This window comes from Sphingomonas sp. Sph1(2015), assembly GCF_001970915.1.
GTDB classification, from domain to species: domain Bacteria; phylum Pseudomonadota; class Alphaproteobacteria; order Sphingomonadales; family Sphingomonadaceae; genus Sphingomonas; species Sphingomonas parapaucimobilis.
In genome coordinates this window covers 1-115,343 of sequence record NZ_MQUI01000007.1, presented here as the reverse complement: position 1 = coordinate 115,343, position 115,343 = coordinate 1, and the positions used below count along the sequence as shown (strand labels likewise).

Below are 115,343 nucleotides of genomic sequence, written 5' to 3'. Positions count from 1 at the left end.
GGCACCAATGGTGGCGGCTTCTTCAACGCCAACAGCGCGCATCCGTTCGAGAACCCGACCGCGCTGACCAACTTCGTCCAGATGCTGTCGATCTTCACGATCGGCTTCGGCCTGACCTGGTGCTTCGGCAAGGCGGTCGGCAATACGCGCCAGGGCTGGGCGATCCTGTCGGCGATGATCCTGCTGTTCCTGGGCGGTGTGACCGTGGCCTATTGGGCGGAAGCGGCGGGCAACCCGGTGCTGCACCAGCTGGGCGTCGCGGGCGGCAATATGGAGGGCAAGGAGGTCCGCTTCGGCGTCGCCGCCTCGGCCCTGTTCGCGGCCGTCACCACGGCGGCGTCGTGCGGCGCGGTCAATGCGATGCATGACAGCTTCACCGCGCTGGGCGGCATGATCCCGCTGTTCAACATGCAGCTGGGCGAGGTCGTCATCGGCGGCGTCGGTGCGGGCATCTATGGCTTCCTGCTGTTCGCCATCCTCGCGGTGTTCGTCGCAGGGCTGATGGTCGGCCGCACCCCCGAATATGTCGGCAAGAAGATCGAGAGCCGCGAGGTGAAACTCGCCGTCCTCGCTATCGCTGTGCTGCCGCTGTTCATTCTGGGGATGACTGCGCTGTCGTGCGTGACGGGGCAGGGGCTGGCCGGACCACTCAACAAGGGACCGCATGGCTTTGGCGAAATCCTCTATGCCTTCACCAGTGCTGTCGCGAACAACGGTTCGGCCTTTGGCGGCCTGACCGCCTCGACCCCCTGGTATGACGGCCTGCTGGGCGTCGCCATGTGGGTAGGCCGCTTCTTCATCATCGTGCCGATGCTCGCCATTGCAGGCAGTCTGGCCGCGAAGAAGCATGTTCCGGCCTCTGCGGGCTCCTTCCCGACCACGGGTGTGCTGTGGATCGGTCTGCTCGTCGGCATCGTGCTGGTGCTGGGCGGCCTGACCTTCCTGCCGAGCCTCGCCCTGGGTCCCATCGCCGATCATCTCGCGATGATCCGCGGTCAACTCTTCTGATCGGGAGCGCCTGTCATGGCCCATTCCCCTACCAAGAGCCTGTTCACCGCCGAGCTGGTGCTCCCGGCGATCAAGGCGTCGTTCGTCAAACTCAATCCGCGCGAGCTGATCCGCAATCCGGTGATGTTCGTGACCGCCGTGGTCGCGTCGCTGCTGACCGTCCTGCTCGTCGTCGGGCATGACGGGCTGACCACCGGGTTCAAGCTGCAACTCGTCGTCTGGCTGTGGCTGACCGTGCTGTTCGGCACCTTTGCCGAGGCGCTGGCCGAAGGGCGCGGCAAGGCACAGGCGGCGTCTCTGCGCGCCGCCAAGGCCGAACTCACTGCCAAGCGGCTGAAGGGCGCTGGCCAGGAGTGGGAGAATGTCCCCGCCAGCGCGCTGAAGATCGGCGACGTGGTGCTGGTCGAGACCGGCGACCTGATCCCCTCCGACGGCGAAGTCGTCGCGGGTGTGGCCAGCGTCAACGAAGCCGCGATCACCGGCGAAAGCGCGCCGGTCATCCGCGAGGCGGGCGGCGACCGTTCGGCGGTGACGGCGGGCACGCGCGTCATCTCGGACGAGATCCGGGTGCGCGTCACCGTCAATCCGGGCCAGGGTTTCCTCGACCGCATGATCGCGCTGGTCGAAGGTGCCGAGCGTCAGAAGACCCCGAACGAGGTGGCGCTGACCATCCTGCTCGTCGGGCTGACCATCATCTTCCTGATCGCGGTCGGCACCATTCCGGGCTTCGCTTCTTTCGCGGGCGGCAGCATCCCGGTGGCGATCCTGGCGGCGCTGCTCATCACCCTGATCCCGACGACCATCGCAGCGCTGCTGTCGGCGATCGGTATCGCGGGCATGGACCGTCTGGTCCGCTTCAACGTGCTCGCCAAGTCGGGCCGTGCGGTCGAGGCGGCGGGCGACGTCGATGTGCTGCTGCTCGACAAGACGGGCACCATCACCATCGGCGACCGTCAGGCGAGCGAGTTCCGTGCCGTCGGCGGCTTGGACGTCGATGCACTGGCCGAAGCGGCGTTGATGGCGAGTCTTGCCGACGAAACCCCCGAGGGCCGCTCGATCGTCGTTCTGGCGCGCGAGCAGTTCAAGGTGTCGGTCGCCAGCCTGCCCGCCGATGCCGAGATCATTCCCTTTACCGCCCAGACCCGCATCTCGGGTGTGAAGGTCGGCGACCGGCTGATCCAGAAGGGCGCGGTCGACTCGATCCTGCGCGCCCATCCGGGCGTGGGCGAGACGGCGGCGGCGACCCAGCTGCGCCGCATCACCGACGAGATCGCGCGCGCGGGTGGAACCCCGCTGGCGGTGGCGGAAAATGGCCGGTTGCTGGGCGCCATCTTCCTGAAGGACGTCGTCAAGGCGGGCATCCGCGAACGTTTCGGCGAGCTGCGCCGCATGGGCATCCGCACGGTGATGATCACCGGCGACAACCCCCTGACCGCCGCCGCCATTGCCGCCGAGGCGGGCGTCGACGATTTCCTCGCGCAAGCCACGCCGGAGGACAAGCTGGCGCTGATCCGCCAGGAACAGCAAGGCGGCAAGCTGGTCGCGATGTGCGGCGACGGCACCAACGATGCGCCAGCACTCGCGCAGGCGGATGTCGGTGTGGCGATGAACACCGGCACCCAGGCCGCACGCGAGGCGGGCAACATGGTCGATCTGGACAGCGATCCGACCAAGCTGATCGAGGTCGTCGGCCTCGGCAAGCAGTTGCTGATGACGCGCGGGGCACTGACGACCTTCTCGGTCGCCAATGACGTGGCGAAGTATTTCGCGATCATCCCGGCGATGTTCGTGGCGCTCTATCCGGGTCTCGGCGTGCTGAACGTCATGGGTCTGGCGACGCCGCAATCGGCGATCCTGTCGGCGATCATCTTCAACGCGCTCATTATCCCGCTGCTCGTGCCGCTGGCGCTGAAGGGGGTGGCCTACAAGCCGATGGGGGCGGGGCCGCTGCTGGCGCGCAACCTCGCCGTCTATGGTTTGGGCGGCCTGATCGCGCCGTTCGTCGGCATCAAGATCATCGACCTTGTGGTCGGTGGCCTGGGCCTGGCGTGATCTGACAGTAAAAGCCCCTCCCCTGAAGGGGAGGGGCTAAAGGAAGGAAGCATCATGAATACGGACATCACTTCCGCATTTCGGCCCGCGATCGTCATGACGATCCTGTTCGCGATCCTGCTCGGCCTGGTCTATCCTCTGGCCATGACCGGCATCGGACAGACGATTTTCCCACATCAGGCCAATGGCAGCTTGGTGCAGATCGGGGGGCGCGTGATCGGCTCCGAGGTCGTGGGGCAAGCCTTCGTCAGCGACCGCTATTTCCAGACGCGTCCTTCGGCGGCGGGCAAGGGCTATGACGGGCTGGCCTCGTCGGGCTCGAACCTGGGGCCGACCTCGCAAGCGCTGGTCGACCGGGTGAAGGCGGACGTCGCCAAGCGTCGCGCCGAGGGCGTGATGGGGCCGATCCCTGCCGATCTCGTGACCGCCAGCGGTTCGGGCCTCGACCCCGATCTGTCGCCCGAAGCGGCATTGGCGCAGGCCGCGCGCATCGCCCGCGTCCGTGGCCTGGGCGTCGAGAAGGTCCGCGCGATGGTCGTCGCCAGGACCGAGGACTCCATGCTCGGCGACCCGCACGTCAACGTCCTCGCCCTCAACCGCGCGCTGGACGCTGCTTCCCAGCGATGACGGCAGGCGAGCCGCGCCCCGATCCCGACGCCCTGCTGCGCGCCGCCGAGCGCGAGGGGCGCGGCCGCCTGAAGATCTTCCTGGGGGCAGCCCCCGGCGTCGGCAAGACGTTCGAGATGCTGTCCGAGGGTGCCGCCCGGCGACGCGACGGCGTGGATGTCGTCGTCGCGGTCGTCGAAACCCATGGTCGGGTCGAGACCGAGGCGCTGGTCCGGGGGCAGGAGGTCATGCCCCGTCGCGCCGTCCCCTATGAGGGGCGGACGCTGCACGAGATGGATATCGACGCGATCCTCGCCCGCGCGCCGCGCCTCGCGCTGGTCGACGAACTGGCGCACACCAATGCGCCGGGCAGCCGCCATCCCAAACGCTATCAGGATGTCGAGGAGCTGCTGGCGGCGGGGATCGACGTCTATTCCACCGTCAACATCCAGCACGTCGAAAGCCTGAACGACGTCGTCGCCAGCTTCACGCGTGTCCGCGTGCGCGAGACGGTGCCCGACCGCATATTGGAGGCCGCCGAGATCGAGGTGGTCGACATCCCGCCCGACGAGCTGATCGAGCGGTTGAAGGCGGGCAAGGTCTATCTGCCGCAGGAAGCGACGCGGGCGCTGTCGCATTTCTTCTCCAAGTCCAACCTGTCGGCGTTGCGCGAACTGGCGCTGCGGCGCGCGGCGCAGGCGGTCGATGCGCAGATGCTCGACCATGTGCGCTCGCTCGGCGTTGGCGGGCAATGGGCGGCGGGCGAGCGGCTGGTCGTCGCGGTCAGCGAACTGCCCGGCGCCGACGAACTGGTCCGCGCCGCCAAGCGTGCGGCGGATGCCCTGCGCGCGCCCTGGACCGCGCTGTTCATCGACACGCCGCGCACCGCGACGCTGGGCGAGGCGCAGCACCGGCGGCTGGCGGCGACGATGACGCTGGCGACGCAACTGGGGGCGGCGGTGGCCACCGTGCCCGCCCCCAGCGTGGTCGAGGGCATCCGCGCCTTCCTGACCGATGCGCGCGCCACGCAGCTGGTCGTCGGCAAGGCCAAGCGCTCGCGCTGGTTCGAGCTGCGCCACGGCTCGGTGGTCGACCGGCTGGTGCGTGAGACGCCGGGTGTCACCGTCCATGTCCTGCCGGTCGGCGAAGCGCCGGTCGAGCGGGAGCGGACCCGGCGGCGCGGGCAATGGGGATCGCCCATCGGCTATGGCCTGACGCTGCTCGGCGTCGCCGCCGTGACGGCGCTGGCGAGCGCGTTGTTCCACATCCTCAACCTCGGCAATGTCGCGCTGCTCTATCTGCTGCCGGTCATGGCGGCGGCGAGCCTCTATGGGCTGCGCACCGGCCTGTTCGCCGGGATCGCGTCGAGCCTGGCGTACAATTTCTTCTTCCTGCCCCCCGTGGGCACGTTGAGCGTCAGCAATCCCGAGAATATCATCTCGATCTTCGTCCTGCTGGGCGTGGCCGTCGCGACCAGCCAGCTGACCTCGCGCGTCCGCGCACAGGCCGACCTGGCGGCGGCGAGCGCGCGCGACAATGCGACACTGGCGGGGTTCCTTCACCGCCTGAGCGGTCTGGCCGACCCGGCCGAGGCGTCGCGCGTGATCTGCGAAGACATTGCCCGGCTGTTCGAGGTGCAGGCGGTGCTGCTGACCCCGTCGCCCGCCGGGCTGGCGGTGCAGGCGGCCACCAAGCCCGATTATCGGCTGGAAACGATGGAGATGGCCGCCGCGCACTGGGCGTTCGACACCGGCACGCCCGCAGGCAAGGGATCGGCCACGCTGGCCGCGTCCGAATGGTTGTTCCAGCCGCTCAAGGCGGGCAACCGGACGCTTGCGGTGCTGGGCCTGGCCAAGGATGCGGGGGGCGAGCCGGTGCGCGCCGATCGCCTGCCGCTGCTGACCGGGTTGATCGACCAGGCCGCGCTGATCCTGGAACGGCTGCGGCTGGAGGCGGAAGTGCGCGACGTCGATGCGGTGCGCACCCGCGACCGGCTTCGCGCGGCGTTGCTGTCCTCGGTCAGCCATGACCTGCGCACGCCGCTGACTGCCGTGATGGCCGCCGCCGCGCAGTTGCGACAGGGTACGACGCCCGACCTGATCGCCACCATCGAGGGGGAGGCGGCGCGGCTCAACCGCTTCGTCGCCAATCTGCTCGACATGGCCCGCGTCGAGGCGGGCGCGCTCAAGCTGAAGATTGAGGCGATCGACCTCAGCGACGCGGTGACGGGCGCGGCGCACGACGCCCGCCGTGCGCTGGAGGGGCATTCGGTGCGGCTCGACGTGCCGCCCGACCTGCCGCTGGTCCGCGCCGACCCGCAATTGCTGCACCATTGCCTGCTCAACCTGCTTGACAATGCCGGGCGTTACGGCGATCCGGGGACCGAGATCGTGATCGAGGGGCGGCACCGCCACGGCACGTTGCGCCTGTCGGTCCTCGACCACGGCCCCGGCCTGCCGCCGGGCCGCGAGAATGAGGTGTTCGAGACGTTCCGGCGGCTGGAAGGCTCCGACCGGGTGGCGGGCGGCACCGGCCTGGGCCTCGCCATCGTCAAGGCCTTTGCCGAGGCCATGGGGCTGGGCGTAGAGGCGGGCAATCGCGAGGATGGCGAGGGTGCGGCCTTCGCGCTCTGCTTCCCGCGCGACCATATCATGCGCGACGGCGCACCGGAGGGAATGGCCTGATGCCCGCGACGATCCTGGTGGTGGACGATGAAGTCGCGATCCGCCGCCTGCTGCGCAACACGCTGGAACAGGCCGGGCATCTGGTGGTCGAGGCGCGCGACGGGCGCGAGGCGCTGGCGCGCGCGGCGGCGGATCATCCCGATGCGGTGCTGCTCGACCTGGGGCTGCCCGACCGCGACGGGTTGAGCCTGATCCCGCTGTTGCGTGGGCCTGCGCGGGTGATCCTGGTCGTCTCGGCACGCGAGGCGACCGACGAAAAGGTCGCCGCGCTCGACCTGGGCGCAGATGACTATGTCACCAAGCCGTTCGACAGCGAGGAATTGCTGGCGCGGCTGCGCGTGGCGCTGCGCCACCGACGCGCGGCGGAGGCGGCGCCCAGCGTGGTGCGGACCGGCGACCTGGCGATCGATCTCGACCGGCGCGTCGTCACGCGCGGGGGCGAGGAACAGCATCTGACCCGCAAGGAATATGACGTGCTGGCGATGCTGGCGCGGCATCCGGGGCGGGTGGTGACGCATGACAAGATCATCGACGCCGCCTGGGGCGGGGACGAGGATCCGCGCATCGATTACCTGCGCATCGTCGTGCGCAACCTGCGCCAGAAGCTGGAAGCGCCGCAGCCGGTGGGGAGCGTCATCGCGAACGAACTGGGCGTGGGGTATCGATTGCGGGTGGAGGGGTGAGAATCCTCCCCGGTACGGGGAGGTGGCAGCGCGGAGCGCTGACGGAGGGGGCGTGCCTCCGAGTGCGTCCTTTGTGGCACGCCCCCTCCACCAGCTTCGCTGGTCCCCCTCCCCGTGCCGGGGAGGATTGTGGGTCAGCCCACCGTCTCACCTGTCCGCAGGGTCAATACCTCGACCCCGGTCTTCGTCACCGCGACCGTGTGCTCGAACTGCGCCGAGAGCTTCCCGTCATCGGTCACGACCGTCCAGCCATCGTCGCTGGTCGACACCTTGCGTGTGCCCTGGTTGATCATCGGCTCGATGGTGAAGGTCATGCCCTCGCGCAAAGGCACGCCCGTGCCCGGCCGCCCGAAGTGCATGACGTCGGGCGCCTCGTGCATTTCGCGCCCGATGCCGTGGCCGCAATAGTCGCGGACCACCGAATAGCCGTTCGCCTTGGCATGTTTCTCGATCGCCGCGCCCACATCGCCCAGCCGCGCGCCGGGGCGGACCTGTTTGATGCCCTTCCACATCGCTTCCTGCGTCACGCGGACCAGCCGTTTCGCGCCCGGCGACACCTCACCGACCATATAGGTCTTGCTGGAATCCGCGATGAAGCCGTTCTTTTCCAGCGTGATGTCGAGATTGACGATGTCGCCGTCCCTCACCACGTCCTCCGCGCTCGGCACGCCGTGACAGACGACCTGGTTGATCGAGCTGTTGAGCACATAGGCGAAGCCGTACTGCCCCTTGCTCGCAGGCCGCGCGGACAGGTCGTGGGTGATGTAGCGTTCGACCAGATCGTTGATCGCCAGCGTCGACATGTCGGACAGGCTCACCCCGTCGAGCATCTCGAACACCTGCGCCAGCAAGCGCCCGGAGACGCGCATTAGCGCCAATTCCTCTGCCGTCTTCACCATGTCAGGCGACCAAAGGTTGCGAGAGGGGAAAATCGGCGGCGGCCATCTGCGCCTTCACGATCTCGTGGAAGCTCAGCGTCGGATTGGCCTCGGCCAACATGCCCATCTTCATCCAGAACTCGGCCTGCGCATTGATCGAGCGGCACATGACGGTGCTGGCGCGGCGGACCTCTTCGTGAAGCTGGTCGTCGATTTTTACGATACCCATATATGAAGCGCATATGCTTCGTATATGGATTGCGCAAGCCGGGTCAGGCGGTGGGTCGGGTCAGGACGAAGGCCGCGCAGCCCGCCATGACGGCGGCGACCAGCAAGGCCAGTGGCCAGTGAGGGCGTGCGCCCAGCCAGAAAAGGCCATAGCCCAGCGTCATGCCGCCGCACGCCATCGCCTTGCCCCGCCGCCCGATCGCGCCATGCTCCCGCCACGCGCGCAAGGTCGGGCCGAAGCGCGGATGGTCGAGCAGCCACGCTTCCAGCCGGGGCGAGGAGCGCGCGAAACAGCCCGCCGCCAGGATCAGGAAGATCGTCGTCGGCATCAGCGGTAGGATCGCCCCGATCACGCCAAGTGCGACGAACAAGCATCCCAGGATGAGCCAGCCGAGCCGTATCATGCGCGATGCGTAGCGGGGTGTGGGGGTGGGGGGAAGCGATGTTTAGGCCGCCACCTTCGCCAAAAGCACGCCCCCTCCCGCAGGCGAGTTTCAGGTCGGCCATGCCCCCGGCATGGCCTAAACGATGCGGGGCATCGTTTATCTGAAACTGGGATGGGGGGAGGGCCTCTCCACCAGCGACGTTGCTTGGGCCATTCCCTCCCCCAACCCCTCCCGCCTGCGGGAGGGGAGTAAGAAGAGCATTCGTTCGCCGCGTGCCGCGCAGAGCTCCCCTCCCGCAGGCGGGAGGGGCTAGGGGAGGGCAGGCCGCGAGGGCCGAAACCTCGGAAATTACGACCCCGCCACCCCCAATTGCGACAGCATGAACGCCTGCCACTCGGCATTCTGCCGAATCCGCTCGAACCGCCCGGACTTGCCGCCATGCCCGGCCTCCATATTGACCCGGAAGACCAGCGGGTTGACGTCAGTCTTCCTGGCGCGCAACCGGGCGACCCACTTCGCCGGTTCGTAATATTGCACCTGGCTGTCCCACAGGCCGGTCCCGACATAGAGCGCCGGATACGCCTTCGCCGCGACATTGTCGTAGGGCGAATAGCTGAGCATATAATCGTAATAGGGCTTGTTCGCCGGATTGCCCCATTCGTCATATTCGAAGGTCGTCAGCGGGATGGACGCATCGAGCATCGTCGTGACCACATCGACGAACGGCACCTGCGCGATGATGAGTTTGTAATCCTGCGGCGCCATGTTGGCGACGCCCCCCATCAGCAGCCCGCCCGCGCTGCCGCCCATCGCCGCGACCCGGCCGGGTGCGGCATATTTCTGCGCGACCAGATAGCGGGTCACGTCGATAAAGTCGGTAAAGCTGTTCTTCTTGTTGAGCAGATGGCCGTCATCATACCAGCCGCGCCCCATTTCCTGCCCGCCGCGGATATGCGCGATGGCATAGACCATGCCGCGGTCGAGCAGCCCGATCCGCCCCGGATCGACGCCCGGATCGGTCGAAATGCCATAGCTGCCATAGGCATATTGGAAGAGCGGCGCGGTGCCGTCGCGCTTCACGCCTTTGGCGTAGACCAGTGACACCGGGATGCGCGTGCCGTCGCGCGCGGGCGCCCAGACGCGCTCGGTCACGTAGCGCGCCGGATCATAGCCGGGCACCGGCGTCACCTTCAGCGTGCGACGCGTGCCGGTGCGTGCGTTGACCTCATAGGTCGTGGTCGGCGTGACCAGCGAGCCATAGGTGTAGCGGACCCAGGGCGTGTCCGGCTCCTCGTTGGTGGACAGGCCCATGCGATAGGCGGATTCGTCCGCCTTGACGGGGATGGACTTGCCCGCATCGGTCAGCAGGCGGATCGTGCGGTTGCCGCCCTCGCGCTGGTCGATTGCGACAAAGCCGTTGAACGGCTTGAAATCCTCGATGAACACCGCGTCGCTGCCGGGCACCAAGTCGCGCCACGCGGCGACGCCCCTGGCCATGTCGGCATCGGCCAGCGTTACCAGCTTGTAGTTCTTCGCACCGCGATTGGTGCGGATGATCCAGCGATTGCCGAGATGGTCGGGGCTGTAGCGGAACTCGCGCTCGCGCGGGGCGATGACGGTGAGGGCGGTCGGCTGGGTGGCGGGGGCGCAGCGTTGCTCGTCGCTGACCGTGCTCTGGACGCCGATGCAGATATAGCGGTCGTCGGTCGTCCGGCCGATCCCCATGTTGAAGGTGTCGTCCTTCTCCTCATACAGCATCCGGTCGGCGCCGACCGGCGTGCCCAGCACATGCGCCATGGCACGATAGCCGCGCAGCGTTGTCGGGTCCTTGGCGATGTAGAGAATGGTGCGGTTGTCGGCCGCCCAGACGATGTTCGGCTCGATATTCGTAATCGTGTCTTCGTGGATGCGCCCGGTCGCGATATCCTTGACCTTCAGCACATATTGCCGCCGTCCGACCGTATCCTCGGCCCAGGCGACCAGCTTGTTGTCGGGGCTGACCGCCCAGTCGGACAGCGAGAAGAAGCTGTGGCCCTTGGCCATGGCGGGCTGGTCGAACAGCATGGTGGCGGGCGCGGTGGCGCTGCCCTGGCGGCGTTCGATCAGCGGATAGTCGGCACCGGTCGCGAAGCGCGATGAATACCAGTATCCGTTCTTGCGATAGGGAACGCTGCTGTCGTCCTGTTTGATATGGGCGACCGTCTCTGCATAGAGTTTGGCCTCAAGCGGTTTCAGCGTCGCCAGCTGCGCATCGGCATAGGCGTTCTCGGCCTTCAGATAGGCGAGCATCTCCGGGTTCTTCCGGGTGTCGTCGCGCAGCCAGTAATATTCGTCTTCCCGCGCGCCATGGGGCGAGGGGACCTGATAGGGTTTCCTGGCCGCGACCGGCGGCGTCGTCTGTTGCGCCAGCGCGGGGCTCGCCAGCACCATCAATCCCGTTGCCGCCAGCCACCGCATCGTCTTCCCCCTCGTTCGTAAGTCGGCAGGATGGCGGCCCGGCTCTTCTCACGCAAGCGTCATCGGGGCGAACAGGCCGACGACCTTGCCGAGCATTCAGCCTTTCTGGCCGCCACCGCCCCGTTCCGGGGAGGATTGGTCGTCCTCGGTGGGCCGCATGCAGGCGAAGCCGATCGCCGCCGCCAGCAGCCCCGCCGCGGCGACCCCGGCGGCGAGTTTCCAGTGGCCTCGATCCTCGTCGGCCTCGACGAATAGCTCGATCAGGTGGCGCGACACCGCTTCCGGATTCTCGCGCTGCGGGAAATGACCGACGCCGGGCAGTTCGACCATCCTGAACGGTCCGCTGAATCGGGCCGCTACATCGCGCGCGGTGGAGGGCGGGTTCACCCCGTCGACCTCTCCGTGCAGATAGAGCGTCGGCACCGACAGGGCCTTGGTTGCCTTCACCCGGTCGGCCAGCCATGCGCCGCGCGGGTCGGGCTGCGCCTCGTCCCAGCGGGCGCGGTAGCTGTGGATCGTCACGGCCGGCCAATCGGGATTGTCGAAGGACTTGGCGACCCGGTTGAACGTCGCTTCGTCGAACCAGCCGGGCGGCGACCAGTTGACCCAGTGGACATGGGCAAAGCCGCGCCGGTCGTCGCGCACCGCCTGCGCGCCGCGCCGGGTCGCCATGAACCAGTGATACCATTGCCTCTGCGCCTGGTCGAAGGACGGGGTCGGCATTCCACCCAGACGTGGCGGGGTGCTGAGCAGCGCCAGTTTGCGCACCCGCTCGGGCCAGCCCACGGCCAGCGCCTCGGCGATGTTGCTGCCCCAGTCATGTCCCGCGACCATGAACCGGTCGATGCCGAGCTTGTCCATCAGTGCGATCGCATCCAGCGCCAGGATCGCGCTGTCGCCGGTGCGGGGTGTGTGGTCATGGCGGAACCGCGTCGCCCCGAACCCTCGCAGGGTCGGCACGACGACGCGCAGGCCCGCCTGCGCCAGACGCGGCGCGACCCGGTCCCAGGTCGTCGCATCGTCGGGCCAGCCATGGAGCAGCAGGACGACGGGCGCGTCCTCCGACCCATATAGGTCGCAGGCGATGGAAAGATGGTCGGTGGTGATCGTCGGCATCGGTGGAAAAGACCCTGTGCTTGGACTGTTCTCAAACTCGGGTGATTTGGCACCGTTCCGTTCGTGTCCTGGCGACCGAGGCGACTGGCATAGATTCCAGGACCGGCTGTTGGTGGGCGGTGGTTTTTCTCATCTCTCCCCTGCAAGGGCAGGAATTCGAAAAGTTTGGCCAGCATGGGCAAAACTTCGCCACGGGTCTTGATCGGATGGGCCACGATCGCGTTTGAGGGACCCGGGGGTGTGCGATTGACGAATGGAATGGCATGCGGTGGCGACGGCGTAACCTGGCTTCGATGAGTGCGGATGTGAATGACGGGCTGGCCCCCGGTGTCGAGGCGGTCACCAGCGGCGCCCCCCGTTCCGAAGAACCGGTGCAGAGCCGTGGTTACCGTGTCATCGCGCTCGTCGTCGCCTCGGCGCTGTTCATGCAGCAGCTGGACGGCACCGTCCTGACCGTCGCGCTGCCCACCATGGCGCGCGACCTGGCGACGCCGGCCACCAGCCTCAGCCTGGCGCTGACCAGCTATCTGCTCGCCCTGGCGCTGTTCATTCCCGCCAGCGGGACTCTGGCCGACAAGTTCGGATCGCGCACCATCTTCTGCTCGGCGATCGGGGTGTTCCTGTTCGGCTCGATCCTGTGCGCGCAGTCGGGGTCGCTGCCCACGCTGGTCGCCGCGCGCTTCCTGCAAGGGATCGGCGGGGCGATGATGGTGCCGGTCGGGCGGCTGGTCCTGTTGCGCAGCGTCGCCAAGGCGGACATGGTGCAGGCGCTGTCCTGGCTGGTCATGCCCGCGCTGATCGGGCCGATCCTGGGACCGCCGCTGGGCGGGTTCATCGTGACCTGGCTCGACTGGCGCTGGATCTTCTATCTCAACATTCCGATCGGCATCATCGGCATGATCGGCGCGTGGATGCTGGTGCCCGAGGTGCGCGGCGACGCGCGGTTGCGGTTCGACGTGTCGGGCTTCTTCCTGTCGGGCATCTCTCTCGGCTGCCTGTTGTTCGGGTTCGAGCTGGCGAGCCGACCCGGCACCGGCTGGATCGCGGTCGTCCTGCTGGTCGTCGGCGCGGTCTTCGGGCGGCTCTATATCCGCCATGCGCGGCGCACGGCCGATCCGATCCTCGACCCCACGCTGATGCGGGTGCCGACCTTTCGCCTGTCGGTGATCGGTGGTTCGCTGACCCGGATCACGCAGGGCGCGCAACCCTTTCTGCTGCCGCTGATGTTCCAGCTCGGCTTCGGCCTCAGCGCGGCCAGGACGGGCACGATCACCATGGCGGGCGCGGTCGGCGCGCTGGCGATGAAGGCGCTGGCCCCGCGCGTCCTGCGCCGCTGGGGTTTTCGCCGCAGCCTGATCGTGTCGGGCCTGGCGAGCAGCGCGGGCTATGCGACCTGCGCGTTCTTCCGCCCGGACTGGTCGATCCCGCTCATCACCTTCATCCTGGCGCTGTCGGGCTTCTTCACCTCGTTCCAGTTCACCGGCTTCAACGCCATCGCCTATGCCGATGTCGAGAAGGACCGGATGAGCGCGGCGACCAGCTTCTACGCGACCTTCCAGCAGCTGACCCTGTCGCTGGGCATCTGCACCGCCGCGACCGTGCTGGAGCTGGGTTCGCTTGTGGAAGGGAAGGGCGGGCCGACGCTGAACAGCTTCTCGGCGGCGTTCATCGTGGTGGCGATCATCTCGGCCTCGGCGGTTATCTGGAACCGGCGCTTCGCCCCTGATGCGGGCGCGGCGATGAGCGGGCATCATGGACGCCGGGATAGCGACGAATGACGGATTTTTAATGACGTTTCCGTGCAGCAACGATCCAGCTTAAAAATCGTTACCGGCGTTCATCCAGATAGGAGAAGACCGGTGGCAACGCAGACGGTGATCGTAACAGGGGCCGAGTCAGGGATCGGCGCGGCCTGTGCCGAGGCGTTCGGGGCGACCGGGGCCAGGGTCGCGATCCTGTTCCACAGCGATCAAGGGAATGCCGACGCCACCGCCGAGGCGGTGCGCAAGGCGGGCGGCGAGGCGATGACGGTGCAGGTCGGCGTCGATGACGAGGCCTCGGTCGATCGGGCCTTTGCCACCGTCGAGAAGAACTGGGGTGCGGCCGACGTGCTGGTCAATTCCGCCGGGGTCAACATGGCGGGCATCGCCGTGCGCGACATGACGCTGGCCCATTGGCAGCGCATGATCGACACCGACCTGACCGGCGCCTTCCTGACCTCGCGTCGCTTCCTGACGGGGCGGGGCGAGGCGAAGGCCGATGCGACGATCCTGCAGATCTCGTCCATCCATGCCTATGCCGTGCGCGCGGGCGGCGCGGATTATTGCGCGGCCAAGGGGGGGCTGACGACGCTGGTCGAGACGCTGGCGATCGAGGAGGCCCCGCGCGGCATCCGGGTGAACGCCATCGAGCCGGGCATGATCCTGACCCCGATGAATGCCAAGGCACAGGCTGATCCGGCCTATCGCGCCAGCCTGGAGAAGAACATCCCGATGGGCCGCGCGGGCGAGGCGTCGGAGGTCGCCGACCTCGCCGTCTTCCTGGCCTCCGACAAGGCACGCTACATCACCGGGGCGCGGATCGTCATCGATGGCGGCCTGTCGCTGATGCAGGCGCTGGGCGCATGATGGGACCTGCAACCGACCCCTTGGTCGCCGATCCGCATCGCAAGGACCGGGTGGCCGACGCCCCGTTCGACCTCGACTTCAACGTCAAGCGGATCGAGGACGTGACCCTCAGAGGACCGTCCGAACTGATGGCCCGCGACCTGATGAGCCCCTATGTCTGGCGCGAGGCCGATGGCCGCTGGGGCATGATGGTCCGCGCCGTCGTGCCGCAGGATCACACGCTGACCGATACCGGTGTCATCTGGGCGGGGTGGAGCGAGGACGGGCGGCATTTCACGATGCTCGACACCCCCTCCATCGCGCCGGGGCCGGGCGAGCATGACGCGGGCGGGGTCGAGGACCCGACGGTCGTGCGCACCGAGGATGGCTATATCGTCTATTATTCGGGCGTGCTGGCCGATCATGCGCATGGCGAGCTGTCCTATGCCGCCGGGCCGTCGCTCGACCGGCTGGAGAAGAGCGGCGTCGCGCTCGCCTCCTCCAAGTCCGAGGGCAATACCAAGGAAGCGACGGTCGACCGGACGGCGGACGGACGCTGGCGGCTGTTCTACGAATATGCCGCCGACCAGGCGTCGCGCATCGGCCTGGCGATCGGCGAGGATGTGGCGGGGCCGTGGACCGAGCAGCCCACGCCCTTCATGCCGCGCGAGGACAGCTGGGACGACTGGCATCTGTCGACCGGCCCGCTGCTGACCGACGACAAGAGCTGTCCGGTCATGTTCTACAATGGCGCGACGCGCGATGCGCGCTGGCGGATCGGCTGGGTCGCGTTCGACGAACATTATACCCGCGTCGTCGCGCGCGGGATCGAGCCGCTGATCCTGCCGCCGCCCGCCGATGATCGCGGCGCGACCGACATCGCCTTCGCCGCCTCGGTCGTGGTCGCGGAGGATGGGATCTGGCTTTACTATTCACTGGAGGATCGGCGATTGTCGCGGGCACTGATCCGGCGCAGTTGAGCCGTCCCGTCCCTGTTTTCCGCGTAAGAAAGCCCGTCGATGTTCGGAGAATTCGAAACCCCCGCCGCCCCGAGCATCCACGCCTCGATCGCCCCGGCCCCGGCGCTGCGCCCCGACCGGCCCTATGCCCGTGACGAACTGCTGCACGAGCTGTTCGACGCGACCGTGCGCGACCATGGGGCGGCGATTGCGGCCCAGCTGATCGGCGCGGACGAGGAATATAGCCGACCCAAGGCCTGGACGTATGACATGCTTGCCCGGCGCAGCCTGTCGATGGCGCATCGGCTGCGCGCGCTGGGCGTCGGCAAGGGCGACCGGGTGGTGCTGTGTCTGCCACGCGGGCTGGACCAGTATATGGCGATCCTGGGCGTATTGCGCGCAGGCGCGGCCTATGTGCCGGTCGACTGGGGCTATCCGCAGGACCGCATCGCCTACATCATCGAGGATAGCGGCGCGGCGCTGACCATCACCACCTCCGCCCGCGCGGGGGAGATACCCGGCGAGACGCTGTGCCTGGACGCCGAGCTGGGCGATCTGGCCGCCGAACCGGCCGAGCCGCTGGGTCGGGAGGTGACGGGGGCGGACCCGCAGGATCTGGCCTATATCATCTATACCTCGGGCACGACCGGGCGGCCCAAGGGGGTGATGATCACCCATGCCAATGCCTGCCACCTGGTCCGTTCGGAAAGCGCGATCCTGGCGCTGGAGCCCGACGACATCGTGTTCGGCGGGTTCAGCCTGGCCTTCGACATGTCGGTCGAGACGATGTGGAGCGCCTTCTTCGTCGGCGCCAAGCTGCTCGTCGTGGCCGAGGCGCTGGCGGCGAGCGGCCCCGATGTCGCCATCGCGCTGGCGGCGGAGAAGACGACGATCTGGCACGTCGTCCCCTCGCTGATCGCGCTGGTCGAGCATCCGGTGCCGACCCTGCGCCTCATCAACATGGGCGGCGAGGCGTGTCCGGCCGATCTGCCGCGCCGTCTGGCGCGCCCCGGCCTGCGGCTGCTCAACACCTATGGCCCGACCGAAACTTCGGTGACGGCGACCTGGACAGAGGTGCAGCCGGGCAAGCGCATCACCATCGGCAAGCCGCTGCCCGGCTATACCGCCTGGATCGTCGACGAACATCTGCAACCCGTCGAGGCGGGGCAGGAGGGCGAACTGGTCATCGGCGGCCCCGGTGTCGGTGTCGGCTACGTCAACCGTCCTGACCTTACGTCCGAGAAGTTCACCATGACCCCGTTCGACACCGTGTCGGGCGGGCCGGAGCGTATCTATCGCTCGGGCGATCTCGTCCGGCTGGACGCGGCGGGCGATATCGATTTCGTCGGGCGCATCGATACGCAGGTGAAGATTCGCGGCTTCCGCGTCGAACTGGCCGAGATCGAGGCGGTGATCGGCGAGGCGCCCGGCGTGGCGCAGGCGGTGGTGCATCTATTTACCGACGCCGATGGCTCGGAATTTCTGGCGGCCTTCCTCGTTGCGCGCAGCGGCGAGGCGATCGACATCGCCGACATCAAGGCGCGCGTCACCGAGCGCCTGCCCAATTACATGCGCCCCGCCGCCTATCAGCAGCTGGCGGCACTGCCGACTTTGCCCGCGTCGGGCAAAGTCGATCGCAAGGCGCTGGTAAAGCCGGAAATCACCGTCGATACCGGCCGCACGATCGAGCCGCCCGCCACGCCGATGGAGGAAAAGCTCCACGCCATCTGGACCGAAGCCTTTGCGCCGCAGCCGGTGTCCGTCACCGACGATCTGTTCGAGGACCTGGGCGGCCATTCGCTCAAGGCCGCTCGGCTCGTGTCGGCGGCGCGCAAGGTCGCGGGGCTGGAGGGGCTGTCGCTGGAGGACCTTTACGCCGCGCCGACCATTCGGGCGCTGGCCACCCGGATCGGCGGCGCGGCGCCGGTCGCGGTGCAGACCGAGGAGAGTTTCCACCGCGTCCCGGAATGGAAGCGCTGGCTGTGCGTCGCCGCGCAGACGGTCGCGTTGCTGCCCGTCTACACCATCGCCGGGCTGCAATGGTTCTTCCCGTATGTGGCCTATACCCATCTGGCCGGGCGGATGCCGCGCATCGACGCGCTGATCCTGAGTGCCTTGTTCTTCACCATCGTGCCGGTCGCTTCGATGCTGTTCTCGATTGCCGCCAAATGGCTGATCGCGGGGCGGTTCAAGGCGGGTGACTATCCGCTGTGGGGCGGCACCTATTTCCGCTGGTGGCTGGTGCGGCGGATCATCGCGGTGACGGCGACCCCCTATCTGGCGGGTACGCCGATGATCCGGGGCTATTACCGGATGCTCGGCGCCAAGATCGGCAATCGGGCCTATATCGGCAACGGCGTGATCGATACCGCCGACCTGTTCGCCTGCGGCGACGATGCGATCGTCAGCGATCAGGCGGTGATGGCGACCAGCTCGGTCGAGCGCGGGCTGTTGCGGCTGGGCACGGTGACGCTGGGCCACCGCGCGTTCGTCGGCGGCCAGTCGGTGGTAGGGCGCAACTCTGCGCTGGAGGATGACGCGGTCCTCGACGACATGGCGGCCCTTCCCGCCGAAACGGTGATCCCCGCCGGGCAACGCTGGACCGGATCGCCCGCCGCCTTCGACCGGATAGTCGAGCCGGGCGAGGTCATCACGACGGCCAAGCGGACGGGGCCGTCGCTGGCGATCTTCATCGGCGCGCTGCTGCTGCCGATCATCGCCATCCTGCCGATCGCGCCGGGCCTGATCGCGCTGATCGAGCTGGACTGGGCGACGACAGGCTATGGCTATATGCTCGTCTCGCCGCTGCTCGCCGCGACCTATATCGTGATGATGTGCGTGCTGACGGTGCTGGCCAAGCGGGCGATTCTGGGCCGCGTGAAGCCGGGTGTCTATCGCCTCGATAGCTGGTTCTATGTCCGCTACTGGATGGTGCGGCAGATCAACGACCTGGCGCTGCGGCTGCTGCACCCGATCTTCGCGACGCTCTACGTCATCCCCTGGTATCGCGCGCTGGGCGTGACGGTCGGGCGGCGCGCGGAGATTTCGACCGCCAGCGCGATCGTCCCCGATTTGGTCGAGATCGGGCCGGAGAGCTTCATCGCGGATTCGGTGATCTTCGGCGCGGCCAAGATCGGCCATGGCACCATCGAGCTGGCGCATACCCGGATCGGCCGCCGCAGCTTCATCGGCAATTCCGCGTTGCTGCCCACCGGCGCGCAGATCGGCGACGAGGTGCTGATTGGCGTCCTCTCCAAGCCCCCCGAGGACCCGACCCTGGCGACCGAGGCGGGCAGCACCTGGTTCGGCTCGCCCGCGATCAAGCTGCCGGTGCGGCAGGTCGCGACCATGTTCGACGAGGGGGCGCGCTTCAACCCGTCCAAGGGCCTGATCGCCACGCGCCTGTCGATCGAGGCGATCCGCACCACCCTGTCGCTGACCGCGTTCCTGGTGTTCTTCAGCGCGCTGCTGTCGATCGTCGGCGATCTGGACGATCTGGAGCGTGGCGGGCTGGTCATCATCTCGGCCTTCCCGTTCCTCTATGTCGGCTTCTGCCTGGCGTGCGGCCTGTTCGTGCTGGCGCTCAAATGGCTGGTGGTCGGCCGCTACAAGGCGCGGACCGCGCCCCTGTGGAGCACTTTCGTCTGGCGGACCGAGCTGGTCACGGCGACCTATGAGAATCTCGCGGTCGCCAACCTGCTGGAGCCGTTGCGCGGAACGCCCTGGATCGGCCTTTATCTGCGGCTGATGGGGGCCAAGGTCGGCAAGCGTTGCTATATCGACACCACCGACCTGACCGAGCATGACCTGGTGACGATCGGCGACGATGTCGCGCTGAACGACTATGCCGGGCTGCAGACGCATTTGTTCGAGGACCGGGTGATGAAGGTCGGCGCGATCAAGGTCGGCGACCGCGCCACCATCGGCTCGCTGGCCATCGTCCTGTACGATGCCGAAGTGGGCGCGGACGCGCAGCTGGGCGACCTGTCGGTCGTCATGAAGGGCGAGACGCTGCCCGACGGCACCAACTGGGAAGGCAGCCCGGCGCGGATCGTCACCGAGGCATGATCCCGCTGCGCCATGACGGGCCGCTCGACCGGCTGGACTGGGACGGCGCCTCGCCCGTCATCTGGCGCACGGCCGATCCGGGGCGGGGGCAGCGGGCACCGCTGGCCGATATGCTGCTGACCCGGCTGGCCGAAGAACCGGTCCGGCTGACGCGGAGTATAACCGGCCAGCCGCGGGTCGCGGCTCCCCATGGCTGGTATATCGGCATAGCGGGGCGAGGGGAGCTGTGCCTGATCGCGGCGGCGCGGCAGCCCATAGCGGTGGACCGCGAAGCCGTCGATGACGTCCCGCCGCTCTGGGACATGCTGACCCCGGCGGAAGCACGAGCGGTGTGTGCCGCGCCCGATCCGTCGCGCCAATGGCTGCGCCGTTGGACGATCAAGGAGGCCTATGCCAAGCTGGTCGGCGATCCCCGGCGCATGGCCGCCGAGACGATCGAGACGCGGCTGATCGACGACCGGCAAGCGACCGCGCACCTGCAGGGGGAGCGCGCCGCCCATTGCTGGACCCGCGATGAGGGCGGGGCGATCGAGACGGTGGCGCTATGGGCATGAGTGTCGTCGTCCGCCCCTATAGGGACACCGACCGCGACGACGTGCTGGCGATCTTCGACGCCAACCGCGCCGACTATTTCGGGGCAGGGGACCGCGACTGGCTGATCGAGACGCTGGACGAGCCCGACGGCCCCGCCTTCGTCGTCGCGGTCGATGGACGCGCGGCGGCGTTCGGCGGCTATGAGGTCTGGGAGCATTACAACAAGGCGCTGCTCTATTGGGGCATGGCGGCACCGGCCTGGCATGGCTGTGGACTGGGGCGGTTGCTGCTGCTCGCGCGGTTGCACCATGTCGCGGTCCATGCACGACTGGTGACGCGCTACGTCACGGTCGACACCTCACCCCGGGTCGCGCCCTTCTTCCTGCGCTGCGGCTTCGAGCAGACCGCCGTCTGGCCCGAGGGCTATCGCTCCGGCATGACCATGCACGAACTACGTTTCGATCTGGCAAAGGTGTCGGCGGAGGCGCTGGCGGCTCGCCGCGATGACGCATTGTCGAAGGTCGCCCTCCTCCTTTCGCCATCCGGTCGGGAAGATCGCGGGCCTCGGACCTGACCGGACGTTAGTTCGTCGAGGCTGCGCCGAACGATTCGTTCGCAGCATTTGCGCATCGATGAGCATTGGAACAATCCGTGGCCCCGCGCCGCCAAGTCTTTTCCTTTCCCCTGCGTCACCCCCTATTGTTTCATAGGTGAAACAATAAACTTCACAAACCTTTTCAATTCATCCGTAATCGGAGTTGACAGTTCTGCCCCATCATGAAAATCCTATCATCAATAAGTTGATAATATTGATAGGCATTAAGGGGGACTATCGTGGGGGTAGGCGTTTCTCGCGTATCGTTGCTGGCGATCGCTGCATTTTGTCTCGTTCAGGCGGGTTCCGCTGCCGCGCAGAGCCAATATGTGCCGCCTGCGCCGACCGGCGGCTATGTGATGGCCAACGGCCAGCGGACGGCGGACTATAACGCGGCGCTGGCGTCCTGGCGGCAGGACAAGCAATTCTCGGTCGACTACACCAAGGGCTATCTGGGCCTGGAATATGCCTATGTCCTGGGCCTGTCGGGCAAGGGGCAGACGATCGGGATCAACGATGCGGGCGTGGTGATGAGCCATCCGTCGTTCGCGGGATCGGGCAAGATCGCGGGGCTGCGCACGCCCGTCCCCTCGACCTATGGCAATGACGGCATGGTCAATCCGCGACGGCCCTGGGAAATCCATGGCACCCATGTCGCGGGCACGACGGCGGGCAACCGCCTGGCGGACGGAGTGATGTTCGGCAACGCGTTCGGCGCCAACATCCTGTCGGCGACGACCAATTTCGCGGCGGGCGATTTCCTCTGGTGGCGCGACCAGATCCTCGACGACGTCATGGTCGCCACCGCGCAGGAGAATATCCCGGCGCTCGCCGATACCGGGCGGGTTCGGATCATCAACAACAGCTGGGGCTCGACGTCGACCCAGCCCTATACGCTGACCCCGTCCCAGGCGCGCGGCGCGTTCCAGCAGACGCTGGACGGTTTTTACGATCCGGTCCTCAAGAACGACGTGCTTGTCGTCTTTTCGGCAGGCAACGGCTCTGGTGTCCATGCCAGCATTGATGCGGTGACCCCACTCAACGACCTGCGGCTGCGTTCCAACTGGTTGTCGGTCACCAACTATCTGGCGAACGGCACGGCGGCCGCCAGCACCAGCCTGTGCGGCCAGACCGCGACCTGGTGCGTGTCGGGGCCGGGCAGCGCCGTGGTGTCCGCGGCACAGACCTATACGATCGACGGCACCGCGATCCGCGCCAAATATACCCGCGCCATGTACCCGACCATCTATGCCGCGACGACCCTGGCCCAGTTGCAGAATGCGGCGGTCAATGCCTGGCTGGGCGTGCTGAATGACTATCTCAACAGGCGCGATGCGGCCAAGGCGTCGGGGCGCTCCTTCGACGAGGAGGCCGAGCGGACCAGGGTCGCGCAGCAGGCGGTCGGCATCTCACTGGCCTATGGCGCGCGCTTCGTGACGCCCGATCCCGATGGCTATACCAGCCGTCTGGCACAGATCCTGACGATCCCTGGAAACATTGCGCTGGTCGGCCGGGACTTCTCCTATTCGGTGCTGACCCAGGCCAATACGCTGATCACCGCCGAGCTTCAGAAGTATATCACCTTCACCGGGCCGGGCTATGCCGCGCTGACCGGCACGTCGATGGCGGCGCCCAATATCTCGGGCTTCGCCGCGCTGCTGATGGAGTATTTCCCCGAATACAAGACCGGGCTGATCTCCGACATTCTGGTGTCCAGCTCCAAGGACCTCGACACGCCGGGCGTCGACCTGCGCTCGGGCTGGGGCGCGCCGCAGATGGCGGTGGCGTTGCGCGGGCCGACCGCGCTGCGCGACACGCGCGAAGTCACGGTGGCGTCGGGCACGACCGACATCTGGAGCAACCCGATCACCGACGCCCGCGACCGTTATTCGGCCGAGGTGCTGGCGGGCTTCCCCAATGATATCGGCGGCCTGATCAAGCGTGGCGGCGGCGAGCTGATCCTGACCGCCTCCAACAGCTATAGCGGCCCGACCCGCGTCGAGCAGGGGCAGCTGACGGTCGACGGCAGCCTGACGCGTTCGGCGGTGACGGCGGTGTCGGGCGGCATCGTCGCGGGCAATGGCAGCGTCGCGTCGCTGACCGCCGGGTCGGGCGGCATCGTCTCGCCGGGCAGCACCGGCGCGTTCGGGACGCTGACCGTGGCGGGCACCGCCAGCCTGGGGTCGGGTAGCCAGTTCGTCGCGGACATCGGCCCCGCCGGGACGTCGGACCAGCTGGCCGCGCGCAGCATCGTATTGGGCGGCGGCAACCTGACCCTGCGGCCGGTCAACCATGTGCCGCGTTATGGCGACAGCTATACGGTCCTCACCGCGTCGAACGGCATCACCGGCAGCTTCGGCAGCACCACCGCCTTCAGCGCGATCCTCTACCCCGAGCTGAGCTATGGCGCGGGTCGGGTGACGGCGGCGGTGGGGGCGCGGCCCTATGCCAGCGTGGTGGCGGCGACGCCGGTGCAGACGGCCTATGCGCGGCTGCTCGACGCCAACCGTTCGGCCTATGCCAATTTGCGTGGCACATACGACCTGCTCGACCTTCAGGATGTCGGGACGATCCGGGGCAGCCTGGAGGCGATCGCACCGCGCAGCCAGACGACCCGCCGCGCGATCGGCACCACCGCGACCGACAATATCGCGCGCTTCTATCGCGACCGCCTGACGGCCATGACGCCGGACGGCTTTGCGGGCGGCACGGTCGCGATGATCGGCAAGCCGCTGGAGTTCGCCGCCAACGCCATCGCGGCACCCGGCCGTCCCCAGACGGTCAGCGACACGCCGACCAGCATGGTCCGCGAGAACATGCTGCCCGACAATGTCTCGGCCTATCTGGCGGGCGGCTATATCGATGGCTCGGGCGCGGCGATGCCCGCGACGGTCGGCGGTCGTGATCCGTTCGACGGCTTCTACATCGCGGGCGGTGTCGAGGCGCGGGTATCGGACACGGCGGCGCTGGGCTTCGGCCTGTCCTATTCGGATATCGATGGCGAGCAGCGGTTCGGCCAGTCGGCCAAGGGCGAGCTGATCCAGGGCACGCTCTATGGACGGCTCGGCGGCACGCTCGGCCCGGCGCTCGATGCGCAGTTCGGCGCGGGCGTTTACCAGTCCTCGACCCGGCGGCAGGGCAGCTTTGTCGGCACGCCCTTCGACTTGCGCTCACGCGACAATGCGCTGGCCCTGTCGAGCGAAGTCGGGGCAAGCTATATGAAGGGCAGCGGCGCGGTGCGTTTCGGGCCGCGCGTGGCGATTCGCACCAGCAGCATCGACTTCACCCCGACGGGCGAGACGGGCAGCGGTCCGGCACTGACCTATGGCCGCGATCGTTTCCTGAGCGTGCAGGGCCGCGCGGGGCTTCAGATCGACGCGACTCAAGGCGGCTTCCGTCCCTTCGCCACGGCCTATTATGTCCATGATTTCGAGGGGCGGCCGGGCTATTTCAACGCCGGGTTCGCAGGCGGGACGCGGGCGCAGGCGCGCTTCCTGACCGCACGGCAGGATCGCGACTGGGCCGAGATCAGCGCGGGGGTCGCCTATCGTTCGGGCCGTGCGACCGTCTCGCTGGCGGCGGACTCGACGGTCGGGCGCGACGATGTGCGCAATCAGTCCTATCGCGCCGGGCTAAAGCTCTCCTTCTGATGGAGCGGGCGGGGTCGACATGGTGCTGATGTCGGCCCTGCTGGCGATGGTGGCGGTGGCCGATCCGGTGCCGCTGGTCCTTTATAGCAGGCCGGGCGCGACACTGGCGCAGGTCGAAGCGGATCTGCGGCGGTGCCGCATCATCACCACCGGCCCGGCGGCGGGCGGGGAGCGCCCGGACGGGGCGGCGCTGCTCGACAATGGAACCCCGGGCCGCGTGACGGGCGATACGATCGAGGCATGCATGGCGACCTATGGCTGGCAGGCGCGCACGGTGCCGGAGCGGGAGCGACGCCATTTGTCCCGCCTCGATCCCGCCGCGCGACGGAAAGCCCTGGAACGGCTGGCAGGGCGGTCCTCGAAAGCGCGAGCAGCGATCAACTCTCCCGGAACGCCTGGTCGTTGGTGATATCGGATGCGAAGAAGGACGCTTCGGCAATACTTCCGCCCTTGAAACCAAAGACGGCCATGTCCTGTCCCTGGATGGTTTTCCCGTTCTTGTCCGCGCTCCACTCGATCACGGCAGCGCAGTGGCTTTGGGTTTCGACGACACTGGCAACCCGCAAGGAAAAGGTGCCATCGGTGGCCGCAAGCGCACGCTTGAGCATGTCGACGACGGCATCGGCTCCCCGAAGGCACCCCATATGGTCGCCGACGACTGGTTCGTTCCAGCATACGTCATCAGCAAGCCATGAGCGGAGTGCCTCCGGATCACGGTCCTGCCGAGCCTTGTAAAAGGCATGGACCAGGGCGGCGGGAGAATATCCATCGGTGCGCATACTGGTTGGGTGGCAGTGAGGAGCGGCGGCCGCCAACCGCTGGCCGGTCGATATTTGGGTGCCGAGGCATGTGAGGGTTTTTCCTGGCGCGCGACCGTGAAGGTCGGCGCGGGTGCGGGGGAACCCTGCACCGGCACGAACACGGGTTCCGGCACCAGGGACCATCCCCGCGGGTGCGGGGGAACCGACGCAGCGTGTCGTCAGTCGCCGGAAGCAAGGGGACCATCCCCGCGGGTGCGGGGGAACCGGCGTTGACCATTACTTGCCATTCAGAGGCAAGGGACCATCCCCGCGGGTGCGGGGGAACCTCCGGGCTATGAGGCCATTGCTGGACAGTGAAGGGACCATCCCCGCGGGTGCGGGGGAACCCCTTTACGGCCTGCCCCACACCATGGGCCGCATGGACCATCCCCGCGGGTGCGGGGGAACCCAATCCAGAAAGATGGGTGGCTTCGGATGTCGGGGACCATCCCCGCGGGTGCGGGGGAACCCCTCATAAGCGATCTCTGCATTCTCGATGCAGGGGACCATCCCCGCGGGTGCGGGGGAACCAGAAACTCTGCGGCCCATTCCTCGTAAGGAAGGGGACCATCCCCGCGGGTGCGGGGGAACCGCTGCGCGGGACATCCGGCGTCTGGTCGCGGATGGACCATCCCCGCGGGTGCGGGGGAACCTCTGGCGCCTGATCGCCGACGCCATCCTTGATGGGACCATCCCCGCGGGTGCGGGGGAACCCCTGCGCGGGCTGGTATTCGGACATGAACTTGCGGACCATCCCCGCGGGTGCGGGGGAACCGTCTGGGAAGTCCTGAACGCCTGCGACCGCCAGGGACCATCCCCGCGGGTGCGGGGGAACCGAGATGAAGTCTCCAGCGGTGCGGCCTTGGGCGGGACCATCCCCGCGGGTGCGGGGGAACCTTGAATACCAGGTTCCCGCCGGGGTTAGCTTTGGGACCATCCCCGCGGGTGCGGGGGAACCGTGGATGCGCGATCCGCAAGCGCGCTGTCCGCGGGACCATCCCCGCGGGTGCGGGGGAACCGACCATTTCCAGGGCCTTCCGGCGGTGCGCCTGGGACCATCCCCGCGGGTGCGGGGGAACCGCCATCGGGGTGTGTCGCGGGGATCGCGCGGAGGGACCATCCCCGCGGGTGCGGGGGAACCAACGTTAGATTACGATTGCCGACTGTCAGCTTGGGACCATCCCCGCGGGTGCGGGGGAACCTATCAAGACGATAGTGGCAACCCGCGTGCGCAGGGACCATCCCCGCGGGTGCGGGGGAACCTGGCTGACCGGCGGGGATGGCGCGCGGGGCTGGGGACCATCCCCGCGGGTGCGGGGGAACCCGACGACGTGCCGTTCTAATGACCGCCGACCTGGGACCATCCCCGCGGGTGCGGGGGAACCACCTGATTATCACGAAGTCCCACACCACGCTGGGGACCATCCCCGCGGGTGCGGGGGAACCATCTCGTCGCCTTGGGCGCTGCCGAACGGCCGGGGACCATCCCCGCGGGTGCGGGGGAACCCTCAACCTCCAGCTTCTTGGCGTTCGCCCGCAGGGACCATCCCCGCGGGTGCGGGGGAACCGGGTTCGTGCCTGGGCATGGTCTGTCGTCTGGGGGACCATCCCCGCGGGTGCGGGGGAACCATTTCGCTGGGCGGCGCGCCGGTCTGGATATAGGGACCATCCCCGCGGGTGCGGGGGAACCCATCTCACCAGTGGCATTCTTCAGGTTCAGCAGGGACCATCCCCGCGGGTGCGGGGGAACCGGACGAGCTCGTCGCAGAGGGCACGCTGATCCGGGACCATCCCCGCGGGTGCGGGGGAACCAATTCTTGCTAGATCGGCTGGTTGACCACGAAGGGACCATCCCCGCGGGTGCGGGGGAACCGTCGCCGTGTCGGCAATTGCCTGGACGAGAGGGGGACCATCCCCGCGGGTGCGGGGGAACCGCGGCGCAGATACGCCACCTTTTTGATGTCAAGGGACCATCCCCGCGGGTGCGGGGGAACCACCGCGTTGCGCTCCATCGCGACGGTTTCCGTGGGACCATCCCCGCGGGTGCGGGGGAACCGCGAGGACCGGGCCGACATCGGCCAGCCCTGGGGGACCATCCCCGCGGGTGCGGGGGAACCGCACGGGGAGGGGCGGAAGTGATGCGCTTCCTGGGACCATCCCCGCGGGTGCGGGGGAACCCGCCTCCCGGCTGAACGACTTCTCTGCGCAGGGGGACCATCCCCGCGGGTGCGGGGGAACCGTCTGGTAGACCGATCGGCCTTTGACTTCAGGGGGACCATCCCCGCGGGTGCGGGGGAACCAGCCCAGCGCGAAGGCGCGATCGACCCCATCAGGGACCATCCCCGCGGGTGCGGGGGAACCCGCTCCCGATACCGACGGGGCAGAGCAGAATGGGGACCATCCCCGCGGGTGCGGGGGAACCTTCTATTTACCGCTTCGCCATCGTGCAGGAAGGGGACCATCCCCGCGGGTGCGGGGGAACCGAAGGCCCGAACCGCGGAGCGTGCGTCATGGAGGGACCATCCCCGCGGGTGCGGGGGAACCCCCGCCGTCGCGAACCTCAGGCCACGATGCCGGGGACCATCCCCGCGGGTGCGGGGGAACCATCGCCTTGGGTGCCGGTGGCCGGTCGAGGTCGGGACCATCCCCGCGGGTGCGGGGGAACCCCCGGTTTCACAACGCGGTCATTCTGGGCATCGGGACCATCCCCGCGGGTGCGGGGGAACCTGGCGGTGCCGGACTCTTTGCGGCGGGCATCGGGGACCATCCCCGCGGGTGCGGGGGAACCGTCGAGAGCAACGGCAAGACAGCGAAGGTTCACGGACCATCCCCGCGGGTGCGGGGGAACCCACCCGGTCCCAGCCGGATCGCGGGTATTCCAAGGACCATCCCCGCGGGTGCGGGGGAACCTCTGGGGCGGGGGCTGGCATGTGACGAAGCGTCGGACCATCCCCGCGGGTGCGGGGGAACCTGGCAGCAGCGCCGCTATCCCGGCGACCGCGCGGGACCATCCCCGCGGGTGCGGGGGAACCGATCGACCACATGGCCCGGATCAGCCGAGGCCGGGACCATCCCCGCGGGTGCGGGGGAACCGCGGGCGCCATGAAGGCTACCGGCCGCCTGAAGGGACCATCCCCGCGGGTGCGGGGGAACCCGTTGTCGTGTGTGGGTAGCGCGTGTCATGTACGGACCATCCCCGCGGGTGCGGGGGAACCTTGGAGCTCGTCGGGGTCACGGTGGTGATGTCGGGACCATCCCCGCGGGTGCGGGGGAACCTTGGCCTACGGCGCTGCACTGGTGTCGATCCCGGGACCATCCCCGCGGGTGCGGGGGAACCAGACCGTCATCGATCGCGCCCTCGGCTAAGTCGGGACCATCCCCGCGGGTGCGGGGGAACCGACGCCAAGCAGGCCGAACAGGGCAGATCGAAGGGACCATCCCCGCGGGTGCGGGGGAACCCGGCGTGGCAGGCGGGAACGCTCCGGCGGCCATGGACCATCCCCGCGGGTGCGGGGGAACCGTCGCCGCATAGATATCCAGCAGCGTGGAGCGGGGACCATCCCCGCGGGTGCGGGGGAACCGGTTCAGGCTGATCTGGCCCAACGTCGGGTTGGGGACCATCCCCGCGGGTGCGGGGGAACCCGGCAAAGGCGTTGCGCAGAAGAGTTCTGCCAGGGACCATCCCCGCGGGTGCGGGGGAACCGTTGAGTAGGATATGATAGGGATACCAGATAGGGGACCATCCCCGCGGGTGCGGGGGAACCGCTGGTCTTGCCGTCAATCTGATAGCCAGCCAGGGACCATCCCCGCGGGTGCGGGGGAACCGCCTCGGCCAGCCTGCGCGCTTCCCTAGCGACGGGACCATCCCCGCGGGTGCGGGGGAACCTGGTCCCCCAGCGCTCGGCAATCTTGATGATTGGGACCATCCCCGCGGGTGCGGGGGAACCTAATCGAAGGCGCACTTAGCGTTTGCGATCAGGGGACCATCCCCGCGGGTGCGGGGGAACCACGCCTTCATTAAGAAGGACTCTTTTGACTTTGGGACCATCCCCGCGGGTGCGGGGGAACCCCGCACCAGAACGCCCGAACCGGCACCGGCCTGGGACCATCCCCGCGGGTGCGGGGGAACCCAGGGCGCGCAGTCCGAAGGCAAGACTAGCTGGGGACCATCCCCGCGGGTGCGGGGGAACCTGGCTGACCGGCGGGGATGGCGCGCGGACCTGGGGACCATCCCCGCGGGTGCGGGGGAACCTCTTGCACACTGGCAGGCAACGTCACGTCACGGGGACCATCCCCGCGGGTGCGGGGGAACCCCCAAGCCACTGTCCTGCACGAAACCGCGCACGGGACCATCCCCGCGGGTGCGGGGGAACCATGCCTTAACTAGCTCCCGAATTTCCAACATGGGGACCATCCCCGCGGGTGCGGGGGAACCAAGCCCGGCACGCGGGAAGCCGCTATCCGTAAGGGACCATCCCCGCGGGTGCGGGGGAACCCTCCAGGGTCTTAGCCATCTTCATTCCTTCAGGGGACCATCCCCGCGGGTGCGGGGGAACCGAATGCCTGGTCTTCCTGCCAGTCCCGAAGTCGGGACCATCCCCGCGGGTGCGGGGGAACCCTCACCGTGCTCGCGCCCCTCGTGTCCAAGGTGGGACCATCCCCGCGGGTGCGGGGGAACCAAGGATGTCCGTGTTCGCCAAGTCCCAGGCGCGGGACCATCCCCGCGGGTGCGGGGGAACCCCTTGCCCGCGCAGCTCGCCGTCGCCGAGCAACGGACCATCCCCGCGGGTGCGGGGGAACCAACGCCGTCCGTCGCCAGCCATCGCTTCCACGGGGACCATCCCCGCGGGTGCGGGGGAACCGGCTTCGTGATCGCGTGCGTCGTGCCGTGCAAGGGACCATCCCCGCGGGTGCGGGGGAACCTCTTCCGCCGCCTCGACGGGAGCGCGCGGAACGGGACCATCCCCGCGGGTGCGGGGGAACCTTTCATTTCACCGGTCGCCTGAGTCAGGGCCTGGGACCATCCCCGCGGGTGCGGGGGAACCGCGCAGCGCGTCGCGCTCAGGGTCCGATGGCAGGGACCATCCCCGCGGGTGCGGGGGAACCGATTGAGACGTTGTGAGGCGTATTAATGCAGGGGGACCATCCCCGCGGGTGCGGGGGAACCTGCGATCAGAACAGCATCGCCGCTCACGTCTCGGGACCATCCCCGCGGGTGCGGGGGAACCCGTCATCCGGTCGGCGGGAGGCACCGAGCCGCGGGACCATCCCCGCGGGTGCGGGGGAACCAGCTTGGGGATGTCGCGGTCGGCCTCAGCCTGGGGACCATCCCCGCGGGTGCGGGGGAACCACAGCCTGAAGAGCATCCACGAACAGGCGGCGGGGACCATCCCCGCGGGTGCGGGGGAACCCCAGCTGGATGCGGCCATGCTTTACATGGACAGGGACCATCCCCGCGGGTGCGGGGGAACCCTCCCTATGCCAATTATGAAATAATCAGCGCAGGGACCATCCCCGCGGGTGCGGGGGAACCTCGGTCGGCGGCGTCGCGTTCCCGTATCTTGCGGGACCATCCCCGCGGGTGCGGGGGAACCCAACGCAAGTCGTGGCCTGACCCGTCTAATGGGGGACCATCCCCGCGGGTGCGGGGGAACCGATGGTGCGTCTGCCGGGGTCGGGTGGGAATGGGGACCATCCCCGCGGGTGCGGGGGAACCCGGCGGTCGCAGCTCCCACTGCCTTCCAGCGCGGGACCATCCCCGCGGGTGCGGGGGAACCGCATAGGCGAGCATGACGGACCGCGCCGCGTCGGGACCATCCCCGCGGGTGCGGGGGAACCGGCGCGTTGGTCCAGCGCCCGTGCGAGAAGTAGGGACCATCCCCGCGGGTGCGGGGGAACCGCCTATATCGAGAAGTGGGGGCCAGAGGTCCAGGGACCATCCCCGCGGGTGCGGGGGAACCGCGACACCCAGGTTCTGGCCGACTCCCACATCGGGACCATCCCCGCGGGTGCGGGGGAACCCTCTTGAAACTGTCGACGCCCATGCGCGTCAGGGGACCATCCCCGCGGGTGCGGGGGAACCACGGTCACGGCATGGTATGCGACGTTCGACGAGGGACCATCCCCGCGGGTGCGGGGGAACCCCAAGAATGATTGGTCAAAGACAGATGGTATCGGGACCATCCCCGCGGGTGCGGGGGAACCTCGGGCAAAGTAGCCAGGGCAACCGCCAGTATAGGACCATCCCCGCGGGTGCGGGGGAACCGCCGAATTCAAAATCCAAATGTTTTCGGACATAGGACCATCCCCGCGGGTGCGGGGGAACCTAGGTGTTTGCTGCCCTGTAGCACCTTGAGCAGGGACCATCCCCGCGGGTGCGGGGGAACCTACGGCAAACTCACCTTTGAGTCAGCCGCTTGGGGACCATCCCCGCGGGTGCGGGGGAACCCGACGCGTCCTGACTTCAACGCTGTTGATTTTGGGACCATCCCCGCGGGTGCGGGGGAACCCGCTCTCCGGGGACGAGGATGATCGCCGCCATGGGACCATCCCCGCGGGTGCGGGGGAACCGAGAACGTCGCGTGGATGAAGCGGGACTTCGGGGGACCATCCCCGCGGGTGCGGGGGAACCTCAACATCGGTAAGCTGGTCCACCTGAACCGTGGGACCATCCCCGCGGGTGCGGGGGAACCTTCAGGCCACGCAGGTTAACGGTGGGCACGATCGGACCATCCCCGCGGGTGCGGGGGAACCGAAATCTACGGCCGATCGCCAGGTATGCAGGCGGGACCATCCCCGCGGGTGCGGGGGAACCTCTGCCTGGCAGATCGCTGATTTCGTTCACAATGTCAAAGACCCCCTGTCGTGCGAACGGTTATGGCGTCGGCTTGACAGGGATGCGGGAGGACAGAGCGCGGCGCACCAGGAGGACGCCTTCATGCGACACCACGTCCTTGGGCGGCTCGCCCAGGGTCAGCAGCCCCAGGCCCCCGGCGGCGGCGGATTCGGCCCAGCACATCACGATGCTGCCGCGGCGCAGGCGGGTGTGCCATTCCTCGACGACGGTCCATATACGGGTGCGCACGCCCGCGCTCATGCGCGGCTGGGCATAGACGCCGGGGGCCAGTTCCAGCATCGCCGAGCCCAGGAAGCCGCGATAGCGATCCTCGACGTCGCGGGTGATGACCATGGTCAGCGGCATCAGGCCTCCACCGGCGACGGCGTGCCGCCACCCGGTGCCACGCCCGCATCCTCTCCGCCACCGGGCATCAAGAGCGTCTTGATCCGGTCGATCATGCCGGGGATCACGCTGCGCTGTCGAAAGAGCAGGGCGGCGCGCTTGCGGACCAGCCGCTCGATGGGCGCGGCGCCCCTTGCGCGCGCCTCGCGCACCGCGCCGAAGGCGATGTCGAGCAGTACGTCGTGGCGATAGAGGTCGGCGATGTCGAGGACAAAGCTCTGGCCCGAATCCTCGTGCACGAAGCCCAGTTGCGGGATCGCGCCGGTGGCGGCCACCGCGACGCTGGCGGCGGCGGTCATCGCCGATCCGGCATGGTTGATCGCCTGGTTGGCGAGGTCGCCCGCCTCCGGATTCTCGCGGTCATAGCGACGGCCGTTCCAGCCTATGCCGTGGCGCTCGGCGGCGAGCACATAGGCGCGCTTGATCCGCGCACCCTCTTGGCCCCGCAGCACGGCGATATCGCGGGTGCGCACGATCTCGCCGAAACGCATCGCATACATGGCGCGCGCGACCTCCATCCGCTGCTTGGGATCGGACCAGCGCCGCACCTGCGCACGCGCCAGCGCCGAACTGTCGGGCATCAGCGGCGGCGCGGTATAGAAACGCACCGCCCCATCGCCGATCGCGGCCAGCGCACAGCCGTGCCGCGCCAGCAGCCGCAGCGCGTCATGGGTGACGCTGGACCCCGGCCCGAGCAGCACGATCGAGATCGAATGATAGGGGATCTGATAATCGCCCGCCTCCAGCGGCCCGCCGCCCGCCGTGACGAAGCGCAGGCAGCCATCCTCCACCTCCAGCCGTCCGCGCTCCAGCCAGACCAGCCCATGCCGGTCGGAATGGGGGATGCGCGCCTTTTCCAGGCCCAGGCGGCCGGAAAGCATTACCCGGCGCGTCCCGGCGGGGACAGCAGCAGCATCCCGAAGCCGAAGGCGGCATGACGCCCGACGCCACCCGACAGCAGCTTGGCAAAGCCCTGCGGGTCGGTAACGGTCAGCGTGCCGGTCATCACCGCGTCCGGCCCCTCGACACTATGGGTTCGCGCGCCTTTCGCGGCATGGGTGCTGCGCCGGGTACGCGAGCGCTGGAACATGCGCAGCGTGGCGTCGTCGAGCGTCGCGGCGCCCTCCAGCCGCCGGGCCAGCCATGCGGTGTAGACCGTTTCGCGATCGACCGTCCGGGTGTCGCCGCCCTCGGCCGCCACGCGCTCACAGGCGCGGACATAGGCGTCGATCTCGCCCGCGCGGCCTTGCCAGGCATCGGGACGGTCGGCGCGGGCGGCGCGGACCGACTTGCCGAAGCGCACGACCGGGCGGACGCGCACGTCAAAGCCATAGCGGGCGCCCTCCCGCCAGGTCTCCGGCATGGCCTGGCTCTGCGGCATGCCGAACAGATCGGCCAGCAGACCCTCGGTCGGCGGCAGTGCGGCGGCTTCGTCCAACGCGGCGGGATCGCCGACATAGCCGAGCAGATGGGGGCCGCGCGCATGATCGGGCAGGTAGCGGAAGGGGCGGGGGGCGGCATCGCCGAACCGGGCGGCAAGCGCGGCGTGAAGCGCATAGCCCGCATCGTCGTCGCTCAAGCGCCGTTCGGCCGCGAAGATGGCGAGGTCGTGCGGGGCGATGCCGATCCGAACGAGGTGCAGGTTCATGCCGCCGCCTTCGGCCAGGCGATACGGCCATGGATCACACGGCGAAGTCCCGCATGGACGCCCGCCGGCCAGTGGCGCTCGTCGGTCAGTTCGTCCTCGCGCGTGCCGGTCGCGGCGGCGTCGCCGGTCGGCTCGCCAAAAGGCCATTGCGCGCGCAGGGTTTCCTGATGAGCGGGCGGCTCACGCAGCGTCGCCAGTCCCGCGACCAGCGCGTTGGGGATGGTCGCCGCCTCGATCACACCGAGCAGCAGCGGACGCGAGGGCAGGAACGGCTTGCGCCCGATGAACAGCGGCCGCTCGGGCCGGTCGAGCGCGGCGGCGAGCATGTCGAGATCGGGGCCGTCCCCCTCCGCCAGCCGACAGGCGACCAGCACGCGCGCATCGGCGTCCATGTCGCGATAGCGGATATGCGGCGATTTATAGGTGTCCGCGCCGCCCGCGCGCCCTTCGACCCGGCCATGGGTGGTCCAGCCGCGGTCATTCGCCTCCAGCTTGGCGGTCTGGAACTCGCGCTGGCGCTGCCCCTCGGCGATGCGGAGCGATCCCATCGTCAGCCGTGCCTGCAAGGCGGCGTGACGGGCCGCTTCATAGCGTTCCCAGCCCAGCGCATTGCCGAACAGCCCCGCCACCATCGACTTGGCGGGAAAGTCGCGCACGACGCCGTACGCATCGACCAGATCGCCGCCGAAACTCATCAGCGGCGCGTCGAGGTCCAGCAGCATATGCCTCATGCGGCGGGCATCCGCGCATCGCGGACCAGCGCGCCCGCCCAGTCCGCCAGCTCGCGCAGGCTGCCGTCGGCCACGCCGTCCAGCTTGAGCTGGGGCAGGGCGGCATGGCGGCGCGCCTCGCCGGTCTCATAGACCGCGTCCATCTCGCCCAGATGGCCGTTCAGTGCCTTGGCCGCGCGGGTGCCGAGTGTCTCGTTGGAGCCGCGATCGACCAGCGCCACGGCGTCGCGGAACGCATTGGCCAGGGTGCGCGGCTGGCGGTCGCCCGCCTCGACCAGCACCAGCTCGGCGCGGCTATAGGGCGCGGTCGAGCCCTTCTTGGCGCCCGGCGATACCTCGGCGATCAGGTGGACCAGATGCTCGACGACCTGCGCCGCCAGCGCGCGGTCATGGTCGCCGGTCCAGTCGGCGCGGTCGCAGCCGGTCAGGTTCGACACCAGCAGCGGCACGTCGACCACGACATAGCCATAATAAAGGCCCGAGGTCAGTTCGGTGTCGAACACGCCCGCCGCGCCCGCATCGTCACCCTGTTCGCGGTCGCGCAGATCGTCGACGACCGTGAAGTAATCGAGTTCGGCCTGTTCCTCATGCACGGTGAAGGCATGGGCGACATGGATCGCGGCATCGCGATTGGCGCGCGTGTCGCTGGTCACCATGCGACCGAACAAAGCGGCCTCCAGCGAGGCGGCGAGGACATTCTGGTCGCGAAGCTGGTTGAGGTTGGCCTTTTCCTCCTTGACCCAGGCTTCGGCGGCGGCCTTGGCCGATGCCGCGTCGGCGTTTTCGGACAGGAGGCGTTCGGCCTGTTCACGCATCCAGGCCAGTTCGGGACGGCCGAACAGCAGCGCCTGGCGCTGTTGCTTGTCCTTGGCGTTCTTGCCGTAGAATTTGGTCAGGAAGGCCAGTTCGACCGCATCGACCGCCTTCTCATCGAAGCGTGGGCGCAATGGACCCGTCACCTCACGCTCGATCGCGATCTTGGAGCGAAGCCCCTCGACCCCGGACTGTTTGGCGAGCGAATGAAGCGCATGCCGGTCGTCCGCGACGCGCCAGTGCCGCTTCAGGCATTGTGAGGAAATGCGCGTGCGGGTCGCGTTGCCGAAGGGCAGGCGCTTGGCGAGGCCTGCATCGTCGCGGTTGAGCAGCGCGCCGGGCCATGCGGCCAGAAAGTGAATCTGAATGAACTTCGGCGTCGTCGGTTGGGTCGTATCAGTCGTCACTCGAAGTCCCCTCTTCGGACCGCGCTTCGGCGGCATAATAGTCTTTCGCGATACGGATGCGGGCGTCCTCTGCCCGGTCGGGATCGTTTCCGATCAGCGCGAATAGCGTATATAGATTGACGGGCGCCTTGCCGTGCTGTGCGAGCATCCGCATTGTGCGGATCACCTGCGCTTCAAGTCCACTTCCCCTCGCCGAGGTCAGCCGCATGAGCCGGTTTTCTGACAGCCCAATTTCATGAAGGCGATGACCTAGCTGTGGTCCGCTGGCGTGTGGATAGACCTTTCCTGTTCCAGACAGCAGTGCCGCACAATGTGCGAATAGCCGCCATGGCGCGAATGCCTGCCGATCTGTTGGCACGCTAACTTTCGCCCGAACGAGCAGGGCGGCGACAACCCCGTCCGCCTCGTGCCGTTGTGTGAGGTACATGCGGCGCAGGAGCGCATGGTCCCGGTTTGATAGATTGGGGATCTGGCCTGCGATAGACTCGACCGGAGGCTTCTCCTTGGGCACCCCTCCGGTTGATGCTTTGGGATGAGCCTCACTCGCCATGCTGCACATCCTTCATCCACTTCCCCATCTGACCGTCGAGAAAAGAGCGCGCGCGGGCGATGGCGCGGATGCGCCGGACCTCGGTGCGCGGGGCGGCTTCGGCGGCTTTGTCGAATACATCGCCAGCCAGGCTGCGTAGCCGGGTTCGCCAGAGCAGCCGGTGATTCTCCTTATCCCCCGCCGCTTCTGCCCAGAAGGGCGCGTCGAAGAACTCGCCGTCCACCACGCGATTGAACTGGTCCAGCCAGCGCTCGGTCTTCTTCTTGGCGGCATCGTCGTCGAGCCGCGCCTTTTCGGGGCCGCCCTGCACCAGCGAGATCAGCGCGCGGCCGAGACGGCGGCTCGCCTCATTCGCTTCCCCCGCGCGCTTTTCGGCGACCGCGCCGATCCGATCGAGCGGTGCTTCGTCATAGGCGCTGATCGTTTCCCAGCGGCTGACGGGCACGCTGCGGCGGTGAAGCCCTTCGGTCTTGCCCTGTCCGCGCACCAGCGCCGCCGCGACGATCGACAGGTCTGCGCGGTCGTCGGCGTCATGCGGTTCGGACAGCAGCGGGCGGACGATCTTCTTGGCATCGAGCAATGTCGCCATCTGGCGATAGCCGAACCCCGCGCCCGTCGGCGTATGGCTGGACGAGCGATCGGCCTTGATCGGCGCCCAGGGGTCTTCGGTCATCCCCTTCAATTCGGCGGCGGCGACTCGCGCGCATTTCGACCCCGCCGCCCGCGCCGCGATTTCGCCGTCCGTCCGCTCCAAGCGCACCCGGCGACAGATTTCGACATAGAGTTCGTCGAGGTCGCCATAATTCAGCGATACCGTGCCGTCCCATGGCACCGTCCAGAGCAAAGGCACGCCGCCGCGCCGTTCAGGCCGGGCGCGCGCATGTTCGACCAGCCGCAGCACATCGCGCCGAAACCCCGCCGCCGCACCACCGCCGGGCCGCACGCCTAGGCTCATGCGGCTGGCGAAACCGCCATTCATCCGCGAGACGCCGTAATTGCCCGCGCCCAGAAAACCCTCGGTCGTCTGGAGCGTCACCAGTGCGAACAGCCAGTCCTGCTCACCCGCGCCGATCATGCGCTCCTGCTTCAGGTCGTGGTTCTTCGCGGTGACCAGCATGTCCAGCGCGTCGGGCGTCGCCAGCCGGTTCTTATAGGCCGCGCGGTCGGTCGCTGCGACGGTGGGCGGTTGCAGCAGCGCCGGTTTCGACCAGTCATCGACGACCAGCTCCCACGCCTCGCCATCCGGCCATTCCGGCGTCAGGCCGATCAGCAGGTCGCGCCATGCCGCTTCGCTATCAGGCAGCGTGTCCAGCCCGGCGCGGATCAGCGCCAGCGCGGCGACCTGTACGGTAAAGCTGTGCCAGGGTTCGCGCTGATGCGGGCGTAGTGCCGGAAAACTCCATGCTTTCCCACGCGCCAATGCTGCAAATGCCGCGAACAGGCTGCCACGGTGATCGCGGTTCTCGTCGTCGCGCCATTCGATCATGCGTCCACCCCCTGTTTGGCAAATAGACTTGGTTTCTTCACCATCGTCAATCCGGGATGGGCAAATGGGTCCGAATATTTTCGCACCGTTTCCGAAGATCATATCCGATCTGGATATTGCGGGTCCGCTACGCCCTCGAACAACCCCGTCCCACCCGCCGACAGCGTCTGCGCAGTCAGCGCCCGGTCTAGATAGAGATTGCGCGCCTCGCAACTCGTCTCGGCGACCAACAGGCAGCTGTGGCAGGCCGCGCCGCTCAGCGCGCGCTCGTCGGTATGGGCGTCGGGGTCATGCTCGGCGCAGATGGGGTCGCCGGAGCATAAGGCCAGCCGGTCCAGCGCCCGCTCGGCGATCGCGCCCAGCCGGGGCAGGACGGCGACCAGCCCGCCCAGCGTCCCCTGCGTGCCGGTCGAGGCGGTGTAGATCAGCAGGCCGAACCGCTCGCCCTCATCATCGACGACGGCATAGAGCCGCTCCTTAAGCGCAGTCGCCGGATAGCCGCAGTCGAGCGCGATCTCGTTCATCAGCGCGTGGGAAAAACCGTGAATGGCATAATAGGTCACGCGCGGCCATTGCAGCCGCGCGCCATAGAATTGCCCGGCGCGCCACCTATCCCATCCGCGATAAAGGATCTCGCCGCGCCGCTGCACCGCCGGGCGGGACAGCCAGTCGCGAATGACCTGCGGGTCGAAGCGCAGGAAGATGCCTTCGCCGCGATGCTCGACCGCGGGCAGCCATTCCAGCTCGGTGGCGAGCGCGGCGCCCTCGACCGCCAGATACAGTTCCTCCAGATCGCCATCGGTCGCGGTCGGGGCCGCCTCGAACCGGGTGAAGCCATAGAGGCAGGCGACCTCGAGCAGCCGGTGTACCGCCACGACGGAGTCGATGGGGGCAAGGCGGGGGCGCTCGCCGTCCCATTCGGCGCGGGTCAGGGTACGGGCGTGGAGCCGGGCGTCGGGCGCGTCGATGCCGATCTGCGGCTGGCCGGAGGCGAGCAGATCGAACTCGGCGACCTTGGGGGCCTTGGCGAGCGACTGGTTGCCCGACAGGCGCAACTGGCCGATCCGAGTGACGATATCGGCGTCGCTCCACCCGGCCAGCGCGGCGCGAAGCGCGGGGTTGGAGCGGCGCGCGTTCGCCATCTCCGTCTCGCACGTCACCCAGTCGATCGCGTCCATATGGTCCTCGACCAGCCGCGACAGCTCGTCCTCCGCGGCGGGCAGCGAGATGACGGTCAGCACCTGCGGGAAATAGGCGTTGGTCGCGGTGCGGGTGAGGAAGCGCAGCTTCTCGCTGCACGCACCGGGCTCGGGCGTGCGCAGCCAGGGGCGCTGTCCCCGGCATCCACCGAGTTGCCCGGTAGCCTGCGCATCGCGCAGCGATAGCGCCGCGCCGCAGCCGCAGACCACGCGGGTCGAGGCGGGATCGCCCGAGGTGCCGCGCTCCTCCAGCCAGAGCGGCTGGACGCAACGCCCCTCCATGCCGATATGGACCACCTGCGCCCAGTGGATGTCCTGCAAATGCCCCTTGCGACACCCCGCGACGAAGCGGATCGGCGTCACGGTCACGCGGCGGCCGTCCTCATTGACCAGCATATTGCGTCCGCGCGGGTCCAGGTCGCGCCAGCGGACCAGGCGACGGCGGCGGACTTCGCCGACCTCCTCGGCTTCGCTGGAGACGAACCAGGCGGGGAAGATGCGTGCCTCGACACCGGGCGGCTCGTTCGCCGTACTCGCGCCGTCGGCATCGGCGGGCGGCGTGCGCAGGGTCAGCCGGGCATCGTCGGCCAGCCGCCCGCTCGCGCGCATCAGTGTCTCCAGAACGGCGGTCGCGCGGGGTTCGTGGATCGGCTGCCAGCTGCCGCGTTCGCGCATGTGCCACAGGTCCAGCCCGCCGATCACGACCGAGCGGGTGGGCAGGTCGACCATCGCGCCGGGGCCGAAGGCGGTGATGAGCTGCGACTGGCGCAGCGTGATGGGTTTGCTCGTCATGCCATGTCTCCCGCACCGCCGACCCGTTCGCCATCGGGGCCGCGCGGCTTGATCCGGACGCCGGGCTCGACATCGCGCATGCTCCACCCGGCCTGGAAGCGGAGATGCTCCGGGGCGGGATCAAGCGGCGGGTGGAGCAGCCGGTGCGGCCGGTCGCCATAGGTGAAGCGGCCCCCGGCGGCGGTCTGCTCGGCGGCGATCTCGGTCCAGTCGTCCAGCAGCGCCTCGATCTGCGCGGCCAGTGTCTCGCGCACTTCCGGCGGCGCACGCTCGACCAGATGCCGGACCACCGCCGCGCGGGTTCCAGGCAGGGTGGCCAGCGCATCCACCGCACTGGCGGGCGTGAGCACGGGGTCGAGATGCCGGGCGATCGCCACGACGATCGCGGCCAGCGTGCGGTCCAGCGCACGCGGCGACCAGGGGGTGACGCTGGTCGCCTCGACCGCGCGGTAGAAGGTGTCGTGGAAATGGCCGAACTGCTCGAAATGCATCCGGTCGCGCGGGCGGTGGACGTTCAGCACCACGACGACCAGACCGGGCCGCGCCGGGTTGCGGCCGACGCGGCTGGTCGCCTGGATATATTCGGCGGCCGTCTTGGGCTGTCCCTGCACCAGCATCAGGCCCAGCCGGTCGATGTCCAGCCCGACCGAGATCATGTTGGTCGCCAGCGCCACGTCCACGGGCTGGTCTTCCGCGCTGTCGAAATTGGCCTCCAGCCGCCGCTTGGCCGCCGCGACCTGATCGGTCGACACGCGCGAGGTCAGCTCGACCGGCTCGCCCAGCATGCGGTCGGCAAAGGGGCGGTCGGGGGGCTCCAGCCGTCGCCGCTGTGCGCCGTAACTGGCGAGCCGTGCGGCCACCTCGTCCTCGACGATCCGCCGCGCGCCGCCCAGTTCGCGCAGCGTGTTGAAATAGCAGAGCGCGGTGCGATAGGCGTCCGCCTCGTCGCCATCCTCGGCCATGGCCTGGGCGGCGCTGAGCAGCGTCACCAGCGCCTGGAGGAAGACCAGCTTCGGCCCGCGCCCGGCCGCCGCCAACCCGACATACCAGCGCGCCGGATCGGCCTCGCTCTCGGGCCGGGTCAGCGCGAAGAAACTGTCGCGCCGGTCGAGGCCCGGTGGTGGGAAGATACAGGTCCGCTCGCGGTCGAACAGCGCGCAGATCTGGTCGCTCGCCCGGCGGACGGTGGCGGTGGAGGCGACGATCTTGGGCCGCACCCGCTGTCCGGCGATCTCGCGCGTGGCAAGCCGGTCGATCGCCGCCTCGTACAGCCCGGCGACGGTGCCGAGCGGGCCGGAGATCAGGTGCAACTCGTCCTGCACCACCAGATCGGGCGGATCGAGCCGGTGGCCGCCATCCAGCGCACGGCCCTCACCCGGCTCGGCCGCGCCGTAAAAGCCGGTTTCGTCGGCGCGATCGACATGGCCGAAGAACGCGCCCGCTTGCCCGTTCCAGGGCAAAGCGGCGAACTTGTCGATCGTCGCGATCAGGAAAGCGGGCAGGCGGCGGTAAATGGCCTCGTCCACCGTCACCACCGGCAGCGCGCGGTCGCCGGTGAAGGGGCAGGTGTCGCTGACGCAGCGCAGTTCGAGGTTGGTCGGCGCATCGGCGTTGGGGACGCAGCCGAAACTTTTCGGTGTGAAGGCGGTGCCGCACCACGGACAGGCCTTGATGGGGGCGGGGGCGCGGCTATCGCGGCCACTGGTATAGGCACGCACCCGCTTGACGGCGGTGCCCTCGGTCCGGTCGCCCTTGCCGCCCAGCTTGTTGGGGCTGGCGTCGGAGCCGACCCATAGCCCGATCTCGATCGGCCAGTCGCCCAGGCGCGGACGGCCCGCCGCGTCGCGATAGTCGGGGCCGTCGCGCAGCAGCTCCAGCGCGCAGACCAGCCCGGCGGCGCGGCCCAACTGGTCCAGCGTCAGCAGCCGCAAAGTATAGCGCATGATGACCGACACACCCGCGCCCAGCAGCCCGCTCGCCCCCAGCCGCCGCAGCGCGATGGTGAAGGCGGCGAGGCCCAGATAGGCCTCGGTCTTGCCGCCGCCGGTCGGGAAGAACAGCAGGTCGGCCATGTCGCGGTCGGGGTGGCACTTGTCGGCCATGCCCGATAGGTTGAGCAGGATGAAGGCGAGCTGGAACGGCCGCCAGGCGGGCGTCGTATCGGTCGGGCGACGGGCGCGGGTCGCGTTGGCGACCGCGCGGTTGGCGATCTCGAAGGCGAGGCGGACCTGCGCATCCTCGGCCAGCAGCGCGATCCCGGCGGCGATGCGCTCGCGCGCTTCGTCCTGTGCGGCGATCAACGTGGCGGCGGTGCGGGCGCGCTGGCTGGCGCTGGCCAGATCGGGCGCGGTGGCGGCCGCTCGCTGGCCGTCCGCCCATTCGTGATAGCCCGTGACCAGCGGAGCGAGCGCGGCCTGCAACGCCTGTCCGTCCTCGCTCGCCAGTGTCGCCAGCGCGTCCATGCCGAAGATGACGCCCGGCACCGCCGCCGCCACGGTCCGCTCGACGGCGGCGCGGGGCAGGTGCGTGGTGTGGACGCAGCGGACGCAGCCGTCCGCATCCGCGACATGCGCCGCCGCGCAGCCCAGACCGGCGGCATAGGCCGCGCTGTCGCGGTAATGCAGGTCGGCCAGCTGGTCGTCCCAGTCCTCGCGCGCGATGCGCGACAGGTCATGCTGCGCGACGAATCCGGCTTCGCAACGCAGCGACAGTCGGACCTGAAAGGCATAGGCGAGATCGCGGTAACGCGAGGCCGGTTCGAGCCGCTTGTTGACCAAAAAGACGGTGACGACCTGCACCATGCGCTGCGACCCATCGGCGAGATGCAGCGCAAAGGGCCGCGCGCGGATCGCCAGTTCCAGCGCGCCGCCCGGCCGTGCGGTGGCGGCGGTGCCGGGCAGGGGGTGATGCGCCACCCCTTCATCCTCGCGCGGTATGGTCAGGATGACGCGATGCTCGCGCGCCACCCGCCGCCAGCCGATGGGCGTATGGCCGGGCTCGCCGCCGCTCTCCAGCATGTCGGGCGGCAGCGGCGGCTCGGGCACATAATCGCCCCAGTCGAGCGCGACCTCCAGTGCCCGGACCCGGGGATCGACCATGGTCGACAGCCCGATTGAACTGGGCAGGAAGCGTCGCCGCGCAGCCGGGGCCTCGGGTTCGTCATGATCGCCTGCCGCACCGCCCGCGCCGAACGCCTCGACATCCGATAGCAGGCCATCGACCTCATCCCACTCGGCGTCGGCGGCAGGTTCCTGCGTCAGCTCGCCCGATGGCGCGATGAAGCCCGCCAGATACCAGCGCGACGGATTCTCCCCCGCCGGAAGCCGCTCGGCGACCAGATCATGATCGTCCGCTTCACTGGGACCGATCAGGTTGCGGCGCAGCCGCCGCACCATCTCCGCGCGTACTCCGTCCGCGTTCACAGCATCCGCTCCATCCTGACCCGTTCCTCGTTGAGCTTGAGCAGGCGCGCCAGCACCGCGTCGCGGAACGGCGCGGGCCAGAAGAGGCGGCCCTGATAGCGGTGATCGTCCTCGCTCTCGGCATCGAGGAAGACCGGCGCAGCCTCGGCGGCCAGATCGTCCCAGCCGTAAGCGGCGAGAACCGCCCGATCCATCGCATGGTGCAGGTCGCGCAACGTCGCGATGTCCCCTTGCGTGTCGGTCGCGCGGTGGAAGCGGTTATAGGTCGGCGTCATCCCCTGATCGCGCGCGATCATCAGCGCAGCGCGGTGGTCGTGATAGGCCTGACCCGCCGCTTCGAGGTCGGGGGCGTCGGCGTAACCGGGGGGCAGCGGGAAGGTCTCGAAACAGTCCGAGGGGGTGTAGCGGAGACGGTCTTCCAGGGTGGAGGCGAAGAAGCGCGTCCAGACCTCGTGGACGCGCGATTGCAGCGTCGCGAAGGCAGAATGGGAGTCCATTGCAAAATTGACCAGCGTCAGGGCCAAAACCTGATTGCTGGGCACAAAGGCGAAAGCGTGATGTGGCGAAACCTGAGGGCGAACGATCACGTTCTGCAGGGATGAAATCGATTGATAGAGCTGGGGTGCTTTTTCGGCGAACTGCCACCATTTGCGTCTGCGTAGCTCACGATTGTCGCGGTCACGTTCAGGTTTGACCAGTCGTTCGACAATTGTCAGCAGGTGTGGCCAATCCGCGGCCACCCGGTGAGGATAGTCGTACGCCACCAAGCCCGAACGCAGTTGCTCGACCCGCTCTCGATCCGAAAGGGAGGTCCAGCTCTTCGTGTTGTCGATCCGTCTAAGTGGCATGTCGCCGAAATCGATCGTGTACCTATTGTGAGATATGACGGGTGAGTTGTTGACCTCTTCGCCACCCAGATAAGGTCTGATGCAATCGGCATTGTCGGGATTCGCCGAAATAAGTTCTTTCATATCGTCGATCGAACTGGCTTTCCCCTTGCGGTAGTTCACATCGTCGAATGTGAACCCCATGCCCAGGAGGAACGAGCCGATAAACGCCTTCCCCGCATTCTCCTGCAATGCCGCAGGCGAACCGTCGAGGTCGCTCTCCATCAGATAGGCCGAGATGCGCCGCACCGGCCGGTCGTCGAGCACCGGGGTCACGCCCGCCGGGCCTTTCGAAACGAACACCTGCGCGACGACGACCGCCGCTTCGCCTTCCCAGCGATAACGGCTGACGGCGCGGAAGATGGTGCCGCCTTCCGCCAATATCCGCGCCAGCCCGGTTTCGCGCGTGTCGCCCTGTCGGATCGTGTTCGTCGCGATCAGACCGAACGCGCCGCCCCGCCGCAGCAACCCATAGGCGCGGCGAAAGAAGTGCGCGGCCAGGTCGGCATTGCCGTGCGCGCCGGGATGCAGCGTCTTCAGCCAGTCCGGGTACGCCGCCGCATGACCCGCCGCGATGGTGTTCTTGCCCGCGAAGGGCGGGTTGCCGACAATGGCGTCAAAACCGGGATCGGGACGGTTGAAGACATCCTCGAACTCCAACTCCCAGTGAAAGGGCGTGACGTCGATCGGCGGGCGGCGCAATTCGTCGCGACAGGCTTGCAGCCGTGCCCAGTTCGCCGGGCTGGGGGACAGCACGCATTGCTGTACCTCGGCCAGTCGCACGGTGCGTTCGCGTGCCTTGGCGCCGGTGAAATAGGACCAGAGGATGCCGTCCGCGACCAGCTGTGCCCGTTCCAGCGCCAGCGTCGCGGCGCGGTGACGCTGTTCCTGCACGGCATAGGGCGCGATCTCCGCCTCGACGCGCATCAGGCGGCGCAGCTGGGCGGCGGCGTCGATCCCTTCGCGCACGATCGCCTCGACAAAGCCCTGCTGCCCCGACACCTTGTCCCAGGTGACGGCGATGATGTTGGGATTGGGCAGCCCGACCAGGCTGTCGCCGCAGCGGAGCACCGCGTCGAGAAAGGTGAACTCATGCGCGCTCGCCAGCGTCTCCAGCCAGAGCGACAGCTTGGCCAGGTCGATGGCCAGCGGATTGCGGTCGACGCCGCGCAGGCAGTGCTGCGCCACCAGCCTTTTGGCGTGGAGCAGGTCATCCTCGTCGGCGGGGATGGTCGGGCGCTGGTCGGGCCAGCGCGTCCAGGCGGCGACCAGCCGCTCGCCAAGCTGGCGACACGCCTCCACCAGGAACGCGCCCGATCCGGCGGCGGGGTCGCAAACCTTCAGGTCGAGCACCTGGCCCGGCCCCGCATCCGGGCCGATCCGCGCGAAGGCGGGGGCCAGCGCATGGGCCACGATCGGACGGGTCAGGCTGGCCGGGGTGTAATGGCTGCCGGTGCGTCGCCGCTCGTCGGTCGGTTGCAGGATCGGGGTGCCCGCCGCCACCGGTCCACGCGGGGCGGCGCGGGCGTCCGCCACGGGCGCGAGCGCGGCGGCCAGCGCGGTGGCGTCGCCCGCCTCCCGCAGGCTCCGCGACACGGCGGCGGGCCAGGCGGCACGGCCGGTCCAGAGCTTCAGGGTGCGTTCGCGCTCCGATGGCTTGGTCGCGGCCAGCGCCTCCAGATCGACCCAGACCGGCACCCTGTTGCCCTTGCCCGCGCGCACCGCCAGCATCAGGCTGGGCGCACATTGGACGGTGAAGCCCATCACCGCCTCATAGACCGATCCGATCTGCTCGACGCTGAGCGCGCGATATGCAACCCGCTCGCCCTTCAGCATCAACAGGCTGTCCAGCACGCGCAGGATATAGCCGTCGCCGACCGGCAGCACCTGTTCGGGCGCATCGGGTGTGTCGCGACCCAGCAGGAAGGGAAAGGCCGCCTCGCGGAACAACTGGCCGCCGCGCGCCTGCATGAAGCCGGACGGGTGGCCGCGATCGACCAGCCGGAACAGCGCCAGCAACCGGCCCCAGGCACCGCGCCGCTCGTCCATCGTGTCGGGGTAGAGCGCAGCATCGTCGCGCAGCCGCAGGTGAAGCCCGCCCAGCGCATAGCCCTGTTCGTACAAGGCCGCCGCCATGCCGCCGGGCGCGGAGGGCATCAGCCCGCGATCCTCGGCATAGAGGATGAAGACCAGCCGCAGTAGCACGGTCAGCAGCCCCTTGTAGAGCTGATCCGGGTCACTGTTCGCCAGCGCCCGGATGCGCGGACCATCGGCGGCGTCCAGTCCGCGCAGCATTTCGTGCAGGCCCGCCAGCACCTGCCCGGCCAACCGGCTGGACACCTCCGCCTGCGCCGCGCGGCTTTCGGCGAGGATCGCAGGGAGCCGGTGCGAGGGTGGCCCGCTGAACAGGGCATGGGCGTCGAGCAGCAGCTTCAATCCGGCCAGCATCGGGCGGCCGGACACGTCGCCCAGGCGCGCGAGCGGCCAGCTGATATGGCCCGACGCCTCGCCGCGCGGTACGACGACCAGCCGCAGCACGGGTTCGGTGGCGGGGCCGTCCTTGCGACCCGTCTCGCATGCCCCGACGATCACCCCGGCCCCGACGCCGGTTTCGCGGAGCAGCCGCTCGAACCGCTGCTGCGCGGTCGCTTCCCAACCGGGCAGGGTGCCGCGTTTGTCGAGGATCAGCTCGGGCGTCTCGATCCGCACCAGCAACTGGATCGTGCCGTCGGGCGCGGCGATCGCGCCATGCGGCTCCAGCAGCGTATCCTGCTCGGGAAAGGCGATGCGCAAGGCATCGGGAAGGGTTTCGTCCCGCAGCACCCGATTGGCGGGCCAGCCCAGGATGGTGTGGAAGAAGGACCAGGGATCGTCGGCGAACCCCGCCACCGCGCGGGTGACGGCTTCGCCGTCCGCCGGCCCCTGCGGGCTGGGCCACAGCCCGATCCGGGCGAGGGCGGCGGGCGTGACGACCAGACCGACCGGCTGGAGATAGCCGATCCAGTCATGCCGACCGCCGGGAATGGGGCCGCTCATGCCACGGGCCAGAGATAGACGAGGCCGATCGGCTCCAGCCGCGTGGCATGGATGCGCGCTCCGGCGCGCAGCCGTTCGGGTTCGCGCACCAGTTCGTCGTCCAGCCGGGTGGCCGCGCGGTCCCAGGATCGACGGTCGGCGGCGCGCTGCCGCGCCTCCATGGGGTCGAGCAGGAGGGAGAGCTGGCCGTCATCCTGGCCGCGTTCGCGCAGGATGCGTGCGATACGCTGGCGCAGCAGCGTCTCCAGCCCCCGTGCCTCGGATTCGGCACGACGGGTCAGTTCGCCCGCGACTTTCTCGGCCCGTGCCGCCGCGCGTGCCTCCAGTACGGGGCGCAGCTCGGTCACGTCACGCATCGCATGGGCGGTCGTGTGGGCGGCGATGGCGGGTTCGGCGTCGCTGGCATGGCGCAGCGCCTCGATCAGTTCCTCCAGCACCCGCGCTTCGGCCTCGCGCCCCTCGGCCAGCGCACGAAGCTCGCCGGTGTCACGCAAGTCGGCGGCGACGCTCAGCACCTCCTCATGCAGCCGCGCGGCCTGCTCGCCATAGAGCGCCAGTCGCCCGAGCAGGACGACGCGCGGGGAGGGCGTTGCGGCGGTGCGGATGACGCAGGCGCGCTCCAGCCCCTGTCGGAAGCCCGCCGACAGGAAGCGCCCGAGCAGGCGGCGGACCAGACGGTGCTCCAGATGCAGCTGCACCACATCGCCCGCATCGCGCCCGTCGGGCAGGATGGCGGGGGCGAAGCTGATCCGGCGGACATCGGCATCGGGGCTGGCCCGCCATTCGCCGGGGCGCTCGCCGGGACGAATGGGACGCGCGCGCAATTCGTCGAGCAAAGGCTGCCAGCTGGGATCACCCGCCAGCGTCGCTTGATCCAGCGCGAAGACCGGCGTCTCGCCGACCGCTGCCGGGCGATCCCATGCCCCGCCCGCGCGGGTGAGCGCGAGGCCGACCACCGACTGCAACTCGCCCGGATCGACGCCGACACGGGCGCGCGCCGTCTCCAGCGCCTTGCTCAGGTCGGCCTGTTCGCGCTTCAGGCGGGCCAGCCGCGCCTCGGCCCCGTCGTCCAGATCGCGCACCGCCGCGCGGACGCGTTCATCGGCTTCCTCGTCGTCGATCCGCGCGGCGAGGTCGCGCGCGGCGGCGCGGTCGATGCCGCCGCCCAGCCGGTCGGCGATCCGCGCGCCCAGTACCTGCCCCGCGGAGCCGAGCTGGCGGCGGATCAGTTCGGTCTTGCGGACCAGCGCGTCGAGGACCACGTCCTCGGGTCGCTGGGCATAGACGAAATAGCGGCAGGTGACGGTCGGGCTGGGTTGCAGCTTGCGGTCGATCCGCCCGTTGCGCTGCTCCAGCCGCGAAGGGTTCCAGGGCAGGTCGACATGGATCAGGTCATGGCACTGCGCCTGAAGATTGATCCCCTCGCGCGCGGCGTCGGTGCAGATCAGGATGCGCAAGGGATCGGCGGGATCGTTGAACGCCCGCTTGATCGCCTCGCGCCGTTCGGTCGAGGTGATGCCGGTGAAGCTGTCGATCCGCCGCGCCTCGTATGCATCCTCGGGGTCGAGCAGCACCGCCAGTTGGCGCTGGAGCCAGCGGCGGGTGTCCTCATATTCGGTGAACAGAATCAGCCGCCGTTCATGCCAATTGCCTCCTGCGTCGAGCAGGTTCGTGCGCGCCCAGTCGAGAATCCACTCGACCCGCGCATCGGGCCGGGTGCGGGCGGCGTCCGCGACGGCCAGCATGGCGGCGGCGACGCGGCGTTCCTCCGCCAGCTGATCGCGCGAAGCCCCCGCCGCGCCGGTCGCGGCCTGTCGTTCCGCCTCCGCCTCGACCGCGCGGTCGAGCAGGGCCAGCGCGGCATCCTCATCCTCCGCCCGATCAGGCGCTTCGACTTCGACAGGAGCCACCTCGCGCACGGTCCCGGCGATGGCGCGATCCAGCCCGGCGATGTGGACCCGCAGGGTGCGGGCAAAGGCGGGGATGGAGGACAGCAGCCGTTGTTGCAGCCCGACCATCGCCAGCCGCGCCCGCGCCGCCTGCGCCCCCGCCAGCCCGCCGATCCGCCGCTCGCGCAACAGGCGATAGTCCGCCAGCATCGCCGCCAGCGTCAGTTCGGGGGCATCATCCGGCAGGCCATCCAGCGTGATCGGCTCGACGATCCGTTCGGGAAAGGCCTCGCCCAGCGCGCGCAGGTCGCTTTTCAGGCGACGGACCATCACCGGCTCCAGATCGGCGGGACGGACGGTGACACCCCGCGTGAAACGTTGCGGGTCGAGCAGTTCGAGCAAGGTCGCAAAGCTGTTCGGGTGGCCGTTATGCGGCGTCGCCGACAGGAACAGGCGGTGCTCGAACCGGTCCGACAGGTCGCGTAAGGATCGGGTGAACTGGCTCTCGATCGCATAGCGGCCACCGCCTGCCGGGGCGGCGTGATGCGCCTCGTCCAGAATCAGCAGCGAGCGCGCGCGAAAATCCTCCAGCACGTCGCGAAGCCCCGCGACATAGGCTTCCTCGCCCAGCAGCCGGTGCGACAGGATGAAGCGCGATCCCGCCGCCCAGGGGTTCGCACCGTACCCGCGCCGCCGCCGCAGTTCCTCCAGATGGCGGGCATCGACGATCTCGAAGCCCAGGCCGAACTTGCCCTGCAACTCGTCGCGCCACTGGCCGGTCATCGCAGGCGGCGCGATGACGACGGTATAGTCGACCCGGCGGCGCAGCAGCAGCTCGCGCAGGACCAGCCCCGCCTCGACCGTCTTGCCCAGCCCGACATCGTCGGCGATCAGCAGGTTGACGCGCGGCAGGCGCAGGGCCTTGCGCAGCGGCAGGAGCTGATAGGGATCGAGCCGTATTCCTGCACGGAACGGGGCCTGGAACAGGTCGCGCTCGGCCGCGGTCGCGGTGCGCCAGCGAACCGTGCGCAGATAGGCCGAGAAGGTCGCGGCATCGCCGCCTTGCGTGCCCAGCGAGGCCCATGCTTCCTCGTCATGCAGCCGCGCATCGACCTCTGCGCTCCACAGCACCTGTGCATCCTCGCCGCTGGCATCATCGTCGATACAGGCGAGCCGATGGCCCGACAGCGGCCCGTCCGGCTGCGCCTCGACCATCCACAGCCGTCCGCGCAGCGACACGAACTGGCCGACCCCCGGCCCGGTTGCGCGGGGCGATGACGTGGTAAAACCGGCCGTGTCGGACATAGGCTTTGTGAAATCCTCCCGCTCGTCAGGATGCGGGGCGGGGCACACATCGCCAATGACAGCAGGCCCCGAAACGGATGCACTATTCACGGGGGCAAGGATTGCGTCGGATCTTCCGGTCGCTAGTCTTCCGCGCGGGCGTGCGGCGCGTCGGGGAGAAGGCGATGAACGGTGCGGAGACTAGGGCGAAACTGGTCCGTCATGACGACGGCACGCTGGCCGCCATATTGCCGCTGCTCGATCACTGCCTCGACGTTGGCGCAGCTTTGGATGCAATTCTGCCCGTCTGGCGGCCAAGTCTGGAAGAAGCGGCGGGGCGACCGTTGACGGCGCAGGACGTCGCCCGGCTGATCGTGCTGGCGGCGCTGCACGATATGGGCAAGGCCAATCGCGGTTTTCAGGCGCGGATCGATCCCGCGGTCAGGCAGGTGGTCGGTCATACCGGCCCGGTCGCCGCCGTGTTGCGCCATTCGACATTGCGGCAGGGTCCGGCCGCCAGGGCGCTGATGGAGATCATTCTGGGCTGGGGCGCGGAGCAGCATCTCGCCGCCGTCATGGCGCATCACGGCAGGCCGCTCGCCGAATTCCGCCGGGATGCGAGCAAGAATACCGATTGCTGGACTCGGCATGTCGGCCACTGGCAACCGCAGGGGAAGGATGACCCCGCCATGGCGGTCGTCCGCCTGATCGACGCCCTGCGCGCCCGCTGGCCGCTCGCCTGGGAAGCGGGTGCGAAACTGCCCGATGCACCGTGTTTCGTGGCGTTGTTCGCCGGGCTGGTGACGCTGGCCGACTGGTTGGGTTCGGATACGAAGCGCTTCCCCGTCGCGGGGCCGCATGGTGCAGACCGCGATGCATGGCGCGACGTACAGGCGCCAGAGGCGGCGGCGGCACGCGGCTTTACGCCGCTCGACACGCCGTCCGCCGGGTTCGAGGCGCTGTTCGGCAACACGCCCTATGCTTTCCAGACGGAGGCGGCCGCCGCCGATCTGGGGCCGGTCGCGCTGATCGAGGCGGAGACCGGATCGGGCAAGACCGAGGCGGCGCTATGGCGCTGGGTCGAGATGCGGCGGCGCGGCGAGGTCGATGGCCTGTTCTTCGCGCTGCCGACACGCTCGGCGGCGGTGCAGCTTCATGCGCGGGTCAACATGGCGATCAAGACCCTCTGGGGCGAGGGGGCACCGCCCGCCGTGCTGGCGGTGCCCGGTTATCTGCAGGCAGGCGATGCGCAGGGACAGGCGCTGCCCGGCTATGAGGTCCGCTGGGACGGCGGTGAGCCGGGCGGCGAGGAGGACGCACGCTGGGCGGCGGAGCGGGCCAATCGCTTCCTCGCGGCGCGGGTGGCGGTCGGAACGATCGATCAGGCACTGCTCGCCGCGTTGCCGGTCAAGCACGCGCTGTTCCGCGCATCGGCCCTGGCGCGCAGCCTGCTGGTCGTGGACGAGGTTCATGCTTCGGACGCCTATATGACCGGGCTGCTCGAACGGTTGCTGGACCAGCATGTCGCGGTCGGCGGCCGTGCGCTGCTGCTGTCGGCGACGCTGGGCGCGGCGGCGCGGGCGCGATTGCTGAAGACGCCGGTCGCCTCGCTCGCCGAGGCGGAGGCTCTGCCCTATCCCGCGCTGTCGGGCATCGGATCATCGCCACGCTCGGCGATGGCGTCGGGCGCGGTGCAGAAGCATGTCCGTATCGAGACGGCGGGGCTGATCGCCGATCCCGATGCGATCGCCCGGTGCGCGGTGGCGGCGGCGCAGGGCGGGGCGGCGGTGCTGGTGGTGCGCAACAGCGTGGCCGGGGCGGTCGCCGTGGCGCAGGCGGTGGCCGCGCTCGCCCCCGATCTCGCCTTTCGGGTGGAGGGCGTGGCGACACTGCATCATGGCCGCTTCGCCGCGACCGACCGGCGATTGCTCGACAGGGCGGTCGAGGATGCGTTCGGCAAGCGGCGCAGCGCCGGCGGCCGGATATTGGTCGGCACCCAGACGCTGGAACAGTCGCTGGATATCGATGCGGATTTCCTCATCACCGATCTGGCGCCGATGGACGTGCTGCTCCAGCGGATCGGGCGGCTGCATCGCCATGCCCGTGACGACAGGGGGGCGTTCGGGCAGACGCGCGTGCTGGTCCTGCGACCCGAGGAGCGCGACCTGACCCCGTGGCTGGATGCGAGGCGGCGCGAGCGGCACGGGTTGGGCAATGTCTATCCGAACCTGCTGCATCTGGAGGCGACGCTGCGTCTGCTGGAAGAACGTCCCGACATCGCCATTCCTCGCGACAACCGCCTGCTGGTCGAACGCGCGCTGCACCCGCACGCGCTGGCGGTGATTCAGCAAGAGGGCGGGGCGGCGTGGATCAACCACGGCAACACGCTGGCGGGCGGTGTCGTCGCGGACGGCAATCGCGCCAGCGCCGTGGCGCTGGACCTGTCGCGGCGTTTTGACGAGTTGGTCTTTCCCGATGACATGACGGACGTCACCACCCGGCTGGGCGCGCGTGACCTGCTGCTCGATCTGGACGCGCCCTTGTCCGGGCCGTTCGGAACCGAGATTACGCGGATCGCCCTGCCCGGCTGGATGATCGGGAAGGCATCCCCCGGCGCGCCGGTCGAGCGGCTGGATGACCACCGCTTCCGCTTTGCCGGGCGGGACTATCTCTACGACCAATGGGGCCTGCGCCCGGAAGCCTAGACGGCAGGCGCATTCGAAAGGTCGTCGCGCCAATCGGCGGCACCGTCGATATCGTCATGCGCAAGCCGCCGGACCGGAAGCCCGGCACGCTGACCGCGACCGCCGGTTACGACTATAAGTACCGCTCGAACCGGGGCAATTTCCGCGGCTCGGCGCGGTATAGCTGGCATAATGACGGCGACACCTTCGCGGTGCCGGGCTCGGTCAATTGCGACCAAGGAGAATCTCGCTCGCGCCGGTGTCGCCGTGTACGGTTACCTGACCGGCAGCCGGTTCACCACGACCGATGGCGCCGGGCAGACTGTCCCGCAGAACCGCAATGCGACGATCGACGATCTGAAGACCGCCCGCCCGCTCACGTTCCTGGCGCATGGATATTTCCAGCAGATGCGCCAGCGGCTGGGCTTCACCGGCACGATGCAGTCCCGAGCCGAGCGACAATTTCACGCTGACCGCCAACGCCATCGTGATCCGCGGCAATTACGACAATTTCAGCGATTCCGAATGTAGCTATGACGTGCGCGGATCGCAGCGGACCGCCGCGACGATCGGCAACGGCCTGATCACCTGGGCGACCTTTGCCGCGACCAATTTCGGCCCGTCGGCGGAATGGTATTTCGCCCCCGCCAGCTATCTGTCGTGCAACGCCTGCAATATCGTGCCCTATTCGAGTCCGGTCCGTCCCAGGCGCGGCTGAGCCACCATTACCACTCGGAATATTTCGATGACTTCGGGCGTCTCCAGTCGTCGAACTTCACCGATTCCCATCGGCAGCTCGACTTCTCGGCCTCACACAACATGAACGACCATTTCCGCGTGACGGCCCATGCATCGAACCTGCCGGACGAGACCTATGACCAGTATGGCAGCATGCCATCGGCCCGGGCAGCGATGCCGGGGCCTTTTGTCTTTGCGGTCCCGGTCCGTCGCGCCATAAGACCAAAGTGAAACCACGGAGCCGAGCGTGACCCGCAAACCGTCCTTTCCGATCCCCATGCCCCGGATCGCGGCATGATCGCCGTCATGGCCGCACTGGCGGCATCCTGTGCGACGGCCGGGGCAGGGGGGGAGGTCGCGGCGGACCTGTTGAACCGCCGGATTTCCGAGCGGGTCGCATGGTGCGGCGACGTCCGGGTGCTGATCGCGCCGCGAGGGGCGGTGGCGGCCGCGCTTCCCATTGCGCTGCGGAGCCGGTGGCGGGCGCCCGCGAAGCTCGGCCGCAAGGCCTTTGCGATCCGGCGGACAGGGCCGGTGACGGTCGTGACCGCCGAAGACACGAGGGGGCTGGTCTATGGCGCCGGCTGGGTGCTGCGCCATCTCGACATTGCGGGTGGGACCGCGCGGCTGACGGTGAGGGGGCCGATTGACGAGCGGCCTGCTCATGCCACGCGGCTGACCCAGATCGGCTATCGCCCCAAGAACAACAGCTATGATGCCTGGACACTGCCGATGTTTCAGCGGCGGATCGAGGATTTTGCGCTCTGGGGGGCCAGCGGTGTGCAGATCATCGCGCCGGTGTCCGACGATGATGCGACCGGGCCGCTCTTCCCCGCCCCGCCGCGCGAGACGCTGGCGGGAATTTCCGCGATCACCCACCGGCTGGGACTGGACGTCGCGCTCTATTATCCTGAGCTGGGCGATTACGAAAAGCCCGGCGCAGTGGCCGCGGAGGTCGCGGCATTCCGGCGGACATTGGCCGATCTGCCTTATGTCGACGCACTCTATGTGCCCGGCGGCGATCCGGGGCATACGCCGCCCGCGCGGCTGTTTCCGCTTGTGGCGCAACAGGCGGCATTGCTGCGGGCTCGCCATCCCAGGGCGCCCGTCTATATCTCGTCGCAAGGGTTCGACGCGGCGGGATTCACGGCATTCTACCATGAACTGGACAAACAACCCGACTGGCTGACCGGCGTCTTCGTCGGTCCGCAGACCCGCGATCCGCTGTCGGTCGAGCGGGCACGGATACCGGCACGCTATCCGCTGATCCTCTATCCCGACATCGCGCACACCATGCATGCGCAGTTTCCGGTGCCGCGCTGGTGGCCCGAATTCGCGCTGACCGAGGGGCGAGAGCCGATCAATCCGCGTCCCGACGCCTATGCCCATATCTTTGCCCGCTTCGCACCCCTGACCGCCGGTTTCATTACCTATTCCGAGGGGGTGAACGACGACTTCAACCAGTTCCTCTGGTTCCGTCTGGGTTGGGATCCGAAGACCGACACCCGCGCCTTTGCCAAAGACTATGCGCGGGTCTTCATCGGCGATGACCGGGCGGCGGCGCTTCCGGCGGCGCTGGAGGCGAATTGGGTCGGCGACCCTGCCACCAACCCCGCGATCGACGCCACGCTGCGCCTCGCCGATCAGGTCCGGCCCGCCGCGTTCGCCGACTGGCGTATCGACGCGCTGCGCTATCGTGCGGTGTATGACGCGCTGGTCCGCCGTCGCACCATCGCGGCCCGTGCGCGACGAGCGGCGGCCCTGGCCGCGCCCGATCCCGAACGCGCGCGCGCCGTCCTGGCGACCGATGACGGGCCGGAGGTCGCCGCGTTGCGCGATCGGCTGGACGCGCTGGCCGAACGGCTGTGGCAGGCGGTGCGGCTGCAACTCAGCGTCAAGCGCTACGGCGCGTCGAATATCGAGCGGGGCGCCAATCTCGACCGCGCCGATGTCGACCTGACCGGCCGCGCCTGGATCGAGGCGCGGATGGGCAGAGGCTGGCCGATCCCCGACCGCAGCCGCCGGGCGGAGGGCGCGCTGTATGACGATCTGGGCCGCCCGGATGCCGAGCCGCATCTGGTGCGCGGGGCCGGTTTCGAAGCCGATCCGCAATTCTTCACCACCGCCATCGACGGCATCGCCGACCGGACCCCGGCGGACGGCTGGTGGCCGGGCGAGCTAGACTATGCCGAGACGCTCTATGACAGCCCGCTGCGGCTGCATTATCAAGGGCTCGACCCGCGTCGGGGCTACAGCCTGACGATCACCTATGCGGGCGAGGACTATACCTTGCCGATGCGGCTGGTCGCGAACGGCAGCATCCTATTGCAGGAGCATTTCATCCGCACCGCCAACCCCAGCCAGGTCACGGTCGCCATCCCGCGCGAGGCGACGGCCGGCGGCACGCTGGACCTGGCCTGGACCCGGCCGCCGGGCATGGGCGGCAGCGGGCGCGGCAAGCAGGTGGCGGAGACCTGGCTGATCCCCGACGGACGTTAGCGCGTCACCTGCCGGACGAAGGCGGCGACATCGGCCACCACCGGCGCGCGGCCGCGAAAGGGGCGGGCGACCGACAGGATCATGCCGATATGGCCGAGTTTGGGATAGGCGCGCAGCGTCACCGGCACGCCACCTGCCCGCAGCCCGGCGGCCAGCGCCTCGCTGTTGCGCGGCTGGACCGTCGTGTCCTCGCCGCCGACCAGCAGCAGCGCGGGGGGATCACCCGCCCCGGCCCAGCGAACCGGCTGGGTCTCCTCGGGGTGCGGCCAGCCGCCGAAGGCCGCCCGGCTGACATCCATGTCGAAGGGCGCGAAATCATAGGGACCGGCCAGCCCGACCAGCCCGCGCACCGCCTGTCGGTCACGGCCCAGCCAACGATCGTCGACCGCCAGCATCGCGGCGATATAGGCCCCCGCCGAATGCCCCATCAGCACCAGCCTGGCGGGATCGCCACCGAATTCGGCGATATGCCCCTTCGTCCAGCGCACCGCCGCGGCACCGTCCTCGACAAAGGCCGGATAACGGATGGCGGGGACCAGCCGGTAATCCGGGATCACCACGACAAAGCCCTGCGCCGCCAGCGCCCGCCCGACAAAGGCATAGCCGCTCCGTGTCCCGCTGTTCCAGCTGCCGCCATAGAAAAAGACGACCACCGGCCGTTCGCCCGCTCCGGCGGTGCGCGGGGCATAGATGTCGAGCCGCTGACGAGGATCGGAACCATAGGACAGCGCCTCGGCCACGCGCCTGCCGCCGCCATCCTTGGGCACCAGGGTGTCGAAGGTCGCCAGCGGCGAACAGGCCGTGATGAGCAGCGACAGCGAGGCGGGGAGCGTACGGGCGATCCGGTGTAACAACGTCATGCCCCTTCCATGCCCAAAGCCTGTGCCCGCCACCAGAGCGCGCACGGTCCGATATGACAAAAGCGATGCCCGGCTCCGCGATCCGGCCGATCCTGCGACTGTCCAGAAAAAAGTCATGTCACTTCAAGGGCCTGAAATACGGAGATTGACGAAAGCGTAAAAAGGCGGTCAGGGCGCAGGCGGGGAAAGCGGCGGGAGCGGGGGCGCTCTGTGGGATTGGCCGTCTTGTTTCCGTCACATTATTGCGGTTGGGGACGGGTCGGCATGAAGGCCGCGAAGCGGGTTTGGGACGTCAGGGCGTGGGGCCTTTTTGGGCTGCTGCTCCTGGCCGCGATGACGCCGGGTACGGTCTCCGCCAGGGCGGTCGATCTGTATCCGACCGTGTGCAGCGCCGCGCTGCCGGATAGCGCCACCGATGCCGGGATCGTCGAGGCATCCTATCGTTGCGGCGCACAGGCACCGACGCGGGGCGCGGACTGGCTGTGGTTGCGGCTGGATACGTCCCGATTGGGCAGCTTGCCCCCCGGCTGGGATTTGTTGATCGACCAGACGCGGTTCGACCGGATCGCCTTGATGGTCGTCACGCGCGACGATATCGTTCGGCGTTCGCGGTCCTATGCCGATTTGCGGGACCATTGGACACCCGGCGGGCTGCTGAAATTCGTGGTTCCGACGCCGGGCCGCGACGTTCGGGGGCTGTATATTGGTTTCCGGCGGATCGACGACCTGTCGCTGATGCGCAAGGTCGTGGCCCGACCGGGCAGTGTCATGAACGGCGCGGATGTCGGCTGGCTGGTGTTGAGCGGCCTTTTTGCGGGCACGCTGCTGTCGGCCTTTCTCTACAATCTGGTGATCCATGCCGGGCGGCGTCCGGCCTTTCAGCGCTGGTATCTGCTCTGGGTGGCGGTCGCGCTGGTCTATGGCGTGATCTGGACCAACACGGCGGCGCTGGTCGTGCCATGGCTGGTCGGGCCGATCGCGGTGCGCATCTCGTTCGTGCTGGTCGGCCTGATGGTGGCGGCGGGCAACATGTTCTTCTTCTCGGTCATCGAAGAAGGGGTGATGCCGCGTGGCCTGATCCGGGCGGGACGCTGGGTGGCGATCGGGGGAGCATCGCTGGGCGTGCTGGCGGCTGCCGATACATGGCTCCCGCCGGTCCTGACCGACCGACTGCTCAATTATACCATTGCCGCGACCTCGGTGCTGATCGCGACGTCCTGCGCGGTGGCCGCGCGGCGGGGCAGCCGCGTCATCTGGTTCTACATGATCGGGTGGAGCCCGGTGATCATCCTGTTCACCCTGCGACTGGCGCGCAACCTGGGCCTGGTGCGGCAGAATGACGCGGTGGACATGGCGACCTTCCTGGCGCTGGCGTTCGAGGCGCTGGTCCTCTCGCTCGCGATCGCCGACCGTTTCCGCCGCATCCGCCTCGAACTCGACGAGGCGCGGCAACGTCGCGAGATCGACATGGCCGAGACCAAGACGCTGCGGCTGGCCGCGCACACCGACTTCCTGACCGGCCTGGGCAACCGCGCCGCCTTTCAACAGCAGGCCAATACCCTGATAAAGGCGTCCATTCCGTTCAGCCTGTTCCTGATCGACGTCGATTATCTGAAGGACGTCAACGACCGGGAGGGCCATGCCAGCGGCGACATGCTGCTCTGTCATGTCGGCACCGCGCTGGGCGGGGTCGTCCGCTCAATGGTCGATGTGCAGGTGTCGCGGATCGGCGGCGACGAGTTCGCGATCCTGTGCCCCGGCTCGTTGCAGGACGAGGTCGCCCTGGCCGAACGCATCGCCGGCATCCAGGGGGAGCCATGGCATGGCCGCGATCGCAGCCGGACCATGTCGCTCAGCATCGGGTCGGCCCGCTATCCGGACGATGCGCAGGCGCTCGACCTACTGTATCACAATGCGGATCTGGCGCTCTACACCGCCAAGCGGCTGGGACGCGCGCGCTATGTCCGCTACGATCCGCTGCACAGCAGCCTGCGCGAGTTGCAGGTCGCCTTTGCCGGGGAGGCCGAGCAGGCGCTGGATCAGGGCGAGTTCATCCTCTACCTGCAACCCATCGTCTCGCTGGAGACCGAAACCGTGTGCGGGCACGAAGCGCTGCTCCGCTGGGACCATCCGGTCCATGGGCTGATGACCCCGGACCGTTTCGCCGATGTGCTGGTCGCCGAGCGGATCGGCCTGCGCATCCAAGACCATGTCCTCGAACTGGCATTGACCGCACTGCGTGATCGCGGCGAGGCGCTGGGCGTGGTGTGCGTCAACTTCACCGCGGCGCAGCTGGCCGGGCCGCGTTCGGCGCGCACCGTGCTCGAACGGCTGGCGCATCACGGTGTCGATCCGTCGCGGCTGTGTGTCGAGGTGACGGAGGGCGTGATGCTCGACCGCGGTGCCGACAGCATCCTGTCCAGCCTGCGCCTATTGCACGATGCGGGGGTGTGCATCGCCCTGGACGATTTCGGCACCGGCTATGCCTCGCTCGTCCATCTGCGCGACCTGCCGGTGGACCGGATCAAGATCGACCAGTCCTTCGTCGCCGGGCTCGACGAAACCGATGGCGGCACCTTCCCGATCGTCAGTGCGATCGTCGGCCTGGGGATCGGCCTGGGCAAGGTCGTGATCGCCGAAGGGATCGAAACCGAATGGCAGGCCGAGCGACTGCGCCAGCTCGGTTGTCGGCTGGGGCAGGGCTATCTCTACGGCCACCCCGTCGCGCTCGCGCCGATCACCGATGGGGAGCGGGGCGTTCCGGCTGCTGGCGTTAGGGCATGATGCCATCAGCTTGATCCACCCCTCCCCTGAACGGGAGGGGCCAGGCTCGGTTCGATCCCATGTCATCATGCTCTGGTTGTTTCCAGAGTCGGTTATTCGCCGCTGCTGCTGACCGACATGCCCCTGTTGCGCCCCCCGCAGGGGGAGGAATGAATGTCCTACGGCTCCAGCCCCAGCGCCGTGCGGTCGGCGGTGGCGGCGGCCAGTTCGGCGCGGGCGGCCGCGATCCGGGCCTGGGCGTCGATCAGGCGGACGCGGGCGTCGTTCGCGGTTTCCTCGCGCTGGTTGACCAGGAAGAAGTCGCTCGACCCCAGCTCGAACCGACGCCGCTCGGCCGCTGCGAGCCGTTCGGCCAGCTGGCGTTCCTGCTCGGCGATGATGGCCAGCTTTTCGGCGGCATCGACGCCGATGGTGATCCCCTCGACCTCCACCGCGATCTGGTCGCGCAGAAAGCGGCTGCGCGCCGACAGCGCATCCATCTCGGCCTGCGCCTCGACCATGCGGCCCTTCGCCGCGCGGTTCTGGAGCGGCATCGAGAAGCGAAAGCCGACCGCCGCCTCCAGCGGCGTACGACTGGGGCCGCCGAGGCCGACCGGGCCGACATCCTTGCCCATCTCGCCGCGCAGGTCGAACCGGGGACGCAGGTCGTTCTGCGCCAGCGCCAGACGCGCCGATCCCTGGTCGATCCTTGCCAGCAGAACCTGCAGGTCGGGGCGGCGCTGTTCGAAATTCCGGCGCGCCGCCACCGCGACGCCGGACAGCGCCTCGGCCCCACCCGGCAGGCGTTCCGGCCCGACCTGTACCGGATCGCCCTCGGCATCGCGAAAATAGAGCGACAGGGCATTGGCCGCCGCCAGGAAATCTCCCTCGGCCCGCACCACCAGCGCCCGGCGGCGGACGACATTCTGGTCATTCTCGGCCAGCAGGATATCGGGCCGCGCGCCCAGCTCCACCTGACGGGCCAGTCCGCCGCGCCGATTGAGCGACAGGTCGAGCAGGTCGCGATACGCCCGCAGGCGCAGGCCCGCCGCAACCCAGTTCTGATAGGCGTCGACCGCGCGTCGCTGCACGCCGATCGCTACGGCTTCACGCTCGAACCTGGCGATGTCGATATCGCCCGAGGCCAGCGTGCGCTTCGTGCGGCGCTCGTCGACCAGCCGGTCGCGCAACAGCGAATAGAGCGCGCCGACCTTCACCTCGCCCAGGCGGTTGGTGTAATTCTGGTCCTCATAGACCGGGAAACTGCCCCGGCTGACCCGGTAGCCGCCATAGACATAGCCGCCATTGTTGCTCAGCGGGCGGTTGGCGCTCGCGGCGGCGACGGTGCCGTCATAATAGCCGAGTGTGCGCGAGCGACCTTCCGCTTCGAACACCGTGTCGAAGGCACCATCGGCGGTGATCGCCTTGCCCTCCGCCGATCGGATCCTGGCCAGGGCCTCGATGATCTGCGGTGCGGCGCGGGCGGAGGAGCGCAGCACCTCGTCCAGGGTCAGCGGCCCGGACTTGGGCATGGGCGCAGGACGCGGGTTGGCCTCGATCCGCTGCGCTGTGACGGGGGCGGACAGGGCCGGGACGGCGAGCGCGGAGATCAGCAGCAGCGAGCGCATCATTTCGGCTTGCCCGCCTTGGCCGCGATCTTCTTGTCATCGTCCTTCGCGCCCTTGTCGTCCTGCTTGTCATTCACCGTCTGGCCGAATTCCAGCGGGAAGTCGTTGAGCTGACGCCACAGTTCATAGCCGACCGTCACCGTCTCGCCCTGGACCCAGCCCTGCACCTTGCCGCCCAGCCGGACGAAGCGGCGCTCGGGCCAGGCGGGCTTGCCCGGCGCAGGCTCGACCAGGATGCGGAACAGCCCCTGCGCATTGGCATTGGGATCGATCGTGCGGACGCGACCGTCGAAAAAGCCATAGGCGATCGAGGGCCAGCCGCTGAACTGGATCGCGGGCCAGCCCTCGAACTCCAGACGCACCGGGCGACCGGGGCGCAGCAGCGGCACGTCGCGGCCGTCGATCAGCAATTCGACCGCGCGCTGCACCTCTTCCGGCGCGACCACCGCCAGCGCCGTGCCCGCCGAGACATAGGCACCGCCCGCCGCCGCGTTCAGATTCTGGATACGACCGGCGCGCGGGGCGCGGACCAGCTGCGCCGACTGGCGGTTCAGCTGCACGTCGATCCGGTTCAGCTTGGCCCGCGACTCCGCCAGCTTGGCGCCGGAGTCGGCGACCTTGATCTGCGCCTGTTCGTAATCGCGGCGCGAGGCCAGCCCCTCCGAATAGAGCTGGCGGGTGCGGTTGACGTCGATCTGGGCGACCGCCTGAGACTGGCGGACCGAGGCGATCTCAGCCTCCACCTGCGCGCGTTCGGCGGCAAGGCGGGAGAGCAGATTGGGATCGAGGTCGATGATCCGCGCGATCGGGTCGCCCTGCTTCACATGCTGGCCGTCATGGACATACCAGCGCTCGACCCGGCCGGGCACCAGCGCGGTCACGTCCTGCGCCCGGTCGGTGGGGTCGAGCGAGACGACCTGGCCGCGCCCCTGCGCGGTCTGCAGCCACGGCACGAAGAACAGGATGAAGATGACCGCCGCGATCCCGACCGTCAGGATCCAGGCGATGGCGACCGTGACCCGTGGCGGACGCAGCGACGAGAGGGTGCGGAAATGCGCGAGCTGATCAGGCGACATCGGCGTCCTCCCGGCGATAGGCGTTCTGAAGGTCGGCGAGCTGGTCGAAGCGGCGCTGTTCGGTCAGACCGAGATAGAGATAGCCGTCCAGTTGCATGTCCTCGGGGCGGCCGGTGCATAGCAGCACGGTCGTGCCATGCTCCCGCAACAGGCGCAGCGCGGCGCGAAGCCGTTCGGGCGGCAACAGGTCGTAGAGCTGGCCGAGCAGCAGCAGCTTGGGGCCGACCAGCAGCGCATTGGCGAGCTTGAGCGCCATCGTCTCGCCGACGCTCAGCGGATAGCCGGTCGAACCCAGCGGCGTGTCCAGCCCCTGTGGGAGGCTGGCCAGACGACGTTCCAGCCCGACCAGCGCCAGCGCCTCCATCGCCTTTTCGGCCAGCTCGCCCGAGGCGAGGCGCAGATATTCGCGGATCGTGACCTCGACGATGGTCGAGCGGTCGAGCACCGTCACGTCGGAGCGCAGGCGGTACATGTCGAACGAGCCCAGATCGGCATTGCCGATCCGCACCAGGCCGCGATCGGGCAGCGCGTGGCGCTTCAGCAGCATCGCCAGCAGACGCTCGGCCCCCGGCTCGGTCACGGTGACGAGCTGCTCCCCGGCCGCCAGCGTCAGGTTGTAGCGTGCGTCGTTGAACGCGACGTCGGTCAGCTTGACCGATCCGTCGCGCGGGCCGTTATCGCCGCGCACGGTCGGCTCCTGCGGGATGGCGAACAGCAGCGACAGCTCCTCGGAACTGGCGACCAGGTCGTAGAAGGTGTCGAGATACCAGCCGAATTGCGAGATGCCGTAGAAGACGCCCGACAGGATCAGCTCGGCCGCGACCAGCTGGCCCAGCGACAGCTGCCCGCGCAGGATCAGCATGCCGCCCAGCAGCAGCAATCCGGCGCTGGCAAAGGCGTAGATCAGCAGGAAGGCGATGGTCTGCGCGAACTGATAGCGGAAATAGCGGCGATGCGTGTCGACATAATTGGCGGTCATCGCCTCCGACCGGTTCATCGCGAAGTCGAGATGGCGCAGCGACTTGTAGAAGCCGTTCGACCCGCCGACGCTCTCCAGCCAGCGGGCGGCATTGTGCTTGGCATGGCTGAGTGCCACCGCCCCGCTGATCGCGCCGCGCCGCCACAGCATCCACACCAGCAGAAGGGCCGCGACCAGCACCACGTTGAAGGCCAGGAAGACCGGGTGGTAGAAGCTGGTGATGGTCAGACCGATCGCCGCCTGGAGCATGATGGTGAAGGCGCCGATGACCAGGCTGGGCACCGATTTCTGGACGACCACCAGGTCGAAATAGCGGTTGAACAGGTCGCCGCGATTGCCATCGGCGAAGAACGGGTCCTGCGCATGGACCGCCCGGACCGTCACTTCGGCGACGACGCGCGAGAAGAGGCGACGCTCGAACGCCGCCATGATCCACACCCTGAGCGCGCTGAGCCCGGCGACCATCAGCAACAGCATCAGCAGCACGCCCGACAGCGCCCAGAGCGGGGCGGGCATGGCGGTATTGGCGACGCTGTTGATCAGCAACTGGACCGAGATGGGCGTCGCCAGCGCCAGCAGGCTGATCGCGATGGTGTAGACGATGCCAAGACGGACATAGGCCGAATCAGGCCCTATGATTTGCGACAGCCAGCCCACCGCATCCCGAAAACCCAATCGCTGTCCCGCCAAAACGCGCCCCTTTTTCCGTATCCTGGCCGAGCCGGAGCGGGCAGCCGACGGCCACCGTCACTCCGCAGCACTCTCATGTTCCCCTCCATGAAAGGTACGCTTCGGCTTGATCCTAGTGAAATTGGTGTAACGACATATCATGGCGGTGGCCAATCGGAATTGCCGTGCCCAGGGTATAGAAAGCCGCTATAGGATCCTATGCTTACCCTGCGTCAGCTCGAATATCTCGTCACGATCGCGGACACGGGGTCCTTCGCGCTGGCGGCGCGGGTCGCCAATGTCTCGCAGCCGACGCTCAGCCAGCAGGTCCGCACGCTGGAGGAGCGGCTGGGCGCCAGACTGCTGGAGCGCAGTGCGACGGGCGCGATCCTGACGCCGATAGGGCGTAGTATCGTGGCGACGGCGCGACGCATGTTGAGCGACGCCAGCGATATCGTGGCGCTGGCGGCGGGTTCGTCCGACAGCCTGACCGGCACGCTGAAGCTGGGGACGACGCCGACGCTGGGGCCGTATCTCCTTTCGCCGATCATCGCCGAACTGCACCGTATGGCCCCGCGCCTGCGCCTGCATGTGCGCGAGGGGATACCCGACGAACAGATACGCGAGCTGTCGCGCGGCGATATCGACGTGCTGCTCGGCCCGCTGCCCATGACGGGCGACGACCTGACCGTCGAGCCGCTGTTCCGCGAGCCGCTGCATCTGGTCGCGGCGCTCGACCACCCCATCGATGCCGCCATCGAAGCGGATCGCGACATGCTCACCGGTAGTTCGCTGCTGACTCTGGACCCGCGTCATCATCTGGCGCGCCAGGCGGCCGAGGTCGCGGACCATTATGGCATGACCATCGCGCCGGACTATTACGGGACCAGCCTGGAAAGCCTGCACCAGATGGTCGCCAGCGGGCTGGGCCTGACGCTGTTGCCCAGCCTGTATCTTCGATCGGAAGTGGGCGGGGCGGCGGGATTGAAGATCCTGCCCGTCCAGGGCTGGCGCACCCATCGGTCGATCGCCATCGCCTGGCGCCGCCAGTCGCCGATGAGCGCGGCGTTCAAGCTGATCGCCGATCATGTGCAGGGATGTGCGCGGACGTTGCTGGCGGGGTGAGGGGGGCGATCGCGAATTCGCATCGACGGCCCCTCTCCCCTCCGCGAGGGGCGAGGCGGAGAAGGGCATAAGTGCGTGTCGATCGGCCCGGTATTACCCTGCGACTGGGGCTTTCCGAGAACAATTCTCCTGAGGAAGGCATTGCAGTCATTCGCCTTCCCCATTCCCGCACGCCACCCCGGCGGAGGCCGGGGTCCAGTCGCGGGACGACTTGCGTCATCTGCGAGCGCTGACCCAACTGGATCCCGGCCTCCGCCGGGATGGTGCGCGCGCGTGGTGCAGGCGCTTGCCCCTTAGGCGGCGCGGCCGAAATCGGCGTCTTCACCGTCCGGGCCGCCGGTCGACATGTCCAGCGCGAAGCCGCGGATGCGCGCCTGCTGGTCGGCGACCATGTTGGTCCGCGCGGCGGGCTTGGTCTTTTTGGCGGGCGCAGGGTTCCGCGCCGGGGCGGGCGTCCGGCCTGCGCGGTGCATGTCGCTGTCGATGCGGAAGAAGGCGATATTTTCCTCCAGTTCCTCGGCCTGGCTGGCGAGTTCCTCGGAGGTCGCGGAAATCTGCTCGGAGGCGGCGGCGTTCTGCTGCGTGACCTGATCGAGCTGCTGGATCGCGGCGTTGATCTGGGTGGCGCCGATATCCTGTTCGCGGCACGCGGCGCTGATCTCGGCGACCAGTTCGGCGGTGCGGCGGATGTCGGGGACGAGCGAACCAAGCATCTCCCCGGCCTGTTGCGCCGCCGCCACCGTGTCGGAGGACATGCCGCTGATCTCACCCGCTGCAATCTGGCTCCGTTCGGCCAGCTTGCGCACCTCGGCGGCCACGACCGCAAAGCCGCGACCATGTTCGCCAGCCCGCGCCGCCTCGACCGCGGCGTTCAGCGCGAGCAGATCGGTCTGGCGGGCGATTTCCTGCACGATGGTGATCTTCTCGGCGATGGTGCGCATCGCGCCGACGGCCTTCTGCACCGCCGCGCCGCTGATCTCGGCATCCTGCGAGGACTGGCGGGCGATTTTTTCGGTCTGACTGGCATTGTCGGCATTCTGTTTGATGTTCGCCGCCATCTGCTCCATCGAGGCGGAGGCTTCCTCAGCAGCGGCCGCCTGTTCGGTCGCACCCTGCGACATCTGCTCCGATGACGAGGACAGTTGCTGGCTACCCGCGGCGACATTCTTGGCGGCCAGCGTGGCGTCGCCGACGACACCGCGCAGCCGCTCGATCATCATGACCAGCGCCTGGCCCAGCGAGTCCCGGTCCGACAGCGGCCGGTGGCTGACGGTCAGGTCACCGCCCGCGATCGTCTCCGCCAGTTCCGCCGACTTGCGCAGGTTGGTGGTCATGCGGATCAGGGCATGACCCAGAAGGTCCTTGTCCGACAGCGCTTGGTGATCGATGCTCAGGTCGCCCTCGGCAATGGTGTCGGCCAGCCGCGCGCTCCGGCGCAGATTGGCGGTCATGTGATTCACCGTATCGACCAGATCCTTGATCTCGTCATTGGTGGCGACCGTCACCTCCTGTTCGATATCGCCGATCGCCACCGCCTGGATCGCGATCGAGATCTTCTTCAGGCCCTGCGACACGATCCGTGCGATCCAGACCGCACCGACCAGCGCGATCAGCAGGGCCAGGCCCGAGATGACAAGCAGCGTGTTGCGCGCGCTGCTGTAGATGGCGTCGGCATTCTGCCGGGCGGTATCCATGTCTGCCTTGGCATTCTGGACGAGTTGCAGCGTCCCTTCGCTGATCTTGCTCGCCAATTCGCGCGATTTCGTCATGGACAGCGCACCGGCTTCCTCATTGTGATTGGCAAGGCCGAGGCGGCGGACCGTGTCATTGACGGGCGACCAGGCGGCATAGTCATTGCTGATTTTGGCCCAGATCGGTCGGCCCGCCGGCGTGGCGGTCGCCAGGCCCGCTTCGATCAGCGACGTTATGTCCGAGCGAGCCCGCATCAGGTCGCCGTCGAACATCCGCATCTGTTGATCCTCGGAGGAAAGCGCGAGATTCTTTTCCATGCGGACCGCGTAGCTGATGCGCTCGTTCAGCGTTTCCGCCCGGTCCAGCCGAGCCGCCGGACCAGTGATGATCGCGGTGGTGACGCTGTTCATTTCGTTCAGTTTCGAGGCGGCAAGGGCCGCCATGCCCAGCAACAAGGCAAGCACGATGGCGAATGTCGCGCCCAGCTTCAGTTTGATTGTGGCCCGCATGATGTTTCCCGCGTTTTTGACATTGATCCGGATCAAGATCGCCGCGAATCACACGGGAATTTCTAAGACTTTATAAAGCGGCGTGACCGTGATCCGTCACATTTTGCCCACGTAAGGCGGCAATCGCGGCGGCTTGCCGGTCCCATTTCGGATAGGCAAAAGTGGACTTAGATTGGCTATCCTTTGGTATAAGTGGCGGCAAGCGATCGATAAAATCGCCACGACCCGGCATCATCGGATGATAACGTTATCATGAATGGGGAGCGGCTTTCCTGGCGATATGACCCATTGATCGTCTGACAGCGTCATCCGGAATTTTTTTTGCCTACCGTCTGTCGTCCGGCCGAAACGGACGAGTGGTGCCCGCCGGAAAGGGCGGGGGCGGCGACTCACATCGCACAGCCCCCGCCGCCGGGCAGCCTTTCGCGGCCGCGCCCAGGGCCTCGGATCGCGCCCTGCCTTATGGAATGAGGCGGTCGGCACGGAGCCGCGTGAACAGGGCGAAGAAGGCATCGTCGGTCGGCTGATAGCCGGTGAAGCCCAGGCGACGGCTCTTGGACATGTCGGTCACCACCTCGATCGGACGGCCCAGATCGGCATCGGTGTGCCAAGGCGAGGCGAGGCGGTTCAGATCGGGTTCGGCCAGCCCTTCACGCGCGGCGATCTCGCGCCACAATGCGGCGTCGTTCGCCATCTGCTGCTCCAGCGGCCGCACGATGCCGTCGAACGGTGCGGCCTCGACGCCGAACCAGTCGGCGATGCGGCCCCACATCCACTGCCATCGGAAGACGTCGCCATTGACGACGTTGAACGCCTCGTCATGCGCCGCCTCGGTCTCCGCCGCCCAGAGCAGATGGCGCGCGAGCTGCCCGGCATCGGTCATGTCGGTCAGCCCCGACCATTGCGCGGCCGAGCCGGGAAAGGTGAAGGGCCGCCCCGTCTCTCGGCACAGCGTCGCATAGACCGCCAGCGTCGTGCCCATGTTCATCGCGTTGCCGACCGCCAGCCCGATCACGGTATGCGGGCGGTGAACGCTCCAGGTGAAGCCGTCGCGCGCCGCTGCGGCGAACACCTCGTCCTCCTGCGCATAATAGAAATTCTCGACGTCCAGCCGCCCCTGTTCCTCGCGGAACGGCGTCTGCGGCAGCGTGCCTTTGCCATAAGCCTCGAACGGCCCGAGATAATGTTTGAGGCCGGTGACCAGCGCGACATGGCGCGGGCCGGTGGGTTTGGGCAGTCCGTCGAGCAGGTTGCGGACCATGGCGGCGTTGACCCGGATATTCTCCGCCTCGCTGTCCTGCCGCAGCCAGGTCGTGATGAAGACCGCATCGGGCTTCACGTCGCGCAGCGCCGCCGCGGTCGCATCGCGGTCCTGAAGATCGGCCGCGACCGGCTGAACACCCGCCTGTCCGGTGGGTCGGCGGGCCAGGCCGTGAACCGTCCAGCCCTGCTCCACCAGCAGCGCCGCCGTCGCGCTGCCGACGATCCCGCTCGCGCCCACCACCAATGCCGTCTTCGCCATGAAAGCCTCCTTTGTCAGGGACTTTAGCTGGGGGCGGGTGGACAGCGGTTCCAGACGGCACCATCTGGTGCCCAGGCCTGGAGATGATGATGCAGCCGGGAACGCCGGATGAAGAATGGCGGGAGGATTGTGCCCCGCGCCGCGTGCTGGAACTGTTCGCGACCAAGTGGACCAGCATGGTGCTGCACACGCTGCACGCCCGTCACGGCGGCGTCGCGCGGACGGGCGTCCTCCAGCGCAGCCTGCCGGGCATCTCGAAGAAGATGCTGACCCAGACGCTGCGCGACATGGAGGGCAGCGGGCTGCTGACCCGCCACGTCCAAAGCACCATGCCGCCGATGGTCGAATACCGGCTGAGCGATCTGGGCCAACGCTTCGTCGAGCCGGTCGAGCTGTTGTACGGCTGGGGGCGCGACAATGCCGATGCGCTGGACCGGCTGGCGCCGCGTCCGCGTTCGCGCCGGGCCTGACCGCCGACTTGCCTCGAACCGGGATCGGGGCCAGTTTGCGGGGCGATGGAGAAAGCAGAGACATCCGACGATTATGCGCGCGGGCGACGCGACGGCCTGCGGCTGGCGCTGTCGATCCTGGAGGCGGAGGAGGCCAAGTGGGAGGCGCTGCTCGGCGAAAGCCCGTCGTGGCGAACCAATGCCACCCGCTCGATCCGGCACAAGGCCTATCAGGTCGCGCGCAAGCGGGTGCAGACGGCGCTCAACCGGCTGCTCCCCAAAGGCGAAACCACCCTGCCGGTCGAGATCGCGACGATGATCGAGCGGGTCGGACTCTAGCTCGCGGGCTTGAGGACGGGTGGATATAGTGGGGACGCGGTTACCTTTGGGCAGCCCATGAGTTACACGGCACCATGGAACAACAAGCACTTGTTTTCGCGCTGATCGGTGTTCTGGGGATCGGCGCGCAGTGGATTGCGTGGCGTACGGGATGGCCCGCCATCGCGCTGATGCTGGCGGCGGGCGTCATCGCCGGGCCGATCACCGGCCTCATCATTCCCGAACATACCTTTGGCGATCTGCTGGAGCCGATGATCTCGGTGGCGGTCGCACTGATCCTGTTCGAGGGGGGCTTGAGCCTCAATTTCCGCGAGCTGCGCAAGACGGAAGGGGCCGTCACGCGATTGATGATGATCGGCATCCCGCTGGGCTGGGTGCTGGGGTCGCTGGCCTGTTATTATGTCGCGGGGCTGGTGTGGCCGGTGGCGATCCTGTTCGCCGGTATCCTCGTCGTGACGGGGCCGACCGTCGTCATCCCGCTGCTGCGCCAGAGCAATATCGCGGCCCGCCCGCGTGCGATCCTGAAATGGGAAGCGATCGTCAACGATCCGTTCGGTGCGCTGTGCGCCGTCATCACCTATGAATATCTGCGCCGCGTCGACGAGGGCGGTACGCTGGCCTCGGTCGTCATCGCGCTGCTGGGTGCCGCGGTGGTATCAGGGCTGATCGGCTATGGCATGGCGCGCGCCATCGCCTGGGCCTTTCCGCGCGGCCATGTGCCCGAATATCTCAAAGCCCCGGTGCTGCTGGTGGCGGTGATCGGCACCTTCGTCCTGTCCAACCTGATCCAGCAGGAAACCGGGCTGCTGGCGGTGACGGTCATGGGCATCGCGATCGCCAATATGCGCCTGGACTCGCTGCGCGACATTCATCCGTTCAAGGAGAATGTAACGGTCCTGCTGATCTCCGGCGTGTTCGTCCTGCTCTCCGCGTCACTGGATTTCGAGGTGCTGCGCCTGTTCGAATGGCGCTTCGCCGCCTTCCTTCTCGCGCTGCTGTTCCTGGTGCGCCCGGCGACGGTGCTGATCGCGCTGGCCTTCAGCAAGCTGCCCTGGAACGAGCGGCTGCTGATCGCCTGGATCGCACCGCGCGGTGTCGTTGCGGTGGCGGTATCCGGCCTGTTTGCGCTGCGCCTCGACCAGCTGGGCTATGGCAACGGCAATATCCTCGTCACCCTGTCCTTTGCGGTGGTGGTCGCGACGATCGTCGCGCATGGCTTCAGCATCCGCCATGTCGCGCGCTGGCTGAAGGTGACGGGGGCGACGCAGAAGGGGCTGCTAATCGTCGGCAGCACGCCGTGGAGCATCTCGCTCGCCCGCCAGATCCAGTCGCTGGGCCTGCCCGTGATGATCGTCGACACCAGCTGGCAGCGCCTGTCCGGCGCACGTCAGGCGGGGATCGAGACCTATCATGGCGAGATCCTGGCCGAGACGACCGAGGAGCGGCTCGACCTCACCCAGTTCCAGGTGCTGGTCGCGACGACCGAAAACGAGGCGTATAATGCGCTGGTCTGTAGCGAATTCGCGCACGATATCGGCCGGGACTCGGTCTATCAGCTCGGCGGCAGCGGCGACCATGAGGATCATCGCCGCCTGCCCGAAGCCCTTCGCGGCCGCGCGATGTTCACCGCCGGGCACGGTGTCGAGGACATTCTGCGGCGCGAGGCGGCGGGCTGGACCTTCCGCAAGACGCGGATCAGCGAGCAGTTCAAGTTCGACCATGCCCGGTCGATCCTGCCGGACGAGGCCGACATGCTGCTCGTGCTGCGCAAGGACGGTGTCATCCGCTTCTTCACCCATGCTGCCCGGCCGATGCCGCAAAATGGCGACATCGTCGTGTCCTATGGCCCCTCGCGCCATGGCGATCCGGACGCTAATCAGGTCTTTGAAACGGGAGAGGTCATCGCATGACGATACCGACAGGGAACATCAAGGCCGCGCGCGCCTTCGCGACGGTCCTGATCGGGCTGGGCATCACCGCCTGTCAGCCGAGCCGCGAACCGGCCGCGAACGAAGTCGCCGAAGCCCCGGCCAATGTCGAGGCCGAGAGCAACATGGCCATGACGGGCAACGCTGCGGCGGCGGAACCGGAAGAGAGCAAGAAGTCGATCATCCGTCCGGATGTCGAACCGTCGCCCACCCCGACACCGCCCGCCGAGCCGGTCGAACTGACCGTTCCCTTCCCGGCCAAGGGTGCTCAGCCCGATCCGGAGGGGATGGCCTTGCTCGACAGGCTGGTCGCCGATCCCGTGTTCGCGCTGGGCGGGCCGATCACCATCTGGGGGCATAGCGACTCCTCCGGCTCGGACGCGTCCAACCTCATCGCCTCGCGCAAGCGGGCCGAGGCGGCGCGGGACTATCTGGTCCAGAAGGGCGTCGCGGCGGAGCGGATCACCGTCATCGCGCTGGGCGAGGCACGGCCGATCGCCCCCAACCGCAAGCTCGACGGATCGGACGACCCCGAGGGGCGCGACAAGAACCGCCGGGTCGAGATCAAGGTGGACCTGCCCAGGGCCGCACCGGCGGCGGAGGGCGGCGATCCTTCCTGATCGGGGACCCGATCACCGTCGCGCCCCTGCTGGTCAACCGATCTTTCCGGTGTTCCGATCGATCAGCGCGGTCGCCTCTGCCGTTCCGGCCGCGCTGGTGATCTTGCCCGACCGGATGTCGTCGGCGATGGTCAGCAGGCGGCCGCTGATAACCGTCCCGGTTTCCGCCTGTTCCTCGACCGCGATGCCGCCCTTCGTATCGGCTACCCGGCTCCAGGCCGCCCGCACGGCGGCCCAGTAATCCTTCGTCTTTACCCAATAATCGTCGGCCGCCTTCCCATCGAAGCCGTCGAAGCGTTCATAGGTATTGAGCACCGATTCCTGGACGATGGGGACGAGCCTGCCGTCCTTCAGGCCCATCTTCATATTGTCCTGCCAATGCACCCAGCCGGTCGGCGTCGGCTGGTGCCGATTGATCGCATAATAGCGGTCATAGACCGGGTGCCGGACGGCATCGCGGCGGGCCAATGGGCGCCAGGTCCAGTTGGATCGCCAGCGGCGGACACCGCCTTGCGTCTCGAACCGGCCCCATCCGGCATAACGCGGGCTGTCGTCGACCTGGTAGACGGTCTGCGACCAGCGCCCGGCGCGCATCCGTTCGGGTACGGCCTCCCACACCCATTGGCCCTGACCGGCATAGACCAGCACGCGCGTGGGCTGGTAATCCCAGTCCTGTCGCCAATGCTTGATGACATGGGTCTTGCCGTCATGCTCGACGACCAGCAGATGCTGGAGCGCGATATGGTCGGGCGTGTCCTCGATCACGCGGACCACCTCGTTCCCGCCCGAGATCTTGCGGTCGAGGGGCGTGTAGCCCACCGCCCAGGGGGTCGTTTCCTGCATGTCGAAACGCACCTTATAGTGTCCGGCCATCGCCAGGATGTCGGCGCGATCGGCGGCCTTGGCGGCCTGTGCCTCGGCGGCGGTCTGTCGGAGCGGACCATCGGCCAGGGCGGGGACGGGCAGCAGCGCAAGCGCCGCGACGATCAGCATCGAACGGTTCTTCATCGGATAACCCCTTTTCAGAAACGGAGGGTGAGCGAGGCGCTGGCGTTGCGGCCCGGCTGGGTGAAGGCGATGGGCGGTACATCGGCGGCGCCCGCGGGCAGGGGGCGCGGCATGCCGAGGCCGCGAACGTCGGACCACCAGGCATAGGTGGCATTGGTCAGGTTGAAGATACCCGCGCGCAGCGTCAGCGCGTCCGTCACCCGGGCGAACATCGTCGCGTCCAGGATCGTGAAGGCGGCGGGCCGGAAGCATTCCGTGCCGCACAGGCCGGTCGTGTCCCGCGCCGCCTTGCGTGCGCTGTGCGTCATGATGACCTGACCGCCGAAGCGCCCCTCGTCCGGCTCGCGCCAGCCGATGCCCATCACCAGCTTGAGCGGATCGACGGTGGCGAGCGGCCTGCGGCTGTCATTGGCGGCGATCTGTTCGCCCTCCGCATAGGACAGCGCGAGTTGCCCGGTCAGGCCGTTGCGCGCACGCCCCTCGAAACGCGCCTCCGCCCCCTTCACCTTGGCGCGGTCGAGATTGACGAACTGATACAAGGCGGGATTGGCGGGCGTGAAATTGCCGCCCACGACCTCCTGGCTGATGAAGTCGCGATAATCGGCGCGGAAGACGCTGGCCGACAGGTCGATGGCCTCGCTGTTCAGGCGCAGCCCCGCCTCGACCGCCTCGCTGGTTTCCGGGCGCAGCTTCGGGTTGGGGATCGAGGTATAGCCAAAGGCCAGGTTCGAGAAGAACTGGTTGACCTGTCCCGGCTCGGGCGCCCGGAAGCCGCGTGCATAGCTGGCGAACAGGCGCAGGGCGGGGGCGAGGGTCAGGACCGCGCCGATACGCGGGCTCAGCCGGTCCGCCGACTGCGCAGGGCCGACAAATCGGGGCAGCAGCGGATCGCGATCGGGCGACAGGCGATACCAGTCATAGCGCAGGGCAGGATGCAGCGTCAGCGGACCGATGCCGATCTCATCCCCGACAAAGGCCCCGGCCAGGGTGAAGTCGGTCGTCGGGAAGGCGCGCGTCGGGAAGGTCTCGCCCGCGGGCGGAACCGTGCCGTCGCGAACACCGCGCTGGCGCAGCACGCTGATATCCGCACCCGTCACCAGCCGGTGGGTGATCGGGCCGGTCGAAAAGCCCAGCCGTATCTCGCCCGATCCGCCATAAACCCGGTTCTCCAGCGTGTTGAGCCGGGTGCGGTCGGCCAGCGTCACCCGGTCCTCGGCGCTGAACTGGCGATTGTCCGCGTCCTGGACATAGGCCGCCGCGCGCGCGAACTGGACGAACCCGGCCCCGTCATAGGTCCAGTCCAGCCCGGCGCGCCAGCGCTTGCCCGTGTCGCGCGCCTGCAGCCCCGCCACATTGCGGTTGATCCCGGTCAGCACGTCGGTTTCGACGCGGTTGTCGAGATACTCGCCGGTGGCGCGCAGCCGATGCCCGGGCGCGACGTTCCAGACCAGCTTGCCAAGCAGCGCATTGGCCCGGCCGTCCTGCGGATTGGGTGCGGTCCGGGTTACGCCGGTGCCCTCGACATCGCCCTTGTTCTTCAGTTCGGAAAAGTCGCGCCGCGTATAGGCCAGCATCGCCGATACCGCGCCCGAGCGGCCCGCGACGACCCCCGACTGGGTGAATTCGTCGTCCGCCGAACTATATTGCGTCCGCAGCGAGCCGCCGAACGCCTTGTCGCCCAGGATGTCGGCGGGATCGCTGGTGGTGAAACTGACCGCTCCCGCCAGACCGTCGCTGCCGTACAGGGCGGAGGCAGGTCCCCGCAGAAACTCGACCGACTTGATCAGGTCCAGATCGACATAGTCGCCGCGCCCGACATCCTGCGCGCCGAAGCTGAAGCCATAGGGGACACGGACGCCATCGACCTGGATCAGGACGCGGTTGCCGCCGATGCCGCGAACGACGAAGCCCTCATTCCCCGCGCGGCCCGTCGTGCCCATCGCCGCACCGAAGCGGGTCGGTGCCCGCCGGACGCTGATCCCCGGCTCGAAACGGACAAGGTCCTTGATGTCGGTCGCCAGTTCGTCCGCAATTTCCTCGGCCTTCTTGACCGAGACGGTCACCGGCGCATCCTGGGCCTGAATGGGGGCGCGGGTTGCGGTGACGACGACATCGCGCTGTTCGGTCGCGTCTTCCTCGCGCACAGGCTGTCCGAGCGCTGCCATGGCGGCCAGCGTCAAAAACATGAATTACCCCTTTAGATATTAACAATCATTCGCATTAGGCGATGGCGGGATTTTTGCGCAACGCTAAAATGCGAATGAGTATCATTATTCTTTGTGGATAGAGGATGTCAGGGGTATTCCGGCACAAGGCGGAGCGGGGCGGGGCTCCGCATCACATCGCTACGTTCTGGGCGCGCATAGCGGTGCGGCACGGAGCCTGGAATTGGCGTGCGCGCTGAGGCGTTATGACATGGATTTGATCCCCCCGCCCCAACCCCTCCCGCGAAGGGGATGGGCTTCGCGTGGATTTCCGGCAGTGTCGTCCAGCACTTGCCCGCCTTTCATTGCTCGGGAAAGGCGGGCTTCGGATCAAGCACGGGGTGAGGGCGGGAAGGGGCGCGCGATCACGCCAGCGTGAACATGCCCGCAAGCCCCTCGGCCTCCGCCGACGGCGCGATCCAGAGGCGGAAGGCGCCGGGTTCGGTGGTCGGTTTCAAGTCGCGGCCGGTGAAGGACAGGTCGGCGCGGGTGAGGGTGAAGGTCACCTCCTGTCGTGCCCCCGGCGCCAGGGCGACGCGGGTGAAGGCCTTCATCACGCGTACCGGCTGGGTCACGCTGGCCACGACGTCATGGATATAGAGCTGCACCACTTCGGTCGCGGCCATGCGGCCATTGTTGGTGACGGTCGCGCGGATCGTCAGGGGGGTGTCGCCCATTGTCGGGCTGCTCAGGCGCAGGTCCGAATAGACCATCTTGCCATAGGTCAGGCCATGGCCAAACGGGAACAGGGCGCTGTTCGGATGGCCACGGAAGTGCGCCTTATAGGGTTGCAGCGCCCCCGGCGGGTTGGGGCGGCCCGTGCTGCGGTGCGCATAATAATAGGGCACCTGTCCGCTGGCGCGCGGGAAGGACACGGGCAGCCGTGCCGAGGGCGACACCGCGCCGAACAGGATATCGGCGATGGCGGGGCCATCCTGCGAACCCAGGAACCACGTCACCAGCAGGGCGGGCGCCTTCGCCACCGCGCCGGTCAGCGCCAGCGCGCGCCCGGTGCGCAGCAGCACGACATAGGGCTTGCCGGTCGCAGCGATCGCCTCGACCAGCGCCTGTTGCTCGGCGGGCACGGTGATCTCGGTGCGGGACTGCGCCTCGCCGGACATGGTCTGCGTCTCGCCGATCGCGAGAACGACGATATCGGCCGCGCGCGCCGTGGCGACGGCACGCGCCACATCGCTGCCATCGTCCAGGGTCGCGCCGGGAAGCGTCTCGCGCACCGCCGTCATCAGATCGACGGCCTCGCGGTCGGTGCCATAGACGTTCCATGGCCCGATCAGATCATGCCCGCCGCCTGCAAACGGCCCGATCAGCGCGATCGTCTTGCCGGAGCGGGGCAGGGGGAGCAGGTCGCCTTCGTTGCGGAGCATGACGATGCTCCGTGCCCCCGCCTCGCGCGCCAGCGCCAGCGTCTGGGGTGTGCGGATCCGCGTCTTTTCGCGTGCCGGATCGATGCGGCGGAATGGGTCGTCGAACAGGCCGAGCGCGACCTTGAGCGCAAGCACACGGCGCACCGCTTCGTCCAGTCGGGCGAGCGGAACCTCGCCCTTCTCGACCAGATCGGGTAAATATTTGAGGTACAGACCGCTCTGCATCGACATGTCGACCCCGGCCAGAAAGGCCAGCCGCGCCGCATCGCGTCCGTCCTTGGCGAAACCGTGCGCGATCAGTTCCTCGTCTCCGGTATAGTCGGAAACGACCAGTCCGCCGAACCCCCATTCCTGGCGCAGGACGGTATCCAGCAGCCATGGATTGCCGGTGGCGGGTATCCCCGACAGATCGTTGAACGAGGCCATCACTGTCGGCGCTCCGGCCGCGAACGCCGCCTGGAAGGGCGGGAAATAGATGTCGCGCAGCGTCCGTTCCGACACGTCGACGCTGTTATAGTCGAGCCCGGCCTCGCCTGCGCCATAAGCCACGAAATGCTTGGCGCAGGCCGCGACGGCATCCGGCGCGGCGAGGCCGCTGCCCTGAAAGCCCTCGACACGCGCCGCCGCCATCAACCGGCCGAGCAACACGTCCTCGCCCGATCCCTCGACGCCGCGCCCCCAGCGCGCGTCGCGGGCGATGTCGACCATCGGCGCGAAGGTCCAGTCGATCCCCGACGCCGCTGCTTCTACCGCTGCCGCGCGGGCGGTACGGCGCACGAGGTCGGGGTCGAAGCTGGCCGCCTCGGCCAGCGGCACCGGAAAGACGGTGCGCAGGCCATGGATCACGTCGGCGGCGAACAGCAGCGGGATCTTCAGCCGCGATCGTCGCATCGCCTCGGTCTGCATCCGGCGCGCCATCTCCGCGCCATTGCCGTTGAACACGCCGGTCAGTTCACCCCGGCGCACCATGCGCAATTGCGTGTCGAAGCTCGACGCCGCGCCCGCCGGGTTGAGCGAGGTCGCCGCGCCCCCGGCCCAGGCGGCGGCGAGCAGATTGAGCTGCCCGGCCTTTTCGGCCAGCGTCATGCGCGGGATCAGCGCCTCGACCGTCGCGGGAAGCGGTCGTTCGCCGACCAGGGAGAGAAGCGCCCGTGCCGGGCTGGCCGACCATGCCAGCGCCGCGCCCGCCCCGGCCAGCCATGCCCGCCGTGAAATCCGCCGATCCTGCCCGTCCATCCTGCTCCCTTTCCATTTCATTTTCGTGCCGTCTACGCCGTCGCCCGGATCCTATTCCAGGCCGCCGTCCGGATTTCGTTACGCTGGCCAATCGACCGATTGATTGTCATGTCCGCTTCATGTAAGCGGTTTCTGTAAGCGGTTACAAGCCCGCGACACAGAGAGGATGCTTTCGCTGGCCATGCCGCCTGCCCGACCCGATTCTGCCCCGGCCGCCACTCCGGCGACGCGCGGTGCCCATGCGACGATCCATGACGTCGCGCGGGTGGCGGGCGTTTCGGTCGCGTCGGTGTCGCGGGTGTTCAACGGGCGTGACCATGTCCGAGCCGAGATGCGTCGCCGTGTCGAGGAAGCGGCGGCGCAACTGGGTTATGTCCCCCATGCCGGAGCACGCAGCCTGAGTATGGCGCGGACCGGCGCGATCGGCGTGGTGCTGCCCGACCTGCACGGCGAATTCTTCTCCGAATTGCTGCGCGGCATGGACCGCGAGGCGAGCACGCGCCGACTGGGACTGTTGCTGACCGTGCTCCATGACGGGCGCGGGCTCGACACGCTGGCGGCGCTGCGCGGGCAGGTCGACGGCCTGGTGGTGATGGCCCCGGAACTCGACCCCGATGTCCTTGCCCGGCATATGCCGCGCGGGCTGGCGGCCGTGTTCCTGGCCTGCGCGCCGCAGGTCGGCAGCCTGAACATGCGGATCGACAATCGCGCCGGCGCCGCCGCCGCCGTCGCGCATCTGGCGGCGGGCGGGGCGAAGCGGATCGTCCATATCTCCGGCCCGGTGGGCAATCTCGACGCGCAGGAGCGACGCGCAGGCGCTGAGGCCGCCGCCGCCGAGGCAGGTGCGACCCTGAGCGTGATCGAGGGCGACTTTCTGGAGGCCAGCGGCACCATGGTCGGCGAGCGCGTCGCGGCGGGAACGCTGGCGGCGGACGCGATCTTCGCGGCCAACGACATGATGGCGATCGGCGCGCTGATGGCGCTGAAGCGCCACGGTATCGCCGTGCCGGAACAGGTGGCGGTCGCCGGGTTCGACGACATTCCCTTGGCACGGCTGGTAAGCCCGGCGTTGACCAGCGTCGCGATCGACATCGCGGCGATGGGCGCGCGTGCCGTGGCGCAGCTGGCCGCGCAGATCGCGGGCGCGCGCGAAGCATCTTCGGGAGAGGCATCCACCGGGGCGGACGAGGTCATCGTCCCGCATCTGATGGTGCGTGAGACAACAAGAGAAACGGACAGGGGATAGGTTATGACACGGAACGCTTTCAGGCTGGCGCTCGCCGGGGCGACGATGCTGGCGGGGCTGGGCACCGCGACGATGTGGAGCGCGCCCGCCATGGCGCAGGCCGGGCAGGCGGCGCTGCGCGGCGTGATCCGCACCGCGCCCGACAATCCGTTGCAGGACGTGACGCTGGTCGAGGTCGATACCGGCTTTCGCCGCACGGTCGTGCCCGGCGCGGACGGCAGCTATAATTTCCCGTCACTGCGGGCCGGTGCCTATCGGCTGGAAATCCGCCTTCAGAAGGGCACGCGCAACTCCGATCAGTTCACCCTGCGTGTCGGGCAGAATGCCGGGCTCGACCTCGACCTGACCACCGCCCCGGCACCGGCCCAGCCTGCACCGGGCGACAACACCGCCGGTGAGACCGCACCGCCCCCCGCCGAGGCGCAGCAGGGCGACATCATCGTCACCGGCAGCCGCATCCGCTCGCTGTCCGGCGGACAGGTGGGCATCAACATCACGCCGCGACTGCTCGAGCAGTTGCCGCAGAACAGCCGCAACTTCCTGGCCTTTGCCGATCTGGCTCCCGGCGTGCGCTTCATCGAAAGCTCGGACGGCAGCTCGCGCATCCAGGGCGGCGCGCAAGGGTCGAACTCGGTCAACGTCTTCATCGATGGCGTCAGCCAGAAGGACTATGTTCTGCGTGGAGGCCTGACCGGCCAGGACAGCTCGCCCGGCAATCCGTTCCCGCAGCTCGCGATCGGCGAGTATCAGGTGCTGTCGTCCAACTACAAGGCGGAGCTGGATCAGGTCAGCTCGGTCGCGATCATCGCGGGCACCAAGTCGGGCACCAACGAATTCCACGGCGAGGGCTTTTTCGACTTCACCAACCAGAAGCTGCGCGACCGTCGCCCGACCGAAATCTATCCGAACAAGATCGCCAAGATCCCTTCGGAGGACAAGCAGTTCGGCGTCGCGCTGGGCGGTCCGATCGTCAAGGACGTCGCGCATTTCTTCGTCAGCTATGAGGGCAAGCGGCGGCAGGTGCCGATCGACATCCTGCCGACCAACGGCGTAGCGGTGTCCAGCCTGCCCGCCCAGTATCGCGACATCTTCGGCTCGTTCAATTCGAGCTTCCGCCAGGACCTGTATTTCGGCAAGATCGACCTGGAGCCGACCGACAAGGACCTGGTCGAGCTGACCGGCAAGTATCGCAACGAGACCGGCGTCCAGATCGGCAACGGCAATGCCGCCTTCTCCACGCGCACCCTGAGCAAGGTGAACGAGAAGCGCGGGATGCTGCGCTGGCAGCATAGCGAGGACTCGTGGATCAACGATGTGCGCGTCTCCTATGAGGATGTCGCCTGGTCGCCCCAGCCCGCCGAGAACGGCATCGGCCAGCAGTTCCGCACCACGACGCGCAACGGCAGTAGCGTGTCGACCTTCGACCTGTTCCGCACCGGCGCCGGGCTGGGCTTCCAGGACAAGGGGCAGAAGGGCTGGACCGTGCAGGACGACTTCACCTGGACCGGCGTCGAGAACCACACGTTCAAGGTCGGCGCGAAGGCCAAGTGGGTGACGCTCAACTCGCTGGAGCAGAACCTGATCAACCCGCTCTATCTCTATGACACCACCCTGCCGTCGGCGAGCGGGTTCAACGACCAGATTCCCTACAGCCTGCAGTTCGGCGCGAACGGGAGTCTCGGCGATCCGCGCATCCGCTCGAAGAACTTCCAGCTCGGCCTCTATGCACAGGACGATTGGGACGTGACCGACCGGCTGACGCTGAATATCGGCCTGCGCTGGGATTATGAGCGGACCCCGGCGTTCCTGAACTACGTGACCTCCGCCGAGAACGTCAACGCGGTGTCGCCTGCCAACTATCCGAACCTGGTCAACGCCGATTACAGGATCAGCGACTATATCTCGACCGGCAGCAACCGGAAGGCGTTCAAGGGCGCATGGCAGCCGCGCGTCGGCTTCACCTATCGCCTGGACGAACAGGGCCGGTTCGCGGTGTTCGGCGGCTATGGCCGGTCGTACGACCGCAACCAGTTCGACTTCCTGCAGCAGGAACTGTCGAACGGCCGCTTCCAGCGTCGCGAGTTCCTGTTCCAGGGCGCCGACACGATCAATCCCTGTACGCCGGGACCCAACTGCATTCCCTGGAACCCGATCTACCTGACCGATGCGGGTCGCCAGCAGCTGATCGGCAATGGCGGTCCGGGCGGGCGCGAGTTCCGCTTCATCAACAACGACCTGAAGGTTCCGTATTCGGACCAGTTCAGCCTGGGCGTTCGCGGGCGGTTCAACCCGGTCGAGCTGGAGGTCGGCTATACGCGGATCGTCAGCAAGGACGGGTTCGTCTATCTGCTCGGCACGCGCCGTCCCGACGGGTCGTTCTTCGCGCCTTCGCCGACCACGGGCGCGCCGCAGGCGCCGAACACCAGCTTCGCGCCGAGCGGGTACGGCGCGATCATCCTGGGCGACAACGGGCTGGAGACGCGGGCGGACTCGGCCTATGCCAAGCTGACCAAGGCCTATTCGGCCGCCTCGCCCTGGAGCATCGACGCTACCTATACTTTCACCGCGGCGGTCGATAACCGGCCGAACAACGACCAGTCCTCCTACTTCCTGCTCGATTTCCCCAAGGCCTCGGATTACCCGATGCTGCGCTCGGGAGTGGTTCCGCGGCACCGCTTCGTGGTGGCGGGCAGCGTCGACACGCCGCTGGGCGTGACGATGTCGGCGAAGTTCCAGATCGAAAGCCCGACCTTCCAGCGCGCGTTGCTCGACACGTCGAACCCGTATCAGCGGACGTTGGTGGGTTCGGAAGTGTTCGGGCTGGGCGATCGCTGGGGCCGTCGCCAGCTCGACCTGGCGTTCACCAAATATGTGCCGCTGAAGTTCATCAGCGACGCGACGCGCATCCGTTTCCGTGTCGACATCATCAACGCGATGAACGACCGCAATTACGTCGACTATAACAACGACCCGAGCGACACGACGCGGACCCCGGGCTCGCCAAGCATCTACCGGGAAAGGTCGACCTACAGCATCGGCGGCAATCCGCCGCGCACGGTGAAGCTGTCGGCAGGCTTCAACTTCTGATGCGTCCTCCGCCGTCACCCCGGTCGGCGCCGGGGTGACGGTACAGATTCGAGAATAACCGCATGACGTTCGATCGACGGGATATCCTGCGCGCCACGGCGCTGGGCGGGGCGGGGTGGCTGGCGGGGTGTACCGCCGGGCCGCTCGCGCCGAAGCGGGCGCCGCTGCTGGCCTTTCCCGGTGCCCTGCCCAGGGTCGGCACCACCCCGGCAAGTGCCAGCGACCCGCTGATGGACGATATCCAGCGTCGGACCGTCAGCTATTTCTGGAACACCACCGATCAGGTGACGGGGTTGGCCCCCGATCGCTGGCCGACCCCCAGCTTCGCCTCGATCGCGGCGGTCGGCTTTGCGCTGACCACCTATCCGATCGCGGCGACGCGCGGCTGGATCACCCGAGCCGCCGCCGCGCAGCGCACGCTGGCCACGCTGCGCTTCTTCGCGAACGCACCGCAGGGGCCGGACAAGGAGGGGATGACCGGCTATAAGGGCTTTTTCTACCACTTCCTCGGCGTCACCAAGGGACATCGCTTCGCCAGGACCGAGCTATCGACGATCGACACCGCGCTGCTGCTGGGCGGCGTCCTGTTCGCGCAGACCTGGTTCGACGACGAGGCGGACCCGGCCGAGCGGGAAATCCGTGCGCTCGCCGACCAGCTCTACCGCGCGGTCGAATGGGACTGGATCACGCCGCGCAAGCCTTTCGTCTCGATGGGCTGGCATCCCGAAAGCGGCTTCATCGGCTCGGACTGGAACATCTATAACGAAAGCCTGATCCTCTACGTCCTGGCGCTGGGCTCGCCGACCCATGCGCTGCCGCCGACGACATGGGACGCATGGACCGCCAAGTTCGACCCGTCATGGGACGAGAAATACGACAATCCCTTCACCGCCTTCCCGCCGCTGTTCGGGCATCAGTACAGCCAGGTGTGGATCGACTTTCGCGGGCTGATGGACACCTATTCCAAACGGCGCGGTTTCGATTATTTCGAGAATAGCCGCCGCGCGACCTATGCGCAGCGCCGTTATGCGATCAACAATCCGGCGGGCTGGCGCGGCTATGGCGAGAATGTCTGGGGGCTGACCGCGTGCGACGGGCCGGGGGATTTCGTGCGCGAGATCAACGGGCGCAAGCGCGAATTCTTCTCCTATTCGGCGCGCGGCCCCGGCGACCGCGACGACGGCACGATCGCACCCACCGCCGCGCTGGGCTCGGTGGCCTTCGCGCCCGAGATCGTGCTGCCCGCCGCGCGTGCGATGTATTCCACCTATGGCACCGCGATCTACGACCGCTACGGCTTTCGCGACAGCTTCAATCCGACGCTGACCCTGACCGACGTCAAGCTGCAGCATGGCAAGGTGGTGCCCTATATCGGCTGGGTCGCGGACGACTTCCTCGGCATCGACCAGGGGCCGATCGCGTGCATGATCGAGAACTGGCGCAGCGGCCTGATCTGGAAGACGATGCAGAAGAACCCCTATATCCGGGCCGGGCTGGAACGCGCCGGGTTCAAGGGCGGCTGGCTAACACCGGCATAGCTGGTATCTCTCCTGGCAGCCGCACGGCGCCCGGATCACGCTGTCCCCGCCCTCCACCTTCGACGGTGTCGACCGATCGGCACGTCACCGCCGAATCCCGCGAAGGCATTGGCATGTCCATCCGGTCAGACGGGTTGCTTTATCTCTGGCCTGGCTTGGGTTAGGCCATTGCCCGACAGGGTGGCAGCAAGCGCATGACGGCTTTCTGATCAACAGCCGGGGGCGGAAGACAAATGGACTTTGGCAAGGACGACGGCGGACCGCCCAGGCATGGCCCCATGATGATGGAGCGGGTGCGTGCCCATGACTGGGCCGCGACATCGGTCGGCGCCTTGGCGGACTGGCCGCAAAGTCTTTGCACCGCTGTCGACATCATGCTCCACGCCGGTCAGGCGATGTGCCTGATCTGGGGGGCGGATCGGATTCAGATCTACAATGATGAATATGCTCGGATTTTGGGCGGCCGTCACCCCGAGGCCCTGGGGCTGTCGGCGGCCGGGACATGGCGCGAGCGATGGGACGTGCTCCACCCGTTGATCGACCGCGCCTTTGCCGGCGAGCGTGTCGCCATTCGTGACCAGCCGATCACCATGACCCGGCACGGCATCGACGAGCAAAGCTGGTGGAATTTCGCCTATTCGCCGGTTCATGATGAAAGCGGGCGAATCGCGGGACTGTTGAACATCTGTTCGGACAGTACCGAGCGGGTTCGCGCCCTGCGCGATCGGGACAGGGCGTTCGAGAATCTGCGGGAACGCGAATCCTTCACCGGCAGCGTCCTCGCCAGTTCGACCGATTGCATCAAGGTCCTCGATCTCGATGGCAAGCTGGCCTTCATGAGCGATGGCGGACAGCGGGTGATGGAGGTCAGCGACTTCAACGCCATCCTTGGCTGTCCGTGGCCGGATTTCTGGACGGGCGACGGCCATCGGGAGGCCAGGGCTGCCCTCGAGGCTGCGCGGGCGGGCCAGTCCTCCAGCTTCATCGGGCGCGCCAGCACCATGAAGGGCAACTGGAAATGGTGGCACGTGGCGGTCAGCCCCATATTCGACGCCGATGGGCGTTGGGACCGTATCCTGTCGGTATCGCGCGACATCACCGATCTGCGCGAGAGCGAGGAAGAGCGCGACCGCTTCGTCCGGCTGGTGGAGAACAGCACCGACTTCGTGGCGATGGCCCATCTCGACGGGCGCATATTCTTCATGAACGACGCTGCCCGCAGCATCGTCGGACTGGAGGATGTGGACTATACATCGCTTTCGATCGCCGATTTTTTCCTGCCCGACGCCCTGGAAATCGTGATGCAGGAAGCTCTTCCGGCCGTTGCGGAGCGGGGAAGCTGGTCGGGTGACGTGCTCTTCCGGCATTTCGGGACCGGCGAACTGATCCCGATGCTCTATTCGGTTTTCCCCATTACCGATGCCAGCGGCGAAATGGTCGGATACGGGACAGTCACCCGTGACATTCGCGAGCGCAAGCAGGCCGAGGAGGATATGCGATACCTCAACGGCGAACTGGCCCATCGCCTGAAGAACGTCCTGTCCGTCATCCAGTCGGTCGCGCAGCAGACGCTGCGCAATTCGCCCGACACCCAAACCGCCGCAAACGCCCTGTCGGCGCGCCTCGTCGCGCTGGGTGGCGCGACGGACATCCTGACCGGCAAGTCGTGGCGATCCGCCGACCTCCGCGAGCTGGCGGAACGTACACTGGCTCCGCATGGCGGCATCGGCGAGCGGATCATCATCGACGGGCCACCGATCGTCCTGCAACCCGAAGCCAGCATGGCCTTTGCCCTGGCGCTGCACGAGCTGGCGACGAACGCAGCCAAATATGGCGCCCTCTCCAACGATACGGGTATCGCGACGCTGCATTGGTCGGTGGACGGGATGGAGGACGACGCACGGCTGTCCGTGCAATGGTCGGAGCGTGGCGGCCCGCCCGTCAGTCCGCCGCGATGCAAAGGCTTCGGTTCCGTTCTGATCGAACGGTCGCTGCGGTCCTATTTCAAGGAATTGTCCGCGACCGATTACCGTCCCGAGGGACTGATGCTGAAGCTGAGGGGGCGCCTGGCGGACGCCGCCCTCTGATGCGGGACGCAGGCGAGGATCAGGCTATGCCGGTCGCGCAGACCATGATCCTCCCCCCAGCGCGCGGGCCAGTGCGACGGTGGCGGTCAGGCGTCGGGTCTGCAGCGACAGGGCGCTTTGCTGGTCGCGAAGCAGGTTTTCCTGGGCGGTGGCGACGTCCAGATAGGTGGCCGCGCCCTTGATATAGCGATCCAGCGCGATGGCACTGGTGCTGGCGGCGGATCGGACCGCCTGATCCTGTGCGGCCTGCGCCTCGTCGAGATGACGCAACGTGGCCAGGGCGTCCTCGACGTCCTGGAATGCCCCCAGGGCACGGACCCGATAGTCGGCGGCGGCGGCATCCCAGTCCGCCCGCGCGGCGGCGACATCGGCGCGCCGCTTGCCGCCGTCGAACAGGTTGAGGATCGCGCCCGGTCCGACTGCCCAGAAGATGTTCGGGGCCGCGACCAGCCCGGCCAGCGCCGTGCCCTGGAATCCGCCTGTGCCGCCCAGCGTGATCTGGGGAAAGAACGCCGCCTTCGCGACGCCGATCCGCGCATTGGCCGCCGCCATGCGCCGCTCGGCCGCCGCGATATCGGGGCGCTTGGCGAGCAGGGTCGAGGGGACGCCGACCGGAATGCTCGGCAGGTGGAGCGGGGTATCGCGTCCCGGGATGGAAAACACCGAGGCGGGCTGGCCGACCAGGCTGGCGATCGCATGTTCGGTCAGGGCGCGATCGGCCTGCAATGCGGCATATTGCGCCCGGGCTTCGCCGAGCAGCGCGCCCGCCCGGCCGACATCCATGCCCGTCGCGATGCCGCCGCGAAAGCGGTTGCGGGTCAGGGCGTCGGCCTTGGCGAAGGCCTCGATCGTCTGGGTGAGCAATGCCAGTTGCTGGTCCTGTCCCCGCAGGCGCACGAAGTCGGCCGCCAATTGCCCCTGAAGCGCCAGCTTGACCGCCGCCATATCGTCGCGGCTGGCCTCGGCGAGCGCGCGGCCGGAGGCGACCGAGTTGCGCACGCGCCCCCACAGGTCGGCCTCATAGGATATGTCGCCGCCCAGCGTCGCGGCGGTATAGAAATCCGGCTGCGAACCGCCGCGCAACGGGCGCTCGTCCGACTGTCGGTTGCGGAGGACGCTCGGCGTCAGTTCGACACGGGGAAACAGCCCGGAACGCGCGCCCGCCAGGGTGGCGCGGGCCATGTCATAGCGGGCCAGCGCCCCCGCCAGCGTCGGATTGTCGCTGTCGATCCGCGCCTCCAGCCGGTCGAGCAGCGGATCGCCGAAGCCGGTCCACCAGGCGGCGGGCAGGGCGGTGGCGGCGGTTGCATCGACGGGCTTCCACACCCCGTCCCCGGCGGCCGGTATCTCCTTGAACGCGACGGGGGCGGGCAGGGCTGGCGGGCGATAGGCGGGGGCCATCGAGCATCCGCCCAGCAGCGCCAGCGCGGCACCGGCGAGCCAGCGGGTCAGGGGCTTAGCCATGATGGTTCTGCCCGACGCGGACCAGTTCGCCCTGCGCCAGCGAGTCCGGCGGGTTGTCGACGATCTGTTCGCCGGGCGTGATGCCGGACAGGACTTGTACGGTCGGGCCATTGTCCTGCCCGATATGGACCTGATGCATCACGACATGCCTGCGCGGGTCGACCGTGGCGACCTGAGCCCCGCCCGCGCCGAACAGGATGGCGCTGGACGGCACCTGTGCCGCGCCCGGCTGTCCGGGCAGATCGAACCGCGCCTGGGCATAGCCGCCGGGTTTCAGCAGGCCGTCGGGATTGTCGGCGAGCAACTGGACCCGGAACGCGCCCGATTGCGGGTCGACCGCGCTCGACAGGCCCGCGACGGTCGCGGTGAAGCGGCGTCCCGGAAAGGCAGGAACGGTCAGCGTCGCGGTCATGCCCGGCCTGATCGTCGCCGACAGCGACTGCGGGACGTTGACATAGACCCTGATCCGATGCGTGTCGGCGACGCCGAACATCGGTGCCTGGGCGGCGGCACCGGGACCGACCAGATCGCCGACCTCGGCATTGCGAGCGGTCACCACCCCGGCAAAGGGCGCGCGGACCACGGCATAGCGCTTCATCGCCTCCAGCCGCGACAGGGCGGCGCGCGCCTCGGCGACACCGGCGGTCTTGACCGCGAGATCGCCGTTCTTCTCGTCGACCTCCTGCTTGGACACCGAGGAGGTGGTCAGCAGGTCGCTCCAGCGCGCCGCCGTACTGCGCGCCAGCTTTTCATGCGCAACGGCGCTGGCAAGTGCGGCACGGGCCTGGCCGATCTGCTGGTCGAGTTCGGGCGTGTCGATGACCCCCAGCGCCTGTCCGGCCGCGACATGCGCGCCGATGTCCTGCGACCAGCTGCGCACATAGCCGCCGACACGGGGGAAAAGCCGGGCGGCTTCCCAGGCCTCCAGCGTGGCGGGCAGGTCAAGCGCTTCGCTCGCCGCGCCACGCTGGACGGGGATCAGGTGGACGGTCGGGATGGCGTTGGTGGCGGACCAGCTGGCCGCCGCCGCGACGTCATGGCCTCGGGTCAGGGTTCCCACGCCCACCGTGCCGATCGCCAGCACGGCGGCGGCAAGGCCTGCGATCTTCAGGCCCTTGGGGCTGGGCGTGTCGGCCGACACAGCGGGGGCCGGGGCGGCGTCATGCATGGATGGCTTCTCCGTTGGGCATAAGGGGGGTGGGCGCGGTCGCCTTCTGGCGGCGATGCGCGATGGCGAAGACGACGGGAACGAAGACGAGCGTGGCGAGCGTGGCGCAGAGCAGCCCGCCGATCACGGCACGGCCGAGCGGCGCATTCTGCTCGCCGCCTTCGCCCAGGCCCAGCGCCATGGGGGCCATGCCGATCATCATCGACAATGCGGTCATCAGGACCGGGCGGAAGCGGGTGGCCCCGGCTTCCATCGCGGCCTGGATCGCATCGCCGCAGGCGGCCAGCCGCTCGCGGGCGAAGCTGACCACCAGCACGCTGTTCGCGGTCGCCACGCCCATGCACATGATCGCGCCGGTCAGCGCGGGGACGCTGAGCGGCGTGTGCGTCGCGAACAGCATCCACACGATCCCGGCGAGCGCGGCGGGCAGGGCGGACACGATCACCAGCGGATCGATCCAGCTCTGGAAGTTCACGACGATCAGCAGGTAGATCAGGATGACGGCCCCGGCGAGGCCGAGGATCAGGCCGGTGAAGGCGGTGTTCATCGTCTCCACCTGTCCGCGCATCGCGACGGTCGCGCCCTTGGGCAACTGTGCCTTGGTCTCGGCCAGCACTTTGTCGATGTCGGCGGCGACCGCGCCCAGATCGCGACCCTGCGGCGTCGCATAGACGTCGAACACCGGCTGCACCGCATAATGCGACACCAGCGCGGGGCTGGGTTCGCGGTGCAGCGTGCCCAGCGCCTGAAGCGTCTGGAAGCTGCCGGGCGCGCTGCCGGTGATCGGCAGGTTGTCGAGCTGCTCGATGGTGCTGGCGCGATATTGCGGCGACTGCACCACGATCGGATAGGACACGCCGTTCTTGGGGTTGAGCCAGAAGGTCGGGGCGACCTGAGAGCTGCCTGCGAGATTGACCGACAGGCTGCGGGTCACGTCATTCTCGGTGATGCCCAGGCGGCTGGCCTGGGCGCGGTCCACGTCGACCGCATATTCGGGATAGTTGGATGCCTGTTGCAGGCGGACATCGGCCAGCCCCGGCACCTTCGACAGGCGGGCGACGAGCATCCGGGCATAGGCCTCGTTTCCCTTGGTGTCAGGCCCGGCGACCTGCACGTCGATGGGGGCGGGCGAACCGAAGTTCAGGATCTGGCTGACGATATCGGCGGGCAGGAAGGCGAAGGACGAGCCGGGGAAGTCGCGGGGCAGCTGTTCGCGCAGCGCCTTGACGAAATCGGGCGTCGGGCGATGGCCTTCCTTCAGCGTGACCAGGATGTCGCCGTCCTGCGGGCCGACGCCGCCGGTGTTGGAATAGGCGCGGTTGATGCCGCTGACCGGCAGGCCGATATTGTCGACGATGGTGTCGAGCTGGTCGGCGGGAATGACCTGGCGGACACGGTTCTCGATATGGTCGAACAGCGCCGCCGTCTCCTCGATCCGGGTGCCGACGGGCGCGCGGACGTGCAGGCTGATCTGGCCCGCATCGACCGCGGGGAAGAAGTTGCGGCCGAGCATCGGCACCAGCGCGAAGGACATCAGCACCACGATCATGAAGCCGATGACGAAGGGCCGCCGCCGGGCGAGCGCGAAGGCGAGCAGGCCGGTGTAATAGCGGCGCACCGCCTCGAACCGATGCTCGAAGCCATGCTGGAATCGGCGCAGCGGGTTGCGGCTCTCCGGGCGTCCGGCCTGCGCATCGTGGCTGACCATCACCTCGGCGGTGTGCGGCCCGGCGTGATCGCGCAGCAGGTAATTGCCCATGGTCGGCACCAGCGTGCGCGACAGGACGAACGAGGCGATCATGGCGAACACCACCGCCATCGCCATCGGCGCGAACAGGAAGCCCGCGACGCCCGGCAGGAAGAACATCGGCACGAAGGCGATGCAGATGCACAGCAGCGAGACGAAGGCGGGGCCGACGATCTGCTTCGCGCCGTCCAGGATCGCGTCGCGCACCGACTTGCCCTGCTCCAGGTGCCAGTTGATATTCTCGATCGTGACGGTCGCGTCGTCGACCAGGATACCGACCGCCAGCGCCAAGCCGCCCAGCGTCATGATGTTGAGCGTCTGCCCGGCGAGCGCCAGCCCGGCGATGGCGGCCAGGATGGCCAGCGGGATGGATGCGGCGATGATGACCGTCGACCGCCACGATCCCAGGAACAGCAGGATCATCAGGCTGGTCAGCGCGGCGGCGATCACGCCTTCGCGCATCACGCCCGACACGGCCGCCTTCACGAACACCGACTGGTCGGACAGCGGCTTGACGCTCAGGCCCGGCGGCAGCGTCGCCTCCAGCCTGGGCATCAGCGCCTTGACCTGATCGACGATCGCGATGGTCGAGGCCGACCCGCTCTTCAGTACCGTCATCAGGACCGAGCGTGCGCCATCGACGCGCACCTCGTTGCGCTGCGGCGGCGAGCCGTCGCGGACATGCGCCACGTCGCGCATCAGCACGGTCGTCCCGTCGATCGTCCTGATCGGCAGGTCGTTGAGATCGTCGATCGCGTCGGGACTGTTGTTCAGGCGGAGATTATATTCATACTGGCCGATCTTGGCGGTGCCCGCAGGCACGATCTGGTTCTGCTGCGCCAGCGCGTTGGCGACGTCGGTCGCCGACAGCCGGTGCGCCTGAAGCGCGGCGGGATCGAGGTCGATCTGGATCTGGCGCTCCTTGCCGCCATAAGGCGAGGGGATCGCCGCCCCCTGCACCGAGGCCAGCGCGGGGCGGATCATGTTCTGGCCGAGGTCGTAAATCTTCTGTTCGGACAGGCCCTTGCCCGAAAGCGCAAGTTGCAGGATCGGCACGGTCGAGGCGTTGTAGTTCAGGATCAGCGGCGGGGTGATGCCCGGCGGCATCTGCTTCAGCACGGTCTGCGAGGCCGACGTCACCTGCGCGGTGGCGGTGCGGATATCGACGCCCGGGCGGAAGAAGATCTTCACGATGCCCACGCCCGACAGCGACTGGCTTTCGATATGGTCGATGTCGCCGACGGTCGCGGACAGCGACCGCTCGTAATAATAGATCACCCGCCCCGACATGTCGCGCGGCGGCAGGCCGCGATAGGTCCATACCGCCGCGATCACGGGAATGCGGATGTCGGGGAAGATGTCGGTCGGTGTCTCGACCGCCGCGATCCCGCCCCCCAGCACGATCAGGATCGCGAGGACGACGAAGGTATAGGGTTTGCTGAGGGCGAGCTTGACGAGCTGAAGCATGGGCGTCCCGGTGACCGTCAGGGATGGGCGGTGTCGGCGACGGCGCGGGGATCGAGGGGTTGGGGAACCCGCAGTCCGTCGTCGACGGGGGGCTCCATCGCGCCATATGCGGGCGCAGACGACTTAAATGAATTTCACGCCGGTCGGGGCAGCGCGATGCGCACGCACAGGCCCGGCGCGGCATCCGACAGGCTGAGGCGGAAGCCATGCAGGTGCAGGATCGCCACGACCAGGCTGAGGCCCAGGCCGCTGCCCGGAATGTCCTGCATGCCCTGTCCCCGATGGAACCGGCGCAGCACCGCATCACGTTCGTCGGCCGCGATGCCGGGGCCGTCGTCACGAACCTCGATCGCGCGTCCTTGCGCGTCCTCGACCAGGGCGATCGCGACGCGACCGCCGGGGCGGCCGAACTTGATGGCATTGTCGAGCAGGTTGCTCAGCGCCTCGAACAACAGCTTGTCGTCGCCATTCACCGACCATGATCGCGTCGCGACCGACAGGGTGATGCCGCCATCCTCGGCCAGCGGTTCGTAGAGATCGGCCACCTGTGTGACGAGGGTGCCCAGATCGACGGTGCGGAACCCGGCACGGCGCCGCCCCGCCTCCAGCTCGGAAATACGCAGCAAGGCGGCGAACCGCTCCAGCACCAGATCGAGGTCGGCAGTCGCCTGTCGGATGCCCGTCGTCACCTCGACCGTGTCCTGCGGCCGATGCTGCAAGGCGTTCAGCGTGGCGCGGACGCGGGTGAGGGGGGTGCGCAGGTCGTGCGCGATGGCATCGGTCGCGCCCTTGACCTGGGCGACGACACGACCGACCTCTTCGACCGTCGCATTCACCGTCGTCGCGAACTGGTCCAGCTCGTCATGCCGTCCCGCGATCGGCATCCTGACAGAGAAGTCGCCCGCCGCGATCTCCCGGCTGGCGCGTTGCAGCGCCCGGACCCGGCGGAGCGGTGCCCGGCTGAACCAGATCGCGGCGGTCGTGACGCATAACAGGGTCAGCAGGCCGCTGACGATCAATGTTTCCAGGATCGTGCGGCGCAGGTCACGCAGCAGGCTGATGTCGCGCCCGACCAGCAGCGTCTCCCCCTCGCGGGTGCGCAGCGCGACCAGCCGCAACGGGCCGCGAGATCCGCCGTCGACATCGACGGGCAGGCCGGGCGGCAGGGGGCGCGACAGGCGGATATTGCCGACGACCGGGGTGCCGTCGGCCGCGATCAGCGACAGATAGTTGAAACCGGCACGGTCGCGCCGCAGCTCGTACCGGATACGATCGGGCAACTGGTCGGCGGGGACCTGCAACAGGCGCTGCGCGGCGGCATGAAGGATCCGATCGCTGCGTGCGGTCAGGTCGCGGGCGGTGGCGACATAGACGACGCCCAGCATCGCGATCAGCCCGACGACGAACACCGCCCCCAGCATGGCCGAAAGCCGGAACGTGCTGATCCGGATGATATCGCGCCAGCGCAGCGGCGAGTCAGCCCTCGAAGAGATATCCCTCTCCCTTCACCGTCAGGATCGGGGACGGTCGGCCCGGCCGGTCGATCTTCTTGCGCAGCCGGGCGATATGGACGCTGATGAGATTGGCACCCGGATCGAAATAATAGCCCCAGACCCGCTCGAAGATGATCCGTCGGGTCATGACCTCGCCCTGGTTGCGCATCAGGAATTCGAGCAGGCGGAACTCCATGTGGAGCAGCCGGACCGGCTCGCCGTCGACCTTGACCGTGCGGCGGACCAGGTCGCATTCGATCCCCCCTCCGCGCAGCACCACCGCCTCGGCCTGTTCGCGCCGCCGGAGCAGCACCTCGACCCGCATCGCCATCTCGGCGAAGTCGAACGGCTTGGTCAGATAGTCGTCGCCCCCTGCGCGCAGCCCCGCGATCCGCTCGTCCACGTCGCTCAGGGCGCTAAGCATCAGGACGGGAATGGTGATATGCCGTTCGCGAAGCCGGGCGACCAGCGTCAGGCCGTCCAGTCCGGGCAGCATCCGGTCCAGCGTGATCGCGTCGAAGGCTTCACGGGTGGCCAGGTCCAGCCCGCTATCGCCATCGGCCGCCCGGCTGGCGCTATGCCCGTGCCGATCCAGTTCGGCCATGATGGCCGCAGCGGTGGCGTCGTCGTCTTCGATGACCAGAATGGCTGCCATGGCGCATGGCATAACCCCACAGCCGCGACATGGCCAAGGCGCATCGCCGCAGGTGAAATTCATTTAAGTCGGCAGTCGCGGCCTTTGGAGCGACAGGCATCCCTCTCATGGACTCGGTTCAGAAGGGATTCGAATGCGCCGCTCCCGAACATGGATGATCGTTATCCCGCTCGGCCTGATCGCTTGTCCTGCCATGGCCTCGCAGAACGAGAGGGACATGAGCAACGACTGTTTCGACGTGGCGGCCCCCATGGCAGAGGCGACGCCCTGTTTCGAACCCGGCCGTCACACCCGGCCCCATCATGCTCGCCCCCGTCACGCTCGCCATGGTGGCAACGCAACCGGCCTGGCCCCGACGAAAAGCGATACGGCAGGTAGCGATGGGCGGGCGAACCCGTCCCAATAGCCATTGAGCGGGGGTGCGCCCCTTGCCGGCGTAAAGTGAAATAGCGACGCCGACAGAAGGAGTTATGACCGACTTTCTATAAACCTGCCCTTTACGTTCTGCCGATAGGGCGAACGGATGGACTGCCGATTCCCCTGTCATGGAATGTCTCGACGACGGCATCGCACGTCACGTTTCCCGGCACCCGCCCTTCTCGCCAGGCTTGCCGCCGATCGGCGCGGAAACGTCATGCTGTTATGGGCGTTTTTCCTCATCCCGCTGGTGGCCCTTGTGGGATCGGGGATCGACCTGGGCACCGAATATGTGGCGCGCAAGCAGATGCAGATCGCGTGCGATGCCGCGGTGCTGGCCGGTCGGCGCGCGATGACCAGCGGAACCGTCGATGACGGCGTACGGACCGAGGCGGCCAAATTCTTCAACTTCAATTTTCAACAGGGCATGTTCGGATCGAAGCCGTTCGCGCCCTCCATCTCCAGCGCCACGACGTCGAAGACGACGGTCGTCATCAATGCCGCGACCACGATCCCGACATCGCTGATGCGGATATTCGGCTTCGCCGAGCTGCCGGTGAGCGTCAGCTGCAACGCCGCCCAGGATTTCGTGAACACGGATATCGTCTTCGTGCTGGATACGACCGGCACGATGCGTGACAAGGCGACGCCCAGCGACTCCCAGACCAAGATCGAGGCGCTTCGTTCGGCCGTGCTGGCGCTATACGATCAACTGGCGCCCGTTCAGAAACAGCTGGAGGCGTCCGGCATGCGTCTTCGCTATGGCGTCGTTCCCTATGCCAGCGCAGTGAATATCGGCAAAGCGATCCTGGCGGCCAATCCCAATTACATGCTGTCCGGTCCGTGGACCTATCAATCCCGGCAGGTCGTGTCCGCGAGGATGAGTTCGGACTATTGCGACTATTACTACGGCAGCTACAATTCTTGGTCCGGCGTCTGCACCTATTTCCGGTATCTGCCCCGGACTTTTGACACGTCGCAATACGTGTCGGGAGCAAGCGTCGATGTGGCACAAATTGTCGGCACCGCCGATTATTACGGCTTCAAGCCGGTTAGGACCACGCCCAGGAACGTCACTTGGGCGGGATGCATCGAAGAGCGGCAGACGGTGCGCATGGGGGCGAACGATACGGCGATCCCGTCGGGCGCCACGGATCTGAACATCGATCTGATACCGAACAGCGATGCGACGAAGTGGAAACCCTATTGGCCGGAGGTTGAATACACCAGTTACCCGGCTAGAATATACAGGTACGATCCTTACAAACCGCAATATGCCTGCCCTTCGCCGGCCGCATCTATGCAGGGATGGACGCGGGATGATCTGAACACCTATCTCAACACTCTTGTCCCGGACGGTGGTACCTATCACGACAATGGAATGATGTGGGGTGCGCGTTGGGCTTCATCCGGGGGCATTTTCGGCAGCAAAAACCCTGAAAAGTACAATATGATGCCCGTCAAGAAATACATCATCTTCATGACGGACGGACTGTTCGAAACCGGCTATTCCAATCTCTATTCGTCTTATGGCGTGGAACAACTCGATGCCCGGGTCACGCCTGGCGGACCATATTCGAATGTGAACGACCAGCTCGCCCGCCACCGGCAGCGCTTCAACCTGCTGTGCTCGCAGGCCAAGTCCATGGGATACTCCATTTGGGTGATCGGCTTCGCCGCGTCGCTCGATGCGTCGCTGACCAACTGTGCGAGCACGCCCAGCCAGGCGTCCACCTCGTCAAACCAGGCGGCATTGATCGAGCGTTTCGTTGAAATCGGCAAGAATATCGGCGCCTTGAGGCTGACCCAATGAGGGCGGGGCGGGGCGGCGTGCTGCGCCGGATCGGCCGCGATCATCGCGGCGCCTCGGTCGTCGAGTTCGCCCTGATCTCGGTGCCCGCCATCGTGATCATGTGCGGCCTGTTCGACCTGGGCTACCGCCAATATGCCGCGACGCAGGTCCAGGATGCGCTGGACCGTGCGGCCCGGCGGGTCACGATCGGGACCGATACGACGTCTGCGCAGTTGACCGCGATGGTTTCCGACAGCGTCAAGGCGATTTCGCGGGACGCCGATGTCATCGTCGTTCCCACCAGCTACGGCAAATTCCAGCAGGTGGCCAAGCCCGAACCGATCACCACCGACACGCCGCCGCTGGGCCAGTATAATGCCGGGGACTGTTTCCTCGACATCAATGGCAACGGCGTCTGGGATGCCGATGGCGCACGGGCGGGTACGGGTGGTTCCGACGATGTGGTGCTGTACACCGCGACGGTGACCTATCCCGAGATCGTGCCGATGAGCCGATTGATCGGATGGAGCGCGATGACCAGGCTGACCGCCACGACGATGTTGAAAAACCAGCCCTATGCCTCGCAGGCCGAGCCGGTGACCCGATGCCGATAGGGTGCCTTGCCAGGCGGCTCAGATGTGTGGCGGGCAATCGACGCGGCGTGGCGATGATCGAATTTGCACTTGCCGCGCCGGTGATCCTGTTCGTCGGCCTGGGCGGGGTCGAGATCGGCAACTACGTCACCGCGAACCTGCGGATTTCGCAGATCGCGATGGCGGTCGCCGATAACGCCGGTCGGGTCCGCACCTCGATCGACGAAGCCGATGTGACGGAGATCATGATCGGCGCCATGAAGATGGGCGAGCCGCTCTCCCTGGCGTCCAGGGGGCGGATCATCCTGTCCGACCTCGAGCAGCGGACGTCGACCACCGGAATGGGGGGCAAGGGGCCGGTCTCGGCCAGCAACCCCAACGGTTACCGCCAATGGTTCCGGTGGCAGCGTTGCGCCGGTGCGCTGGCGGCACCGTCATCGATCGGTGGTCCGATGAACGATGCCGGTGCCCCGATCACCAATCTGGACGACAAGACGAATGACGATCATGGCGCGGTGGAAACCGCGTCGACCATCGACGGCGTCGGCACGTCCGGACGCCAGATCGCCGCTGCGGGCGGCACGGCCGTGATGGTGGTGGAGGTCGTCTATGATTACCAGCCCGTCGCGCCGGTCAGCCTGATCACCGCCGCGTTCGGAAAGCTGAGGATCAAGCGCGTCATCGCCTTCAATGTCCGCGAGAGAAACAGCTATTCCCTGCGCAACGACGGCAAGCTGACCGGGGTCAAGCGTGCGGACTGCCAGATCTATGGCGCGGCGGCTCCGATGGTCTGAACGGCGCGCCAGCCACCCAGGCCGAAGGCCTAGGCGGCGTGTCGGGTGGATCGCGGCGCTCCGACGCCATGGTCCGGCGTCATCAATCCGGGCCTGCCCAGCAGATAGCCCTGTGCTTCGTTGCATCCTTCCGCGCGAAGGAATTCGAGTTGCGAAGGCGTCTCCACGCCCTCGGCCAGGATAGGAATCGACAGGCTTTCCCCCAGCGCCAGAACCGCCCGAATGATCGCCGCCGACTGCGGCGCGATATCCAGTTCGGTCATGAACGAGCGGTCGAGCTTGATCTTGTCGAAGGGGAAGGAACGCAGCGTCGACAGCGACGAATAGCCGGTGCCGAAGTCATCCATGGCAATCGACACCCCCAGCGACTTCAGCTGGCGCAACACATGGGTCGTACGCTCGGGATCCGTGATCATCGCGGACTCCGTGATTTCCAGCTCCAGCCGGGTGGGCGCCAGGCCGGTTTCGATCAGGATCTGGTGGACCAGCCGGGGCAGGTCGACATGGCCGAGCTGGACGGGGGACAGGTTCACCGCGATCTTCCACGGGGTGGGCCAGGTCGCCGCTTCCCGACAGGCGCGTCGCAGGACCCATTCGCCGATCGGCAGGATCAGACCCGTCTGTTCGGCGATGGCGATGAACTCGAACGGCGAAACGTTGGTGCCGTCGGGTTTCGTCCAGCGCAGCAGCGCCTCATATCCGGTGATGTCGCCCGTCTCGACCGAGGCCTGGACCTGCCAGTGGATGGCGAACTGGTCATGGTCCAGCGCGTCGCGCAGTTCGGTGGCGATACGACGGCGGGTGCGGACCGTCTGGTCCATTTCCTCCTCGTAAAAGCAGAAGTCCGTCGCGATGCTGGATTTCGCCCGGTACATGGCGAGGTCGGCATTGTTGATGAGGGCCGATATCTCGTCCGCATCCTGCGGCCACAGTGCGACGCCGACGCTCATGCCGCAGCTCAGCGTCGAGCGGTCATATTCCACGGGCAGGGTGATCGCGGTCCGCAGGCGATCGATCAGGTCGATCGCATCCTCGTGATTGTCGATGCCGATGAGCGCGACGAATTCGTCGCCGCCCAGCCGGGCCAGGAACTCGCCGGGCCGCGTCAGCGCCTTCATTCGCATGCCGATCGTCGCCAGCAGATGGTCCCCCGCGGCATGGCCATGCGTGTCGTTGACTTCCTTGAACCGGTCGAGATCGATCGACAGCAAGGCCAGCGGACGCCCCGGTCCTTCCGTTGCCGCCTGGCGATGCGACCATTCCAGAAACGATGCGCGATTGGGCAATCCGGTCAGGCCGTCGTTGCGCGCCAGATGCGCGATGCGCCGCTCCTGCGCCAGTCGCTGACGCACGTCGCGAAGCGCGTAGATCATGTGGGATTTCGTCTCGCTCGTATCGACGCGAAGGGCGATCTCGACGGGGATGGGGGTGCCGTCGACGGCTTGCAGAGTGCGCTGCGCGAGCGAACCGGGCCTGACCGACCCGATGTCCGAAACCCAGCGATGCAGCGATTGGCCCAGGACATCGTCGTCGGTGCCCAGAAGATCGGTGAAGGCGCCGTTCGCGGCGACGATCACGCCGTCGCTTTCCACGATCATCGCATCGACACTGCCCTCCATCACCTGGGCCAGGCGACGCTGCGAGGCGATATGCGCCGACGTATCGAGTACGGAAGTGGCAAACCCCGTGCCGAGCACCAGCAGCCCGACCGCCGCCACCGCAAACGCCATGATCATCGTGGCGCTCTGGCTGTCCGCCTGGCCCAGGTCCGGGGCGACGGGAATGACCGTCAGGGCCGCCATGCCCGTGAAATGAAGCAGGACGATGCTCGTGACCATGAGCGCGGTGGCAGGCCATGGATTGCCCCGTTCGTCGCCCGACAGGGCGCGGCTGAACGCCAGCGCCCCGAAGAAAATGGAGAACAGGATCGACGCGGCCACATAGGCTGGCGACCATTCCACCAGCCCCCTGGCCGCGAAAGCCATCATGCCGGTATAGTGCATCGCGGTGACCGCCAGGCCGAAGAGCATGCCCCCCGCCGCCGGGGCAAACCTCCGACGACGGGCCGCGACGGCCAGTGCGACGGAACTGCCGAAGATGGCGATAACAAGGGACAGGGCGGTGAGCGGCGGGTCATAGGCGACCGCCACGCCCGGCTGGTACGCCATCATCGCGATGAAATGCGTGCACCAGATGGTCGCGCCGGTCGATACGCCGCCCATGAACACCCAGGCCAGAAAGGTGCCCGGATCGGCGGAGCGCAGCCGCTGGAGCAGTCTTATCGTGACCGCGGATCCCGTCAGGCAGAATATCGCGGCAAGCACGACCAGACCGAGATCATGGTCATAGGCGAGGCAGGTTAGAAAGCGCATCGGTCCTCCAGACCGGCGGCGTTAGGAACATAAGTTAAACCACTGCCTAAAATGGACAGTTAAGAGATGTGGTTAATATCGCCCGCTATGGCGGCAGCCGATCCATCCCGAACCGAGGGCGGGGGCGATTTTCAACGCAATGGCGTGGTGAACGGCGGGGGCTTGTCTAGCCCTCCCATTCCCCTGATCGTTAACGTCAGGCGTGAAGCGAGACCGTATCGACGTGGACGCGCCGCTCTGGCGACCGGATGCGGAGCGCGTGACCGCCTCGACTCTGACGACCGTGCGCCACGTCTCCGGCAGGTTTCGCTCCAAAGTCTGTCCGGTGGCCGACCTCACGCCTCCCGGATATCGGGAAAGCCATAGAGGGAGGGTTCGTCCTCTGCCGTTCCCGTGGCAAACACCGCCATGTCGTCGGGCTGTATCTCCAGTTTCGCCCAGCGGTCCCAGCCGATATGGATAAAGTCCGGCGGGCCGAAGACCCGCACCGCGCGGGCATATTCGTCGCCGCGAAAACCCACGAAGTGCAGGGCCATCCGGCTGGCTCAGGCGCCTTCGCGCCGCGCGCCGGCGATCATGCGCCGGGCGATCTCCCGAACCGCCGCGTCGTCCTTGTCCGAACCGTCCGAAGGATCGCCCAGATGATCGAGGCTGGCCTCGAGAAAGTCGAGCAGGCCCGGATGGCGGGCCTCGACATATTCCATCGTCTTGAACAGCAGATGCTCGGTCGCGATCTCGCGGCGGCGGGTCTGGGCGGCTAAATCCATCATCCTGTCCTTCTTCAGCTTTTTGGAGCCGGGTGAACGCACGACCTTCCCGATCGGGCAAACGCATTCCTCAGCCATGCCATCGCCGCCGCCCCGCGCCGACTGATCGCGCACTTCCGCAAGAGGATCAGAACAGAATGGCGCCGCCCGTGACCAGACGCAGATGGGGCGCGGCCGGGTTGAGGCCCGTCGCCGCCAGAATGTCGAGTTGAAGGACTTTGGTCGGCCGCCAGGCCGCCGACAGGGCGGCCAGGGCCAGCGTCTCATGCTGATCCGGTTCGTCGTCGCGTTCCAGCGACAGTTCGGCCGTGGCCGTCACCGCATCGGTGAATTTGTAACGCAGGCCGGTAATCTCGTTATAGGCGAGGTGTCGGCCCATGCCGGACCGGTTCGCCGCCGCATCCGCCTCTCCCGTCACGGCGATCGCCAGCTTTTCGGTCAGCTCATATTGGACCGGGATGATGATCCCCGTCGACCAGCTCCCCGCGCCGATCGGATAGCGCCCCGTTGGCGCGGTCACAAAGGCCTGGACGCCCGCCGAGAAAGGCTTGCCCTTTTGCCCGGCCAGATGCTGGCGGACCGCGAAGGTCACATCGCCGGTGTCCGTGGCGGTGTCGACCATGGCCGTGGCCTTGTCGCGCGTCCGGTCGCGGCCATAGCCGACCCAGTCGAGCTGAAGCTCGGTATTCTTGCCGATACCCACGCGGGTCAGGATGTCGGCGGTGGCGATATGGTCTTCACGCTGATCAGGTTGGTCGTCCCGCTGCCAGTCCAGCGTGGATACCTCGAAATGCACCCGCCCCGGCTCGGTCGTGCAGCTCGACCCGCCCAGGTTCGGCCTGGTGGGGCAGAAGCGGGGTTCGTCCTCGGCAAGGGCAGGAACCCCGACCGTCATCATCGCAGCGGCCAGCAGCCAACCCCAAGCCTTCACCATCGCCGCCCCCTGTAACTGTTTGATTCACAAGCCTTGCATCGGTTTGTCGGCGCGATGCAACGGTAAAGCCGTGAGCGGTTTCCACGGGAGCGCGCCCGGCGAGCCATGGGAGGACCGCCCATCGCGCAAAGACCCTTGAGCCGAATGTCCGTCCCTTGCGTATGAACTGCTGGATAAATGATGGCCGGCCGTCGGCATTTGATCGCGTCCGACGCCGCGGGAACCCGGGGCGGGGGGCGACGATCATCTTCAGCCTGGGCCGCTTACGCGGCGAAAGGAGGCGAGGGACCCCCATGATTTCCAAGGCCTGTATCGGATGGCTGCTCCATCGATCGCCCGGAAAATAGGGTTTCGTGCGGCCCTTATCAGCCTGACCAGCTGATCTCGTATGTCGCAAAATGCGCTGTCGACCTTTCTGGGTGCCTTTATCTTTTCCGTCGTCGGCATCATCGGCCTGCAAACACGGCTCTATGGCGTCGAAGGGGCGCGTGCTTCTCCTGATCTCCACGGTCTGGCTCGTGGTGCCGTGGCCGTGACCCTGTTGCGCTGGATCGCCCATCCCGCCGCTTTCGGGCGCATGTCGGACGTGATCGACCGGGCCAGGGATGCGACACGATCCGCGATCGTGACATTCGCGAAAGATCCCCATCAGGGTGGGCGACCGGCCGTCGAGCGCAATTCCGGGCACCCTGGTACATAAGGGGCGTCCGCTGCTCCGGGCGGTCGGCGGTCATGCCGACCTGGATGACGAATTGTCGGGCGCCTTCGTCATCGAGCGGCATCGCGATTTCGACCATGATCCTCGGCGGGGCAGATCGCCCTGGGCGAGATTGCCGGACACGTGCTGGCGCCCGAGACCCATGATCCGGGTGCCGCGATCGAGGTGTTGAACGCGCTGCTCGGAACCCTCAGCGAACTGCCCGCGCAGCCGCCATCTCCAGACGAAGAGCAGCCGCCGGTCTATGGGCCGCATCCTTCCGTCGACGAGCTGATCCGTGCCGGTTTCGCACCGATCATGCGGGAGGGCGCCATTCGTACCTTCAAGGTGCTTCATGCCTTGGGGGAAACCCTGCCACATGCCCTCCCGACCACGCAGGCGCTCACAACCGAGCTGAAGCAGAATATCGAGCGGATGATGCTCAATCAGGCCGCGCTGGCCAGAACGCTGGCCGTCTATCAGGATCAAGTGTCCGCTGCAGGCTACTGAACCACTCTACAATGGTAGTCATTTTACCTACAATTGTGATGATGGAGTAGGCTGTTTTAAAGAAAACAGGCGAGAATGCGTGAAGTCATGTTTGGTTCCCTGAAAATAACTGTCGATCAGGATATACGGGAATTTTGGGAATTGGCGCATTTGAAGAATGTATACCGCTTCTTAACGGAGTGCTTCCTATCAGCCTGCCCGTCGTGACTGGGATCGGTGCCCTATATGCTCGCCTTGGCGTCATCGGTGCTCAAGATCCGGGATCATGGCCCCTAGTCAGCTTGTCGCCAAATGTCTGCGTATGTCAGGAGGCGAATATCACCGGAACATGATCTTATGCGCTTTTTCGATAACCTTACAATGGTAAGAAAACTTGCCCTGTGTTTGGGGGTTATTCTGGCGCTAACTTTGGTGACGAACCTTGTCATATACGCCAAAAAGAATCAGGTTCGCGAAACGACGAATATCAACGAGCATACGTACAAGGTCATCATGGCCTCGAACAAACTCGTCGAGGCGATGATCAATCAGGAGACGGGCCTTCGCGGTTATCTGTTGACCGGCCGCCGGGATTTTCTGGCGCCCTATGACCAGGGGGCGTCGGACTTCGACCGGGCCGTGACGGAAGCCCGCCGATTGACCAGCGACAATCCGGGGCAGCAGGCTCGCCTGACCGATGTCGATGCGCTGGCCAGGCGCTGGCGCGACGAGGTGGCGAAGCCCAATATCGCATTGATGACCGCGCCCGCGACCCAGGCGGAAGCGCGGGCCAGCGCGGCGAAGGGGCTCGGCAAGGCGCTGATGGACCGGCTGCGTGCGCAGGCGGGGGCCGTGATCGCCGCCGAAAACCTGCTGCTGGCCGAACGGCAGGCGTCGCAGGAAGCGGCCTTCGTCATGATCTCCCGCGCGATCTTCGGGGGCATGCTGGTCAGCCTGTTGCTGGCCATCGCCATCCTCGTCCTGCTGGTCCGGCAGATCGCCCGGCCGGTGAACGCCGTCACCCATGGCCTTAAGGCATTGGCGAGCGGAGACATGGCCGTGACGTCGATCGATGTCGACCGGCGTGACGAGGTCGGGCAGCTGGCGGCCGCGCTCGACAATCTGCGCGGGCGATTGCTGGCGGCGGACGAGGCCAAGAACGCGCAGGCCAGGCTTATCGTCAACAGCGTGGGAGCGGCCCTGTCCAAATTGGCGGAGGGCGACCTGCTGTCCCGGCTGGATAGCGATCTCGACGGCCCCTTCGCTGCGATCAAGCGCGACTTCAATCGGGCGGCGGACGCGCTGCAGGCCGCCATGGCCCAGGTCTCGGCCTCGACCGGCGGCATCATCGAGGGCGCATCGGACATCCGGCAGGCTTCCGACGACCTGTCGCAGCGGACCGAGCAGCAGGCGGCCAGCCTGGAGGAAACCGCCGCCGCGATGGCCGAGATCACGACCACCGTGCGCAAGACGGCCGAGCAGGCGGGGCTGGCTCGCCAGATGGTCGGCCAGGCGAAGGACGAGGTGCAGCATTCCGGCCGGATCATGGAGGATGCGGTGGCCGCGATGAACGGGATCGAGCGTGCCTCGACCGAGATATCCGATATCATCTCGGTCATCGACGGCATCGCGTTCCAGACCAATTTGCTGGCGCTGAACGCCGGGGTCGAGGCGGCGCGGGCGGGTGATGCCGGAAAGGGCTTTGCCGTCGTCGCCTCGGAGGTTCGCGCGCTGGCGCAACGATCGGCCGATGCGGCCAAGGACGTCAAGGCGCGTATTTCGGTGTCCGCCGAGCAGGTCGATGCGGGGGTCGGCCTGGTCAACGAAACGGGCCAGGCGCTGGCGCGCATCGTGACGCGCATCACGGAGATCAACCATCTGATCAACGACATTGCCGTTTCCGCCGAAACCCAGAGCAGCGGGCTTCAGCAGGTCAATATCGCGGTCGGGCAGATGGACATGGTGACGCAGCAAAATGCCGCCATGGTCGAGGAGGCGACGGCGGCGGTCCGTAGCCTGGCGGGGGAGGCCGACGAACTCTCCCGGCAGATGGCGCGCTTCTCGATCGCCCATCATGGAGGACGGAGCGTGACGAATATCGCCAGCCTGGACGACCACCGTTATCGGCGGGCCGCCATCGGATAAGGTCGCTCCGGCGGCGGGCGTGAGGCGGACGATCGGTTGCGTCCTGCGCATGATGTCGCCACGCCCAGACGATGATCGCCATCAGGCCCGGTATTTTCCCGCAGCGAGGGCGGCCCCTCGCTGCGGGGAATTCGGCACGCAGGATGATGGGACGGATGGAGCGAGGGTGGGGACTCGCCCATGGTATGGCCCGGGATGGTCGACCGATCCTTCGGCCGCTCGGCCTTTGACCATGCCGAATGCCGTCGCGGCGAAAAACCGCGAGGCGATGGGGCGAGTGAGGCCAAGGGCTGCGCCCAGATCGCCGCAATCCGCCCGATAACGGCATATGCCATGCCATGGCAGCGACGGTTTCTGGATGGACGAAAAGATGATGCCAGGCGCATCACCTCGACGAAGGCACAGATTCCCGCCGCTGTCCGACCCCGGCCTTCGCCGGGGCAGGCCCTGGCCGTTCGACCACGGATGTTTCACTTTCGCCGGCCGATGCTCGATACCGTGCTCCATCGCAGACGCGGGCGACGATGAGATGGAAGGCGTATTTGCGGCGTGCCCGGCAGGCGCGACGCGCTTCGCGACGACCGGATCGGCAAATCTGTCCAGATGATGGTGCTTTGGGGTGTCGCTGTCGCATCCGCGCGGCTAGGGATTGGCGCATGATGGTCCGCGTCGGGCGGCCGCGCCGCTCGGTCGCCATCATATGCTTGGCAATGGGTCTTGGCGGCGCGGGCTGGCCCGCCGTTGCGGCTGCGCAGGTCGCGAGCCCCGCCACCCCGCCGCCGTCCACGGCGCACATGGGGCAAACGATACCGGGCAGCGACCTGCCCGACGATCCGACCATGCTCGACCCCTCGGCCCCGCTGGCACCCTTGCCGGAGATCGGCGTCGCCTGGCCCGACCTGGCGACCGCGCCCGGCGACGCGATGGCGACCATCGTCGCCACCGTCGATGCGGCGGCGGAGCGGCGCTATCGCTGGCGTGTCGACGGGATCGAGGGCGCGGGTGAACTGGTCCGCCAGCGTTTCGAGCAGCTCTCCACCCTGGACGCCAATGACGGCGAACCCGCCAATGCCGCGCAGCTCGACCGGCGCGCGCGCGAGGATGCCCAGCTGCTGACCAATTTGCTGCGCGGGGCGGGCTATTACGACGCGCAGGTGACAAGCCGGATCGAGCCGGGCAACGAGCCGACCGTCCTGCTGGAGGCCGTGCCGGGCAATCTCTATCGCTTTGCGGGCGTGACGCTCGATGGGGTGAAGGCGGCAGGCGACAAGGCCGCGCCGTTGGAAAAGGCGTTCGGGATCAAGCCGGGCGATCCGGTCAACGCCGACACCATCGTCGCTGGCGAGGCGCGGCTGAAGACGGTGGTCGGCGAGGAGGGCTTCCCCTTCGCCAAGGTCGGCGACCCACAGATCGTGGTGGACCGCGCCGCGCGCACCGCAACGCTGGACCTGTCGGTCGATCCCGGCTCGCCCCGCCGCTATGGCCGGATCGTCATGGCCAACGACAAGCTGTTCGACGCCAAACATGTTCAGGAGATTGCCCGCTTCTCGCCTGGCCAGCCCTATGACTCCGCCGGGCTGGACGATCTGCGCCGCGCGCTGGTGCAGACCGGGCTGGTGTCATCGGTCGACGTGAAGCCGGTGCCCGGCGACACGCCCGAGACGGTGAACGTCGCGGTCGCGCTGGAGCCTGCGCCGCCGCACACCATCGCGGGCGAGCTGGGTTACGGCACCGGCGAAGGCGCGAGCGCGACGGTGAACTGGACCGACCGCAACTTCTTCCCGCCGGAGGGCGCGCTGACCCTGCGCAGCGTTCTCGGCACCCGCGAACAGCTGGGCGCGGTCGTATTCCGGCGCAACAACTTCCAGGGTCGCGACCGGGTGCTGACCGCGCAATTCTCGGCCGCGCACATCCTGCGCGACGCCTATGAGGCCAAGACGCTGTCGCTGTCCGCCGGGCTGGAGCGCCAGACGAACATCTTCTTCCAGAAGGCCTGGACCTGGTCGCTGGGCGGCGAACTGCTGACCTCCGACGAGCGCGACGTGATCGAGAGCACCGGCCAGCCGCGCCGGCGGACCTTCTTCATCGGCGCGCTGCCGACCAGCCTCAATTATGACGGCTCGGACGATCTGCTCAACCCGACGCGCGGCTTCCGCCTGGGCGGGCGGATCAGCCCCGAAGTATCGCTGCAGGGCAGCGTGTTCGGCTATACCCGGACCCAGATCGACGCCAGCCTCTATCACCCGTTCGGCGAGCGGGTGGTGCTGGCGGCGCGGACCCGGCTGGGCACGATCCTGGGCGCGCCGCGCGACCAGATCGCGCCGTCGCGGCGTTTCTATGCGGGCGGCGGTGCCTCTGTGCGCGGTTATGGTTTCCAGGCGATCGGGCCGCGCGATGCGAACAATGACCCGATCGGTGGGCGGAGCCTGGCCGAATTCTCGATCGAGGCGCGGGTGCGCACCTTCGGGAATTTCGGCGTCGTGCCGTTCCTGGATGCGGGCAATATCTCCACCTCGCCGCTGCCGCGCCTGACGGGCCTGCGCTTCGGCACCGGGCTGGGCGTGCGATATTATTCCAATTTCGGGCCGATCCGCCTCGACGTCGGCACCCCGCTCAATCCGCAAAAGGGGAGTAGTCGGGTCGCGGTCTATGTCTCGCTGGGGCAGGCGTTTTGACCGAGGACGCAGAGCCCGCACCCGCCGCCCGGCGGGGATTCCGATGGGGTCGCGCGGTCGCCATCGCGGTGGCGGCGCTGGTCGGTATCGTGCTGGCGGCGTTGGGCATCGTCGATACCTCGATCGGGCATCGCTGGGTCGCGGACCAGATCGCGACCATCCGCACGCCGACGGGGCTTCGCTTCTCGGTCGGGCGGATCGACGGGTCGCTCTATTCCGACATGCGGCTAATCGATCTGCGCGTCTATGACCTGGACGGGCTGCTGGTGCAGGTGCCGCAGGCACGGCTCGACTGGCGGCCCCTGAACTGGGCGCGCGGGACGCTCGATATCCGCCGGGTCGAGGCCGCGACGGCGACGTTGTTCCATGTGCCCCATACCCGGAGCACGGGGCGGCAGACCCCGATCCTGCCCGATTTCGATATCCGCATCGATCGGCTGCGGCTCGACCGGCTGGTCCTCGCGCGGCGGGTGCTGGGGCGCGAGCGGGCGGCGAAGGTCGAGGGGCGGGCGGATATTCAGGGCGGCCGCGCGGTCGTCACGCTGTACGGCGTGGTGGCGGGCAGCGACCGGCTGCGCCTGCATCTCGATGCCCGGCCCGATCACGACCGTTTCGATCTGGCGGTCGAGGCGTGGGGCGTGAAGGATGGCGTGTTGGCCCGGGCGGCGGGCGTTCGTGCGCCTGTCTCGCTCAACATCGCCGGGGCGGGACGCTGGACGCGCTGGGACGGTGTGGCGAAAGGCCGGATCGGCGGACAGCGCGCGGTCGATCTGCGCCTGTCGGCCCAGGCGGGCCGCTATGCCCTATCGGGACAGGTCGCGCCGTCGCTGGTGCTGCACGGGCGGCTCCAGCGGCTGACCGCACCACGCGTCATCGTCGCCGGACAGGCCGATTTCGCGGAACGGCGGCTGAACGGCGCGCTCGTCCTGCGCTCGCCCGCATTGCGTCTGAAGGCGCGGGGGATCGTCGATCTGGGTGCGAACCGTTTCGAGGGCTTGCGTGTCGACGCCAGGCTGGTCCGGCCCGAGGCGCTGTTCCGCAACATGAGCGGGCAGGCGATCGGGATGACGCTGCGCCTCGACGGCGCGTTCGACCGGGCGGCGTTCGATTATCGACTGGCGGCGACACGTTTCGCCTTCGACCAGACCGGATTCGAGCAGGCGGTCGCGGCGGGCAAGGGCCGGTTGCAGGGCCGCTGGCCGCTGACCCTGCCGGTGCGCTTCACCGCGACGCGCGTGACCGGCGTGGGGGAAGCGGCGGGGGGCATCCTCCACCGGCTGACCGCGGCGGGCGACCTGCGCATCACCCCGCGCGCGATCATGGGGCAGGGGCTGGCGCTCCGCTCGGACAAGCTGGCGGGGCGGTTGAACCTGCGCATCGACCTGACCAATGGGCGCTATGATGTCGGGCTGGACGGCGCGCTCCAGCGTTACCTGATCCCCGGTCTCGGCATCGTCGACGTGAAGTCGCGGCTGACCGCCGTGCCCGGCCCGGACGGCCATGGCACGCGTGTCGTCGGGCACGGCGAGGCGCAGGTCCGGCGGCTCGACAACGCCTTTCTCCGTTCGCTGGCGGGAGGGCTGCCGCACCTGACCACCGATCTGGAGCGCGGGACCGACGGCGTCTTCCATTTCCGCCGCCTGGTGCTGAGCGGCCCCGACATCCGGCTGACCGGCGAGGCGATCCGGCGGCGCGACGGCACCTTCCGCTTCGTCGGCGGCGGGCGGCAGCGTCGCTATGGTCCGGTTCAGATGGTGCTGGACGGGCGGATCGATAGGCCGACGCTCGATTTGCAACTCGCCTCGCCCAATGCGGCGATGGGCCTGCGCGACGTGCGCGCGCATCTCGACCCGACCGATCAGGGCTTTGCCTATCGCGCGGCCGGGGACTCGCGGCTGGGGCCGTTTCAGGCAAGCGGTGCGATCCTCTTGCCGCGTGGACAGAATGCGGTGATCCAGATCCAGCCCTTGCTGGTCGCGGGCGCGCGCGCGACCGGCGCGCTCACCGTCGTGCCGGGCGGCTTCACCGGACGGATGGACGTGGGCAGCGGCGGCCTGTCGGGCGAGCTGCTGTTCCGCCCGGTCGGCGAGGTCCAGCGGATCGAGGCGCATCTGGCCGCCCGGCAGGCGCAGATTTCGGACGTGACCGTCCGTCAGGGCCGGGTCGACCTGATCGCGCTGCTCGATCCCGCCGGAGCCTCGGTCGAGGGCACGGCCAATGCGCAAGGGCTGCGGCACGGCGCGTTCAACATCGCGCAGCTGACCGGCACCGCCCGGATGCGCGGCGGCAATGGCGAAGTGCGGGTCGGAATCTCGGGATCGCGTGGCCGTGCCTTTTCGATCCAGACGGTGACGCAGGTTGCGCCCGACCGCTTCTCGACCACCGCTCAGGGCACGCTCGACCGGCGGCCGCTGCAGCTGCTGTCCCCCGCCATCGTCACCCGCGACGGTGACGGCTGGGCGCTCGCGCCGACGCGGTTGAGCTTTGCGGGCGGCGAGGCCAAGCTGGCGGGCCGGTTCGACCGCGACGCGAGCGAGATCCAGGCCAGCCTGACGCGGATGCCGCTCGCCGTGCTCGACATCGGCTATCCGGGTCTGGGGCTGGGCGGCACGGCGACCGGCACGCTGACCATCCGGCAGGCGATGGGCGCGCCGACCGGCAAGGCGGACCTGACCATCCGTGGGCTGACCCGTGCGGGACTGGTCCTGAACTCGCGTCCGATCGACATGGGCGTGGCGGGCGTGCTGTCCGCCGACCGGCTGGGCGTGCGCGCGGTGATGGCGTCGGGGGGCAAGATCATCGGCCGTGGACAGGCGCTCATCGTGCCCGGTGGCGCGGGCGAGTGGGCCAGCCGGATGCAGGGGGGGCGGCTGATTGCGCAGCTTCGCTATGCCGGGCCTGCCGATACGCTGTGGCGGCTGACCGGGGTCGAGATGTTCGACCTGTCCGGCCCGGTCGCGATCGGCGCGGACGTGACCGGATCGCTGGGTCAGCCCGTCATCCGGGGGGCGGTGAAGGCCGTCGGCGCGCGGATCGAGAGTGCGACGACCGGCACTGTCCTGACCGACGTACAGGCCAGTGGCCGGTTCGGTGGATCGCGCCTCGTCATCGACCGCTTCGCCGCACAGGCGGGCAAGGATGGACGGGTCAGCGGCACCGGCCAGTTCGACTTCGCCGCCACCAAGGGTGTCGGCCTGGACCTGTCGCTCAACGCCGCCAATGCGGTCATGATCGCCCGCGACGATATCGGCGCGACGGTGACGGGGCCGCTGACCTTCCACTCCGATGGGGTGGGCGGCACGATCGCGGGTGATGTGGTGCTCAACCGCAGCCGCTATCGGCTGGGCCGCGCGACGGCGGCCACCGCCGTGCCCCAGCTCAACATTCGCGAGATCAATATCCCCGGCGGCGGCGAGGAGGACGATGTTCCGCGCAAGCCCTGGACGCTGGCGATAAAGGCCCGCGCGCCGAACGGGCTGATCGTCTCCGGCCTGGGGCTGAACAGCGAGTGGTCGGCGGACCTGAAGATCGGCGGCACGCCCGACAATCCCGCCATCACCGGCCAGGCGACGCTGATCCGCGGCGATTATGAATTTGCGGGGCGCGATTTCGATCTGGCGCGCGGCATCATCCGCTTCGGCGGAGAGGTGCCCGCCAACCCCGCGCTCGACATCGCCGCCAACGCCAATGTCCAGGGGCTGAGCGCGACGATCCGCGTGACCGGCACCGCGTTGAAGCCCGAGATCGGCTTTTCCAGCACGCCCGCGCTGCCCAATGACGAGCTGCTGTCGCGCCTGCTCTTCGGCACCTCGATCGCCAGCCTGTCCGCGCCCGAGGCGTTGCAGCTGGCCGCCGCCGTCGCCGCGCTCCAGGATGGCCGGGGCGGACTGAACCCCATCAACGCGGTGCGGCGCGCGGCGGGGCTGGACCGGCTTCGCGTGCTGCCCGCCGACGTCCAGATCGGCCGCGCCACATCGGTCGCGGCGGGCAAATATATCACCCGGCGCTTCTATGCCGAGATCATCACCGACGGGCAGGGCTATTCCGCGACCCAGATCGAGTTCCAGGTGACTCGCTGGCTGTCGCTGCTCTCCAGCATCTCGACGCTGGGTCGGCAGAATGTAAATGTGCGGATATCCAAGGACTATTGAGGCGTTGCCCCGCGCGAATGAGAACAGGAGTGAGCGCCATGGAAAGGACCGCGTATATCGACCGGACCGGCGGGCCGGAGGTCATCCATTGGCGTGACGAGCAACTGCCCCCGCCCGCCAAAGGTGAGGTGCGGATGCGCCACCATGCGGTCGGGCTGAACTATATCGACACCTATCACCGCAGCGGCCTGTACCCGATCGAGCTGCCGGGCAAGCTGGGCTCCGAAGCGGCGGGCGTGGTCGAGGCGGTGGGTGAGGGCGTCACCGACTTTGAGGTCGGCGACCGGGTCGGCGTGTTCGGCCCGGCGCGCGGCGCCTATGCCACGGCGCGCAACGTCGCGGCCGATCTGCTGGTGCCGTTGCCGGACAGCGTCGACGACCGGACGGCGGCGGCGATCCTGCTGAAGGGCGCGACGACCGCCTTCCTGATCGAGGAGTGCGCGAAGGTGCAACCCGGCTGGACCGTGCTGGTTCATGCGGCGGCGGGCGGGGTCGGGCATCTCGCAGTCGGTTGGCTGAAGGCGATCGGCGCGACCGTGATCGCCACTGTCGGGTCCGAGGCGAAGGCGGACAAGGCCCGCGCGGCGGGTGCCGATCACGTCATCCTGAACCGGCAGGAAGACGTCGCTGCCCGCGTGCGCGAGATCACCGGCGGTGCCGGCGTGCCCGTCGTACTGGACGGCGTCGGCAAGGCGACCTGGGAAGCCTCGCTGGACAGCACGGCACGGCGTGGGCTGGTGGTCAGCTTCGGCAATGCCTCGGGTGCGGTGGACGGCGTCAATCTGGGCATCCTGGCCGCGAAGGGCTCGCTGTTCGTGACCCGGCCGACGCTGTTCGACTATGCCGTCACGCCGCAGGAGAAGCGCAGCCTGATGGCGCGTGTCTTCGCGATGCTGGAGAAGGGCGCGATCACGCCGGAGATCGGCCAGAGTTTCGCATTGACCGACGTTGCGGAGGCGCACCGCGCGATCGAGGCGGGGGACACCGTGGGGAGTACCGTTCTCATTCCGTGAGGTCATGGCGTGGCCTTCGACTTCGCTCAGGCGGAACGGCGGTGGTCGGCTGATTCCCCAACCCCGTTCAGGCTGAGCGAAGTCGAAGCCCAAGGGATTCACCCCGCCCCAAAACCCCGCTAAACCTGCCGCCAAAATCCGCACCCGGAGACCCAGATGATCGCGCTCCTGCCCCTCGCCCTGCTCGTTGCCCAGACCGCCCCCGCGACCCCGCCCGCACCGACGACGAGCGAGGCGCCCAAACCCGTCATGGTCCGCATCGCGATGCAGACCAGCCTCGGACCTGTCGTGATCGACCTCGACCGGACTCATGCGCCGATCACCACCGCCAATTTCCTGCGCTATGTCGATCAGCACCGGCTGGACGGCGTGACCTTCTACCGGACCGTCCGCGTCGCGCCGGATTTCGGCTTTGTCCAGTTCGGTATCCAGAACGAGCCCAAGCGCATCCTGCCCCCGATCGCGCATGAGCCGACGACGAAGACCGGCATCAAGCATACCGACGGCACCATCTCGATCGCGCGGCTGGCCCCCGGATCGGCGCGCGGCGACTTCACCATCATGGTCGGCGACCAGCCCTCGCTCGACGCCGATCCGTCCAAGCCGGGCGACAATCTGGGCTATGCCGCCTTTGGCCATGTGGTCGAGGGGATGGACGTGATCCACAAGATCCTCGACCAGCCCGCCGACCCCGCCAAGGGACCGTTCAAGGGCGAGATGCTGGCCGCGCCGGTAAAGATCCTGTCGGCCAAGCGGGTGGCGGGGACGAACTGAACGCCAGAGCATTCGAGCCTATGGGGCGGCGCGGACATGCCCGTCATCGGTCAGTTGCAACTTGACGGGCGGTTCCGACAACAGATTGAGCGTGATCGTCGCGCCATCGGGAGAGACGGTCGCGGGGGGATCGCCCCATTGCTCCGTTCCCAGGCAGCTGTTGACCATCCGCGCATAGCGTTCGGTCCGTGAACGGGTGTCGAGGACGCGGAACCATGTCTCGCCGCCCACCTGGCATCGCCCCAAAGTTTGCGGTTTGGAGGGATAGGTGTCGGATAGGACGATTAAGCTGCCATGCCGGGCGAGCAGCTTGACGACACGCGGGTCGTCCTGGGTACCTTGCTTTCATTGACTTTGCCAGGAACGGCAGCGCCACCCGGAAGAGACAGCCTATCGTCGCGTTTGGAGGCGCTCGGAGTAACGGCCGCCGATGGAGTCGCTGGGGCAGCACCGTTCTGACGGCCGGTGGAAACCGAAACCGCATTGGCCTCCGATTCCGATGTGCCACACGCGCTGACGATCGCCAGGCACGACGCAAGAAGCAGCTTGGGCATGTTAGCGAACGAGTCGATCCGCATAGCAGACTCCTGAATATCGATAACGGTCGACGCCCCGACGAGGTGGCTGGTTCAGCCGCGCGCCATCACGTGCTGGCAACTGTTGAAGCGTCCGCCCTTGATTGGCTGCATCCGTCATGTCCCAGCCTATGTTGCCCGTACCGGGGGCGCAAAGCATGTCAGGGTTTCTGATCGAGCTATTGCCATCCCAACGATGACAGGCTCCCCCCCATTCCATCGTGCAACGGCCTCCAGCGTGAGCTGTCGAGCCGCATAGCTGCGTCCCGGCTGGTTCAGATAGCGAACGGCTTCGTTGCGTTTGGCGGCGAACAAATCCGATCCGCCCTCCAGATTGCGTTTCCAGCCTCAGAACGGCAGGCAGGTCGGTAGGGGGTTGGTAAGCGGGGTAATTCTGTACCCCCCCCTGTCTGATGGGATGGTGGTATGAAGGTGTTGCGGAAGGGAGCCCGTCCCCCCCGAGGGTCTGGAGCCCGATAGGGAGCAAGGGTCCCTTCCGCGTTGGTCACAACCCTGAACAGTTGCTTGGGACTGTGGATCCCGCACGACATGGACAGGAGCCTTTACCATGCCACAAGCCGTCATCGGCTGCGACC

General features: G+C 67.7%; 73 protein-coding genes and 1 CRISPR repeat array (1 of these 74 running past the window's edge). Of the genes, 36 read left to right on the top strand and 37 right to left on the bottom strand.

Annotated features, from left to right (window positions below):
* The 5 genes in view from kdpA to BSZ14_RS04955 are tightly spaced (at most 54 nt apart) and all read left to right on the top strand, a layout consistent with a single transcriptional unit that may run on beyond the window.
* Nucleotides 1-1,008, top strand: partial view of a potassium-transporting ATPase subunit KdpA gene (gene kdpA, locus BSZ14_RS04975; RefSeq protein WP_076710052.1) — the 3' portion only. The gene continues 696 nt to the left of window position 1, outside the view; only the last 1,008 of its 1,704 coding nucleotides appear in the window; its start codon lies off the left edge, out of view; the stop codon is at nucleotides 1,006-1,008.
* 15 nt (nucleotides 1,009-1,023) lie between these two features.
* Nucleotides 1,024-3,060 carry a potassium-transporting ATPase subunit KdpB gene (kdpB, locus tag BSZ14_RS04970; protein WP_076710051.1) on the top strand — a complete coding sequence of 679 codons (2,037 nt, stop codon included), beginning with the start codon at nucleotides 1,024-1,026 and terminating at the stop codon, nucleotides 3,058-3,060.
* Between the two features lie 54 nt (nucleotides 3,061-3,114).
* The gene (gene kdpC, locus BSZ14_RS04965) at nucleotides 3,115-3,687 is read left to right on the top strand and encodes a potassium-transporting ATPase subunit KdpC (protein ID WP_076710050.1); all 573 of its coding nucleotides are present in this window, start codon (nucleotides 3,115-3,117) and stop codon (nucleotides 3,685-3,687) included.
* Nucleotides 3,684-6,350 (top strand): sensor histidine kinase, encoded by a 2,667-nt coding sequence (locus tag BSZ14_RS04960; RefSeq protein WP_076710049.1) that lies wholly within the window; start codon nucleotides 3,684-3,686, stop codon nucleotides 6,348-6,350. Before kdpC ends, BSZ14_RS04960 begins: the two co-directional genes overlap by 4 nt.
* A complete protein-coding gene (locus BSZ14_RS04955; RefSeq protein ID WP_076710048.1) occupies nucleotides 6,350-7,033 on the top strand; it encodes a response regulator transcription factor in 684 nt (227 codons plus the stop codon). The genes BSZ14_RS04960 and BSZ14_RS04955 overlap by 1 nt, the downstream gene beginning before the upstream one ends.
* 134 nt (nucleotides 7,034-7,167) lie before the next feature.
* On the opposite strand, the gene map is transcribed toward BSZ14_RS04955, so the two are convergent.
* The 5 genes from map to BSZ14_RS04930 form a co-directional block, all read right to left on the bottom strand.
* Nucleotides 7,168-7,932 (bottom strand): type I methionyl aminopeptidase, encoded by a 765-nt coding sequence (gene map, locus BSZ14_RS04950; protein WP_076710047.1) that lies wholly within the window; start codon nucleotides 7,930-7,932, stop codon nucleotides 7,168-7,170.
* 1 nt (nucleotide 7,933) lies between these two features.
* The gene (locus BSZ14_RS04945) at nucleotides 7,934-8,140 is read right to left on the bottom strand and encodes a ParD-like family protein (protein ID WP_042490412.1); all 207 of its coding nucleotides are present in this window, start codon (nucleotides 8,138-8,140) and stop codon (nucleotides 7,934-7,936) included.
* 43 nt (nucleotides 8,141-8,183) lie between these two features.
* Entirely contained in the window at nucleotides 8,184-8,543 is a 360-nt protein-coding gene (locus tag BSZ14_RS04940; RefSeq protein WP_076710046.1) for a YbaN family protein, read from the bottom strand.
* 330 nt (nucleotides 8,544-8,873) lie between these two features.
* Nucleotides 8,874-10,982, bottom strand: coding sequence for a S9 family peptidase (locus BSZ14_RS04935; protein WP_076710045.1), 2,109 nt, complete (start codon nucleotides 10,980-10,982; stop codon nucleotides 8,874-8,876).
* Nucleotides 10,983-11,078: 96 nt separating this feature from the next.
* On the bottom strand, nucleotides 11,079-12,098 hold the full coding sequence (locus BSZ14_RS04930) for an alpha/beta fold hydrolase (RefSeq protein ID WP_083748105.1): 1,020 nt from the start codon (nucleotides 12,096-12,098) through the stop codon (nucleotides 11,079-11,081).
* A 293-nt stretch (nucleotides 12,099-12,391) separates the two neighbouring features.
* Between BSZ14_RS04930 and BSZ14_RS04925 the strand changes: the two genes are divergently transcribed.
* The 8 genes from BSZ14_RS04925 to BSZ14_RS04890 all read left to right on the top strand — a co-directional run bounded on the left by BSZ14_RS04925 (nucleotide 12,392) and on the right by BSZ14_RS04890 (nucleotide 24,919).
* A complete protein-coding gene (locus BSZ14_RS04925; protein ID WP_076710044.1) occupies nucleotides 12,392-13,876 on the top strand; it encodes an MFS transporter in 1,485 nt (494 codons plus the stop codon).
* Nucleotides 13,877-13,957: 81 nt separating this feature from the next.
* Nucleotides 13,958-14,725 (top strand): SDR family oxidoreductase, encoded by a 768-nt coding sequence (locus tag BSZ14_RS04920; RefSeq protein ID WP_241823640.1) that lies wholly within the window; start codon nucleotides 13,958-13,960, stop codon nucleotides 14,723-14,725.
* On the top strand, nucleotides 14,722-15,684 hold the full coding sequence (locus BSZ14_RS04915) for a glycoside hydrolase family 130 protein (RefSeq protein ID WP_139330317.1): 963 nt from the start codon (nucleotides 14,722-14,724) through the stop codon (nucleotides 15,682-15,684). Before BSZ14_RS04920 ends, BSZ14_RS04915 begins: the two co-directional genes overlap by 4 nt.
* A gap of 39 nt (nucleotides 15,685-15,723) precedes the next feature.
* Nucleotides 15,724-19,731, top strand: coding sequence for a Pls/PosA family non-ribosomal peptide synthetase (locus BSZ14_RS04910; protein WP_076710043.1), 4,008 nt, complete (start codon nucleotides 15,724-15,726; stop codon nucleotides 19,729-19,731).
* The gene (locus BSZ14_RS04905) at nucleotides 19,728-20,285 is read left to right on the top strand and encodes a 4'-phosphopantetheinyl transferase family protein (protein ID WP_076710042.1); all 558 of its coding nucleotides are present in this window, start codon (nucleotides 19,728-19,730) and stop codon (nucleotides 20,283-20,285) included. Before BSZ14_RS04910 ends, BSZ14_RS04905 begins: the two co-directional genes overlap by 4 nt.
* A complete protein-coding gene (locus tag BSZ14_RS04900) occupies nucleotides 20,282-20,839 on the top strand; it encodes a GNAT family N-acetyltransferase (RefSeq protein WP_076710068.1) in 558 nt (185 codons plus the stop codon). Before BSZ14_RS04905 ends, BSZ14_RS04900 begins: the two co-directional genes overlap by 4 nt.
* A gap of 287 nt (nucleotides 20,840-21,126) precedes the next feature.
* Nucleotides 21,127-24,510 (top strand): S8 family serine peptidase, encoded by a 3,384-nt coding sequence (locus BSZ14_RS04895; protein WP_076710041.1) that lies wholly within the window; start codon nucleotides 21,127-21,129, stop codon nucleotides 24,508-24,510.
* Between the two features lie 19 nt (nucleotides 24,511-24,529).
* Nucleotides 24,530-24,919: a hypothetical protein gene (locus BSZ14_RS04890; protein WP_076710040.1), complete on the top strand. Its 390-nt coding sequence runs from the start codon at nucleotides 24,530-24,532 to the stop codon at nucleotides 24,917-24,919.
* On the opposite strand, the gene BSZ14_RS04885 is transcribed toward BSZ14_RS04890, so the two are convergent.
* The 12 genes from BSZ14_RS04885 to drmD all read right to left on the bottom strand — a co-directional run bounded on the left by BSZ14_RS04885 (nucleotide 24,888) and on the right by drmD (nucleotide 50,715).
* Nucleotides 24,888-25,325, bottom strand: a complete 438-nt coding sequence (locus BSZ14_RS04885) for a nuclear transport factor 2 family protein (RefSeq protein ID WP_158069173.1) — start codon at nucleotides 25,323-25,325, stop codon at nucleotides 24,888-24,890. The two genes, BSZ14_RS04890 and BSZ14_RS04885, sit on opposite strands and share 32 nt — an antisense overlap.
* Nucleotides 25,326-25,446: 121 nt before the next feature.
* A CRISPR array of direct repeats spans nucleotides 25,447-32,124; the repeat unit is 29 nt; unit sequence GGGACCATCCCCGCGGGTGCGGGGGAACC.
* A 60-nt stretch (nucleotides 32,125-32,184) separates the two neighbouring features.
* Nucleotides 32,185-32,511 carry a type I-E CRISPR-associated endoribonuclease Cas2e gene (gene cas2e / locus BSZ14_RS04880; protein WP_076710038.1) on the bottom strand — a complete coding sequence of 109 codons (327 nt, stop codon included), beginning with the start codon at nucleotides 32,509-32,511 and terminating at the stop codon, nucleotides 32,185-32,187.
* Nucleotides 32,511-33,431: a type I-E CRISPR-associated endonuclease Cas1e gene (gene cas1e, locus BSZ14_RS04875; protein ID WP_042490182.1), complete on the bottom strand. Its 921-nt coding sequence runs from the start codon at nucleotides 33,429-33,431 to the stop codon at nucleotides 32,511-32,513. Before cas1e ends, cas2e begins: the two co-directional genes overlap by 1 nt.
* A complete protein-coding gene (locus BSZ14_RS04870) occupies nucleotides 33,431-34,198 on the bottom strand; it encodes a type I-E CRISPR-associated protein Cas6/Cse3/CasE (protein ID WP_076710037.1) in 768 nt (255 codons plus the stop codon). Before BSZ14_RS04870 ends, cas1e begins: the two co-directional genes overlap by 1 nt.
* Nucleotides 34,195-34,929 (bottom strand): type I-E CRISPR-associated protein Cas5/CasD, encoded by a 735-nt coding sequence (cas5e, locus tag BSZ14_RS04865; RefSeq protein ID WP_076710036.1) that lies wholly within the window; start codon nucleotides 34,927-34,929, stop codon nucleotides 34,195-34,197. The genes BSZ14_RS04870 and cas5e overlap by 4 nt, the downstream gene beginning before the upstream one ends.
* Nucleotides 34,926-36,149, bottom strand: coding sequence for a type I-E CRISPR-associated protein Cas7/Cse4/CasC (gene cas7e, locus BSZ14_RS04860; RefSeq protein WP_076710035.1), 1,224 nt, complete (start codon nucleotides 36,147-36,149; stop codon nucleotides 34,926-34,928). The genes cas5e and cas7e overlap by 4 nt, the downstream gene beginning before the upstream one ends.
* Nucleotides 36,139-36,699 carry a type I-E CRISPR-associated protein Cse2/CasB gene (gene casB, locus BSZ14_RS19235; RefSeq protein WP_158069172.1) on the bottom strand — a complete coding sequence of 187 codons (561 nt, stop codon included), beginning with the start codon at nucleotides 36,697-36,699 and terminating at the stop codon, nucleotides 36,139-36,141. Before casB ends, cas7e begins: the two co-directional genes overlap by 11 nt.
* Nucleotides 36,689-38,185, bottom strand: a complete 1,497-nt coding sequence (locus BSZ14_RS04855) for a hypothetical protein (RefSeq protein ID WP_076710034.1) — start codon at nucleotides 38,183-38,185, stop codon at nucleotides 36,689-36,691. Before BSZ14_RS04855 ends, casB begins: the two co-directional genes overlap by 11 nt.
* A gap of 98 nt (nucleotides 38,186-38,283) precedes the next feature.
* A complete protein-coding gene (gene drmB, locus BSZ14_RS04850; RefSeq protein ID WP_076710033.1) occupies nucleotides 38,284-40,176 on the bottom strand; it encodes a DUF1998 domain-containing protein in 1,893 nt (630 codons plus the stop codon).
* Entirely contained in the window at nucleotides 40,173-43,598 is a 3,426-nt protein-coding gene (gene drmA / locus BSZ14_RS04845) for a DISARM system helicase DrmA (protein ID WP_083748103.1), read from the bottom strand. The genes drmB and drmA overlap by 4 nt, the downstream gene beginning before the upstream one ends.
* The gene (locus BSZ14_RS04840) at nucleotides 43,595-47,521 is read right to left on the bottom strand and encodes an Eco57I restriction-modification methylase domain-containing protein (protein ID WP_241823639.1); all 3,927 of its coding nucleotides are present in this window, start codon (nucleotides 47,519-47,521) and stop codon (nucleotides 43,595-43,597) included. The genes drmA and BSZ14_RS04840 overlap by 4 nt, the downstream gene beginning before the upstream one ends.
* Entirely contained in the window at nucleotides 47,518-50,715 is a 3,198-nt protein-coding gene (gene drmD / locus BSZ14_RS04835; RefSeq protein WP_076710031.1) for a DISARM system SNF2-like helicase DrmD, read from the bottom strand. Before drmD ends, BSZ14_RS04840 begins: the two co-directional genes overlap by 4 nt.
* Before the next feature lie 101 nt (nucleotides 50,716-50,816).
* Between drmD and cas3 the strand changes: the two genes are divergently transcribed.
* On the top strand, nucleotides 50,817-53,399 hold the full coding sequence (gene cas3, locus BSZ14_RS04830) for a CRISPR-associated helicase Cas3' (RefSeq protein ID WP_158069171.1): 2,583 nt from the start codon (nucleotides 50,817-50,819) through the stop codon (nucleotides 53,397-53,399).
* A gap of 204 nt (nucleotides 53,400-53,603) precedes the next feature.
* Here the strand turns inward: cas3 and BSZ14_RS04825 are convergent, their stop codons facing one another.
* Nucleotides 53,604-53,864: a hypothetical protein gene (locus BSZ14_RS04825; RefSeq protein ID WP_076710030.1), complete on the bottom strand. Its 261-nt coding sequence runs from the start codon at nucleotides 53,862-53,864 to the stop codon at nucleotides 53,604-53,606.
* Between the two features lies 1 nt (nucleotide 53,865).
* Between BSZ14_RS04825 and BSZ14_RS04820 the strand changes: the two genes are divergently transcribed.
* Nucleotides 53,866-54,096: a hypothetical protein gene (locus tag BSZ14_RS04820; protein ID WP_076710029.1), complete on the top strand. Its 231-nt coding sequence runs from the start codon at nucleotides 53,866-53,868 to the stop codon at nucleotides 54,094-54,096.
* Nucleotides 54,097-54,410: 314 nt separating this feature from the next.
* Nucleotides 54,411-56,615: a hypothetical protein gene (locus tag BSZ14_RS04815; protein WP_076710028.1), complete on the top strand. Its 2,205-nt coding sequence runs from the start codon at nucleotides 54,411-54,413 to the stop codon at nucleotides 56,613-56,615.
* Here BSZ14_RS04815 and BSZ14_RS04810 read toward each other — a convergent pair.
* Nucleotides 56,612-57,475: an alpha/beta hydrolase gene (locus BSZ14_RS04810; protein ID WP_076710027.1), complete on the bottom strand. Its 864-nt coding sequence runs from the start codon at nucleotides 57,473-57,475 to the stop codon at nucleotides 56,612-56,614. The genes BSZ14_RS04815 and BSZ14_RS04810 overlap by 4 nt on opposite strands.
* 264 nt (nucleotides 57,476-57,739) lie before the next feature.
* On the opposite strand from BSZ14_RS04810, the gene BSZ14_RS04805 reads away from it, so the two are divergent.
* Entirely contained in the window at nucleotides 57,740-60,259 is a 2,520-nt protein-coding gene (locus BSZ14_RS04805; protein ID WP_083748101.1) for a putative bifunctional diguanylate cyclase/phosphodiesterase, read from the top strand.
* 158 nt (nucleotides 60,260-60,417) lie between these two features.
* On the opposite strand, the gene BSZ14_RS04800 is transcribed toward BSZ14_RS04805, so the two are convergent.
* From BSZ14_RS04800 to BSZ14_RS04790, 3 genes are read right to left on the bottom strand one after another with little or no spacing between them, the layout of a single operon-like run.
* A complete protein-coding gene (locus tag BSZ14_RS04800) occupies nucleotides 60,418-61,869 on the bottom strand; it encodes a TolC family protein (RefSeq protein WP_083748100.1) in 1,452 nt (483 codons plus the stop codon).
* Nucleotides 61,866-62,942 carry an efflux RND transporter periplasmic adaptor subunit gene (locus BSZ14_RS04795; RefSeq protein ID WP_042490160.1) on the bottom strand — a complete coding sequence of 359 codons (1,077 nt, stop codon included), beginning with the start codon at nucleotides 62,940-62,942 and terminating at the stop codon, nucleotides 61,866-61,868. The genes BSZ14_RS04800 and BSZ14_RS04795 overlap by 4 nt, the downstream gene beginning before the upstream one ends.
* Nucleotides 62,932-64,611 (bottom strand): ABC transporter transmembrane domain-containing protein, encoded by a 1,680-nt coding sequence (locus BSZ14_RS04790; RefSeq protein ID WP_076710026.1) that lies wholly within the window; start codon nucleotides 64,609-64,611, stop codon nucleotides 62,932-62,934. Before BSZ14_RS04790 ends, BSZ14_RS04795 begins: the two co-directional genes overlap by 11 nt.
* Nucleotides 64,612-64,809: 198 nt before the next feature.
* Between BSZ14_RS04790 and BSZ14_RS04785 the strand changes: the two genes are divergently transcribed.
* Nucleotides 64,810-65,715 carry a hydrogen peroxide-inducible genes activator gene (locus tag BSZ14_RS04785; RefSeq protein WP_042490155.1) on the top strand — a complete coding sequence of 302 codons (906 nt, stop codon included), beginning with the start codon at nucleotides 64,810-64,812 and terminating at the stop codon, nucleotides 65,713-65,715.
* Nucleotides 65,716-66,008: 293 nt separating this feature from the next.
* On the opposite strand, the gene BSZ14_RS04780 is transcribed toward BSZ14_RS04785, so the two are convergent.
* Both BSZ14_RS04780 and BSZ14_RS04775 read right to left on the bottom strand, forming a co-directional pair.
* Nucleotides 66,009-67,916 (bottom strand): methyl-accepting chemotaxis protein, encoded by a 1,908-nt coding sequence (locus BSZ14_RS04780; RefSeq protein WP_076710064.1) that lies wholly within the window; start codon nucleotides 67,914-67,916, stop codon nucleotides 66,009-66,011.
* Between the two features lie 460 nt (nucleotides 67,917-68,376).
* Complete coding sequence (locus BSZ14_RS04775) at nucleotides 68,377-69,438, bottom strand: SDR family oxidoreductase (RefSeq protein WP_076710025.1); 1,062 nt, start codon at nucleotides 69,436-69,438, stop codon at nucleotides 68,377-68,379.
* 89 nt (nucleotides 69,439-69,527) lie between these two features.
* On the opposite strand from BSZ14_RS04775, the gene BSZ14_RS04770 reads away from it, so the two are divergent.
* The 4 genes from BSZ14_RS04770 (at nucleotide 69,528) to BSZ14_RS04755 (ending at nucleotide 72,774) form a co-directional block, all read left to right on the top strand.
* Nucleotides 69,528-69,908, top strand: a complete 381-nt coding sequence (locus BSZ14_RS04770) for a winged helix-turn-helix transcriptional regulator (RefSeq protein WP_042490216.1) — start codon at nucleotides 69,528-69,530, stop codon at nucleotides 69,906-69,908.
* Nucleotides 69,909-69,953: 45 nt separating this feature from the next.
* Complete coding sequence (locus tag BSZ14_RS04765) at nucleotides 69,954-70,226, top strand: hypothetical protein (protein WP_042490151.1); 273 nt, start codon at nucleotides 69,954-69,956, stop codon at nucleotides 70,224-70,226.
* A 74-nt stretch (nucleotides 70,227-70,300) separates the two neighbouring features.
* The gene (locus tag BSZ14_RS04760) at nucleotides 70,301-72,136 is read left to right on the top strand and encodes a cation:proton antiporter (protein WP_076710024.1); all 1,836 of its coding nucleotides are present in this window, start codon (nucleotides 70,301-70,303) and stop codon (nucleotides 72,134-72,136) included.
* Nucleotides 72,133-72,774 carry an OmpA family protein gene (locus BSZ14_RS04755; RefSeq protein WP_076710023.1) on the top strand — a complete coding sequence of 214 codons (642 nt, stop codon included), beginning with the start codon at nucleotides 72,133-72,135 and terminating at the stop codon, nucleotides 72,772-72,774. The genes BSZ14_RS04760 and BSZ14_RS04755 overlap by 4 nt, the downstream gene beginning before the upstream one ends.
* Nucleotides 72,775-72,807: 33 nt before the next feature.
* Here the strand turns inward: BSZ14_RS04755 and BSZ14_RS04750 are convergent, their stop codons facing one another.
* The 3 genes from BSZ14_RS04750 to BSZ14_RS04740 form a co-directional block, all read right to left on the bottom strand.
* Nucleotides 72,808-73,782 carry a DUF6607 family protein gene (locus BSZ14_RS04750; protein ID WP_076710022.1) on the bottom strand — a complete coding sequence of 325 codons (975 nt, stop codon included), beginning with the start codon at nucleotides 73,780-73,782 and terminating at the stop codon, nucleotides 72,808-72,810.
* Between the two features lie 14 nt (nucleotides 73,783-73,796).
* A complete protein-coding gene (locus BSZ14_RS04745) occupies nucleotides 73,797-75,968 on the bottom strand; it encodes a TonB-dependent hemoglobin/transferrin/lactoferrin family receptor (RefSeq protein ID WP_076710021.1) in 2,172 nt (723 codons plus the stop codon).
* Nucleotides 75,969-76,351: 383 nt separating this feature from the next.
* Entirely contained in the window at nucleotides 76,352-78,607 is a 2,256-nt protein-coding gene (locus tag BSZ14_RS04740) for a glycoside hydrolase family 3 N-terminal domain-containing protein (RefSeq protein WP_076710020.1), read from the bottom strand.
* A 166-nt stretch (nucleotides 78,608-78,773) separates the two neighbouring features.
* Here BSZ14_RS04740 and BSZ14_RS04735 point away from each other — a divergent pair, with 166 nt between their 5' ends.
* The 4 genes from BSZ14_RS04735 to BSZ14_RS04720 all read left to right on the top strand — a co-directional run bounded on the left by BSZ14_RS04735 (nucleotide 78,774) and on the right by BSZ14_RS04720 (nucleotide 86,565).
* Nucleotides 78,774-79,853: a LacI family DNA-binding transcriptional regulator gene (locus tag BSZ14_RS04735; RefSeq protein WP_241823638.1), complete on the top strand. Its 1,080-nt coding sequence runs from the start codon at nucleotides 78,774-78,776 to the stop codon at nucleotides 79,851-79,853.
* 3 nt (nucleotides 79,854-79,856) lie between these two features.
* On the top strand, nucleotides 79,857-82,940 hold the full coding sequence (locus BSZ14_RS04730) for a TonB-dependent receptor (RefSeq protein ID WP_241823637.1): 3,084 nt from the start codon (nucleotides 79,857-79,859) through the stop codon (nucleotides 82,938-82,940).
* A gap of 62 nt (nucleotides 82,941-83,002) precedes the next feature.
* Nucleotides 83,003-84,478: a glucoamylase family protein gene (locus BSZ14_RS04725; RefSeq protein WP_076710018.1), complete on the top strand. Its 1,476-nt coding sequence runs from the start codon at nucleotides 83,003-83,005 to the stop codon at nucleotides 84,476-84,478.
* 233 nt (nucleotides 84,479-84,711) lie between these two features.
* Complete coding sequence (locus BSZ14_RS04720) at nucleotides 84,712-86,565, top strand: PAS domain-containing sensor histidine kinase (protein ID WP_083748099.1); 1,854 nt, start codon at nucleotides 84,712-84,714, stop codon at nucleotides 86,563-86,565.
* Nucleotides 86,566-86,589: 24 nt separating this feature from the next.
* On the opposite strand, the gene BSZ14_RS04715 is transcribed toward BSZ14_RS04720, so the two are convergent.
* From BSZ14_RS04715 to BSZ14_RS04695, 5 genes are all read right to left on the bottom strand, one after another.
* Entirely contained in the window at nucleotides 86,590-88,029 is a 1,440-nt protein-coding gene (locus BSZ14_RS04715; protein ID WP_076710017.1) for an efflux transporter outer membrane subunit, read from the bottom strand.
* Nucleotides 88,022-89,197 carry an efflux RND transporter periplasmic adaptor subunit gene (locus tag BSZ14_RS04710; RefSeq protein WP_076710016.1) on the bottom strand — a complete coding sequence of 392 codons (1,176 nt, stop codon included), beginning with the start codon at nucleotides 89,195-89,197 and terminating at the stop codon, nucleotides 88,022-88,024. The genes BSZ14_RS04715 and BSZ14_RS04710 overlap by 8 nt, the downstream gene beginning before the upstream one ends.
* A complete protein-coding gene (locus tag BSZ14_RS04705; RefSeq protein ID WP_076710015.1) occupies nucleotides 89,190-92,411 on the bottom strand; it encodes an efflux RND transporter permease subunit in 3,222 nt (1,073 codons plus the stop codon). Before BSZ14_RS04705 ends, BSZ14_RS04710 begins: the two co-directional genes overlap by 8 nt.
* A 134-nt stretch (nucleotides 92,412-92,545) precedes the next feature.
* Entirely contained in the window at nucleotides 92,546-93,832 is a 1,287-nt protein-coding gene (locus BSZ14_RS04700; RefSeq protein ID WP_083748098.1) for a sensor histidine kinase, read from the bottom strand.
* A gap of 55 nt (nucleotides 93,833-93,887) precedes the next feature.
* Nucleotides 93,888-94,559 carry a response regulator transcription factor gene (locus BSZ14_RS04695; RefSeq protein WP_042490123.1) on the bottom strand — a complete coding sequence of 224 codons (672 nt, stop codon included), beginning with the start codon at nucleotides 94,557-94,559 and terminating at the stop codon, nucleotides 93,888-93,890.
* 634 nt (nucleotides 94,560-95,193) lie between these two features.
* Here BSZ14_RS04695 and BSZ14_RS04690 point away from each other — a divergent pair.
* The 3 genes from BSZ14_RS04690 to BSZ14_RS04680 are packed head-to-tail and all read left to right on the top strand — an operon-like array spanning nucleotide 95,194 to nucleotide 98,155.
* Nucleotides 95,194-96,789: a Tad domain-containing protein gene (locus BSZ14_RS04690; protein ID WP_241823636.1), complete on the top strand. Its 1,596-nt coding sequence runs from the start codon at nucleotides 95,194-95,196 to the stop codon at nucleotides 96,787-96,789.
* Nucleotides 96,786-97,382 (top strand): TadE/TadG family type IV pilus assembly protein, encoded by a 597-nt coding sequence (locus tag BSZ14_RS04685; protein WP_076710013.1) that lies wholly within the window; start codon nucleotides 96,786-96,788, stop codon nucleotides 97,380-97,382. Before BSZ14_RS04690 ends, BSZ14_RS04685 begins: the two co-directional genes overlap by 4 nt.
* Before the next feature lie 53 nt (nucleotides 97,383-97,435).
* On the top strand, nucleotides 97,436-98,155 hold the full coding sequence (locus BSZ14_RS04680) for a TadE/TadG family type IV pilus assembly protein (RefSeq protein WP_241823642.1): 720 nt from the start codon (nucleotides 97,436-97,438) through the stop codon (nucleotides 98,153-98,155).
* Between the two features lie 29 nt (nucleotides 98,156-98,184).
* On the opposite strand, the gene BSZ14_RS04675 is transcribed toward BSZ14_RS04680, so the two are convergent.
* From BSZ14_RS04675 to BSZ14_RS04660, 4 genes are all read right to left on the bottom strand, one after another.
* On the bottom strand, nucleotides 98,185-100,527 hold the full coding sequence (locus tag BSZ14_RS04675; RefSeq protein ID WP_076710011.1) for a bifunctional diguanylate cyclase/phosphodiesterase: 2,343 nt from the start codon (nucleotides 100,525-100,527) through the stop codon (nucleotides 98,185-98,187).
* A 335-nt stretch (nucleotides 100,528-100,862) separates the two neighbouring features.
* Nucleotides 100,863-101,063, bottom strand: coding sequence for a hypothetical protein (locus BSZ14_RS04670; protein ID WP_076710010.1), 201 nt, complete (start codon nucleotides 101,061-101,063; stop codon nucleotides 100,863-100,865).
* A 9-nt stretch (nucleotides 101,064-101,072) separates the two neighbouring features.
* On the bottom strand, nucleotides 101,073-101,294 hold the full coding sequence (locus BSZ14_RS04665) for a hypothetical protein (protein WP_241823635.1): 222 nt from the start codon (nucleotides 101,292-101,294) through the stop codon (nucleotides 101,073-101,075).
* Between the two features lie 127 nt (nucleotides 101,295-101,421).
* Entirely contained in the window at nucleotides 101,422-102,228 is an 807-nt protein-coding gene (locus BSZ14_RS04660) for a transporter (protein ID WP_076710009.1), read from the bottom strand.
* A gap of 388 nt (nucleotides 102,229-102,616) precedes the next feature.
* Here BSZ14_RS04660 and BSZ14_RS04655 point away from each other — a divergent pair, with 388 nt between their 5' ends.
* From BSZ14_RS04655 to BSZ14_RS04625, 7 genes are all read left to right on the top strand, one after another.
* The gene (locus BSZ14_RS04655; protein ID WP_076710008.1) at nucleotides 102,617-102,928 is read left to right on the top strand and encodes a DUF2254 family protein; all 312 of its coding nucleotides are present in this window, start codon (nucleotides 102,617-102,619) and stop codon (nucleotides 102,926-102,928) included.
* A gap of 141 nt (nucleotides 102,929-103,069) precedes the next feature.
* Complete coding sequence (locus BSZ14_RS04650) at nucleotides 103,070-103,435, top strand: hypothetical protein (RefSeq protein ID WP_076710007.1); 366 nt, start codon at nucleotides 103,070-103,072, stop codon at nucleotides 103,433-103,435.
* A 411-nt stretch (nucleotides 103,436-103,846) separates the two neighbouring features.
* Entirely contained in the window at nucleotides 103,847-105,559 is a 1,713-nt protein-coding gene (locus BSZ14_RS04645; protein ID WP_241823634.1) for a methyl-accepting chemotaxis protein, read from the top strand.
* A 656-nt stretch (nucleotides 105,560-106,215) separates the two neighbouring features.
* The gene (locus tag BSZ14_RS04640; protein WP_076710005.1) at nucleotides 106,216-108,234 is read left to right on the top strand and encodes an autotransporter assembly complex protein TamA; all 2,019 of its coding nucleotides are present in this window, start codon (nucleotides 106,216-106,218) and stop codon (nucleotides 108,232-108,234) included.
* Complete coding sequence (locus BSZ14_RS04635; RefSeq protein ID WP_076710004.1) at nucleotides 108,231-112,385, top strand: translocation/assembly module TamB domain-containing protein; 4,155 nt, start codon at nucleotides 108,231-108,233, stop codon at nucleotides 112,383-112,385. The genes BSZ14_RS04640 and BSZ14_RS04635 overlap by 4 nt, the downstream gene beginning before the upstream one ends.
* Nucleotides 112,386-112,423: 38 nt before the next feature.
* Nucleotides 112,424-113,398 (top strand): quinone oxidoreductase family protein, encoded by a 975-nt coding sequence (locus tag BSZ14_RS04630; RefSeq protein ID WP_076710003.1) that lies wholly within the window; start codon nucleotides 112,424-112,426, stop codon nucleotides 113,396-113,398.
* 156 nt (nucleotides 113,399-113,554) lie between these two features.
* Nucleotides 113,555-114,172 (top strand): peptidylprolyl isomerase, encoded by a 618-nt coding sequence (locus BSZ14_RS04625; RefSeq protein WP_076710002.1) that lies wholly within the window; start codon nucleotides 113,555-113,557, stop codon nucleotides 114,170-114,172.
* Between the two features lie 18 nt (nucleotides 114,173-114,190).
* On the opposite strand, the gene BSZ14_RS04620 is transcribed toward BSZ14_RS04625, so the two are convergent.
* Nucleotides 114,191-114,403, bottom strand: coding sequence for a hypothetical protein (locus BSZ14_RS04620; protein WP_076710001.1), 213 nt, complete (start codon nucleotides 114,401-114,403; stop codon nucleotides 114,191-114,193).
* Between the last annotated feature and the right edge of the window lie 940 nt (nucleotides 114,404-115,343).

Bases quoted from the DNA above. Each gene is read 5' to 3' on its own strand.
- kdpB (WP_076710051.1), top strand. From the start codon at position 1,024: ATGGCCCATTCCCCTACCAAGAGCCTGTTCACCGCCGAGCTGGTGCTC.
- kdpC (WP_076710050.1), top strand. From the start codon at position 3,115: ATGAATACGGACATCACTTCCGCATTTCGGCCCGCGATCGTCATGACG.
- BSZ14_RS04960 (WP_076710049.1), top strand. From the start codon at position 3,684: ATGACGGCAGGCGAGCCGCGCCCCGATCCCGACGCCCTGCTGCGCGCC.
- BSZ14_RS04955 (WP_076710048.1), top strand. From the start codon at position 6,350: ATGCCCGCGACGATCCTGGTGGTGGACGATGAAGTCGCGATCCGCCGC.
- map (WP_076710047.1), bottom strand. From the start codon at position 7,932: ATGGTGAAGACGGCAGAGGAATTGGCGCTAATGCGCGTCTCCGGGCGC.
- BSZ14_RS04945 (WP_042490412.1), bottom strand. From the start codon at position 8,140: ATGGGTATCGTAAAAATCGACGACCAGCTTCACGAAGAGGTCCGCCGC.
- BSZ14_RS04940 (WP_076710046.1), bottom strand. From the start codon at position 8,543: ATGATACGGCTCGGCTGGCTCATCCTGGGATGCTTGTTCGTCGCACTT.
- BSZ14_RS04935 (WP_076710045.1), bottom strand. From the start codon at position 10,982: ATGCGGTGGCTGGCGGCAACGGGATTGATGGTGCTGGCGAGCCCCGCG.
- BSZ14_RS04930 (WP_083748105.1), bottom strand. From the start codon at position 12,098: ATGCCGACGATCACCACCGACCATCTTTCCATCGCCTGCGACCTATAT.
- BSZ14_RS04925 (WP_076710044.1), top strand. From the start codon at position 12,392: ATGAGTGCGGATGTGAATGACGGGCTGGCCCCCGGTGTCGAGGCGGTC.
- BSZ14_RS04915 (WP_139330317.1), top strand. From the start codon at position 14,722: ATGATGGGACCTGCAACCGACCCCTTGGTCGCCGATCCGCATCGCAAG.
- BSZ14_RS04910 (WP_076710043.1), top strand. From the start codon at position 15,724: ATGTTCGGAGAATTCGAAACCCCCGCCGCCCCGAGCATCCACGCCTCG.
- BSZ14_RS04905 (WP_076710042.1), top strand. From the start codon at position 19,728: ATGATCCCGCTGCGCCATGACGGGCCGCTCGACCGGCTGGACTGGGAC.
- BSZ14_RS04900 (WP_076710068.1), top strand. From the start codon at position 20,282: ATGAGTGTCGTCGTCCGCCCCTATAGGGACACCGACCGCGACGACGTG.
- BSZ14_RS04890 (WP_076710040.1), top strand. From the start codon at position 24,530: ATGGTGCTGATGTCGGCCCTGCTGGCGATGGTGGCGGTGGCCGATCCG.
- cas2e (WP_076710038.1), bottom strand. From the start codon at position 32,511: ATGCCGCTGACCATGGTCATCACCCGCGACGTCGAGGATCGCTATCGC.
- cas1e (WP_042490182.1), bottom strand. From the start codon at position 33,431: ATGCTTTCCGGCCGCCTGGGCCTGGAAAAGGCGCGCATCCCCCATTCC.
- BSZ14_RS04870 (WP_076710037.1), bottom strand. From the start codon at position 34,198: ATGAACCTGCACCTCGTTCGGATCGGCATCGCCCCGCACGACCTCGCC.
- cas5e (WP_076710036.1), bottom strand. From the start codon at position 34,929: ATGAGGCATATGCTGCTGGACCTCGACGCGCCGCTGATGAGTTTCGGC.
- casB (WP_158069172.1), bottom strand. From the start codon at position 36,699: ATGGCGAGTGAGGCTCATCCCAAAGCATCAACCGGAGGGGTGCCCAAG.
- BSZ14_RS04855 (WP_076710034.1), bottom strand. From the start codon at position 38,185: ATGATCGAATGGCGCGACGACGAGAACCGCGATCACCGTGGCAGCCTG.
- drmB (WP_076710033.1), bottom strand. From the start codon at position 40,176: ATGACGAGCAAACCCATCACGCTGCGCCAGTCGCAGCTCATCACCGCC.
- BSZ14_RS04840 (WP_241823639.1), bottom strand. From the start codon at position 47,521: ATGAGCGGCCCCATTCCCGGCGGTCGGCATGACTGGATCGGCTATCTC.
- drmD (WP_076710031.1), bottom strand. From the start codon at position 50,715: ATGTCCGACACGGCCGGTTTTACCACGTCATCGCCCCGCGCAACCGGG.
- BSZ14_RS04825 (WP_076710030.1), bottom strand. From the start codon at position 53,864: ATGGCGTTGGCGGTCAGCGTGAAATTGTCGCTCGGCTCGGGACTGCAT.
- BSZ14_RS04815 (WP_076710028.1), top strand. From the start codon at position 54,411: ATGATCGCCGTCATGGCCGCACTGGCGGCATCCTGTGCGACGGCCGGG.
- BSZ14_RS04810 (WP_076710027.1), bottom strand. From the start codon at position 57,475: ATGACGTTGTTACACCGGATCGCCCGTACGCTCCCCGCCTCGCTGTCG.
- BSZ14_RS04805 (WP_083748101.1), top strand. From the start codon at position 57,740: ATGAAGGCCGCGAAGCGGGTTTGGGACGTCAGGGCGTGGGGCCTTTTT.
- BSZ14_RS04800 (WP_083748100.1), bottom strand. From the start codon at position 61,869: ATGATGCGCTCGCTGCTGCTGATCTCCGCGCTCGCCGTCCCGGCCCTG.
- BSZ14_RS04795 (WP_042490160.1), bottom strand. From the start codon at position 62,942: ATGTCGCCTGATCAGCTCGCGCATTTCCGCACCCTCTCGTCGCTGCGT.
- BSZ14_RS04785 (WP_042490155.1), top strand. From the start codon at position 64,810: ATGCTTACCCTGCGTCAGCTCGAATATCTCGTCACGATCGCGGACACG.
- BSZ14_RS04780 (WP_076710064.1), bottom strand. From the start codon at position 67,916: ATGCGGGCCACAATCAAACTGAAGCTGGGCGCGACATTCGCCATCGTG.
- BSZ14_RS04775 (WP_076710025.1), bottom strand. From the start codon at position 69,438: ATGGCGAAGACGGCATTGGTGGTGGGCGCGAGCGGGATCGTCGGCAGC.
- BSZ14_RS04770 (WP_042490216.1), top strand. From the start codon at position 69,528: ATGCAGCCGGGAACGCCGGATGAAGAATGGCGGGAGGATTGTGCCCCG.
- BSZ14_RS04765 (WP_042490151.1), top strand. From the start codon at position 69,954: ATGGAGAAAGCAGAGACATCCGACGATTATGCGCGCGGGCGACGCGAC.
- BSZ14_RS04760 (WP_076710024.1), top strand. From the start codon at position 70,301: ATGGAACAACAAGCACTTGTTTTCGCGCTGATCGGTGTTCTGGGGATC.
- BSZ14_RS04755 (WP_076710023.1), top strand. From the start codon at position 72,133: ATGACGATACCGACAGGGAACATCAAGGCCGCGCGCGCCTTCGCGACG.
- BSZ14_RS04750 (WP_076710022.1), bottom strand. From the start codon at position 73,782: ATGAAGAACCGTTCGATGCTGATCGTCGCGGCGCTTGCGCTGCTGCCC.
- BSZ14_RS04745 (WP_076710021.1), bottom strand. From the start codon at position 75,968: ATGTTTTTGACGCTGGCCGCCATGGCAGCGCTCGGACAGCCTGTGCGC.
- BSZ14_RS04740 (WP_076710020.1), bottom strand. From the start codon at position 78,607: ATGGACGGGCAGGATCGGCGGATTTCACGGCGGGCATGGCTGGCCGGG.
- BSZ14_RS04735 (WP_241823638.1), top strand. From the start codon at position 78,774: ATGCTTTCGCTGGCCATGCCGCCTGCCCGACCCGATTCTGCCCCGGCC.
- BSZ14_RS04730 (WP_241823637.1), top strand. From the start codon at position 79,857: ATGACACGGAACGCTTTCAGGCTGGCGCTCGCCGGGGCGACGATGCTG.
- BSZ14_RS04725 (WP_076710018.1), top strand. From the start codon at position 83,003: ATGACGTTCGATCGACGGGATATCCTGCGCGCCACGGCGCTGGGCGGG.
- BSZ14_RS04720 (WP_083748099.1), top strand. From the start codon at position 84,712: ATGGACTTTGGCAAGGACGACGGCGGACCGCCCAGGCATGGCCCCATG.
- BSZ14_RS04715 (WP_076710017.1), bottom strand. From the start codon at position 88,029: ATGGCTAAGCCCCTGACCCGCTGGCTCGCCGGTGCCGCGCTGGCGCTG.
- BSZ14_RS04710 (WP_076710016.1), bottom strand. From the start codon at position 89,197: ATGCATGACGCCGCCCCGGCCCCCGCTGTGTCGGCCGACACGCCCAGC.
- BSZ14_RS04705 (WP_076710015.1), bottom strand. From the start codon at position 92,411: ATGCTTCAGCTCGTCAAGCTCGCCCTCAGCAAACCCTATACCTTCGTC.
- BSZ14_RS04700 (WP_083748098.1), bottom strand. From the start codon at position 93,832: ATGCTGGGGGCGGTGTTCGTCGTCGGGCTGATCGCGATGCTGGGCGTC.
- BSZ14_RS04695 (WP_042490123.1), bottom strand. From the start codon at position 94,559: ATGGCAGCCATTCTGGTCATCGAAGACGACGACGCCACCGCTGCGGCC.
- BSZ14_RS04690 (WP_241823636.1), top strand. From the start codon at position 95,194: ATGCTGTTATGGGCGTTTTTCCTCATCCCGCTGGTGGCCCTTGTGGGA.
- BSZ14_RS04685 (WP_076710013.1), top strand. From the start codon at position 96,786: ATGAGGGCGGGGCGGGGCGGCGTGCTGCGCCGGATCGGCCGCGATCAT.
- BSZ14_RS04680 (WP_241823642.1), top strand. From the start codon at position 97,436: ATGATCGAATTTGCACTTGCCGCGCCGGTGATCCTGTTCGTCGGCCTG.
- BSZ14_RS04675 (WP_076710011.1), bottom strand. From the start codon at position 100,527: ATGCGCTTTCTAACCTGCCTCGCCTATGACCATGATCTCGGTCTGGTC.
- BSZ14_RS04670 (WP_076710010.1), bottom strand. From the start codon at position 101,063: ATGGCCCTGCACTTCGTGGGTTTTCGCGGCGACGAATATGCCCGCGCG.
- BSZ14_RS04665 (WP_241823635.1), bottom strand. From the start codon at position 101,294: ATGGATTTAGCCGCCCAGACCCGCCGCCGCGAGATCGCGACCGAGCAT.
- BSZ14_RS04660 (WP_076710009.1), bottom strand. From the start codon at position 102,228: ATGGTGAAGGCTTGGGGTTGGCTGCTGGCCGCTGCGATGATGACGGTC.
- BSZ14_RS04655 (WP_076710008.1), top strand. From the start codon at position 102,617: ATGTCGCAAAATGCGCTGTCGACCTTTCTGGGTGCCTTTATCTTTTCC.
- BSZ14_RS04640 (WP_076710005.1), top strand. From the start codon at position 106,216: ATGATGGTCCGCGTCGGGCGGCCGCGCCGCTCGGTCGCCATCATATGC.
- BSZ14_RS04630 (WP_076710003.1), top strand. From the start codon at position 112,424: ATGGAAAGGACCGCGTATATCGACCGGACCGGCGGGCCGGAGGTCATC.
- BSZ14_RS04625 (WP_076710002.1), top strand. From the start codon at position 113,555: ATGATCGCGCTCCTGCCCCTCGCCCTGCTCGTTGCCCAGACCGCCCCC.